This window comes from Catenulispora rubra, assembly GCF_015356825.1.
Lineage (GTDB): Bacteria > Actinomycetota > Actinomycetes > Streptomycetales > Catenulisporaceae > Catenulispora > Catenulispora rubra.
The window spans coordinates 1-81236 of sequence record NZ_JAACYW010000016.1 but is presented as its reverse complement, the minus strand read 5'-3'; the positions used below and the strand labels follow the sequence as shown (position 1 = coordinate 81236).

General features: G+C 70.9%; 64 protein-coding genes and 1 pseudogene. 31 read left to right on the top strand and 34 right to left on the bottom strand.

The features are described 5' to 3' along the window. The 6 genes from GWK61_RS07495 to GWK61_RS07470 all read left to right on the top strand — a co-directional run. A partial coding sequence (locus GWK61_RS07495) for an Fpg/Nei family DNA glycosylase (protein WP_194906421.1) occupies positions 1-866 on the top strand: 866 nt, incomplete at its 5' end. 256 nt (positions 867-1122) lie between these two features. Then, positions 1123-2706, top strand: a complete 1584-nt coding sequence (locus GWK61_RS07490) for an MBL fold metallo-hydrolase (RefSeq protein ID WP_194906419.1) — start codon at positions 1123-1125, stop codon at positions 2704-2706. Positions 2707-2832: 126 nt separating this feature from the next. Continuing rightward, the gene (locus tag GWK61_RS07485; RefSeq protein WP_194906417.1) at positions 2833-7278 is read left to right on the top strand and encodes a DUF6603 domain-containing protein; all 4446 of its coding nucleotides are present in this window, start codon (positions 2833-2835) and stop codon (positions 7276-7278) included. A gap of 8 nt (positions 7279-7286) precedes the next feature. Further along, a complete protein-coding gene (locus GWK61_RS07480) occupies positions 7287-9695 on the top strand; it encodes a hypothetical protein (protein WP_194906415.1) in 2409 nt (802 codons plus the stop codon). Between the two features lie 12 nt (positions 9696-9707). Then, positions 9708-13520, top strand: a complete 3813-nt coding sequence (locus GWK61_RS07475) for a hypothetical protein (protein WP_194906413.1) — start codon at positions 9708-9710, stop codon at positions 13518-13520. A 108-nt stretch (positions 13521-13628) separates the two neighbouring features. Continuing rightward, complete coding sequence (locus tag GWK61_RS07470; protein ID WP_194906411.1) at positions 13629-15371, top strand: hypothetical protein; 1743 nt, start codon at positions 13629-13631, stop codon at positions 15369-15371. A 134-nt stretch (positions 15372-15505) separates the two neighbouring features. Here the strand turns inward: GWK61_RS07470 and GWK61_RS07465 are convergent, their stop codons facing one another. Beyond that, positions 15506-16138, bottom strand: a complete 633-nt coding sequence (locus tag GWK61_RS07465) for an NAD(P)-dependent oxidoreductase (RefSeq protein ID WP_194906409.1) — start codon at positions 16136-16138, stop codon at positions 15506-15508. 300 nt (positions 16139-16438) lie between these two features. On the opposite strand from GWK61_RS07465, the gene GWK61_RS07460 reads away from it, so the two are divergent. Together GWK61_RS07460 and GWK61_RS07455 are read left to right on the top strand one after the other, a co-directional pair. After that, positions 16439-17326, top strand: coding sequence for an NmrA family NAD(P)-binding protein (locus GWK61_RS07460; RefSeq protein WP_194906407.1), 888 nt, complete (start codon positions 16439-16441; stop codon positions 17324-17326). Next, positions 17323-17985, top strand: a complete 663-nt coding sequence (locus GWK61_RS07455; protein ID WP_228561883.1) for a hemerythrin domain-containing protein — start codon at positions 17323-17325, stop codon at positions 17983-17985. Before GWK61_RS07460 ends, GWK61_RS07455 begins: the two co-directional genes overlap by 4 nt. 153 nt (positions 17986-18138) lie before the next feature. On the opposite strand, the gene GWK61_RS07450 is transcribed toward GWK61_RS07455, so the two are convergent. After that, a complete protein-coding gene (locus GWK61_RS07450) occupies positions 18139-18579 on the bottom strand; it encodes a MarR family winged helix-turn-helix transcriptional regulator (protein WP_194906404.1) in 441 nt (146 codons plus the stop codon). A 149-nt stretch (positions 18580-18728) separates the two neighbouring features. On the opposite strand from GWK61_RS07450, the gene GWK61_RS59340 reads away from it, so the two are divergent. Continuing rightward, positions 18729-19121, top strand: a complete 393-nt coding sequence (locus tag GWK61_RS59340) for an IPT/TIG domain-containing protein (protein WP_194906402.1) — start codon at positions 18729-18731, stop codon at positions 19119-19121. 71 nt (positions 19122-19192) lie between these two features. Here the strand turns inward: GWK61_RS59340 and dapF are convergent, their stop codons facing one another. From dapF to GWK61_RS07365, 16 genes are all read right to left on the bottom strand, one after another. Continuing rightward, positions 19193-20014: a diaminopimelate epimerase gene (dapF, locus tag GWK61_RS07440; protein ID WP_194906400.1), complete on the bottom strand. Its 822-nt coding sequence runs from the start codon at positions 20012-20014 to the stop codon at positions 19193-19195. Then, positions 20004-20723: a sulfotransferase-like domain-containing protein gene (locus GWK61_RS07435; protein WP_194906398.1), complete on the bottom strand. Its 720-nt coding sequence runs from the start codon at positions 20721-20723 to the stop codon at positions 20004-20006. The genes dapF and GWK61_RS07435 overlap by 11 nt, the downstream gene beginning before the upstream one ends. Positions 20724-20790: 67 nt before the next feature. Next, positions 20791-21777 carry an aldo/keto reductase gene (locus GWK61_RS07430; protein ID WP_194906396.1) on the bottom strand — a complete coding sequence of 329 codons (987 nt, stop codon included), beginning with the start codon at positions 21775-21777 and terminating at the stop codon, positions 20791-20793. A gap of 27 nt (positions 21778-21804) precedes the next feature. Next, a complete protein-coding gene (locus tag GWK61_RS07425) occupies positions 21805-24894 on the bottom strand; it encodes a non-ribosomal peptide synthetase (RefSeq protein WP_194906395.1) in 3090 nt (1029 codons plus the stop codon). Between the two features lie 15 nt (positions 24895-24909). Beyond that, positions 24910-26067: a PLP-dependent transferase gene (locus GWK61_RS07420; RefSeq protein WP_194906393.1), complete on the bottom strand. Its 1158-nt coding sequence runs from the start codon at positions 26065-26067 to the stop codon at positions 24910-24912. Between the two features lie 23 nt (positions 26068-26090). Next, a complete protein-coding gene (locus tag GWK61_RS07415) occupies positions 26091-26399 on the bottom strand; it encodes an AzlD domain-containing protein (protein WP_194906391.1) in 309 nt (102 codons plus the stop codon). Continuing rightward, positions 26396-27145 (bottom strand): AzlC family ABC transporter permease, encoded by a 750-nt coding sequence (locus GWK61_RS07410; RefSeq protein WP_194906389.1) that lies wholly within the window; start codon positions 27143-27145, stop codon positions 26396-26398. The genes GWK61_RS07415 and GWK61_RS07410 overlap by 4 nt, the downstream gene beginning before the upstream one ends. Beyond that, entirely contained in the window at positions 27142-28380 is a 1239-nt protein-coding gene (locus tag GWK61_RS07405; RefSeq protein WP_194906387.1) for an acyl-CoA dehydrogenase family protein, read from the bottom strand. The genes GWK61_RS07410 and GWK61_RS07405 overlap by 4 nt, the downstream gene beginning before the upstream one ends. A 38-nt stretch (positions 28381-28418) precedes the next feature. Further along, entirely contained in the window at positions 28419-29603 is a 1185-nt protein-coding gene (locus tag GWK61_RS07400; RefSeq protein WP_194906385.1) for an acyl-CoA dehydrogenase family protein, read from the bottom strand. An 11-nt stretch (positions 29604-29614) separates the two neighbouring features. Then, positions 29615-33823 (bottom strand): non-ribosomal peptide synthetase, encoded by a 4209-nt coding sequence (locus tag GWK61_RS07395; protein ID WP_194906383.1) that lies wholly within the window; start codon positions 33821-33823, stop codon positions 29615-29617. A gap of 67 nt (positions 33824-33890) precedes the next feature. Continuing rightward, positions 33891-37310, bottom strand: a complete 3420-nt coding sequence (locus tag GWK61_RS07390) for a non-ribosomal peptide synthetase (protein ID WP_194906381.1) — start codon at positions 37308-37310, stop codon at positions 33891-33893. A gap of 84 nt (positions 37311-37394) precedes the next feature. Beyond that, positions 37395-38423 (bottom strand): BtrH N-terminal domain-containing protein, encoded by a 1029-nt coding sequence (locus GWK61_RS07385; RefSeq protein WP_194906380.1) that lies wholly within the window; start codon positions 38421-38423, stop codon positions 37395-37397. Then, positions 38420-38989 (bottom strand): beta-sandwich domain-containing protein, encoded by a 570-nt coding sequence (locus tag GWK61_RS07380; protein WP_194906378.1) that lies wholly within the window; start codon positions 38987-38989, stop codon positions 38420-38422. The genes GWK61_RS07385 and GWK61_RS07380 overlap by 4 nt, the downstream gene beginning before the upstream one ends. Next, entirely contained in the window at positions 38986-39972 is a 987-nt protein-coding gene (locus tag GWK61_RS07375) for a GNAT family N-acetyltransferase (RefSeq protein WP_194906376.1), read from the bottom strand. The genes GWK61_RS07380 and GWK61_RS07375 overlap by 4 nt, the downstream gene beginning before the upstream one ends. Before the next feature lie 25 nt (positions 39973-39997). Then, a complete protein-coding gene (locus GWK61_RS07370) occupies positions 39998-40201 on the bottom strand; it encodes an MbtH family protein (RefSeq protein ID WP_194906374.1) in 204 nt (67 codons plus the stop codon). A gap of 100 nt (positions 40202-40301) precedes the next feature. Beyond that, entirely contained in the window at positions 40302-41642 is a 1341-nt protein-coding gene (locus GWK61_RS07365; RefSeq protein ID WP_194906365.1) for an MFS transporter, read from the bottom strand. 99 nt (positions 41643-41741) lie between these two features. Here GWK61_RS07365 and cysC point away from each other — a divergent pair, with 99 nt between their 5' ends. From cysC to GWK61_RS07345, 4 genes are all read left to right on the top strand, one after another. Then, on the top strand, positions 41742-42305 hold the full coding sequence (cysC, locus tag GWK61_RS07360; RefSeq protein WP_194906363.1) for an adenylyl-sulfate kinase: 564 nt from the start codon (positions 41742-41744) through the stop codon (positions 42303-42305). Between the two features lie 35 nt (positions 42306-42340). Beyond that, entirely contained in the window at positions 42341-43285 is a 945-nt protein-coding gene (cysD, locus tag GWK61_RS07355; RefSeq protein ID WP_438939755.1) for a sulfate adenylyltransferase subunit CysD, read from the top strand. After that, positions 43285-44586: a sulfate adenylyltransferase subunit 1 gene (locus GWK61_RS07350; RefSeq protein ID WP_194906359.1), complete on the top strand. Its 1302-nt coding sequence runs from the start codon at positions 43285-43287 to the stop codon at positions 44584-44586. The genes cysD and GWK61_RS07350 overlap by 1 nt, the downstream gene beginning before the upstream one ends. A gap of 140 nt (positions 44587-44726) precedes the next feature. Beyond that, positions 44727-46241: a peptide ligase PGM1-related protein gene (locus GWK61_RS07345; protein WP_194906350.1), complete on the top strand. Its 1515-nt coding sequence runs from the start codon at positions 44727-44729 to the stop codon at positions 46239-46241. 180 nt (positions 46242-46421) lie between these two features. On the opposite strand, the gene GWK61_RS07340 is transcribed toward GWK61_RS07345, so the two are convergent. After that, the gene (locus GWK61_RS07340; RefSeq protein WP_194906348.1) at positions 46422-46802 is read right to left on the bottom strand and encodes an ArsR/SmtB family transcription factor; all 381 of its coding nucleotides are present in this window, start codon (positions 46800-46802) and stop codon (positions 46422-46424) included. Positions 46803-46878: 76 nt separating this feature from the next. Between GWK61_RS07340 and GWK61_RS07335 the strand changes: the two genes are divergently transcribed. From GWK61_RS07335 to GWK61_RS07315, 6 genes and pseudogenes are all read left to right on the top strand, one after another. Next, positions 46879-47031: a hypothetical protein gene (locus tag GWK61_RS07335; RefSeq protein ID WP_194906346.1), complete on the top strand. Its 153-nt coding sequence runs from the start codon at positions 46879-46881 to the stop codon at positions 47029-47031. Between the two features lie 46 nt (positions 47032-47077). Continuing rightward, positions 47078-47320, top strand: coding sequence for a hypothetical protein (locus tag GWK61_RS07330; protein ID WP_194906344.1), 243 nt, complete (start codon positions 47078-47080; stop codon positions 47318-47320). Then, positions 47320-48018 (top strand): annotated as a pseudogene (locus GWK61_RS60630) (M28 family metallopeptidase); the annotation flags it as partial. The gene GWK61_RS07330 and the pseudogene GWK61_RS60630, both read left to right, overlap by 1 nt. Positions 48019-48141: 123 nt before the next feature. After that, positions 48142-49557, top strand: coding sequence for an NAD(P)-binding domain-containing protein (locus GWK61_RS60625; protein ID WP_369125562.1), 1416 nt, complete (start codon positions 48142-48144; stop codon positions 49555-49557). A 37-nt stretch (positions 49558-49594) separates the two neighbouring features. Beyond that, on the top strand, positions 49595-49981 hold the full coding sequence (locus tag GWK61_RS07320; protein ID WP_194906341.1) for a hypothetical protein: 387 nt from the start codon (positions 49595-49597) through the stop codon (positions 49979-49981). 70 nt (positions 49982-50051) lie between these two features. Beyond that, a complete protein-coding gene (locus GWK61_RS07315; protein ID WP_194906339.1) occupies positions 50052-51446 on the top strand; it encodes an FAD-dependent oxidoreductase in 1395 nt (464 codons plus the stop codon). 72 nt (positions 51447-51518) lie between these two features. On the opposite strand, the gene GWK61_RS56095 is transcribed toward GWK61_RS07315, so the two are convergent. After that, positions 51519-53957, bottom strand: coding sequence for a beta strand repeat-containing protein (locus GWK61_RS56095; protein WP_228561882.1), 2439 nt, complete (start codon positions 53955-53957; stop codon positions 51519-51521). Positions 53958-54237: 280 nt separating this feature from the next. Between GWK61_RS56095 and GWK61_RS07305 the strand changes: the two genes are divergently transcribed. The 3 genes from GWK61_RS07305 to GWK61_RS07295 are packed head-to-tail and all read left to right on the top strand — an operon-like array spanning position 54238 to position 55500. Then, on the top strand, positions 54238-54594 hold the full coding sequence (locus GWK61_RS07305) for an ArsR/SmtB family transcription factor (protein ID WP_194906337.1): 357 nt from the start codon (positions 54238-54240) through the stop codon (positions 54592-54594). A 58-nt stretch (positions 54595-54652) separates the two neighbouring features. Next, positions 54653-55045: a three-helix bundle dimerization domain-containing protein gene (locus tag GWK61_RS07300; protein WP_194906335.1), complete on the top strand. Its 393-nt coding sequence runs from the start codon at positions 54653-54655 to the stop codon at positions 55043-55045. Then, positions 55045-55500: an arsenate reductase ArsC gene (locus GWK61_RS07295; RefSeq protein WP_194906333.1), complete on the top strand. Its 456-nt coding sequence runs from the start codon at positions 55045-55047 to the stop codon at positions 55498-55500. Before GWK61_RS07300 ends, GWK61_RS07295 begins: the two co-directional genes overlap by 1 nt. A 33-nt stretch (positions 55501-55533) precedes the next feature. Here GWK61_RS07295 and GWK61_RS59335 read toward each other — a convergent pair whose 3' ends face one another. Continuing rightward, positions 55534-57618, bottom strand: a complete 2085-nt coding sequence (locus tag GWK61_RS59335; RefSeq protein ID WP_194906331.1) for a cell wall-binding repeat-containing protein — start codon at positions 57616-57618, stop codon at positions 55534-55536. Positions 57619-57735: 117 nt separating this feature from the next. Here GWK61_RS59335 and GWK61_RS07285 point away from each other — a divergent pair, with 117 nt between their 5' ends. Beyond that, the gene (locus GWK61_RS07285) at positions 57736-60648 is read left to right on the top strand and encodes a hypothetical protein (protein ID WP_194906329.1); all 2913 of its coding nucleotides are present in this window, start codon (positions 57736-57738) and stop codon (positions 60646-60648) included. Positions 60649-60892: 244 nt separating this feature from the next. Beyond that, positions 60893-61186, top strand: a complete 294-nt coding sequence (locus GWK61_RS07280; RefSeq protein WP_194906327.1) for a DUF1330 domain-containing protein — start codon at positions 60893-60895, stop codon at positions 61184-61186. On the opposite strand, the gene GWK61_RS07275 is transcribed toward GWK61_RS07280, so the two are convergent. Then, positions 61167-62054, bottom strand: a complete 888-nt coding sequence (locus tag GWK61_RS07275) for a helix-turn-helix transcriptional regulator (RefSeq protein WP_194906326.1) — start codon at positions 62052-62054, stop codon at positions 61167-61169. The genes GWK61_RS07280 and GWK61_RS07275 overlap by 20 nt on opposite strands. Before the next feature lie 85 nt (positions 62055-62139). Here GWK61_RS07275 and GWK61_RS07270 point away from each other — a divergent pair, with 85 nt between their 5' ends. The 3 genes from GWK61_RS07270 (at position 62140) to GWK61_RS07260 (ending at position 64616) form a co-directional block, all read left to right on the top strand. Next, entirely contained in the window at positions 62140-62967 is an 828-nt protein-coding gene (locus GWK61_RS07270; protein ID WP_194906325.1) for an SDR family NAD(P)-dependent oxidoreductase, read from the top strand. 114 nt (positions 62968-63081) lie between these two features. Continuing rightward, positions 63082-63900 (top strand): hypothetical protein, encoded by an 819-nt coding sequence (locus GWK61_RS07265; protein WP_194906324.1) that lies wholly within the window; start codon positions 63082-63084, stop codon positions 63898-63900. Continuing rightward, on the top strand, positions 63879-64616 hold the full coding sequence (locus tag GWK61_RS07260; protein WP_194906323.1) for a hypothetical protein: 738 nt from the start codon (positions 63879-63881) through the stop codon (positions 64614-64616). The genes GWK61_RS07265 and GWK61_RS07260 overlap by 22 nt, the downstream gene beginning before the upstream one ends. 42 nt (positions 64617-64658) lie before the next feature. On the opposite strand, the gene GWK61_RS07255 is transcribed toward GWK61_RS07260, so the two are convergent. Both GWK61_RS07255 and GWK61_RS07250 read right to left on the bottom strand, forming a co-directional pair. Next, positions 64659-65720 carry a hypothetical protein gene (locus GWK61_RS07255; RefSeq protein ID WP_194906322.1) on the bottom strand — a complete coding sequence of 354 codons (1062 nt, stop codon included), beginning with the start codon at positions 65718-65720 and terminating at the stop codon, positions 64659-64661. Between the two features lie 23 nt (positions 65721-65743). Continuing rightward, the gene (locus GWK61_RS07250) at positions 65744-66214 is read right to left on the bottom strand and encodes a GNAT family N-acetyltransferase (protein WP_194906321.1); all 471 of its coding nucleotides are present in this window, start codon (positions 66212-66214) and stop codon (positions 65744-65746) included. A 125-nt stretch (positions 66215-66339) separates the two neighbouring features. On the opposite strand from GWK61_RS07250, the gene GWK61_RS07245 reads away from it, so the two are divergent. The 4 genes from GWK61_RS07245 (at position 66340) to GWK61_RS07230 (ending at position 69396) form a co-directional block, all read left to right on the top strand. After that, complete coding sequence (locus GWK61_RS07245) at positions 66340-66507, top strand: hypothetical protein (protein WP_194906320.1); 168 nt, start codon at positions 66340-66342, stop codon at positions 66505-66507. Further along, positions 66504-67175 carry a 4'-phosphopantetheinyl transferase family protein gene (locus tag GWK61_RS07240; RefSeq protein WP_194906319.1) on the top strand — a complete coding sequence of 224 codons (672 nt, stop codon included), beginning with the start codon at positions 66504-66506 and terminating at the stop codon, positions 67173-67175. The genes GWK61_RS07245 and GWK61_RS07240 overlap by 4 nt, the downstream gene beginning before the upstream one ends. 55 nt (positions 67176-67230) lie before the next feature. After that, entirely contained in the window at positions 67231-67827 is a 597-nt protein-coding gene (locus GWK61_RS07235) for a helix-turn-helix domain-containing protein (protein WP_194906317.1), read from the top strand. A 279-nt stretch (positions 67828-68106) separates the two neighbouring features. Further along, positions 68107-69396, top strand: a complete 1290-nt coding sequence (locus GWK61_RS07230; RefSeq protein ID WP_323747445.1) for an MFS transporter — start codon at positions 68107-68109, stop codon at positions 69394-69396. Here GWK61_RS07230 and GWK61_RS07225 read toward each other — a convergent pair. The 10 genes from GWK61_RS07225 to GWK61_RS07180 form a co-directional block, all read right to left on the bottom strand. Continuing rightward, complete coding sequence (locus tag GWK61_RS07225; protein ID WP_228561881.1) at positions 69385-70338, bottom strand: inositol monophosphatase family protein; 954 nt, start codon at positions 70336-70338, stop codon at positions 69385-69387. The two genes, GWK61_RS07230 and GWK61_RS07225, sit on opposite strands and share 12 nt — an antisense overlap. A gap of 25 nt (positions 70339-70363) precedes the next feature. Next, entirely contained in the window at positions 70364-71341 is a 978-nt protein-coding gene (locus tag GWK61_RS07220) for an ATP-binding cassette domain-containing protein (RefSeq protein WP_194906316.1), read from the bottom strand. After that, on the bottom strand, positions 71338-72468 hold the full coding sequence (locus GWK61_RS07215; protein ID WP_194906314.1) for an ABC transporter permease: 1131 nt from the start codon (positions 72466-72468) through the stop codon (positions 71338-71340). The genes GWK61_RS07220 and GWK61_RS07215 overlap by 4 nt, the downstream gene beginning before the upstream one ends. Then, a complete protein-coding gene (locus tag GWK61_RS07210) occupies positions 72468-73568 on the bottom strand; it encodes a substrate-binding domain-containing protein (RefSeq protein WP_194906312.1) in 1101 nt (366 codons plus the stop codon). Before GWK61_RS07210 ends, GWK61_RS07215 begins: the two co-directional genes overlap by 1 nt. Positions 73569-73597: 29 nt before the next feature. Beyond that, positions 73598-75529: a 3D-(3,5/4)-trihydroxycyclohexane-1,2-dione acylhydrolase (decyclizing) gene (gene iolD / locus GWK61_RS07205; protein ID WP_194906310.1), complete on the bottom strand. Its 1932-nt coding sequence runs from the start codon at positions 75527-75529 to the stop codon at positions 73598-73600. Continuing rightward, positions 75526-76422 (bottom strand): Cgl0159 family (beta/alpha)8-fold protein, encoded by an 897-nt coding sequence (locus GWK61_RS07200; protein WP_194906307.1) that lies wholly within the window; start codon positions 76420-76422, stop codon positions 75526-75528. The genes iolD and GWK61_RS07200 overlap by 4 nt, the downstream gene beginning before the upstream one ends. A gap of 336 nt (positions 76423-76758) precedes the next feature. Beyond that, a complete protein-coding gene (iolC, locus tag GWK61_RS07195; RefSeq protein WP_194906305.1) occupies positions 76759-77703 on the bottom strand; it encodes a 5-dehydro-2-deoxygluconokinase in 945 nt (314 codons plus the stop codon). Continuing rightward, a complete protein-coding gene (locus GWK61_RS07190; RefSeq protein WP_194906303.1) occupies positions 77700-78569 on the bottom strand; it encodes a TIM barrel protein in 870 nt (289 codons plus the stop codon). The genes iolC and GWK61_RS07190 overlap by 4 nt, the downstream gene beginning before the upstream one ends. After that, positions 78566-79624, bottom strand: a complete 1059-nt coding sequence (locus GWK61_RS07185) for a Gfo/Idh/MocA family protein (protein ID WP_194906300.1) — start codon at positions 79622-79624, stop codon at positions 78566-78568. Before GWK61_RS07185 ends, GWK61_RS07190 begins: the two co-directional genes overlap by 4 nt. A gap of 153 nt (positions 79625-79777) precedes the next feature. Then, complete coding sequence (locus GWK61_RS07180; protein ID WP_194906298.1) at positions 79778-81040, bottom strand: cytochrome P450 family protein; 1263 nt, start codon at positions 81038-81040, stop codon at positions 79778-79780. Between the last annotated feature and the right edge of the window lie 196 nt (positions 81041-81236).

The following is an 81236-nucleotide window of genomic DNA, read 5'->3' as shown; positions in this document are numbered from 1 at the left end:
TGCCCGAACTGCCGGAGGTCCAGGCGCTGGCCGCGTTCCTGGACGAGCACCTCGCCGGACACGCCGTCGCGGCGGCCACGCCGGTCGCGATCCAGGCGCTCAAGACGTACGACCCGCCGCTGTCGGCCCTGGAGGGCCAGGTCGTCAGCAGCGTGGGGCGGCACGGGAAGTTCATCGACTTCAGCGTCGGCGACCTGCACCTGGTCCTGCACCTGGCGCGCGCCGGCTGGGTCCGGTGGCAGGAGACGCTGCCGACGGCGCCGCCCAAGCCCGGCAAGGGGCCGCTGGCACTGCGCGTCCGCATGGAGGAGCCGGCCGGCAGCGGCATCGACGTGACCGAGTACGGCACGAAGAAGGGCCTGGCCGTCTACGTCGTGCGCGACCCCAACGACGTCCCGGGCATCGCACGCCTGGGCATCAACCCCCTGTCGGAGGAATTCACCGTCGAGGTCCTGCGCGGCCTCCTGGACGGCGAGCGCCGCCAGATCAAGGGCGTCCTGCGCGACCAGAGCGTGCTGGCCGGCATCGGCAACGCCTACTCCGACGAGATCCTGCACGCCGCCCGCATGTCCCCCTACAAACTGGCGGCCAAGCTGACCCCCGACGAGGTGGCCAACCTCTACGACGTCACCCTCAGCACCCTCGCCGACGCCATCGAGCGCTCCCGCGGCCTACCGATGAAGGACCTGAAGGCGGAGAAGAAGTCGGGCCTGCGCGTCCACGGCCGCACCGGCGAGAAGTGCCCGGTCTGCGGCGACACCATCCGCGAGGTCTCCTTCGCCGACTCGAGCCTTCAGTACTGCCCGACGTGCCAGACCGGCGGCAAGCCGCTGGCCGACCGGCGCCTTTCGCGGCTGCTGAAATGATTCATCCGGGAGTCCTTCGTCAGCGGCCGGCCGAACGCGATGGGGGCGCCGCGCCGCTGTGATGGCGATCGAGGGTGATCGTTTCGCGGTCATCGCGGCGCCGCCGACGGCGACCGACAACCTCCTGACCTCCACGTCAAGCACCGAGAAACCCCTGTGTACGGCGACCCCGCGGCGCGATTGACAGAACCCTGATTCAGGACTCCAATGCGTAGGGCAAGGCTGGCTAGGGGGTGGCCGAGGACGGGAGTCCGTGATGCCGTGGCAGCTGGAAATCCATCTGATCGACGTCGGCCAGGGCGACAGTACGCTGCTGGTCGCCGACAACGGGGCGGGTGTGCGCCGGTCGATGCTCATCGACGGGGGTGAGGCCGTCTACAGCACGTTCGTGCACGACTACATCGCCAACACCGTGGGTCTGGCCGCTGTGGACCACATCGTGTGCACCCATTACGACCAGGACCATCGGGGCGGGTTGTTGGCGCTGCTGCAGGCCGACGACCTGACCGATCTGGCCACCGAGATGGGGGCGGCCGCGGCGCAGGAGGCGGTGCTGGGCTTCAACCGGGAAGAGGAGATCGCCGGCGCCACCGCCGCCGCGGACGCCGTGGCGCTGGGCAACTTCGGCGGGAACGCCGCGGGCTTCGTCAACGCGGCCAACAACGCGCGGAACACCACGGTCGGGGGTGAGACCGACCTGCAGGCCCAGAACATCGGGGTGATCGACGGCGACCTGCAGGGCAACCCGTTCGGGGTGGCGTCGCTGGTGCCGAACCAGAACAACCGGCACCGGGCGGCCAAGGCCGCCGGTGTCCAGGCCGCCAACTCGATCCTCGCCGGGCTCGGCGGCGCCGCGCTGCGCACGGCGGTCACGACCGCGGTGTTCAACAGCCTGCGGGGCGGGATGCCGGTGCGGGCCCGGTTCCAGACCGGGAACATGTTCAACGCCACCCATGTCATCGACCTCGGCGGCGTCGGGGTTCCGGGCGGCTGGGTCGGGGCGATCAACGGCAACTTCACGGTCCACACCAACGCCACGGCCGCGCCCACCGTGAACCGCAACCGGACCTCGATCCCGAATCTGGGCGACGAGGTGCTGTGGGGCTCAGGTCCCGCCGCGATGGTGCCGCCGGCCAACGCTCCGGAGGTCTACGTCGTCACCCGCAGCGGCTGGGCCTGGCAGGGCCTGCACAACGCGTTCTTCCAGATCCCGGCCGCGGGCATCGCCGGCAACAACACCTCGATCGGGCTGGTGGTCCGGTTCAACAACTTCTTCTACACCACCCTCGGCGACATGGCGACCAACGGCGAGGACCCGACGATGAACGCGATCATGGGCAACGGCCTGCCCAATCCGGCCGGCGGCGGCGGGGCGCTGGCGCTCCCGCCGCGCGTGGTGTCCTTCAAGTGCAGCCACCACGGCGCGGGGACCTCCACCTCGCAGGCCTACCTCAACGCCGCGAACCCGCGCACCGCGCTCATCAGCACCGGCTTCAACCACCACCACCAGCATCCGGCGGTGGCCCTGGCGAACCGCCTGCACGGCCAGGTGAGCATCTCCTCGTTCTACCTCACGAACTGCAACTTCCAGACCGCCGTCATCGCCGCCTCGATGGGCAACAACCAGCTCACGACCGTCGGCAACAAATCGCGGGTGGCCGGCGACAACGCCACGCCCAATTCGGCGGCCGGACGCAACCGCGGCGACATCCGGCTGCGCGTGTACCAGGCCGGTTCCCAGGCCCCGGTCGGCAACGTCGCACGGCGCTACCACATGCGGTACTGGGACGACGACCTGGCCGGCGGTGCCGGGCCCAGGGGCGTGGCGATCCGGTTCTGATCCGCCACGCCAGCACCACCGACCCACTCCGCTGAAGTTCATCAGCTGAAGTTCATCAGCCCAGGTTCCAGCCGCTCCGACTTCGAGGGGGACGACGCGGTGGACGTTGCCGCTGTACTCGCGTACGTGAAAACACTCGGCGACCCGCTCACGCTGGACACCGCCGACCAGAACCTCCCCGCCCCGCTGCGGGACTTCCTCACCGGCGTGCCGGACCGGCGCGTGACCCTCTCGCCGGGCGCGTCAGGGCTGCACATCGACGGCACGGTGCTGACGATCTCCGGAACGTCCACAGCACCGTGGCCGATCACGAACCTCGGTGACGCGGCGGTCGCCGCGGAGTCCGCCGAGATCCGCTGCGGCGCCGACGACCAGGTGTCCGGGGTCGTCACCGGAAAGCTGCCGCTGAACGCCTCGGTACGGGCCGCGGTCACCGTCGCCTCCGCGCCGCCGGTGCAGTCCGTCGACGACACCACGGCGCGCGGCTGGCGGATCACGCTGGCTGCCGACGCCACCGGCGTCACCCCGTTCGACATCCTGCTCCTGGGCCAGTCCGACAACGAGGTCGACATCGCCGAGCCGCCCGGTCTGGACGCGCTCCGCAAGCAGCTGACGCTGCCCACGTCCGGTTTCGACGTGACCTTCTACCCCGGCACGGCCTACGAGCCCTACCTCACCTTCGAAGTCGACGTCCCGAACCTGGCCTGGACCCCGGTCCCGCACCTGTTCACCCTGGACACCATCGGCCTGGCCGGCATGATCGGGCCCGACGCCTGGTCGGTCTCGGTGGTCGGCCGGTTCGCGCTCGGCGGCGTCCCGATGCAGCTCCTCGTGGGGCTGACCGACGGCACCGTCCTGCTGGCGACCCTCAAGCCCGTGGGCACCGCGGCCTTCCCGGGCCTGGCGGCCCTGGCCTCCTGGGTCGCGGGCACGGGATCCGGCGGCGCGACCGATCCGGGCGTCGGCACCATCGGCGGCAACGCCTCGGCGGTCGACGCCGCGATCCGCGGCCTGTCCGTCCGGTTCGACTGCGCGACCGCCAAGCTCCAGCTGGTCGAGGTGCTCACGGTGCTGACCCTCGGGGCGCTGGAGCTGGACGTCGCCTTCCGCTACCCGGAGGGCTCCATCGTCGGCGGCCTGCGCGACGGCAAGCCGCTGGCGCTGGACGACGTGCTCACCTCCTTCGGCCTGCCGACCGCGGATCTGCCGACCACCTGCCAGATCACCGAGGCGAAGTTCTCGGCGGCCCCGGCCACCGGCACCTACTTCGCCGACCTGGACGTCGACACCAACCTGACGGCCGGGCCGCTGACCATCGAGCGGGTCTTCTTCAGCCTCAGCCGCACCCCGGCCGACGGCGTCACCGGCCAGCTCGGCGGGACCATCGCCTTCACCTCCGGCATCGAGATCGACCTGCTGGCCGCCTACGGCGGGGCCGCGACCGGCTGGGAGTTCAGCGGCCGCACCGACCCCGGGACCGAGCTGCACATCGGCGACCTGCTCGCCGACCTCGCCGCGGCGTTCGGCGCGACGAACGTCCCCGAGCCGGTCAGGTCACTGGTCCTGAGCGACATCTCGCTGGACTACCAGACCGGGACCGGCGCCTTCGCCTTCACCTGCACCGGAAGCCTGTCGATCGCCGACGTGCCGGTCTCGGCGGTCGTCGCGATCACGGTCACCCCGACCAAGCCCCCCGCCCCAGCAGGGTTCGAGACGCTGTTCACCGGCCACATCACGATCGGCGGCGTGCCGTTCGACCTGATCTTCGACACCGTCGACGCCGGCGCGCAGACCTTCATCGCCTCCTACAGCCACACCGGGCCGGCGCAGGCCGTCAGCCTGCACGATCTGGTCGCCGGGGTGTCCGAGACCGCCGCGCGGCTGGTCCCCGGCGGTCTGGACATCGGGCTCAGCGACGCGCGCCTGCTGTACACGAAGCCTGCGACCGGCGACCCGGTGTTCGCACTCGGACTCGTGCTCTCGGCGGCGGTGGACCTCTCGCAGCTGCCGCTGGTCGGCGACCGGCTGCCGGCCGGGGAGACCCTGGCGGTCGACGGACTCCAGATCTTCTACAGCTCCGCGACGCTCACCACGACACAGCTGGAGACGCTGGGCAAACTGCTGCCGAAGACCGCGACCCCGCTTCCGACCGGGCCGCTCGGCGACGGCGTGAGCATCAGCGCGCGCCTGCAAGCCGGTCCCACCACCCAGAACGCGGCGCTGACGGTACCGCCGGCGGCGCCGGCCGCGGCGGGCACGAAGCCCCCCGCCGCCTCGCCCGCAGGGTACTGGCTCGACGTGCACCGGCAGCTCGGCGTGGTCCAGATCAACCGGATCGGCCTGCTGTACCAGTCCGGGGCGCTGTTCGTGGGGCTGGACGCGGCGATCACGCTGGGCCCGCTGTCGATATCCCTGGACGGGCTCTGCTTCGGCTCGCCGCTGACGGCGTTCGTCCCGGAGTTCCGCCTGTCGGGCCTGGGCGTCTCCTACGCCAGCGGACCACTCACCATCTCCGGTGCGCTGCTGCGCGTCCCCGACGACAAGCTCGCTTCCGGCATCGCATTCCAGTTCGACGGGACGGTACAGATCAGCGCCGAGTCGCTGGAGCTGGCAGGGCTCGGCTCCTATGCCCAGTTCACCGACGGCCAGCCGTCGATGTTCATCTACGCCCAACTGGAAACGCCTCTCGGCGGACCGCCGGCGTTCTTCGTGGACGGCCTCATGGCCGGCTTCGGCTTCAACCGGTCGCTGGAGCTGCCCGCCCCCGACGAGGTGACCGCGTTCCCGCTGGTCGCGCTCGGCACGCCGAGCGCGCCGGGCAAGCCGCCCGCGGCGCAGGACCCGGGTCACATCCTCGCCGTCCTCGAAGGCCGCGAGCCGATCCTGCCGGGCAAGACGGCGAAGGCGTGGATCGCGCCGAAGCCGGGGGCGATCTGGCTCGCTCTGGGCGTCGCGTTCACGTCCTACGAGCTCGTCCAGACCCGCGCGCTGCTCGTCGCGGACATCTCCGAGCACTTCAAGCTCGCCGTCCTGGGCAGTTCGGTGTTCCGGCTGCCGCAGGCGACCGACTCGCCGATGACCTACGCCTACGTCGAGCTCGGCATCGAAGCGGTGCTCGCCCCTGAGGACGGCTATTTCACCCTGACGGCCATCCTCAGCCCGAACTCGTACGTGATCGCCCCCGAGTGCCACCTCACCGGCGGCTTCGCGGTCGCGGCGTGGTTCGGCAACAATCCGCACGCCGGCGAGTTCGTGCTGACGCTCGGCGGATACCACCCGGCGTTCTCCGCCCCCAGCTACTTCCCGGCGGTCCCCCGGCTCGGCTTCCGCTGGTCGGTGAGCGACACCGTCACCATCTCCGGCAGCGCCTACGCCGCGCTGACGACGTCGTGCTTCATGGCCGGCGGGCGGCTGGAGGCGGTGTTCCAGGACGGCGGGCTGCGCGCGTGGTTCACCATCGAGGCGGACCTGCTGATCTCGTGGCGGCCGTTCTTCTTCACCGGCCACTTCGCGCTGTCGATCGGCGTGTCGTACTCCTTCAGCATCCTGGGAATCCACAAGACGATCTCGGTCAGCGTCGGCGCGGGCCTGGACCTGTGGGGCCCGCCGACCGGCGGCGAGGTGCACGTCTCGCTGTGGGTGGTGTCGTTCACCGTCGCGTTCGGAGCGGGGCGGTCCGGCGCGGCCGACGCCGCGCTCAACTGGCCGCAGTTCCGCGACCTGCTGCCGTCGCCGAAGAGCACGGTCGTGATCCAGCCCGCCGGGGAGCTGCTGAACACGCTCCCGGCCGGAACGGGTGCCACCGGAGCGGACCAGAAGATCTGGGTGGTGCGGGCGACCGGGTTCTCCTTCAGCACACAGTCCGCGCTGCCGGTCAGCGACCTGCGTTATGGGCCGGCGACTCCGGCCGCCAAAGCCGCGCCGAACGTTCGGGCCGCTGCCGTGCGAACGGCGGCACCCAAGGCCACCGTCGGCGCCGGCGCCGGCCTCACCGCCAGCGCCGCGGCCCAGGCCCCGAACGACCACACCGCCGACCCGATCGACATCAAGCCGATGAATCTCACCGGCGTCTCCTCGGTCCACCGGCTGACGGTCCGCTTCGGCAGCCCGACGGCCGCGCCGCACAGCGTCGACGGATGGACCCTGACCCCTCGGTCGGCCGCTGTCCCGGACTCGTTGTGGGGCAAGCCTCCGGCGGATTTCAGCCAGATCCCCGCGCGCCCCGCCGCCGAGGTCCTGCCCGGCCGGCTCGTCGGCTACGACGTGCGGACCCCGCCCCCGGCGCTCGGCGCCAACCACGGGACGGTGCCCGCGTCCGCGCTGGCGAACGACTTCATCGCGCGCGCCGGCATGCCGCTGGCCGAAGGGGCGCCGGCGGGCCGCTACCGCCCGACCGTGGACCCGAACTCGGTCGCCGAGATCGCCGGGATCGCGGGCCGCGCCACCCAGCGCGGCGAGCTGTTCGACACGCTCAAGGCCGCGACCGGGTTCGCCGGGCCGAACGGACCGCTCGACCGGCTGGCGGCACAGGCCGGGCAGCTCTACAGCGACTCGCCGATGCGGGAAGGGTGAGCAGGGCCATGACGACCACTTCCACCGATCTGACACCGGGCGAGCTGCGCCTCTACGACAACGACGTCCCCGCGCTGACCGCCGGCACGTACTACATCGAGGTCGACCACACCTTGGACCGCGCCGGCGTCCCGGTCGCCACGGACACCCTGGCCGCCAGCCAGCAGTTCCTCGTGAGCGCGCCGCAGTTCCGGATCGACCCGGCGATGGTGCGCTCGGTCTACCCGCCGAGCGAGAGTTCGGGCCGCTTCGGCACGGTCCTGCCCTACGTGGTGCTGGACGATCCGCTGCTGCCGTTCGAGCGGCCCATGCCGGACCCGGTAGGCGCGACAGGTTCAGCAGGCGCGACAGGCGCGGCGGACCGTCAGCCGTGGCTCGCCGTCCTGGTGTTCCGGCCCGGCGAGCTGACCGCCGGGGAGGACTCGCCGACCGGCGCCGTGTCGACCACGGTCGGGGAGTTCCTGAAGCCGGTCGCGGGACGCCGGCTTCCGGCCGTGACCAAGGCCCCTGATGTCGCGGACACGGATCCCTGTACCTACATCTCGGTACCGGCGACCGTGTTCAAGAAGATCGCGCCCCGGCTGAACGAGCTGCGCTTCCTGGCGCACTGCCGCCACGCCGCCGTCGACGACCAGCCGGCGGACGGCGCCGCCTCATCGACCGACGCCGGCGCTGCTGTCGCAGCAGGCGAGGCCCTGACAGGTGTAGTGGTCGCCAACCGCTTCGCCGCGCCGCCAGCTCCCGCAGCTCCCGCGACCCGCAACATCGCGCACCTGGTCTCGCTCGAAGGCCTCGGTCCGCTCCTCGACGGCGGCACCGCGTTGGCCGACAGCGACACCGTCGCGATGATCTCGCTGTACGCGTGGAGTTTCTGGTCCTACGACAGCGGCCAGGGCGACTTCGAGAGCCTGGCGCGCGGCGTCATCTCCCAGAACGGCTCGGGAAACCCCGCGGACCTGCTGCTGCGGCTGTCGGCGGCAGCCACGGCGGCGGCCTCGGCGGCCGGCGGCCAGGCCGCGCAGGAGGTGGTGAACCGGTTGGCGGAGGGCTACGTGCCCCTGGAGTACCGCACGCCGACCGGCGAGGCGACCTTCGCCTGGTACCGGGGACCGCTCAGTCCGGTCCCGGGGGTAGCCGCGCCCCAGACCTTCCGGAGCGCCGACGCGGCGCGCGCCTTCGATCCCGGATTCGGCGTCTTCGACCTCTCCCTGGCCGCGGCGTGGCAGGCCGGGCGCGCCGCGGCGCTGGCCGATCCGACGTTCGGCAAGCTGCTGCTGGACTTCCGGCGGAGGACGCACGGCCTGGTCGACGCGCTCTACCAGCGCCTGGCCAGCGACCACTTCGGCGCGAGCCAGGTCGCCGAGCTCGACACGTCCACGACCGCGCAGACCGACTTCCTCACGGTGCTGAACATCCAGTTGCTGGCCGACGCCGGCCGGGGGCCGCAACCGACCGCGCCGCCCGGCGGTTCGCCGACGACCGCGCCGGTCGGCGGTACGACGACGCCGGACCCTGACCCGCAGGCGGCGTTGCGGGCCTTCTTGGCCGATCCCGACGTCCAAAGGCTGGTCCTCGCGTCCGTCCGCGACGACCTCGACCCGATCGCGAGCTGGCTGGCGCAGCTGCTGCTCCTGGAGCACGTGCCGTTCGCCAACCTGGTCGCGGACGAGAAGCTGCTGCCGGCCGAGTCCGTGCGTTTCGCCTACCTCGACCCGGCGTGGCAGGACGCGCTGCTCGACGGCGCGCTGTCCCTCGGCATCGAGTCCAGCCTCCGTGCGCTCTACGCCTCCCTCACCGGCGAGATGATCCGCAGCGCGGCGCGGGAAGCGGCGCTGGTCCGCCGGTCCGGCCTGCTGGGGATCGCGCCGCCGCAGCCGGCGTTCCCGGTCAAGGACCCGTCCGTCGCCACGGCGCTCGTGCTGCGTTCCGCCCTGGTCACCGGCTGGCCGGACATCGCCGTCCGCGCGCGCGACGCCAAGTCCGCGACGATCCCGGCGCTGCGCATCACCCGCCTGTCCCCCACCGTGCTGCTGTGCCTGTTCGCCGGGATCCCGGCGAGCGTCACGGTCGGCGAACCGCCGCAGGGCCTGCGGTTCGGGGTCGAGGACAGCGGCGACGTCCCACTGCGCAGCCCCCGAGACGGCGGCGCCGGCCAGCCGCTCGGGGCGATCCTCACCAGCGCCGCCCCGATGCCGGTGCTCGATCCGGCCCGGCAACAGGCGCTCGCGCTGCGCGATGCGCAGACCGGGGTGCTGAACCTCGATCCGCACAGTCCTGACAGCCTCGTGGGCCGTCTCACCACCGCGCTCAACACCGCCGTCCCCGACCCGTCCCGGGTCCTCGGGCCCGCCGACGTGGCCCTGCAGATGATCAAATCGCCCGAGGCGCTGCTGGTCGGCGCACCGCCGGCCGGATGAGGGGGTCCGTCCATGTCTGAGCCCGTGCTCGTCGTCCCGGTCGAGGTCGAGGCGCTGGTCGTCAACAACGCCGTCCTGCGCCGCGACGCGTTCCGCTGGTGGCAGTACAACTACCTGGCTCTGAAGCAGTTCCGCAGCCCGGAGCCGGAGGCCGGGGACCGGAGCGTCGGCGGGCAGACCGCCGGGGTCTACGTGAGCTGGACCCTGCCGCAGGGGCTGCGCCACGGCGTGCAGGACCCGACCACCTCAGAGGTCTCCTACCCGCTGGTCCCCAACCGCTGGCTCGTGTTGCGCCTGTCGGGCGGCCAGCCGCGGCACGCGACCGGGTGGGTCATCGAGAGCGACTGCCCCTTCACCTCGAAGGTCAAGCAGGTCGGCGTCGAGCGGACCAGCATGTACCTGCCCGAGGCGGCCACGATCCGGGCCTGGAAGTCCAGCTCGGATCCCTACCGCAGCGGCGTCACCCTGAACCCGGCCTCGACCGAGCCGCAGGTCGCGAACATCGGGGTCCCCTTCCCGGTGGCGGCCGGCTGGAGCGAGCGCGCCGCCTCGCCGATGTTCCTGACCGCCGTGGCTCCGGGGAATCCGACGCTCGGTGCCTACGCACCGCACAATCTCGGCGTCTTCACCTTCATCGACGACCTCAAGGATTTGGCGCCGGCCGGACCGCAGCCGCTCAGCTATCTGGTGGCCGGCTGGTACTCCGATCCGGCGGGGGACGTCCTGACGTCCTGGCAGCACGAGAACCCGACGGCTTCGGCCCCTGATCCGTACCGGGCTCTCCTGGACCGGCTCGGGTGGACCGTCGCCGGGACGCCCGACGGCACGAAGGCTACGCGCAGCCTGTACCGGGGCAGTGCGCTGGCCGTCGCCTGGGATCCGACGAACGCGCCGGCCGGCGACCCGCTGGTCGAGATCCGGAACACCGGCCAGTTGCAGGTGTCGCTGGGCAACACCGCCGAAGACGCCTTCATCACCATGATCGGCAAGCGTTTGGCGGCGGCCGGGCATCCGGCGCGCACGACCGCGCAGCTGCGCGCGTTCCTCTACGGACTGCTGCCGCTGGCCAACCAGCCGAACGGCGACGCGCTGGTGCGCCGGGCCATCGCCGACCAGTGGTTCGGCGCGTATTCCGGCGGTTCGCACTGGGCGGTCACAGCGGCCGACGATGCCGACAAGGCCGGAAGCCCGCGCGGTCCCGCCGCGCCCGATCCCGCGCCGCCCGCGTGGCTGGACCGGCTGAACGCCGACCAACGGCGGCTCGACCTTTCCGTGCGGGCCCTGCGCGCCGGGCAGTGGGATCTCAACGCCATGTGGTGGAAGCGCGGGCGGTATCCCTACGACTCCTTCCCCACGCCGCCGCCCGGCGTCGACTCCGGCGACCTGCTGGACGCGCAGATGGACCCGAGCCAGTCCGGAAGCCTGGCCGCACGGGTCTTGGCGTTGCTCCAGAACGTCCTCACGAACACACCGACCGTCCCGCAGCCGATCTCGGCCGGTACCGCAACACCGCAGGACGCCTTCCAGAAGGGCGTCGCCGACTACGCGGCGAAGCACGGCCTGCCCGCCGATCAGACGTTGAAGGCACTGCCCGGCGACTCCTACTGGCAGGCCGCCGATCCGGTGGTGATGGTGTCCGGGGTCGAGGCGACGAACGAGGCCGGCGCGGATCCGACCGTGGCGGTGCGTCCGATGTCCGCGCTGGTGACCGCGCTGGCGGCGGCCGGCAAGGTCGTCAACGCCACCCACGCCCGGGCGGTGCTGGGCAGCGCCCTGGCGCCGTTCGCCGGGCCGCCGGAGATCGCGCAGGCGCTCGCGGACGAGTTCGTCCTGACCGATCCCGGCTGCGCCGCCGCGCTCGCGGCCGTCGTCGGGGTGTCCCCCGATGCTGTGGCCGCCGCGATCTCCGCGCACCGGCCGGCCGACTATACGGGCGTGCTCCCGGCTGTCGGTCTCCAGGCCTGGTCCATGCCATGGCGGCCGTTGTTCGCCGAGTGGCAGGTGCGCTACATCGACGTACCGCAGACTCCTGGCGCGGCGCCGTGGCGGTTCGACGGCACGGACTACGTGTGCGCGCCGGGTGCCGGCGTCGGCGTGTCCCGCACGATCGGCGGGCTCTGCCTGATCGGGCCGCACGCGCCGCAGGTGTTCCGGGAGCGGCTCGCGGAGTTCGTCCGGCAGTACGGTTCCGACGACGACCTCGCGCAGCTCGACTCCTGGATCGAGGATCTCAGCGGCTGGCACTTCCTCAGCCAGGAGCTGACCGGGTTCGGCAGGCTGCTGGCGCAGCGCGACCAGCGGGGCTTCCGCAGGCCGCGTCCGGAGGAACAGATCGGGACCGCGCATCCGCAGTCGCTCGCCGACGTCCTCGGCTATCCGGGCGCGGGCACGACCCCGGCCTCGCTGCCGGACCGCTATCGCGGCGCGGTGACCAGCGTGCCGTATCTGCCGGCCGGGACCGACGTGCCGTTCTTCGGGGTACGCCAGGGACAGATCATCTTCCAGCAACTGGTGCTGTACGACCGGTTCGGACGGGTCCTGCCGATCATCCTGCCCGGAACGCAGAGCGGCCTGTACGACCCGGACAACTTCCCGCTGATCGTCGACCCGGCGCTGGCCCCGACCGCCACGCTCGATCCCCGGGCCGCGGCTCCGGCCCAGCTCCCGCCCCGGCTGTTGCAGCCGGCCCGGCTGGACTTCACGCTGCTGGACGCCGCCACCGGCGCCGACAGCGTCCTGACGTCGGCCGCCGACCCGGTCGGCGGCTGGATCCTGCCCAACCACCTCGACCGCGCGCTGCTGCTCTACGCGCCCGACGGCACCTCGCTCGGCGAGCTGCGGACCGTGGCCGGGCCGACCGGCGCCCGCTCGGCGTCCTGGTCCCCGCCGGCGCACTCCTCGATCAGCTCGCCGGCCGACGTGGCCCGGCTGGCCCCGATGGTGGCCGCGCTGATCGGATCGCCGATCCTGACCTCCGCCACCGGCTTCGACCTGTTCCTCGAATCGATCGACAGCACCCTGTGGACGACGGACCCGCTGGGCGGCCGGGCCGACCAGAACCTGTCGGTCCTCATCGGGCGGCCGCTGGCGCTGGCCCGGGCCAGGGTGCGGCTGGAGCTGGACGGGGAGCCGATCACGGACTGCGGATGGGCGGCGACGCTGAACCCGCCGCGGCCCGGGTTCCTGAGCCAGGACTTCGCGGTGCGGCTCGGCGACCAGGCCACCCGCGACGACGGCCTGATCGGCTACTTCGCGGCGGGCGACCTCACCGTCTTCAACACCGTGGCGACGCCGTCGACGGACCCGGCCGGCGCGGCCGCGGCGGGCCTGCGCCCGATCGGCGGCACGCTGCCCGATGGGACAGCCAACTACCTGTGGCGACGCTGCCTCCCGCCCTCCGACCCGGCGGCCGGCACCGACCCGCACGAGGAGGTGGTGCTGCTGCTCGACCCGCGCGGCAGCGTGCACGCGACGACCGGCATCCTGCCGACCCGCGCCGTCGCACTGCCGCCGGCCCTGGTCAGCGCGGCGCTGACCCGGCTGGAGGTGGCGTTCCGGGCCGGGGCCGCGCTCGCCTCGATCCGCGCCTCCGAGGTCCCGGCGGGCCAGGTGCCGGCGTTCGCCGAATCCGTGGCCTTCCCCCGGCCCGCCGAGAACCAGGGCACGTGGTCCTGGTGGCAGCCCGGGGCCGCGCCGGCGGCGTGGACCGGCTACGGCGTGGCCGATCCGGGGACCGGCGCCGCGCTGCGGCCGACCGCCAACCTGCTGCTCGACGGCCTGCTGCAACTGGTGGTGGACACCACCGGGGAGTCCTCGACCGGCTGATCGCCCCGCGCCTCACCGCACCGCGCCGCACCGGTAGGAGCCCTCGACCGGCCGATCGACCCCCGTCTCACGTGTGAGAACCCCAACCAGCAAGAAGGGACCAACTCGATGCCAACATGCCTCCTCGACTACGCGTTCTCCACCGCGCCGACCCCGCTGCAGGTGAACGGACCGAACTCGCAGGCCACCTCGCGGATCAACCTCAGTGTGTCCGCTCCGACGACGGGGATCTTCTGCTCGGAGATCACGGTGGCGGTGCCGGTCGGCGTGACGGCGTCCGACTTCTGCCTGGAGGCGCCCTCGACGTCGGTCAACACCGGGAAGTGGACGATCGCCAGCCAGGACGTCGTCAAGGGCGAGGAGATCGGGCTGCCGCCCGGGGAGTACGCCTCGATCACCTTCCAGTGCCGGGACCAGGCCGACTACGGGCTCGGATACTCCCTGGTGCTGAGCCTGGTCGGCGTCGTGAACTCCGTGACGGGGACCTTCGTCTACGCCGTCCGGGAGATGTCCGGCACCTCGCCGGACGACCTGACGCCCAAGACCGGGCAGCACGGCATCAGCAAGCAGGACGCGATCTTCACGCTGACCAACTTCGTCGCGACCGCGGCGGACAAGCCCACGGTGCCGGGGACGATCTACGGGAACGGACAGGCGGTCCGGCTGTCCTGGGAGAGCACCGGGACCTGGTTCCAGCTGTACGCCAAGGGCGGCTCCTCACCCCTGTACGCGGGCGCCGCGACCTCCTTCACCGTGGACGGGGGCCTGAGCGTCGACACCCAGTTCGTGCTCGTCGCCTCGGTGACCGGCAACCCGTCGCAGGACTCTCCGTCGCCCGGATATCAGACCATCTACCTCTATGACGCACTGACCCTGGCCGTCTCCAACCCGGACCTGACGCCGCGGACGGTCACCGCGACCGGCGCGGTCACCGCGGCCTCGGCCACCGTCAAGGGCCGGACCACGGCCCTGGGCGGGATGGACGTCGGCATCGACGCCGCCCCGACGGACGTCCGGCTGCACGGGAAGATGCAGGTCACCGAGTCGGTCTCGACCGCCGGCCTGGCCGTCACGGGTCCGGCGAACCTCACCCAGAACCTCCAGGTCACCGGTTCGGCGACGATCGGCCAGGGGCTCCAGGTCACCGGCATGACGACGCTGGGCGACGCGTCGGCCTCGGTCCTGAACGCCGCGAGCGTCACCGGCGGCGGCATCACCGCCAACGGGCCCGGCAACTCGCTGGTCGTGCAGGGCGGCGGGCAGTTGTGGATCGACACCGGCAACCGCAACGCGGCGCAGATCTTCAACACCTCGAACCAGTACCCCTGCGGCTGGTTCCAGAACCGCGCGGGCCGCACCGGCAACTACGTCACCGGCGTCGTGGGCTGGGTGGCGCAGACCAGCGACACCGGCCTCTACACCAACGGCCGGATGGCGCTGTCCAGCGGCACGGCGGCCCTGACCCACCTGCCGACCCGCCACGGCCACCGCGTCGTGACCTCCCCGCTGGTCACCGAGGCCGAACTGCACATCAGCGGCTCCGGCCACCTGACCGACGGCCGGGCGCGCGTCGAGTTCGACGAGGACGTCGCGGACCTGGTCCTGTACACCCACCACACGCCGTACCGGGTCCTGGTCACCCCGACCGGCCGCTGCGCGGGCCTGCTGGTCGTGGAGAAGACCGCGGGCTTCTTCATCGTCGAGGAGGCCGGCGAAGGCCACAGCGACGCGCCGTTCGACTGGATCGTGATCACCCGCCAGCGCGCGGACGGCGAGAACACGATCGCGATGGAGCTGCCCTCCGCGCTCCCGATACCGGAGGAGCCGCCGGGCGACGGGGTCGTGGCCTGATCCGCTTCGCGTCGAGGTGATGACCGGCTGGGATCAGCCGGTCATCACGGCATGGTTCGGCGCTGGCACCCCGCCGGCACCCCGCCGGAACCGCGACGGATGGCCGAGGCGGAAGTCGCGCGGAGTGAGCTGACCTACTTGGCATCGAAGACTACTGCGATCTGACGGACGAAGGTGTCGCCCACAGCAGCGCGCAGGAGGAACTCGGCGACGTTTGTGCGCGAGGTCGAGGGGAAGATCGGCGTCTTCTTGACGTCCTCGAGCACGGCGGTGCTGTAGCGCATGCTGTCGCCGTTGTTCAACGCTCCGGGATATTCGAGGGTCCACTTCAGGCCGCTGGCCTTCAAGACCACTTCCGAGGCGGCCTTGTCCGCATAGGTCTTCTTGAGCACGGTTCGGAAGAGCGGGCCGACGAGGAATGAGGCCTTGGCGAGGGAGTCGCCGACGCCGAACGCGGACAGCAGGACGAACCGGTCGACGCCGGAGGTCTTCGCGGACTCGACGACCGCGCGGACCATGTCGGTGATCAGCGTCGGGGTCTCGCCGGCGCTCTTCACTCCGAGTGTGCTGATGATCGCGTCGTGGCCCTGGGCCGCCTTCGCGATCACGGCGGCGTCGGTGACGTCACCCGTGACGACGTGAACGCGCGGGTCAACGGAGGAGCCGGTCCGCCGGACAACGGCAGTGACCTGATGCCCCTCGGCGAGCGCCTTCTTGACGAACAGGACACCGGTGCGGCCGGTTGCTCCTAGGACAAGAAACTTCACGGTACTTCCCTCTCTGATCAAGAACGTATCGGCATGAATGGGCATACCGGTGTTGCGGCCGTCGGAGCCGCCCGGACCTGCGGCTGCGACCGCCAGCCCTCCGGATACCGTCAGGATTATTTACAATGTAGTCAGTTTAGCTGACCAAGTCAAACCGCCTTGTCCTTGGCAATCACGCAGCCAGCACGGTTGCCGCCGCTTCGGACGTATGACTATGGTAGTAATGAAAACTGACCAGTTTGGATGACGGCCCTGACGGCTCACATCCACAGCAGACTTCAGAGAAAAGGACCACCACCCATGATTTTGATCACCGGAGCCACCGGCACCGTCGGTTCGGAAGTCGTCAAAGCACTGCTTCCCGCCCAGGCCGGTCGCCTGCGGGTCCTCACCCGCGATCCGAGCGCGGTCTTCCCCGACGGCGCCCAGAAGGTCGTCGCCGATCTCGGCGACAGCGATCTGGCACCCGTGCTGGACGGTGTGCACGCGGTGTTCTCGATAACCCACGGGCTCGACATCGCCGCCCACGATCAGCGACTCGTGACCGCGGCACGGCGAGCGGGCGTGGAGCGTGTCGTCAAGCTCTCGGTGCGCAACGTCGGGCACGGCGGCACCGACCCGATCACCACCTTGCACCGGGCCGGCGAGGAAGCGATCCGGGACAGCGGCGTCGCGTGGACGTTCCTGCGTCCCACCGCGTTCATGTCCAACGCGCTCAACTGGGCGGGAATGATCGCGGCCGATCAGGTCGTGTACGCGCCGTTCGCCGCCGGACGGGCCGCTGTCGTCGATCCGGCGGACATCGCAGCGGTCGCCGCGGCCTGCCTCACCCAGGACGGCCACCTCCACCGCGTCTACGAGCTCACCGGCCCCGAGCCGCTCAGCCCCGCCGACCAGGTGGCGCTCCTGGGCGAGGTGCTGTGGCGCGACCTGCGCTACGTCGAAGCCGACCCGGCCGGCATGGTCGCGCAGATGGTGTCCTACGGCATGCCCGAGGAGCAGGCGCAGGCCGTCGTCGAGCTGTTCCGCTCCACCATGGAGCCGTACAACTCCGAGCCGACAGGCGATGTCGCCGCAGTCACCGGCCGTGCGGCAGGCAGCTTCCTGGACTGGGCCAAGGCCCACCGCGCCGCGTTTCCCACGCCCGAGGCCGCCCAGGACACCGCAACCACCGGGGAGTCACGATGAACGACGTCGGGACCCGCGTCGACGCCCCCGTCGACACCCACGAGATGGTTCTGATCCATCGCGTCCTCCGACGCGAGTTCGGTCAGCTGCCCCGGCTGTTCCGTTCCGCAGCCGATGACCGCGCCCGGTCCAAGCTCATCGGCGCCCATGCGCGCGAGATGCTGGACTTCCTCCACACGCACCACACCGGCGAAGACGAACTGCTCTTCCCCTTGCTGCGTGAGCGGGCCGCGCTCGACCCGGAGCTGATGGACCGGATGGACGAGCAGCACGCGCAGGTCGACGACGCTGTCAGGGCTCTCGAGGCGGAACTGCCGGCGTGGACCGCGAGCGCTGACGCCGCCGCCGGCGAGCGGATGGCGACCCGCGTCGAAGCCACGATGCCGACACTGATCGCCCACCTGGCCGAGGAGGAGCAGAAACTGCTCCCGATCGTCTCGGTCACGGTGACGCAAAGCGAATGGGACGCGCTCGCCAAGCACGGCATGAGCGCGATCCCGCTCACCCGGCGGCTGGTCATCCTCGGCCACATCACCGAAGAGGCCAGTGAGGCGGAACGGCAGAGGTTCATGCAGGTCGTTCCGGCCCCGGCCCGTTTGGCCTACAAGCTGATCGGCCACCGCCAGTTCACCCGCGAAGCCACCGCGATCCGCGGCTGACCGACCCGCGACCCGACGACGCACCCGCGGGCCACGCGGGAGCATCGTCAGGATCATTGATGAAACAGAGCAACAGCTCCGACAACGACAAAGCGGGTTCGGGCCTGCCGGTCGCGCCGACCCAAGCGGCTGAACGTGGGCGGGGTCGATCTGTCAGGCGTACGGATCGGTGATCTCGCGGAGTTGATCGAGAATCTGGTGCAGCAACGTGAAGTTGCGGGTGCCGAGGTAGGTCTCCCACTCCGCGTAGATCTCGTCGAGCGTGGCCATGGCCACCTCGACGGCACGCTTGCCGCGTTCCTCGATCACGATCAGCCGGGCCCGGCCGTCCGTGGGGTCGGGGATCCGGCGGACGTAGCCCAGGTGTTCGAGCTGGTCGACCATCACGCTGGCGCTCTGCTTCGTCATCTGCGCCTGGTCGGCCAGGTCTTTGAGGCGCGAACCGTTCGGCGCGACGCGTTGGAAGACTCGGCACTGCGCGAGCGTCCAGTCGTCGAACCCGGCATCCTGCAGGGCCCGGAAGAGCCGGTCCTCGGTATACCGGTACGGGATGAACAACGACACCCCTAAATCAGACCGTCGCCCATCGTCCATGCCGCCCTCGACTCCGTCGCTCGCCTGGTGCCACCACGTCGCGTCCATCACGCATCACGTGAACTAGTCAGGCATCGTTACTACTGCCAGTATAGGGCAGCGCTCATGGCAGACAGCCGTGAGGCGGCACGGCGGCCTCCTGGTTCACCGTGGACTCCGACACCCAGATCACCGCGGTCACCCGGGCCCAGACCAACGGCACCGTCGATGTGACGGTCAGCAACGCGGCGGGCACCAGCCCGGACGTCGCCGCCGACAAGTTCACGTTCTTCCCGCCGATCCCGTCGATCACGGCGGTCAGCCCGCCCTCGGGCACGATGGATGGCAACAGAACCGTCACCATCACCGGTGCATGGTTCACCAACGCGTTCCGGGTGATGTTCGGGAGCACGGCGGCCTCGTTCCACGTCGACTCCAGCACGCAGATCACGGCGGTCACGTCTTATCACGATGCCGGGACGGTTGACGTCAGCGTTACCACTGATGGCGACACCAGTCCGGTTGTGGTCTCCGATCAGTACACGTTCATGCAAGGACCGTAGGTAGCGCCGGTGTTGGCTGGGACATCAGGACCAGTCCTGTAGTCCCAGTCCCGCACCTCACACCTCACACCTCACACCTCGACCGTCCCGGCGAACACCCGCGCCACCGACGCCGTCGACGTCAGGGCGGCGAAGGGGGGCGCGGGGCCGATGATCCGCACGGACAGCGGGTCCGCGGAGCGGTTGTGGACTGCGACGCGATCCGAGATCGGCAGGCTCAGTGTTCGCGCGACCACGGCGCAGGCCACCGCGCCACTGGCGCACGAGAGGGTCTCCGCCTCGTTGCCGCGTTCGTAGGTGCGCACCCTGAGCCCGTCGGGCCGCAGTTCGGCGAAGCTCACGCTCGTGCCTCCGGGCGCGAAGTGCGGGTGGTACCGGATCGCGGGGCCGACGGTGGCCATGTCGATCCGGTCCACGTCGTCGACGAACGCCACCGCGTATTCGGTGCCGGTGTCCACGGTGAAGTAGTCGAAGCCGTCGAGGCGGATCGGGCCGACGGCGGCGAGCGGTTGCGGCGAACTGAGCTCCACGAACTCGCCGCTGCGCTCAAGCCGGGCTTGCAGGGTGTACAGCCGATCGCGGCCGAGGGTGACAGACAGCTGCGAACCCCCGTCCTCACGCAGAACGTAGAACGCCGCGCAGCGCGCGCCGTTGCCGCACATCTTGGCGACGGAGCCGTCGGGGTTGAACACGGTGAGCCGGACCTCGTCCGCGCCGGTGCGGCGGACCAGCAGGACGCCGTCCGCGCCGATCCCGGTGGCCGGCTGGCAGGCCCGGACAGCGAACGCGGCGACGTCCGGCGGTGGCGGGTCGCGGTCGGCGTCCAGCAGGACGAAGTGATTGCCGGCGGCGACGAGTTTGACGAACTCCACCTCGCGCCGCTCAGTCGGCATGGACCATGATCCGTTCGTAGAACGGGAGGTGGTATTCGTAGAACGACCGCAGGACGGGGTTGTTCTCGATCGTGTCGGGGTAACTCTTGGGCTTGGCCTGGAAACCGTTGCTGTCGATCACATCGAGATGCCAGCCGCGGTAGCGCTGCCATTCCGGCCGGTCCTGGGCCTCCCAGCTGAGCGCCTCGGGCAGATACGGAAGCCCGCTGTATTCGCAGAACCTTGCGACAGTCGTCTTCGGGTCTTCCAGCAGGCGTTCCGAACCGAGCACCAGCGGTCGGCTGCCGGTGGCGGCCCAGAGCAGCTCGAAGAGCTCGAACTGCCGCTCATAACCGATCTCGGGGCTGGTCACCGTGGGTTTCATCGCGTAGTGGGAGGCGATGGTCTGCGCCGGGTCGCGGACGATGAACGTGTGAATGAAGGAGGCGAACCGCTCCGGATGCCCGTAGAGATACGGGTAGCGGTGGTCGAGGACTTCCTTGACGAACACCGGACGCTCCCGGCCCTCCTCGGTGAGCAGATCGATGAGCTCCTGGTCGGAGCTCACGGTCTGCTGGCGGCCATCGGCGAGCGCCACCGTGATCTGTCCCTGCTCGGTGAGGCCGAGCCAGGGCTCGTGGACGACGGTGACGTCGCCCCTTTCGATCATCATCCGCAGGAACGCCGTCGACATGGAACGCGAATGCGCCCACATGGCGATCACAGTCATCGTTGATACCTCGGATTCTCCAGACGTCTTCCGCCGAACGGCCACTTCCCCGTGACGCGCCGCCGGATCACCCCGACCACCAGGCCGGCTCCCGGTCCCAGCGGTGCGGGCGAAGCGTACGCACCAGGTCGGGATCGAGCCTCTGGCCGTCGCTCATCGCCAGGTTGCGCCGCACATGCTCCAGCTTGCGCATACCCGGGATCACGGTGGTGACCGCGGGATGGTCCAGCGCGAAGCGCAAGGCGAGCTCGGGAAGGGTCATCCCCTCAGGCACTTCCGGCTTGAGCCGGTCGACGCGCTCGACGGTCGGCTTGAGGTTCTCCGGGCCGAAGTAGGTGGCACGCCAGTCCTCTTCGGGCCAGGTGCTGTCGACGGTCAGCGTCCCGACGAGAGAGCCCTCGTCGAACGGCACGCGGGCGATGACGCCCACCCCGGCGGCCTGCGCACGGTCGAACAGCTCATCCTCCGGCGCCTGGTCGAAGATGTTGTAGATGACCTGCACCACGTCGATCAGGCCGGAGTCGAGCGCGGCCAGACAGTTGGCGGGCTCCCAGCGGTTGACGCTGATCCCGAAGGCGGCGACCAGACCCTCCTCCTTGAGCTCGCGCACCGTGTCCTGCCACTGCGGATCGGCGGCCCAGCGGTCCTCCCAGACGTGGAACTGCATCAGGTCGATGCGGTCCACGCCGAGGTTGGTCAGGCTGCGCCAGACGTAGTCCCTGACGTGCTCGCGCGGGAACACGTCCTCAAGAGTGTCGTCGGGGCCGGGAGGCCAGGCACGGTTCTTCGGCGGGATCTTCGTCGCCACGCGCAGGGTGCGGTCGCGGTGCCGGCGGAGCACGGCGCCGAGCATCAGTTCACTGATCCCGCGGCCGTAGGCCCAGGCCGTGTCGAAGAACGTGCAGCCCAGGTCGACCGCCTCGTCCAGGCAGCGGGGCGCGAGCTCGTAGTCGGCGCCGGAGGCGAACCCGCCGGCGCCGCCGGCGATGCCCCACATGCCGTAGCCGATCTCGCTGACCGGCCAGCCGAGGCGGCCTATAGTGCGGTATTGCATCTGTGTCCTTACTTCGAGTGCTGAGAATCAGGAAGCGGGGACGGCCAGGGGGCCGGGGACGCTGCGGGACAGGTAACCGTGGTATGCCGAGATCGCGTCCTGCACCGAGCTCTCCGCCAGACCCCAGCGGGCCTCCGCGGCGCGGCAGCGGTCGGCTCGGTAGAGCGTTGCGTTGTCGGTCAGCAACGTGTCGAACTCGTACCGCAGCCCGGCTTCGTCCATGGAGGCCGGGTCCGACGGCAACAGCGCCGCCAGAGCCGCCAAGGCCCGCTCGCCGGTCCGTTCGGCTTCGCCGCGCAGACACTGCAGGAACTCGCGGCACGAAACCCGCTCCGGCGGGCTGTCGGCGGTGTCGAGCAGGGCGGCGAAGCTCACGCTGCTCGGGTGCAGCACGTGCAGGGTGTCGCCCCAGACCGTCCGGTCGCGGACCGCGGCGACGATGCGTGCGGCCACGTAGTCGACCGTGCTGAAGTCGGTCCTGATGTCCGCGTCGGGTCGTACACCGAGCCGGATCATGGCGGTGGCCAGCAGGTGCGTGAGAGCGACCGGGTTGGGGATCCCGTTGTCGGCGCTCGGCATGACCTCCCCGAGCCGGAGCACGGTCACCGTCGCGCCATTCTCACGAGCCGCGGCCAGATAGCGTTCGGCGACCCACTTGGAGCGGTTGTATCCGCCGGGCGGCGCGCCGATCGTTGCGACGTCGACACTCTCCGGCAGCGCGGCCGCGCGGCCGATCGTCGCGTCCTGCAAGGCGGCCAGAGTCGACACCTGCACCAGGGGTACGGGGCGGCCGCCTGCGGCCAGGCGGAGCATCTCGCCGCTGCCCAGGACGTTCGTCCGACGGTGCGCGCGGTAGTCGAACAGGAAGTTGACCATGGCACCGCAGTTGAGAACCACGTCGGCTGAATGTGACAACCGTTCCCAGACGTCGTCGGCGAGTCCGAGTCCGAGCAGGCTCAGGTCGCCGGCCACGCCGGTCAGCCGTCCGGCGAACTCCGGCGCCCACAGCCCACGGCTGGAGAGAGCGGCGACTACCCGGTCGGTCGCCCGCGCGTCGTCGCCCGCACGCGCCAGGCTGATCACCCGCAGTCCGGTCCGCAGCAGTTCGTGAACCACGCGGCTGCCGACGAACCCTGTGCCGCCGGCGACCAGGACGGTCTGTACCTCGGTCCCCGCCGCGAAGCCCGCGAAGCCCTCGGTGCCGACCGACGCGACCGAGGCGAAGGCTCCCGCCGGCGCGGCCGCGTCCGCGGCCATCAGCTCCGGTTCGTCCGCGACCGTCCGGTCATCGGCCTGGTAGGCCTCGATCAGCCGGGTCAGCCGCTCGGCGGTCGGCTGGTCGAACAGGTCCTGCGCGCACAGCTCCCTGAGGTCGAACTCGGCCCGGATCGCGTTGACCGCCGTCAGGGCTTTGAGCGAATCGCCGCCGGCGTCCATGAAGTGCTCGTCGCCGGCCAGGTCGGGACGGCCCAGGGCGGCCCGCATCGCCCACAGCACGCGGCCGGCCAGCCCGGCCGGCGCGGCGCCGCCCAACAGTTCGGCCGCGTCCGCCGCGCGCCGCCGGTCCAGAATGTGCCCGAGTTCGGTCCGGTCGGCTTTCCCGTTCTCGCTCAACGGCATCGTGGGCAGCAGGAACACCCGGCGGGGCAGGCTGGTGCGGGGCAGGTGTTCGCGCAGATGGTCGCGCAGCGTCTGCTCGGACAAGTCCTCGTCGCAGGCCACGAACAAGGCCAGGGACTTGCCCGCGGGCTGCTCCTCGACTAGGACCACCGCCTGGCGCACCCCGGGGCAGCGTTCCGCGACCGCCTCGACCTCGCCCAGTTCGATCCGCATACCGCCGATCTTGACCTGGAAGTCCTTGCGGCCCAGGAAGTACAGCCGGCCCTGCTCGTCGAGCCGTCCGAGGTCGCCGGTCAGGTACAGCCGGTCCCCCGGGATGTGCGGGGCGAACGGGTTCGGGACGAAGACGCGCGCCGTCGCCCGCGGCGCGCCGAGGTAGCCGGCCCCGACGCAGGCGCCGCCGACGGCTATCTCCCCGGTGGCGCCTGCCGGCACCAGGCGGACGGCGTCGTCGACGATCGCCGCGTGGCAGTTGTCGATGGGCCTGCCGATCGGGATCGCGTCGCCGTCCTCGGCCGACATCGGATGGAAGGCCATGCCGATCGACGTCTCGGTGGGTCCGTACCCGTTGGTCACGCGCAGCCCGGGCAGCAGCGAGGTGAGGTGCCGGACCGCCTTGGGGTTGACCGGCTCGCTGCCGACGATGAGCCAGCGCAGCGAGGCCAGCTTCGGCAGCACCGCCGCCGGATCGGCGTCCACCAGGGCCACCAGCGCGTTGAAGATGCTGGAGACGAAGTCCGAGGCGGTGACCCGGTATTCGGCGATCGTGGCCACGGTGCGTTCCAGATCCAGGAACTCGCCCTGGACCGGCAGCACCGTGCGGCCGCCTTCGGTCAGCGGCCAGAACAGCTGCCAGATCGAGGAGTCGAAGGTGTGCTTGCTGTTCTGCAGCACCACCTCCTCGCCGGTCGCCGCGAAGTAGCGGGACATGAAGCGGAAGCGGTTGGCCACCCCGCCGTGCAGGTTCATCGCACACTTGGGGATTCCTGTGGTCCCGGAGGTGAAGAACCCGTAGATCAGGTCGTCCGGGCCCAGGGATACACCGGGACGCTGCGGGGTCGGGGGGATCCGGCCGCTTTCGATGCTCAGGGCCACGTTCCGGTATTCCACGGGCAGGTCGGCCGGAGTATGGCAGAGCACGGCCGCCGGCTGGAGCACGTCCAGGGTGGTGCGCAGCCGTTCGGCCGGCCAGGCCGCGTCCAAGGGAACGAAGGCTGCGCCGAGCTTCATCAGCGCGAAGTAGGCGACGGGCAGCTCCAGGCTGTTGCCGAGCAGGACCGGCACCGCCGCGCCGCGGCCGATCCCGCGGCCGGCGAGCGCCACGGCCAGCCCGTTGGCCAGCCCGTCGAGGGACCGGTAGCTCAGCGTCCGGCCGTCGTAGGACACCGCCGGCCGCTCCGGGGTCCGGTCGGCCTGGTCCTCGATCATCGCGGGCACCGGCCGGAAGGCGCCGGGGTCCGTGCGGCCGGCGCTGATCGACGCGAAACCGTTCGTCATCGACGACTCCGCCTCTCAGGCCGTGGCCAGCGCGCGGTCGAGGTCGTCGATCACGAGGTCGACGTCGTCGGCGTAGCCCAGCGCGAGCCGCACGGTGCTGCGGTCGACGCCGATGTCCCGCAGCCCGGCGTCGTCGTACTCGAAGTAGGTGAAGAAGGTGCTCTGCTCGACGAGGGTCTGCGGCGCGCCGAAGTTGGACGCCATGTACGGCACCGCCAGCCGGCCCACCACGGCGGCCGTCTCGGCCTCGCTGAGCCCGAGCTCGAAGGTGATCACGGCGCCGTGACCGCGCAGGTAGTCCTGCCCCAGCTTGTAGTGCGGATGGCTGGGCAGCCCGGTGTAGTAGATCTTCGTGACCTTCTCATGAGCTTCCAGGTACTGCGCGGTCTTCAGCCCGTACGCATTGGCCGTCGCCATCCGCATCGGCAGCGTGTACAGGCTGCGCCGAAGCAGGAAGGCGGTGTTCCCGTCGGACACCGGCCCGGTGGTGTCGCGGAACCAGCGCACCTGCTCGATCAGGTCGGCGCGGCCGGACAGCATCCCGGCGACGATGTCCCCGTGGCCGCCGAGGTACTTCGTCGCGCTGAACAGGGCGAGGTCCACGCCCCACTGAAGAGCGTGGAAGTTCGGCGGAGGCGAGAAGGAGCTGTCCAGGGTGAGGATCACGTCCGGCCCGACCGCCTCCCGCACGCCCGCGACATCGATCAGGTACATGTGCGGTGAGGACGGCATCTCCAGGTGGACCAGGCGCAGCCGGCTCCCCAGGGCGCGCAGGCGGTCGATGAACACGTCGGGATCGCGAATGGAGATCTCGTGCACGACGACGCCGAACTTGGGCAGGATGTGGTGGAAGACATTGCGGGTCTGGCGGTAGGACTCGGCCGGCAGCACCACCTCGTCGCCGGCCTTCAGAAGTGAGACGAAGGTCGTGAAGTGCGCCGCCATCCCCGAGGCGAACAGGAGCGAGGACTCGGCACCGCACAGTTTGCTGACCGCGGCCTCGACCTCCAGCCACGTGGGGTTGCTGTAACGGCCGTAGCGGCCGGCCGGACGAGAGCGCTCATGCAGTCCGGCGCGTACGTGGTCCTCGTCCTCGAAGTAGTACGACGCGCTCTGATATATGGGCCCTGCGACACTGTTCTGGTACGACTCTTGCGGTCGTCGCCTGGTCATCGACTGTTCCTCTCTGGCATCTGCTAGGTAAGGGCTCTCGTCAACCCGGTCGCCACCGCGGCGGCCACGACCGCCGCCAGTGCCGGGAGACGCAGCGCCAGAGCTGCCGCGCCGACCGCCAGGCCCACAGCGCGGGCGTCCACGGTCAGCGAGCGGCCGGCGCCGAAGATCTGGGTGGCGATCAGGGCGGCCAACAGGACGGGTGCCAGCACCGCGATGATCCGCCGCACCGGCTCGGGCAGTTCCCGCCCGCCGAGCAGGACCGGGCCCGCCGCCTTGGCGGTCACCGCCATCACCGCGACGAGCGCCACGGTCAGCCATGCCGCGGTCACTGCGGCCTCCGCAGTGCGAGCAGGCAGACCCCGGCCGCGGCGACGAGCGGCAGCCCCGGCGAGACGAGCGGCACCAGCGTGAGTGCGACGGCCGCCCCGGACACCGCGAACAGCACAGTGCGGCGGTTGTCGACCTGGCCGCGCAACAGCGCCAGGAAGAGCACCGGGGACACCACGTCCAGGCCGAAGCGCGAGGGATCACCGAGGAATCCGGCACCGAACACGCCCAGGGCCGTCCCGCCGAGCCACCCGAGGTAGAGCGGGACGCCGGCGCCCAGCAGCCGGCCCCGGGAGAACCGGCCGCCGCCCAGGTGGCTGACCGCCCAGGTCTCGTCGACCACGAGCTGCGCGCTGAGCAGGCGCCGCACCGGCCCGCCGGTGATCGCCGGGGCCAGGCTCATCCCGATCGGCAGATAGCGGATGTTCAGCAGTGCCGCGGCGACCACGGCTGCGGCGACCCCGCCGCCTGTGCCGAGTACTGAGACCGCCGCGAACTGAGCGGATCCGGCGAAGACCGTCGCGGACATCACCAACGGGGCCAGCCGGCCCAGATGGGCGGCGTGTGCCACCACCCCGAACGAGACGCCGAATCCGAAGACCGCCACGGCCAGCGGGATCGCGGTGCGGAATCCGTACGCCACCTGCTCGCGGAAGTCCTCGTCGACGGCAGGGTTCTGCGGCGCCCCGGGGTCCTCAAGGGTCGAAGACGTCTGGCTCTGGCCTTTGCCCTGTCCGACCGGTTTCACGACGTTCCCCCCGCGTCCGGCGGGCCCGAATGCCGCGTGCGCACGGCTTCGGCGAGCCACGGCACGGCTTCGGCGCGCACGTCGGCCGCCGCTCCCAGCCACCCGCGCTCCACATGGGCCCGGCGGTAGTAGATCTGGACGTCGCAGTCCTCGGTCATGCCGCACGCGCCGTGCACCTGGACCGCGGCGGCGGTGATCTCCCCGGCGAGGTCGGCGGCCATCCCCAGGGCCTGCGCGGCGCTCAGCCGGGGATCGCGGCCCTCGTCGGCCTCCCAGGCCGCGGCCCGCACCAGCAGGCGGGCGCCCTCCAGGCGGGTGGCCAGCGCGGCGAGCTGGAACGCCAGGGCCTGGAAGCGGCCGATCGGGCGGCCGAACTGCCGCCGCGAGGACGCTCTGCCGACCGCCAGGTCCAGTGCGCCCTGGCTCAGGCCCACCAGGTAGGCGGCGTGCCGGATCCGCGCGCGGGCCACGATCTGCGGCCAGGCGGCGCAGCCGCCGTCCGGTTCGCCGAACCACGTCGTCACCGGCGAGCCGGAACAGCGGACCGCGTAAAGCTCGCCCCGCCCGATGTCGTCGTGGCGGCGCCAGGTCACGGTCGGATGGTCGCGCGGCACCAGTGCGGCGTGGACCTCCGGACCGACCCGGCCGGCCCGGCCGACCCGACCGGCCTGGCCGACCTGGCCGACCTGGCCGACCTGGCCGACCCGGCCGACCACCAGCAGAGCCCAGGCTTCCGGGGCGAAGCCCACGAACCGCCGCTCGGCTTCGATCGTCGGGGCACCCGGCCGGTCCGGGCGATCGAACTCCGCCGGGCGGGAGTGGCTTTCGCGCCCACCGTGCCGGACGGCGACCGTGACCGCCGCCCCCTCGGCGATCTCCCGCAGGAGCTTGCCCGCCGGATCCGCTTCGGACAGCATCACCTCGGTGGCGGTCATCGTGTCGAGCAACGGCCCCTGATACAGCACCCGGCCGAGCAGTTCGGCGAGGACGACCGCGCCCTGCTGGCCGGCCTGCTCGCCGTCGTACCGCTCGGGGAGCAGCAGCCGGGTGGCGCCCAGCTCGACCAGGGCACGCCAGACCGCCTCCCGGGTGCTCGCCGCGTCCTCGTCCGGGTCAGCCTGCGGCGGTACGGCCTGTTCGGCCATCCTTCGGATGGCCGGGGCCAGGTCCGCCGACAACAGAGCGGCGAACCGTTCCCCGATCTCGGCCTGCCACCGGCTCAGGCTGATGTCCACGTGCGTCCTTCCGGTAGAGGCCCTGAGGGTGTCAGCGGTCACGGCGCCAGTCCCAGCGCCCCGGAAGCGATGAGCGAGAGCATGACCTCCGAGGTTCCGGAGGCCAGCGTGAAGCCCGGCGCGTCCCGGAGGGCGGACTCGACCACCCAGCCGGACGGCGAGTCGGGATCGCGGGCCGAGAGCACGGCGTCCAGTCCGCAGACCTCGGCGGTGATGGTCGCGATCGCCTTCGCGGTCTCGGTGCTGTGCCATTTGGCCATGGGGTACAGCGGGTCGTCGTAGTCGCCGGCGGCGAGCTTGCCGAGCGCCTGCCAGGACAGCAGCTCTCCGGCCCGTACCTGCGCGTCCAGAGCGACGAGCTGTTCGGCGTAGGGCGAGGGGCCTTCTTGGTGTGCGAGCACGGTGTCCTGATGTGCGAGCACGGCGTCTTCGTGTGCGAGCACGGCGTCGAGGAGCCGGCGGCCCTTGGCCGCGAACTCGATGCCGGTCCGCTCCAGGCCGAGCACCCGGCCGACCACCGGCCAGCCGCCGTCCACCTCGCCGAGCACGTCGGCCTCGGTCATCAGGAGCCCGGACAGGGTGACCTCGCCGAACCGCTCGTCGGCCATCGTCCACATCGGCCGGACGGTGACGCCGGGGGTGTCCAGCGGTACCGCGAACACCGTGATGCCGTGGTAGGGGACATCGGAGACGGTGGTGCGGGCAGCGCACAGGCCGAAGTCGGCCAGATGGGATTTCAGGCTGTAGACCTTGCGCCCGTACAGCCGCCACCCGCCGGCCTCGCGTTCGGCGCGCGTGGTCAGCGACGCCAGGTCGGAGCCGACCTCCGGCTCGCTGAACAGGACGCATCCCAGGCCCTCGCCGCGTGCCAGCCGGGGCAGCAGGCGGTCCTGCATCTCGGTGGAGCCGAACAGGTGCACCGCGAGCCCGACGATGTCGATCGCCAACGTGTGCACGACGTCGGGGACGCCGTGCGCGATCATCTCCTCGGTGAGGATCGCCTTCTCCACGATCGTCCGGCCCAGGCCGCCGTGTTCGGCCGGCCAGTTCGGCGCGAGCCAGCCCCGCTCCCCCAGCAGCCGGTAGACGTCGAGCAGTCCGGGCTCCCGCCCCGGCGGCAGCCGACGGGCCGAGGCCGCCTCGGCCTGGACGTCGTCCCGGCCCAGCAGGGCGCACACGTCCCGCCGATACTGCTCCTGTTCTGCGGTGAGTCGCAGATCCACGGCCGGCCTCCTCATCCTGCGGCCGCCCGCTCAAGGCAGCCGCGTAGCGTCTTGGCCAGGCCGCCGAGGAACGGGGGCCGGAGCATGGTGTGGTGGGTGCCGGGGACGACGTGGTGTTCAAGACCGCCCGGGGCGTGCGGGCGCCACTCGTCGGCTTTCCCGGGCGCCGGGTCCGCCGGGTCCGCGGCCTCGATCAGGGTGACGGGGCAGTCCAGCGGGGCCAGCCGATAGCGCCGGATGGCGCGAGACGCTCCGGCGAAGACCGCGAAGCGCCGACGGATCTCGTCGCGCACCGATCCCGGGATCAGGCCCGAGGCTTCGAGCACTGCGATGACGGTCTCGGTCTGCTCCTCAGCACACTGAGCACGCAGCACGGCCAGGTCCAGGGCCGGTGCGGCGGCACCGTCGGCCAGCGCCAGATCCGCGGCGAACCGCGCCAGCAGTCCGGCGTGGTCCGGCAGGTCGTCGAAGGCCGCGGGGACGACGGTGTCGAACAGGGCGAGCAGGGCGACCTCCTGTCCGGCGGCGCGCAGCCGGGCCGCCATCTCCCAGGCGATCGTGCCGCCCACCGACCAGCCACCGAGGTGGTACGGGCCGACGGGGCGCACCGTACGCAGCGCGTCGACGTACCCGGCGGCGAAGTCCTCGATCTTGTCCAACGGTACCGAGCCGTCGCCGCCGGGAGCCTCAAAGCCGTAGACCGGCGTGTCGAGCCACTGGGCCAGCGGCACGTAGGGCGCGGCCGTTCCGCCCACGGCGTGGACGAGGAACAACGGGGGAAGCTCCCCGTCGGCGTCGGTCCCGGTCCGCAGGCGGACCAGGGGTCCGACCGCGGTCGGGGCCGGCGACCCGGAGCGCCGCTCGTCGATCAGGTCTGCGGCCGTCTCCAGCGTGGGTGCCAGGTACAGGGACCGCACGTCCACTGTGACCCCGAAGCGCTCGCGGACCTCGGCGGCGAACTTCGCCAGGGCCAAAGAGCTCCCGCCCCGGGTGAAGAAGTTGTCGTCGCGGCGGAAGTCCCCATCGGTGTCGGGCAGCAGGCTCCGCCAGATCTCGGCCACGCCCGCCTGCGTCTGGGTGGCCACGGGCCGGGACGCGCCCTGAGCGCTCACTCCGGTCGACTGCGGCAGGGCTTTGCGATCCACCTTCCCGCTCGCGGTGAGCGGGAGTGCGGCCAGGGCGGTGAATGTGGCCGGGATCATCGAGAGGGGTAGCCGCTCGGCCAGATAGGCGCGCAGCGCTGCGTCGTCTGGTGCTGCGTCCGCCGGTGCTGCCTCGTCTGACGTGCCGGGTCCGGGTCCGCCGGGAACGACGAAGGCGGCCAGATACGGGTCGCCGCCCGGGCCGGTACGCACGGCGACCGCCGCCTGCCGCAGCGCGGGATGACCGGCCAGCACGTTCTCGATCTCGCCGGGCTCGATCCGCAGGCCCCTGATCTTCACCTGGTCGTCGGCCCGGCCGAGGTATTCCAGCGTCCCGTCGTCACGCCACCGCGCGATGTCTCCGGTCCGGTACATCCGGGCGCCCGGCTCGCCGAACGGGCAGGGCACGAACCGCTCCGCCGTCAGGTCGGGACGGCCGGCGTAGCCGCGGGCCAGTCCCACCCCGGCCAGGTACAGCTCCCCCGGCACACCGAAGGGCGCGGGCTCGCCCCGGCGGTCCAGGACGTACGTGCGGATGTGCGCGATCGGACGCCCGATGGGCACCACGGCGCCGTCAGCGCTCGAACACCGGTGGTGGGTCACGTCGATCGAGGCCTCGGTGGGGCCGTACAGATTGTGCAGCCCGGCACCGGGCCAGGTCCGCAGCGCGAGGTCACGCACCGGGGCCGGCAGCGCCTCGCCAGAGCACACGACCAGCCGGAGCTCCGTCAGCGACCCGGCGTCGCGCGCCGTCTCGGCCAGGAAGGCCGCGAGCACCGACGGCACGAAGTGGGTGACGCTCACCCGCTCGCGGGCCAGGAAGTCGGCGAGCTGCCGGGCGTCCCGGTGCACGCCGGGCGCGGCGACGGCCAGCCGCGCGCCCGTCGTCAAAGGCCAGAGGAACTCCCACACGGACACGTCGAAGGTGAACGGCGTCTTCTGGGCCACGACGTCGGCCGGTCCGATGCGGTATTCGTCCTGCATCCAGCGCAACCGGTTGGCCAGGCCGCGGTGCGGGACCGCCACCCCCTTGGGAGTTCCGGTCGAGCCCGAGGTGAAGATCACGTACGCCAGGTCGTCGGGGGCGACGCGGTTCGGAGCAGGCACGGGACCGGCGCCGACGCCGGCGCGCTCGCTCCACACCTGTGGCCCCAGTGTGACGCGGACGATGTCCGCCGTCTCGGCGAGGAGTTCTCCCGTCTCCGGCTGGACGACGGCGACCCGCGCGCCGGACTGGGAGAGCTGCCAGGCCAGGCGCCGAGGCGGGGACTCCGGATCAAGCGGAAGATAGGCGCCGCCAGCTTTGAGCACCGCGAGAATCGCGACCACCAGGTCCAGCGACCGAAAAGCACACACGCCCACGACGCTGTCCGGTCCAACACCAAGGGCGGTCAGTCGGACCGCCAGCAGGTCGGCGCGCGAGATGAGCTCGCCGTAAGTCAGGGTCTGGCCTTGGAAGCCGGCCGCGACCCGGTCCGGTTCGAGGGCTGCCTGCCGCCAGATGAGTTCCGGGACGCTGATCCAGGGCTCCGGCCCCGCGCCGTCTCCGGCGCCGCGGCCGAACCGGCCCAGGACCTCGTGCTCGGCAGCGGTGAGCACGTCGATGCCGCTGATGCGGCGGTCCGGGTCGCCGACCGCCTGATCCAGCGTCTGGCGCAGATGGCCGAGCAGGCGCTGCACGCGTGCGGGGTCGAACAGCCGCGTGGAGTACTCGGCGACGATCCGGATCGCGCCGTCGGGTGCCGGGGTCGCCTGCAGGCTGAGGTCGAACCGGGAACCGGTCGTGGGCAGCGGATAGTCGGCCAGGGCCAGGTCGCCGAACGCGGTCAGGTCCGCGCCGACCACCCGCTGCGGCAGCAGGCTGAGGCTGACCTGGAACAGCGGGTTGCGTCCGGCCGCCCGATCCGGTGCGAGTGCGTCGACCACCAGGCCGAAGGGCACGTCCTGGTGCGCGAGCGCGTCCAGGACCAGCGTGTCGCACCGGGCGGCCAGCTCGCGGAAGGTCGGGTCGCCGGCCACGTCGCCGCGCAGCACGAGGGTGTTGGCGAAGAAGCCGAGCAGCGGCTCGACCTCCGACCGGGTACGCCCGGAGAACACCGACCCGACGGCCAGGTCCTCCTGACCGGTGTACCGGTGCAAGACCACGAAGAAGGCCGCGGCGAGCACCGCCAGCAGCGACACCCCGCCGTCCTCGGCGAACGCGGTGATGCGCGCCCCGAGGTCGGCCGGCACCACCTCGCCGGCCTCGGCGCCGGGGCTGGCGCCGGGACCGGCACCGAGACTGGCTCCGGCCTGCGGCTCCGGCCGGTCGGCGGGCAGGTCCAGGGGTGGCAGCCCGGCGAGCCGGGTGCGCCAGTGGTCCAGGCCCGAACGCAGAGCCTCGGCCCCGGCCGGGCCGCGCTGCCAGGCCGCGAAGTCGGCGGGCTGCACCGGCAGGTCCGGCAACTCCGACAGGTTCAGCAGCTCCGACAGGTCCAGCGGCCGCCGGTCGCAGGCCACGCGGTACAGCTCCCCCAGCTCCCGGGTGAGGATCCCCAACGACCAGCCGTCAGTCACCAGATGGTGCATCGTCAGCACCAGGACGTGCTCGTCCTCGGCGAGCCGGACCAGGCTCACGCGCAGCGCGGGGCGGGCGGTCAGGTCGAAGGGACGCGCCGCCGCTTCGTCGACGACCTGCCGCGCGTGCGCTCCGCGTTCCGGCCGCGGCAGGTCCGCTAAATCCGTGTACTCCCAGGGCACCCGGTCCGGCACCGGATCGGCGACCTGGTGCGGCACGGCGTCGAGTAGCACGAACCTGGTGCGCAGGCTCTCGTGTCTGGCCACGAGGTGGCGCAGCGCGACGCCGAGAGCCGGCAGGTCGAGGTGCCCGCTGAGCCGGTAGGCGATCGGCACGTGGTAGGTCACGGACTCCGGATCGAGTTCGTGCAGGAACCACAAGCCCTCCTGCTGCCAGGTCAGCGGCAGCGGAGCCGTGCGGGGGACGGCCGTGACCCGATCCGGGCGCTGCGCGGCCCGCCGGCGGCGCATCAACTGCGCCATCAGCGCCGCGCGCTTGTCCTCGATCGACGGTTCGGTCACCGGCCCTGTCACCCCCCTGTTCCTCGCGCGTGCGACGGCTCACTTGTCCCTGCTCACTTGTCCCCGGTCACTCGTCCCCGGCCGCGAGCAACCGGTCCAGCTCTTCTTCCGAAAGGTCGGCCACCTGGGCCTGGAGCGCGGCCAGTTCGTCGGCGCCGAGCTCGGCACTGATGCGGGAGTCGAGGAACTCAGCGACCTGATGCAGCAACGGCCGGTTGAACAGCTCGCGCACGTCCAGGTCCACGAAGAAGGCATCGCGGATCCGGGCGATCAGCTGCGTGGCCTGCAGCGAGCTGCCCCCGAGCGCGAAGAAGCTCTCGCCCTGCCCGATGCGCGCGAGGTCCACTCCCAGCAGGTTGCTCCAGATCCCGGCGAGTTCCCCCTCGGTCGCGGTGGCCGGGGGCACGATCGTCTCCGGCCGCGCGACGGGTTCCGGCAGCAGCTTGTGGTCGAGCTTCCCGCTGCTGGTGAGCGGAAGCCGGTCGAGCAGCGTGAAGGTCGTCGGGACCATGTGCAGCGGCAGGCGGTCGGCCAGGTGTGCCCGCAGCTCCGCCGCGAACCCGTCCGAGGCGCCGTCGGCCACGACGTAGGCGTCCAGCCGGGGTCCGCCGTCGGCGGCGGCCACCACGACCGCGGCGTGCCGGACCCCGGGGAAGGCGGCCATCGCGTGCTCGATCTCGCCCAGCTCGACCCGCAGACCCCTGATCTTCACCTGACGGTCGACCCGGCCGAGGAACTCCAACTCGCCGTCCTCCCGCCAGCGGACCACGTCGCCGGTGCGGTACATCCGCTCCCCCGGGGCGCCCCACGGGCAGGGCACGAACTTCTCCGCGGTCATGGCCGGCTGGCCCAGATAGCCGCGGGCGAGCTGCTTCCCGGCGATGCACAGCTCCCCGGGAACCCCCTGCGGCACCAGGTCGCCGAGCGCGTCCACCACGTAGGCCCGGCAGTTCGCCATGGCCCGGCCGATCGGCGGCGAGGCGGTCAACGGTTCGCTGGGGCACTCGTAGTCGACGCACGCGACCGTCGCCTCGGTCGGCCCGTAGCCGTTGTGGAACGCCCGGGTGGTGGTGCGCCACCGGTTGACCAGCTCGGCCGGGAACGCCTCCAGGCCGACGAACAGCGCCCGCAGGTCCGGCAGGTCGGCGTCGTCGAGCATGCCGAGCACCGCCGGCGGGATGTCGGCGACGGTGACGGACTCGGTGCGCATGAGCTGGGCCAGCGGCGTCGGGTCGTGCAGCACCGCCGTGGGCGCGCTGATACAGGTCGCGCCGCTGCACAGCGCGGCGTAGACGTCGAAGACGCTCACGTCGAAGGTCGGATTGGCGAACTGCAGGACCCGGTCGGCGGGAGTGATCGAGAACAGCAGGCCGGCGGCGGCCCCGACGAAGTTGACGGCGGCGCGGTGCGGTACCTGGACGCCCTTGGGGTTCCCAGTGGAGCCCGAGGTGTAGATGACGTAGGCCACGTCGTCAGGGCGGGCCGCGCACGGCGGCGCCATCGAATCCAGGCCGGCCAGGCGCGCGCCGTCAGCCGCATCGTCGAGCACGATCGAGGGCACGTCCGGCGGGAGCAGCCCGGCCAGCGCGCGGGTGGTGACCACCGCGCGGACGTCGGCGTTCGAGCATTGATACGCGATCCGCCCGGCCGGATGCGCCGGGTCCAGCGGCAGCCAGGCACCGCCGGCCTTGAGCACGCCGAGCTGCGCTGTGGGCACCTCCGGGCCACGGTGCAGCAGGAAGCCGACGACGGCGCCCGGGGCGACGCCGAACTCGTCCTGCAGCAGCCGGGCCAGGCGGTTGGCGCGGGCGTCGAGGTCTCCGTAGGTCAGGTCCGCACCCTCGAAGCGCACCGCCGGACGGCTGCCGTCCGCAGCCGCACGGTTGGCCACCAGGTCGTGCAGGAGCAGATGGCCGGTGCCGAAGTCGACCGGGGCCGGGTTCCAGGAGTCGGTGAGCCGTTCGCGTTCGGCCGGCGGGAGGATCTCGATCCCCGCGACCGGCCGGGAGGGGTCGGCGACGATGGCTTCCAGGGCGGTGCGGAAGTGCGCGATGAACCGCTCGATGCGTCCGCGCTCGAAAAGATCAGTGGAATAGTCGGCCTGGTAGGACCCGCTGCCGTCGGGACGCACAGCCAGCTGCATCGACAGATCGAAGCGGGAGACGCCGACCGCCGGCGCGACGTTCTCCACCTGCAGACCGTCCAGATGGAAGGTGTCGTAGACCTGGTCGGGCAACAGGTTGAAACTGATCTGGAAGAGCGGGTTGCGCTCGCCCATCCGGTCCGGCTGCAGCGCCTCGACCACGGTCCCGAACGGCACGTCCTGGTTGGCCAGGGCGTCCACGACGGTGTGGTGACAGCGGGCGATCAGCTCGCGGGCGCTGAGGTCGCCGCCCGTGTCGACCCGCAGCACGAGGGTGTTGGCGAAGAACCCCACGACCGGCTCGAGCTCGGTGCGGCCGCGTCCGGAGAACACCGAGCCGAAGGCCAGATCGCGCTGCCCGGTGTGCCGCGCGAGCACGGTGAACAGCGCGGCGGACAACACCCCCAACAGCGAGGTGTTCTCGGCCGCGGCGGTCTTCTTCGCCGCGTCGATCAGCTCGGCCGGCCAGTCCTGGGTCAGCGCCTCGCCGAGACCGGTCCACTGGGCCGGCCGGGGCCGGTCCGTCGGGAAGTCGACGGCGGGCAGGTCCGCCAGCGCCTGCCGCCAGTACTCCAGCTGCCGGTCCGCCAGCGCCGCGGCCGCGCCGCCGCGCTGCCACACCGCGTGGTCGACCGGCGTGATCTGTGCTGGCGTGATCAGTGCTGGCGTGATCAGTGCCGTCGTCTCCAGCCCGGTCGACCGCGCCGGCCGGCCGGCGAGGGCGGCGTCGTAGAACTCTGCCAGCTCGCGGGTGAGAATGCCGGTCGACCAGCCGTCGCAGGTGATGTGGTGGACGGTGAGGGTGAGGACGTGGTCGTCGTCACCGGCGCGGACCAGCAGGGCCCGGAACAGCGGGCCGGCGGCCAGATCGAACGGCCGCCGGACCTCTTCGCCGACCAGTTCCATGGCCTGCGGCCAGCGCCGGTCCGGATCCTGGTCGCGGACGTCCACGATCCTCAGCGGCGATTCGGCGGGCTCGGGATCGATGATCTGGTACGGCAGGCCGCGGTCGGAGCCGAACCGGGTGCGCAGCGCCTCGTGCCGGTTCACCACTTGGTGAAGTGCCGTGCGCAGAGCGGCCTGGTCCAGGCTCCCGCGCAACCGGAGCGGGAACGCCATGTTGTACAGCGGGACCTCGGGCAGCACCTGGTGCAGGAACCACAGGTAGCGTTGCTGCTCGCTGACCGGCAACAGCCCCTCGCGGGCGGCCGGCACGATCCGCTGCCCGGCGGCCGCGGCCATCCGGCGCCGGCGCACCATCTGGTCGAGCAGCACCGCTCGCGCGTCCGACAGGGCCTCACCGGCCCGGCCCTCCCCGGCGGCTGGCTTGCTCTGGTCGACCATGCTGCTCACTCCTCCCACGGATCTGTACTGTCCTAGGGTCTGTGCTCTCCTGCGCCGGTCGGCGTGCCCCACCGCCGCGGGACCTCACCAGTTCGCGAGCGCGTATTCGAGGTCTGCGACGGCGCGCGCGTGATCGTCCTGCAGGACGGCGAACCGGCGGCTCAGGCGCTCGGCCGACACCTGGGCGTCCCGGGTGAGGACGCCGGCGATCCGCACCGCCGACCAATGGTGCGCGACCCGTTCCACCGCTCGCGCCGCTTCGCGCAGCCCCTGGTATCCGAAGCGGTCGGCGGCGGTCGTGAGCCAGTCGGCGTGCAGCGCGGTGTTGGCCAGGACCGCGCCGGCCACCAGGAACAGCTCCTCCCAGATCGCCTCTCCGGAGCGCAGCCGGGTCACGCACTCCTCCAGGTAGGCGCGCTGGCCTGCCAGGCCCGACAGTCCGGGGCCCGTGGAATCCGCGAACCCGTCCAGATTGCGCCGGATCGTGGCCCGGACCGTGGCCGGATCGAAGGCCGGGAAGGCTGCGACGTCCAGCTCGACCCGCAGCCAGCGGTTCGCGATCGGCCGGTCGGTGAAGAACATGTCCCGGTCGTGCAGGATCGGGTTCGCCGAGTCCCGGGCGGCGGTCAGCTCCTTGATACTGATGTCGCCGTCGAAGCGGGGCGGAACGGCGTCCAGCACCCGGGCCGTCCCCCGCTTGTCGTCGAACCCGTACACGGTCACCAGGTGGTTGGTGTGGACGTCCCGGTAGGCGGGGCGGAACGGCAGTTCGAAGTTGTCCGCGGCGACGATCACGGGCCGGCCGGCCAGGACCTCGGCACGGACCTGGTCCCACCCCTCGTCCGGGTCCGAAGGCTCGCACCAGGTGGACCGCACCGGGTGGTAGGGGGCGATGGCCTCCCACAGCGAGACGCCGGGAGCGCAGGGGTAGTAGTACTCCTCACGCCGCACGTCGCCCGGGAAGTGCCGGAAGCTCCAGGCCGCCCCCAAGGTCTCGACGACCGGCGCGCCGTGGAAGCCGAGCACGGTGCCCGCGCTGGTCCACAGGCAGCCGACGAGGTCGTGGCGCCACTCGGGGATGCCGGCGATCGTGTGGGCGGTCGACTCGTTCATGCCGCGGCCTCGATCAGTCGGTGGGATGCCAGGCTGAGGGCGAAGATGTGGATCGCCGGATTGTCCGGCAGACGGACCGCCGACAGGGGCGTCTCGCGCGGCACCGGAACCCGGGTGCGCCATATGGCCGGGCCCATGAAGGGCTGGACGTGCCGCGGGTAGTGCAGGACGGTGCACCGCAGGCCGGCCTCCTCCCCGAAGTGGGGCGGGGTCTCGGCCCAGAAATCCGACACGCGCAGCCATTCGGGATCGACCGAGCCGTCCGCATAGTGCAGATACACGGTGTCCTCGCTGCGGCGCTCGCTGGCCGCGAGCAGGTACAGCCAGTCGTAGCGGCCGACCGGCAACTGGATGAACTGGCCGACACAGCGCAGGTTGTCACCGCCGTCCGGACTCAGAGCCGGGAACAGGAACGGTGCCGAGCCCACCTCGACCACTCCGCCTGGCGTGGGCAGCTCCTCGGCGGGATAGGTGTTGTCCCAGATGTTGAACCCGCCCTGGGACAGCTCTCCCCGGCCGGTGATGCCTCGGTTGTCGAAGTGTGGGCTGATGTCGACCGGGATCAACGAACGCTCCTTTGTCTCGGCGGCTGTCTCGGCGGCATGACAGGGAAAGAAGTGATCGGTGGTTCGGTGCCGGGAGCGGGGCGGAAGGCGGCCCACAGGTCCCGATGGTGCGTGCGCGGCATGAGGTGGGCCGGGTTGTCAGCCCTCCCGCCGGAGAAACGGAGCACGGGCGTCCCGCGTTCGGTCCTCGCACCGGGAATCGCGCGCACCGTGTCGGTGAAATCCTGCGGGGCCCCGCGCCACAGATCCGCACCGGCCAGCGGCAGGTCCCGGCCCAGAACGCGCCGCGCGTAGGCGAGGGCTGAGGCGAGCGTGTCGGATTCCGGGCAGGTCAGCGCGGCCAGAGAAGCACCGTCCAGAAACCACAGCAGGACAGCGGTAGCCGGTTCTTGGGGATCCTGCGTGGCAGCCGTCACGGGATTCGTCATCGGGAACGGAGGGCACGCCCGGCGCTCGGGCACCGGGGCGCGTTCCATCGCCACCTCGGTCAGCAGCTTGTCGTCTTCGGCCAGATGGTGCGCGACCACACGGTAGCCCAGCGCCGCGTAGAACGGCGGGACGCAGCGCTCGATGACGGCGTCCAGCCGGACAACGGCCACCGCGTGCCGGATCGCGGCCTGCTCCACCGCCGCCAACAGCCTTCGACCCACACCTCTCCCCCGACATGCCGCAGCGGTCCCCACCCGGGACACGAACCAGGCGAGGAGGCCGGACGGCTCAGCCCGCGGCTCGGTCCGCAGGACCGCGACCAGATCGCCGCCCGCCGGATCCGTGGCGGTCCACACCATGCCGCCGCGACCGACGAAGCGCAGTACTGACTCAGCACTCTCCTTCACCCCGTCGGGAGCCGGCAGGACCGGCCAGGGATCGGATCCGGCATAGGCGGCGCGGGTGAGTTCGGCGACCTGCTCGGCCCATTCCTCGGTGGCGTTGGCGGCCGTACCGACAGCGATCGTCAGCCCTGGTGCGGACGCGGACGTCACGGGCCAGACCCTCACCGCCACGTCGCTAACCCTGCGCGTCGCGAAGACTCGCGGGTCTCATGTCGGTCCAGACCCGGCCGATGTGATCCAGGCACTCCTGCTTGGTGCCCGTCGTGCCGACGGCGCGCCAACCGGCCGGGACCTCGCGGTCCGCGGGCCAGACCGAGTACTGCTCTTCGATGTTGACCACTACGGCGTAGATCGGTTCAATGGCGGCAATGGCAGGCATTCGCGGCCTTCCCGGAAGAACGGTGCGCTCGATCCCTCACGGATACTAGGGCATGCCGGCCCCTCGGCAAAGGTGTATCAGGATACGGATTAGCCGTGTATCAGGATACGGATTCACTGCTCGCACCGACGGCACTGTCGAGCGCCGGAGCCAAGGGTAACGCCTGGTCGGTGCGGGCGTCCCCCGGAGACCTCAGTGCCCTGATCCGCGACCCGAGCATGGGCAGCGCCGACAAGGCCATGGCGGCGGTCCCGGCAGCCACACCGGCGCGGGCACCGAAAACCTGCCCGATCGCCCCGCCGAGTCCGCCGCCCAGCGGGATGACGCCGAATATCAGCATCCGGTAGCTCCCGATCGACCGGGCGAGCGCGCCGCGCGGGATCACCGCCTGGCGCAGCGTGGTGGACAGCACGTTGGCCGCGCCGAGCCCGACACCGGCGACCACTTCCACCGCGGCGACCGCGGCGCCGAGCGCGTTCCCGCTGAACGGCAGCGCCGCCAGGGCCAGCGGCAGCCCCGCGAACAGCAGCAGAGCGCCGGCATAGGCCCGGCCGAATCCGACGCGGCCCATGAGGCGCAGCACCCCCATGGTGCCGACGAACGCACCGGCTCCGGTCGCCGACAGGGCCAGGCCGTAGACCCCGACCGAGGTGTGCCGCACCTTCGTCAGCCAGATCACCAGGTTGACCGTCAGCATCTGCGAGCCGACGTTGTAGAGCGCGGCATGCGCTGTCAGGCCTCGTAGATAAGGGTTCGTCAACAGCTGCCGGACCCCCTCGAGCAGGCCTTTGCGGGTCTGCCCGGGCGGTGGCCGGGACTCCGACCGGCCGGCCGCGATCCCGGCCACGCTGCCGACGTAGCTCGCCGCGTTCACCACCATGGCCAGGGCCGGGCCCGCCAGCTGCACCGTCAGGCCCGCCAGGCCCGGACCGCTCACCTGGGCCGCGGTCGTCGAACCCTGCATCGCCTGGTTGGCGCCGCCCAGGTCCTGCTCGCCGACCAGGTCCGGGATGTAGGCGAAGCTCGCGACGTCGAAGACCACGCTGGCGCCGCCGACCCCGAACGCGACCCCCGCCAGCAGCGCCAGCGAGAGGTGGTGCAGCAGGTAGGCCACGGGGACGGCGGCGACCAGGACGGCGCGCGCCACGTCGGCGCCGATCATCACCGGCCGGCGCCGGCACTTCTCGATCCAGTGCCCGGCGAACAGCGGAAAGGCCACGTTGGGCAGGTAGGTGGCGGCCGCGATCGCGCCCACGGCGCCCGGCCCCGCGCCGAGCGTGAGCGCCGCAGTCAGCGGCAGAGCTACCGCGGTCACCTGGGCGCCGACCACCGAGACGGTCTGTCCGGCCCAGAACCAGCGGAAGTCCCGGTTGCGAGCCAACAGGGACCGGCGTGGCCCGGGTGCGCCACCGACCGTCGCGGGGCCCTTCGGCTTCGGCATGCCGCCATCATGGACGACGCGGCACCGCCGGCACCACTATCACAGGACTCTGAGAAAGCAAGAGGTGCCCGATTCGTTGCCGCGCGCTACTTTGCTTAGGTGCCCACACCGAGTGACGAGGATGTCAGGGTCTCCGGCGCCACTGTGTGGCTGACCGGGCTGCCCAGTTCTGGAAAGAGCACCATCGCTCAAGCGCTGGCGGAGCGGCTGGTCGACCGGGGCCACCGGACCCAGATTCTGGACGGCGACGAGATGCGTCAGCGCTTATGCGCGGACCTGGGCTTCTCCAAGGAGGACCGGCAGACCAACGTTTTGAGGATCGGGTTCGTGGCCGAGTTGCTGGCGACCCAGGGGGTCAAGGTCCTGGTCCCGGTGATCGCGCCCTACGCCATGTCCCGGGCCACGGTCCGCGAGCGTCACGCGGCCTGCGCCGCCCCGTACCTGGAGGTCCACGTCGCCGCGCCGCTCGAGGTCTGCGCCGTGCGCGACGTGAAGGGCCTGTACGCCAAACAGGCCGCCGGCCTGCTGTCCGGTCTCACCGGCGTCGACGACCCCTACGAAGTCCCGGAATCGCCGGACCTGCGGCTGCACACCCACGAGCTGACGATCGAAGGTTCGGTCGACGCCGTCTGGGCGCTGCTCGTCGAACGCGGCCTGGCGTGAAGCCGTCCCTGAGCCCCTCGGAGGACCGTTTGACCATCGAGGCAGGCGACGCGGCGCGCACCGCCGCCCGGAGCCCGGTTCCCACCGGCCGACTGCCCTACCTCGACATCCTGGAGGCGGAATCGGTCCACATCATTCGCGAGGTGGCCGGCGAGTTCGACAAGCCGGTGCTCCTGTTCTCCGGCGGCAAGGACTCCGCCGTGCTGCTCCACCTGGCGATGAAGGCGTTCCGGCCCGCGCCGGTCCCCTTCCCGCTGCTGCACGTGGACACCGGCCACAACTTCGCGGAGGTCGTCGACTTCCGCGACCGGACGGCCGCCAAGCACGAGCTGCGCCTGTTGGTGGCCTCCGTCCAGGATTACATCGACGACGGCCGGCTGGCCGAGCGTGCCGACGGCAGCCGCAACCAGTTGCAGACGCTCCCGCTGCTGACGGAGATCGAGCGCCGCCGCTTCGACGCGGTCCTGGGCGGCGCCCGCCGGGATGAAGAGCGAGCCCGCGCCAAGGAGCGGATCTTCTCCTTGCGCGACGAGTTCGGCGCCTGGGACCCGCGCCGCCAGCGGCCGGAGCTGTGGTCGCTCTACAACGGCCGCCACCGCCCGGGGGAACATGTCCGGGTCTTCCCGTTGAGCAATTGGACCGAACTCGATGTGTGGCGGTACATCGAGCGCGAGGGCATCGACCTGCCGGAGATCTACTTCGCCCACGAGCGCGAGGTGTTCCTGCGCGACGGGATGTGGCTGGCCGCCGGCGCGTGGGGCGGCCCGGCGAACGGCGAGGTGCTGACCCGCCGCCAGGTTCGCTATCGCACCGTCGGCGACATGTCCTGCACCGGAGCCGTCGACTCCGCGGCCTTCGACATCCCGGCCGTCATCGCCGAGGTCTCCGGCTCCCGCCTGTCCGAGCGCGGCGCGACGCGCGCCGACGACCGGCTGTCCGAGGCCGCCATGGAGGACCGCAAGCGCGAGGGCTACTTCTGATGGGGACGCCGACAACGCCGACAACACCGGCCGAGGCGGCCTCGCTGCTGCGTCTGGTGACCGCCGGCTCTGTGGACGACGGCAAGTCGACACTGGTCGGTCGCCTGCTGCACGACTCCCAGTCGCTGCTGACCGACCAGCTGGCGGCCGTCGTCGAGGCCTCCCAGGTCCGCGGCCTGGACACGCCCGACCTGGCCCTGTTCACCGACGGTCTGCGCGCCGAGCGCGAGCAGGGGATCACGATCGACGTCGCTTACCGGCACTTCGCGACGCCCCGCCGGCGCTTCATCCTGGCGGACACGCCGGGGCACGTTCAGTACACCCGCAACATGGTCACCGGCGCCTCGACGGCCGAGGTCGCTCTCATCCTGGTCGATGCCCGCGCCGGCCTGGGCGAGCAGACCCGCCGGCACACCGCCGTGGCCGCGCTGCTCGGAGTCCCGCACGTGGTCCTCGTGGTCAACAAGATGGATCTGGTCGGACATGCCGAGCCGGTCTTCGCGGCGATCACCGAGGAGTTCACCCGGTACGCCGCCGCTCTTGACGTGCTCCACGTGGACGCCGTCCCGGTCAGCGCGCTGCACGGGGACAACGTGGTGACGCCCTCCACCGGCATGCCGTGGTATCAGGGCCCGACGCTGTTGGAGAAGCTCGAGACCGCACCGATCGGAGCCGATCCGGCGGCGCGGCCGGCCCGGCTGCCGGTGCAGTACGTGATCCGCGCCAGGACCTCTGGCCACCGGGAGTACCGGGGCTACGCCGGGCAGCTGACCTCCGGTCGGCTCCGTGTGGGCGACCCCGTCACGATCCTGCCCGCCGGGATCACGACCACCATCGCAGCGCTCGATGTCCTGGGCGAGCCGTACGACGAGGCCCAGGCGCCGCAGTCGGTCGCCGTCCGGCTGGCGGACGACGTCGACGTCTCCCGGGGCGACATGATCGCCGCGGATCCTCTGCCGCAGATGACCCGGGACGTCGCAGCGACCGCCGTGCACCTTGCCGAGCGGCCTCTCAGTACCGGCGACAAGGTGCTGCTCAAGCACACCACCCGGACCGTGCGGGCGGTCGTCACCGACATCCCGTATTCGATCGCCGTGGACACCCTCGCGCGCGTCGAGCCCACCGACGGCGAGCGCGGGCGCCTGCGCATGAACGACATCGGGCGGGTACTGCTGCGCACGGCCGAGCCGGTGGCCATGGACGACTATCGCGACCACCGGGACACCGGCTCGTTCCTGCTGATCGATCCGGCCGGCGGGGACACGCTGACCGCGGGGCTGCACACGGAGGGGCCCGCGTAGTCGATGCGGTTTCGCCCGATCGGCCTCGCCGAGTTCCCAGAGAACCGGGTCACTGATCGCTAGGCTGAGAATGCCCGTCGAATCCTCATCAGCGATGGGCTTTCCGCCGTACGCGCTATCACCGAAGACGAAGAATGGAAATGATCGACAATTCGACCGTTGACGGCGTCGCCGACATCATGAAGGCCCGCCTCAAGGCCGTGCTCAGCGATCCAGAACGAGCACATACCGCGACCACCGTGATCGTCCCGAGCCTCACCGTGCACCCCGATGAGCTGCGCAAGTTCCCGGGCGCCATCCACTTCGAGCAGCGGCTGCTCTTCGAGCTGTCGCGCCTCACGGTGCCAGAGGCCAGGGTCGTGTACGTCACCAGCCGGCAAATCGATCCGGATATTCTCGCATATACGCTGGACGCGATCCCGGGGCTGTCTGGAATGGACCTCACCGATCGTCTGCACATGCTTGATTGCGACGACGACACGCCGCGGCCACTGACCGAAAAGGTCCTCCAGAACCCGGAATTGATCGAACGAATCCGCCAGGCTTTACCCGATCACGACGCCGCGTACCTTGTCACCTACAACAGCACATCGGCCGAACGCGACTTGGCGCACCGGCTCGGCATTCCGCTGTACTCCTGCGATCCCGACCTCCAGAAGATCGGCAACAAGAGCCGCGGACGCCAGCTGTTCCGGTCCACCGGAGTGGCCACGCCGTCCGGCTTCGAGGACCTGCACAGCGAAGAAGCTCTCGTCAGCGCACTCGCCGCCCTCAAACAGGCGGACCCGGGGCTGCGCCGCGCGGTCATCAAGCTCAACGAGAGCTTCGCCGGCGCCGGCAACGCGGTGTTCACGTTCTCCAGCAGCGAAGCGCCGGATTCCCCCGACCTCATCTCCCGGAAGCTGCGCCACGAGGTCCAACCGCCGGGCGACGACTGGAGCGGCTTCGTCCAGAAGCTGACCGTGATGGGCGGAATCGTCGAGGAATACCTCAGCACCGAAGGACTCCAGTCCCCGTCGGCACAGCTGCTCATCCATCCCACCGGCACCGTCCACGTGATCTCCACCCACGATCAGATCCTCGGCGGCGCAGACGACCAGACCTTCGTCGGCTGCTCCTTCCCCGCGCACGAGAGCTACCGCCAGCGCGTACAGGAAGCGGCACTGACCATCGGCCGCGAGCTTGCCGACCACGGCGTCATCGGCCATCTGAGCATCGACTTCCTAGCCGACACCCTCAACCCGGACGCAGCCGTGACCGCGCTGGAGATCAACCTCCGCAGAGGCGGCGCGACCGCCCCGTTCCACTTCATAAACACAGTGGTGGCAGGCGTACACGACGACGTCTCAGGCGCCTACCAAGGCCGCGACGGCCTCCCCCGCGCCTACGTGGCCAGCGACCGCATCCACGTCCCAGACCTCGTGGGCACCACGGTCAAGGAACTAGTCAGCGCCACCATCAACGCCGGCCTCCACTACGACCCCGACACCCAGACCGGCACCCTCCTGTTCGCCCTCGGCGCCCTCGCCGAATTCGGCAAGTATGGCCTCGTCGCCATCGGCCGCTCCCCGCAGGAGGCCCGCGACTTCTACGACCGCACACTGGCCACCGTGCAGGAGTGCGCGCTGGGCAACTTGGTGGTGCGCTCCTCGTAGCGCTCTTAGTCCGCGGATTCGGGGTTCACGTCCCTGGCGGCGCACCCGTATCTAGCTGGTGGAACCAGTCCATCTGGTTCCACCGGCTCTATTTTGTGGGTCGACGGTGAGCACGATCTAGCAGACCGCCACGCTCTGCCCATGACCATCAGGACAACCCGACTGCGTAGTAACCACAGGTCAGGCACCTACGACGGCAGTTTCGGCGGCGTTGAGCAATCCGGCCAGGGCGGACATCTTCTCGCGGACGGCGGTGTAGTAGACCCAGGTTCCGCGGCGTTCGCCTTCGATGAGGCCGGCTTCGCGGAGGACTTTGAGGTGGTGGCTGATGGTGGGGCCGGAGACGTCGAAGCCGACGTTCAGGTCGCACACGCAGGTCTCGCCTTCGGGGGCGGAGGCGATCTGGGACAGCAGTTGCAGGCGGATCGGGTCGCCGAGGGCCTTGAACGCGGGCGCCAGGGCGATCGCGTCGGCGGTGGAGATGGAGTGCTCGGCAAGGGGCTCGCAGCACGGGGCGGAGGTCTCGGCCTCCAGCAGCGGCAGCTCCTTCTGTTTCGACATGCTTCTAGATTGACAGACTTCGAAACAGGGGGCAAGCTGAGGCTGCTTCGAAAAACTTCGAGATAAGGGGAACGCCATGTTCCGTCGTTCTGGCAGCATCGGTAAGCAGGCCCGTGACCTGGGCGTGAAGTTCTGCGATGGCTCCGGCATCTCTACCAGCGTCGAGCGCTCTGCTCGCCGGCTGGAGGCCGCACGTACCGCGGCCGTGCTGAGTCTGCCGCGCATCTGAGCCGCCGATCATCCATCGCACCACGACCTGTGTGAGGAGCAAGGTCATGAGCGAGCAGACCGCATCAAGCGCTGTCGGCGGGTTCCAAGGCGATCTGGCCGAGGCCTTCAATCCGGCGGCCGGCACCGGCTGTTGCGGCAGCCCGGCTGCGAACACCGGGACCGGCGCGCCGGCCGCGACTGGCGGACCGTGTTGCGGCACTGCGGCTGAGGCGAAGGCCGAGGACGCCTGCTGCGGCACTGCCGCCAAGACCGAGGCTGTGTCCACCGGCGCCTGCGGCTGCAGCTGATGAGTGCCCTGATCGTGCCGGAGCCGTCTGCCGAGCGTATGAAGGCCACCGTCGCGACGTTGGCGGCGCGCGAGCTGGCCGGGCGACGCGTCGCGTCATCCGGCGGGGCCGCTGCTCGCGCATGGCTTTCGGCCGAGCTGACCGCACTCGACGCGGTCACTGAGGTCGACGCCTTCGAGACACCGGTCGGCGGCGCCGCCAACCTGTACGCCGCCATCGTCCCTGCGGCGTCCGGCGAGCCGGAGATCTGGCTGACCGCGCACTACGACGGTGTCGGCGACCTCGACGGAGTCCACCGTCCCGGCGCCTCGGACAACGCCTCCGGCGTCGCGGTGGTCCTGGAAGCCGCGCGGCTGCTGAATAACCGCCTTCCACAAGGCATCGGGCTGTCGATCGCGCTGCTCGACGGCGAGGAGATCGGCACGCTCGGCTCGGCCCACCACGCCGCCCGGCTGGTCGCCGAGGGTCGCGGCCTCCTGATCATCAACATCGACGGCGCCGGCGAGCTACACGAGTCGGTCGCTGTGGAGGCCAGCGGGGCCGCCATGCCGATCCTTACAGCACTCGACGCGGCCGGGAGGGCAACCGGTGTCCCGCTGGCCGCTGGACAGGTCGCCTCGGACAACCGCCAGTACGCCGCTGCTGGCCTGGCTGTTGTCGGCCTCGGCGCCGGGATGCCCGGATACCACTCGAAAGACGACACGGCGGAGCGGGTCCAGCCCGAAACTCTGACGGCGATGGCCGGACTGGTCGTCCGAACCGTGGTCGAACTCGCATCACAGAACACGCACATCAGTGTCGATAGGGACGGAGTCGGAACGTTGAATCAGGCCCAGGAGGAACTGCCGGTCGTGGTGATCGGCGCGGGACCGGTGGGTCTGGCCGCCGCCGCGCACCTGGCTGAGCGAGGCATCCCCTTCCAGGTGCTGGAGGCCGGAGACGCGGTCGGCGCGGCGATCCGCCAGTGGGGCCACGTCCGGCTGTTCAGCCCGTGGCGCTACGACATCGACGCCGCCGCCCGGGCGCTGCTGGAGCCGACCGGCTGGACCGCACCGGATGAGGACGCCTCGCCAACCGGCGCGGAGCTGGTCGAGCAGTACCTGGCGCCGCTGGCGGCGACGCCGCAGATCGCCGGGCACATCCGTCTGCGGCATCGGGTGAGCGCGATCAGCCGGGTCGGGGTGGACCGGGTCCGCTCGCGCAGCCGCGAGCTCGCACCGTTCCTGGTCCGGGTCGAGACCGAAGGCGTCACCACCGACCTGCACGCCCGCGCGGTCATCGACGCTTCAGGCACCTGGTACACGCCGAACGTCCTGGGCGCCTCCGGCCTGCCCGCTCACGGCGAGGCCGAGGCGGCAGCGTTCATCGACCACGCACTTCCGGACGTCCTCGGCCCGGCCCGCGCGGCCTATGCCGACAAGCACACGCTGGTGGTCGGCGCCGGGCACTCGGCGGCGAACACGTTGCTGGTGCTGGCAGACCTCGCCGAGCAGGAGCCCGGGACCCGCATCTCCTGGGCGATCCGGACCGGTTCGGCGGCCCGCAGCTATGGAGGAGGAGAAGCCGATGCCCTCCCGGCGCGCGGCGCCCTCGGGACCCGGGTGAAGAAGCTGGTCGAGCAGGGCGGGATCGAGCTGATCAACCAGTTCTCGGCTCAGGCGATAAGGGTTCTGAGCAACGGCAGCGTCGAGGTGGAGAGTGTCGATGCCCGGGGCGTGAAGAAGGTCGTGACCGTGGACCGGATCGTGGCCGCGACCGGGTTCCGGCCAGACCACTCCATCACCAGCGAGCTGCGCCTGGACCTGGACCCGATCCTGGGCTCGACCCGCGCACTGGCCCCGCTGATCGACCCGAACGAGCACTCGTGCGGCACCGTGCCCCCGCACGGCGTGGACGAGCTGGCCCACCCGGAGCCGCACTTCTACGCCGTCGGCATGAAGTCCTATGGCCGGGCTCCGACGTTCCTTCTGGCCACCGGCTACGAGCAGGCCCGCTCCGTCGTCGCCGCCCTGGCAGGAGACTGGGACGCCGCCCACGACCTCCGCCTGGAACTGCCGGAGACCGGGGTCTGCAACACCACCCTGCCTGGCGACGAGGGCGAAGCCGGCGGCTGCGGCAGCTCCTGCGGGACGCTGGAGCCGGTAAGCGTCGGGCTGGCGACCGGGATTTCGGGCGGGCTGCTGGCCCGACCGCTGGCGATCGTCGAGGCAGACGGCGGGTCCAGCTGCTGTAGCTGATACCGAAACAGCGACCAGGCAGCAGGGGCGATCGCCGGTGCAGCACCAACTGACCGCCGCCGAGACAGCGATCGCCACCGACGGCGCCGACGACGCCTACGGCTGGCGCGCAGCGCTCGCCGTACTCGCGATCGTGCACGGAGCACTGACCAACCCGCTGCACTTCCTGCTCCCCGCGCCGAGTCACCGCCCCGTGGCGCAGGCGACGTCGGTCACGGTGTTCGCTGTCCTGCTGGTGTCGGTGCTGCACGCGCTGGGCCGTTCGGCGGGATTCTCCGCGACGGTCGACGGCGGTGATCGCCGCGTGCTGCGTGCTGGGCGCCGTCGGGCCGTTCGCGTCAGATCGGTTGTCGACGAGGGCTCGCATCCACAGCGAAACAGGCTGAGGCATTCTGAACCTGCTGGAAACGCGCCGGACAGTTAAGGCCGAGACACTTCACTTAGAACGGTACAACTCACTTAGATCAGCACATCGACATCTCCCGGGAGTCCTGATGTCCGCTAAGCATGTGGTCGCGATCGGTGGCAGTGATGCCGGTATCAGTGCGGCGCTGCGAGCCCGCGAACTTGATCCCAGCACCGACGTGACGGTGCTCCTCGCCGACGGCTATCCGAACTTCTCCATCTGCGGCATCCCGTACTTCATCTCCGGCGAGGTGCCGGACTGGGGCGATCTGGCGCACCGCACCCTGGCCGATCTGGAGGCGTCCGGGATGCACGTCGTGCCGTGGTCCACCGCGGTCTCGATCGACGCCGAGCAGCGCCGCGTCGGCGTGTGCGGCCGCGACGGCCGGCTCTCGGAGGTGGCCTACGACGAGCTGATCGTCGCCACCGGAGCCGACAGTGTGCGTCCGCCGATCGCCGGGCTCCGTGAGCTGGGGCCGGATCGGGGCGTGTTCCTCCTGCACTCGATCGGCGACGCGCGTGCGTTGCTGGACGACCTGTCGGCGCGGCAGCCGGGCAGTGCCGTGATCGTCGGTGGCGGGTACATCGGGCTGGAGATGGCCGAGGCGCTGATGACCCGCGGAGTGCAGGTGACGCAGATCGAGGCGCTGCCCCAAGTGCTGCCCACGGTCGACGCCGACCTCGGAGCGCTAATCCGCGCCGAACTCGCCGTCCACGGCGTGGAGGTTCTGACCGGGACCACCGTCGCCGAGGTCACGACCGACGCGGCGGGGCTGACGGTACGTGCGAAGGGACCGGACGGCCAGGCTCTGGTCCGCACGGCCGACGTGGTCCTCGTCGTAGTCGGTGTGCGGCCGAACACGGCCCTGGCTGAAGGCGCCGGGGTCCGTCTTGGCGCACGCGACGCGATCGCGGTGGACCGGCAGATGCGCACCAGCATCCCGCACGTGTTCGCCGCCGGGGACTGCGCGACCACCTATCACCGGCTGCTCGGCGAGACGTGGCTGCCGCTGGGTACCACGGCTCACAAGCAGGGCCGGATCGCCGGGGAGAACGCCCTGGGCGGCAGCCGCGAATTCGCCGGGAGCCTGGGCACCCAGGTGGTGAAGGTGTTCGACCTGGTCGCCGCCCGCACTGGCCTGCGCAACGCCGATGCCGCAGCTGCGGGACGCGGGTGGAGCCCGGTCGACTCCCTGAGCGTCCAGGACGATCACAAACGCTACTACCCAGGCGCCTCCCCGATCACGATCAAGGTCACCGGGGATCGCGACAGCGGCCTGCTTCTGGGCGCGCAGCTGATCGGGCATGTCGGCGCCGAGATCTCCAAGCGCGCGGACATCTACGCCACAGCCCTGTTCCACGGCATGCGGATCGAGGAGATCAGCGACCTGGACTTGTCCTACGCCCCTCCGCTGGCCGCGCCCTGGGACGCGGTGCAGGCGGCGGCACAGGTCTGGGACCGCGAGCACCAGCCGCTTGCATAAGCAGCCGCACACGCGCCGGCCCCGACACTCCTTCCAGAGTGTCGGGGCCGGCGCGTTCCTTGGAGTGCTGGATCAGGAAGTCGTCAGCGCGGTGTCGTCGAGGACGAAGTTGGTGGTGCCGCCGCTGGTGTCGGTTTCGGTGCCGGTGAACTTCAGCGTGACCGTCTGCCCGGCATACGCGGACAGGTCGGCGGTGCGCTGGGTGTAACCGGTGCTGTTGTCCAGGTTGGAGAACGACCCGACGGTACCCAGCACCGTGCCGGCCGAGTTCAACACCTGCACGGTGAATGTGTCGGGTTTGGCGGTAGTGGTGTTCTCTGTGGAGTCGACGTTCAGCCAGTAACTCAGGGACGCCGTGCACCCGGCCGGTATGCTCACCGACTGGCTGGCGGAGTCAGTGTCCTTGGACCCGTTGCCGTTGAAGTCCGCGATCCACGACCCGGAGTGTGCGGGCTCAGCACTCGTGGCCTTGGTGATCGGGGTGAAACCCAGCGACGAGGTCTGAGTCCAGGACGTGGCCCCCGACTCGAAACCGGGGTTCGCCAGCAACTGCGACGAAGTGCAACCGCCGCTGGGCGCGGTCACCGTCAGCGTGAACGTGGCGGTGTGCGAGCCCGAAGCGGCCGCGCCGGTCACGGTCACCGTGTAGGTCCCGGCCGGGGTGGTCGAGGCCGTCGCGACGGTCAGGGCACTGGTACCGCCCGCGGTGACCGACGCCGGGTTGAAACTCGCCGTGGCACCGGCGGGCAGGCCGGACGCCGACAGGGCCACCGACTGCGCCGACCCGGATGTCACCGCGGTCGTCACCGTCGACGTCGCCGATCCGCCGGCCGTGACCGAAACCGAAGCCGGGGCATCGGTGACGGAGAAGTCGTTCGTCGGCGGTGGCGAGGTGCTGCCGGAGACGTTCAGTGCGGTGTCGTCGATGACGAAGTTGGTGGTGCCGCCGCTGGTGTCGGTTTCTGCGCCGGTGAACTTCAGCGTGACCGTCTGCCCGGCATACGCGGACAAGTCGGCGGTGAGCTGGGTGTAGCCGGTGCCGCTGTCCAGGTTCGAGAACGACCCGACGGTACCCAGCACCGTGCCGGCCGAGTTCAACACCTGCACATTGAATGTGTCGGGTTTGGCGGTAGTGGTGTTCTCTGTGGAGTCGACGTGCAGCCAGTAACTCAGGGACGCCGTGCACCCAGCCGGTATGCTCACCGACTGCGCGACCGTATCAGTGTCCTTGGACCCGTTGCCGTTGAAGTCCGCGATCCACGACCCGGAGTGTGCGGACTCAGCGCTCGTGGCCTTGGTGATCGGAGTGAACCCCAACGTCGAGCTCTGGGTCCAGGACGTAGCCCCCGACTCGAAACCAGGGTTCGCCAGCAACTGGGCCGAAGTGCAACTGCCGCTACCGGCCGAGGTGACGGTGAGTGTGTACGAGGCCGTGTGTGAACCAGTGGACGCCGTTCCGGTCACGGTGATCGGATACGTACCCGCCGGGGTCGCCGCCGAGGTGGCGACGGTCAGCGTCGAGGACGCCCCGGAGTTCACACTGGCCGGGCTGAACGAGGCCGTGGCCCCGCTCGGCAGGCCGGACGCGGACAGCGCCACCGACTCGGCGGACCCGGCCGTCACGGAGGTGCCGACCGACACCGACGCCGAGGAACCGGCCGTCACCGACCCCGAGGTCGGAGACACCGCCACCGAGAAGTCGTTCGCCGGCGGCGGAGGGTTGCCCGACATGCTCGAGCCGAGGGTGTTCAGGGCGTTCTGGACCATGCCCTGGGCATTGGCGCTGAGGTTGGCGTTGGTGCCGTTGACGACCCAGGACGGGCCGGAGAGGATCGCGACGGTCACGCCGTTGTCCACGCCGCCGGTGGTGCCGCTACTGGGGATGCCCAGCAGCGAGGCCGCCTTCACCGACGCCTCGCCCAGTTCGCGGGAGTCGTTGGACGAGGTCGTCTGGCTGTTCCCGGTCTGGGTGTCGCCGAAGATCGCGCCGATGACGTTGCCGTTGTAGAAGACCAGCGCGAACTGCCGGCCTGAGATGCCGTGTTCCTTGTAGAAGAAGTGCGGGCAGGGGCTCGTCTTGTCCCAGCAGTCGTCGCCCAGCACGAAGAACGGCACGTGGTGCGCTCCCAGCTGCGCGCCGTTGCTGTCCTGGAAGGTGGTCTGGCCCTGGTGGTCCGGATCCGGATCGGGGTCGCTGCCGTCGTCGTCGATGGCCATGCTGGAGGTGTAGACGTAGACGCCGGCCGTGGGCTGGTACACGTTCACGTTCATGGCCCGCGTCATGGTGTTGATGTGGGGCTTGGTGTTGACCTGGGTCGCGGCGCTCGAGTGCTGCTGGATGTCGGCCAGCACCTGGGCGGCCGTGTACGTGGTGTCGGTCGGCACGGCAGCGGCCCGCGCGGCGGCGGCACTGTGCGTGCCGGCCGCGCGGGCGCTCGCGGTGGCCGCCGGGGTGGCGAGCGCGAGGGCTGCGACGAGTGCCACAGCGAGGCGGGTACGGATCGATGACATGGTGGTGTGGGCCTCCTTCAAGCGATTCGTAAGGGTGTTTTACCAATGAAGCACGCGGGTCGCCGCCCCGCAATGATTCTCGTCAAGAAAGTTAACGAGAGTTGCGGCTGATTCATCACCCTTATATGGACGACACGTCCGAACCGGCATGAAGCGGACGGTGCGCTGCTGCACGAGGCGGCCCGGCAGCGTCGGGCCGAGGGGTGGGGCGGCCAGAAGTTCAACTGGCGTCCGCCTAGGCCGTTTGCCTCGGAAGATCTATTCCTGTCAACATAGACGTATGTCGATGAAGGAGCTCCCGGTGATCCCAGCGGAGGACCACGCCTCGCTGATCAGCGAGCCGCTGAGCGAGATCGAGTCGGCGGGTCTGGCGCACGTGTTCAAGGCGCTGGCCGACCCGGTGCGGCTGCGGCTGTTCTCGCTGATCGCCTCACATGCCGGCGGCGAAGCGTGCGTCTGCGATCTCACGCCCTACTTCGACGTGTCCCAGCCGACGATCAGCCACCACCTGAAGGTGCTGCGCGAAGCCGGGCTCGTGGACTCCGAACGCCGCGCCACCTGGGTCTACTACAGCGTCAGACCCGCGGCTCTGGCCCAGCTGTCGGCGCTGCTGACCCCGGCGGCGGCGGCCGGATGACTCGGCCGCTGGCCCGCCGCGCCCTGGCCGAGGCCGAGCAGATTCCGGCGGCCGTCACATGAACCCCGACGACCTGGACAAGACCGAACAGGAGCTGACAGAGATCGCAAGGCGGCTCGCGGAACGCTTCACCGGCACTTTCACCCACGCCACCGTCGAGCGCTACGTCTTCGAGTCCTACAAGGCCCTCGCGGCCAGCGCCCGGCTCGCCGCGTTCCTGCCAGCCCTGACCGAACGCTTCGCCGACGATCGACTCGTGGCCCTGGCTTACGTGCAGAAGCCCCCGGCGCGCCCGCGCTACCTGGACTGGACCGTCCCGGACCCCGAAGGCAAGGACATGGTCGAGGTCCGCCGCATTCGCGACGAACTCGACCTGCTCGTCACCGACCTCGTCAACTACCTGCCGGAAGCCGCGGATGGCGAACCGGACGACCAGAAAGGCACCCCCTGATGTCCGACACCAAGCCGTCCGTGCTGTTCGTCTGCATCCACAACGCCAGCCGCTCCCAGATGGCCGCCGGATTCCTCACCCACCTGGCTGGCGACCGCGTCACGGTCCGCTCCGCCGGCTCCGCCCCGGCAGACACCGTGAACCCCGCAGTGCTGGAAGCCATGAACGAAGTCGGCATCGACCTGTCCGCCGAGACCCCGAAGATCCTCACCGACGAAGCCGCCCTGGCCTCGGACTACATCATCACAATGGGCTGCGGCGACACCTGCCCCGTCTACCCCGGCAAGAAGTACCTCGACTGGGTCCTCACCGACCCCGCGGGCCAGGGCGTCGAAGCCGTACGCCCCATCCGCGACGAGATCGAAGGCCTCATCAAGGGCCTGATCAATGAGATCGACACCAAGAACGCGCCCCTGCTTCCACCCCTGACCATCGAGGCCACCACCGACCTGTAGTCGGTGAGATGTGTCCCTACACCCGATCTCGCGTCAACGCGCCCCGGTCACCGGAGGCGTGGACCGGTTCGTGAACGTGTAGAAGCGGTCGCGTCCAAGACCGCTTTCCCCGGTGTTCACCTCCACTTCAGTGGCCACCGCGTTCTCTCCGCCGAAGACGGTGATCCCGCTCAGGTGCGGGGCCAGCGCCCGCAGATAGTCCAGCTGGGGCTGCGGCAGGTACTGCGACGCCTTCGTCGTCAGCAGCAGCGGGCCGTGCAGCCGGCCGATCAGTGCCCCGCCGGACAGTGCGTCCGGCCAGGCGTCGCCGGTGGCCAGACCGACGTAGGGCACGGGGCCGTGCGCAGTGAACAGGGCGCTGCCGGCCACCGCCGCCGCCGTGCTGTACCGGTCGGAACCCTTGAGCGGCGTGGTCAGCCCGGCCCACTGCGGGAAGGCCGATGCCAGCGCCTTCACCCCCTGTCCGCCGACACCGTAGACGGCGGCGGAGTGCGGGTCGGTCCCGGCCAGGAAGCGCTTGCCCGCGGCGGGCAGCGTGCCGTCGTCGGACAGCAGCACGACGCCGCCGGCCGGATCCTGCGCCGCGGCTGCGCCGGCCGCGAGCGCGTCCGGGAAGTTGCGGCCGGTGGCCACCATGACGGTGTGCGGGTGCGGGCTGATCGCGGCGGCTACGGCGGCGGAGGTCTCGAAGCGGTCGTTGCCCTTGAGTCGGACTGGCGTCAGGCCGAGGCCACGGATCTGCTGCTCGACGGCGGGACTCAGGGCACTGAAACCACCCAGCACGTAGACCGTCGACCCCGGCGCAAGAATCCGTCGCAGCTCGGCGCCGACCCGAGGGTCGAGCTGACCGGTGGCGGTCAGCAGCAGCGGGCCGTTCTTCTGCGCGGCCAGGGCGCTGCCGCCGAGGGCGTCGGCGAACTGGTCACTGCGACTGAGCACCGCCACCTTCGCCTGGGTACCCCCGGCGCCGGCCGAGGAATATGACCACTGCGACACCGCGATCGACGTCGCGACCCGATCCGTACCGCCGATGCGGTCCAGCGCGCGGGGCGGGGTCAGGGGGCCGTTGTGCCAGTCGCCCAAGAGCACACCGTGGGGATCGGAGACCACCGTCGTGGCCTTGCCGCCGGGCGTTGCCGAGCGGGTGTACAGGGTCCTGTTCGCAACGTACGCAACAGAGGTGCCGTCCGGAGACCAGCAGAACATGTTCGTGTCCACGCTCTCCGTCGCCGGGTCGGTGAGCGGCGTACGGGCGCCAGTGCTCGCGTTGACCTCCAGGAGCGAGAAACCACTCGTCGGTGCCGGAGAGAAGTCGGATATGAGAAGCGTAGAGCCGTCCGGAGAGAACGAGGCGTGGATACCGGAGGTGAGCTGCCGGAAGGTCGAGGCTCCGGGGTCGAGGATGAAGATGTGATTGGTCTGGTAGTCGGAGAAGGCGAACGCTCCGGACGGCGACACGGAGTCCAACCGGTACGTGGCCGGGATGGAGACTTTGAGAGCCACCGGCGTGGCCACCGTCGCGGCGGCATCGATCGCGACGATCGAGGCACCCGACTGGAAGTACACGGACTTGCTGTCCGCGCTCCAGACCGGCTTGCCTCCCACGTTGGCCTTCAGGTCCCGGGCCCGGTAGGACACATCGCCCCGCACACAGTCCCCGCCCGCGAGCACCGTCGGATTCGTGCCATCGGCGTCGGCAAGCTCGGCGCAGGCATTCCAGTAGTTGGGGAAAACCACACGGGTGCCGTCGGGAGAGTATGCAAAAGTACCGATGAACGGTCCGACGCCGTAGTCCGTCATCCCGCTCTGGTTCGGCACGCCGGCACCGATGCCGTCGAAGGCTCTCGGATCGCCGGCCGGCACCTCGGCCTGGCCGGATCCATCCGGATTCACCGTCTTCCAAATGTCAGGGCCGTTCGACCCATTGGGCTGGACGCTGTACGCGATCGGGCCGTTGGTCCGGACGCCGGGAGCCGGGGCAGGGGCCGGGGCCGGGGCAGACGACGCGTGCGCCGCCGTGGGCACGGCGACCAATCCGGACGACAACGCGGTCAGCGCCAGTCCGGTCAGGCCGATGGCACCGCGACGCGAGTTCGGGATCTGGGATGCGGGAGTCACGCGCGCGAGCTTAGGGCAGACGGTCGATGCACTGACGTCGGATCGGCGAATTCCGTCGGCGATGTTCTCGCGATTGTCGGCGAAGGTTCAAATAAGGACCCTGGTATCATCCTGTGGATGGCGGTGCACGGGAAGCGACGAGCCGTGCTGGAGATGTACCGGCGGAGGCGCCCGCAGGACGTCCCGGCGGAGATGATCGAGGCGGCCACCGCGCGGCGGTCGGCCGGTGATCCGGCCGGTGCCTGCGCCGCGGCGCTGGTCGACCTGGACGTGGACGTCGCCGCGATCACGCGGTGGCACGGCCGCGAGACGGCCCGCCTGGTGGTCGAGGACCTGCATCACGTCGCGCCGGACCTGTTGCGCTGGAACATGCCACGGGCACTGCGCGACGGCTCGTTCATCACCAACCTCTTACTGCGCCGGTACCCGGACGGCGCGCACCTCTCAGTCGGCAGCGTCTGGAAACAGCCGGACCGGTTGCGCCTTCTGGTCGCGACCCGCCGGGAGGGGACCGCGGAGCTGCCGGACCGCAGTTCGGGGCTGTACCACTTGCCGCGGGCGTACTGGGATGCCCGGTACACCGGCGAGATACGGGACCTGTGCGGCGCCGGACCGGACCGGATCCCGTTCCACAGCCACGACGGCCGGCTCCTTAACGATGTCGTCGCCGGTCCCCGGCCGGACGACCAGGACGATCCAGCTGCCTTGACCGAATGGCTGACCCTGCTCTGGGACAAGGGGCGCACCGGCGAAGCCCTCGCCGCGTGCGGGATCGAACTCGCCCTGGGGGAAAAGGACAGGTGGCCGCAGCGACCGTGGGTCGCGGTCGAGCGGCTGGCGTCCGACGCCCGTCGGATGCTCGACGAGGGGGTGTTCGAGGAAAGGCTGTCGCAGCCGCGCCCACCCCGGACTCCGACGATGTGGGTCGAGTGCCGGGACGAAGGCCAGGCAGGCACCGACATCGAGCTGACGTTCGGCCCGAAGGGCCGGGTCACCGCGCGCCTGCACAGTGCCGAGCCGGGGGAACCCCGCCAGCTCGGCGCCTTCGAGTACCGCCACCCGATCGACTTCGATCTCCTGCGGTTCGGCCTTGCCCGGCCTGGAGAGCTGCATCCGGCGGTCGCCGAGGCGTTGTTCCCGGCACGGCCGGCCGCCGCCGACAGCCGACCTGAGCCTGAGCCGTCCGGGCCGTTCGGGCCGTCTGCGTCGTCTGTGTCGTCCACGTCGTCTGCCTCATCTCCGCCACCCAGATCGCTTTCAGCGCCCACCCCATCACCGATACCTGACGACGACTGGGAGCTGATCGAGCGAGCGGTCCGCGGCGACACCGCCGGCGTGCTCGCGTCGCTCGACGCCGGCGCCGACCCGCTGGTGCGAGACGACGCCGGCCAGACGCTGCTGCACCTGCTGCCGCTCCTGGACCACGAGGTACTCATGGCCCGGTTGCTCGCCGCCGGCGTGGACGTCAACACGGTCGACGTACAGCGGCACACGGCGCTACACGCTGCCGCCGTCCGCAGGAGAGGGCTGGCGCTCGCCGGATCGATCGCCCGCGAGCCGGTCGAAGACCTCATCGGCAGGCTGCTCAACGCCGGCGCGGTAGACCTCTGCCACGAACGGGGAGTCCCGTGCCCGGCCGACGCGCCGACCGAACGTCGTCGCACCCGGCCCACGGCCGAGGAGATCGAGCGGCTGCGGGCCGCTGTCCGCCGCCACCGATATCAGACGATGGCCGAATACGCCTCGGCGCTGTACGCGATCGGCAAGGACCGCCGCGAGGTGCTCGCCGAATGCTTCGGCGCCCCGTTCCCGGAGGAGTTCTTCGCGCTGGCCGACCACTTCCCACCCCCCGGGCTCGCCCGCAGCGACCAGCGATGCTTCGTGTGGCGGCTGGTCCTGCCTCCGGAGCGGGGCGGCCCGGTGCCGCCGACCGGCTCGACCATCGACGACCACGTGGACAAAGCCGTCTTCGAGCGCGATCCGCGGCTGGTCCCGGTGCTGCCGACGGACGACCACCACACCGAGTACGGCGGACTCGTCCTGTGCTACCGGCTCACCGACCTCGCCCGGGGCGAACCGACGGTCTACGGCACCAGGCCGCGCGGCGCGGGAAGGATCGAACAGCTCGGCCCGTCGTTGCTGGCAGTGCTGCACGACTACCACACCACCGCCGCAGACCGCTTGGAAGCACTGCGACAGCTGACACCGCAGCATCCTGACGTGGAGAAGCTGCCCGAGCACCGCGCTGCGCTCCGCCTCGTCGAGACGCTGCTGCCGGCCGGGGCACCCGGCGTGACCCGCTCGGAACCGACGGCCCCGTTCACCACACCGGTCTCCGGTCCTGTGCTGGCCAGGCTGCGGACCGAGGCCTCGCGCGAGGACTACCGGTCGATGAGCCGCCTGGCCTGGGCGCTGTATGCGGCCGGACTGGGCCCGCGTGAAGTACTGGCCGAATGCTTCGGCGTCGCGTTCCCGGAGGAACTCTTCGTCATCAGCGATGCAGATCCCCAGAAGTCGCTTCCGGGGTACGCAACCGCCCTGCCCTGGAATTTGGCGGTCCCGCCAGAGCGGGGCGGTCCCCTGGTGCAGGCTTGGTCGGAGCGCCGTTCCGAGCTGCGGATCCTCGCCTGGGACCCGGATCTCGTCCCGCTGACCGCGCTCTACGGCGATTCCCGAATGGTCCCCGGGGCCACGCCGCCGGAACGGGTGCCCCACGCCGACCGGATCCACTGTTATCGCCTCAGCGAACTCGCCGCCGGCCGCAGCACCGTCTTCGGCGTCCCGCGCCATGCGGCGGAGGCAGCGGAAGGCGAGCTGTCCGTGGAGCTCAGCGGCTCGTCCATCCTCGACGTCATCCACGACTACGTCACCGTCCAGCTCCGCTTGGATGAATGGGAAATACGGCAACCGGGGAGCTGGGGCGCGGATTCCATCGACGAGTCGGACGTGGAGGGGTCCCGCCAAGCCGCGGCGCAGATCGAAGCGCTGCAGCGAGAAGTGGCCGATCGTCTGGGGACAGCTGAGCAATGACGCACCCGCATACGACCCCCGCCGACCACCCGTCCCGCCTGGAGCACGGGCATCCATTCCGTTCGAGCGGCTGCGGCAATCCCTGGCCGAACAGGGCAGGCCCACCCGCAGACCCTGTTCGTCCGAACAGCACCAGCGCCGCTAACCGAGTCGACCCCGCTGCGCGCCGCCGCATAGGCTCAAGTCAGCACACTCGGATGCCGGGAACACGGGCTCCGATATGACACCGAACACTGGAGGTTCAGTGGCCAAGGGCTACTGGGTCAGCGTCTACCGCACCATTTCAGACACTGACAAGCTGGCTGCCTACGACGAGCTGGCCCGTCCGGCCGTCCAGGCCGGAGGCGGACGGGTCCTCTCCCGGGGCGAGCACGTCGCCGTGTACGACGCCGGAATCGCCGAGCGCACCATCCTGATCGAGTTCGACAGCTTCGAGCAGGCCGTCGCGGCACGTGAGAGTGAGGCCTACCAGAAGGCGCTGGCCGCTCTCGACGACGGCGTCGAGCGCGACTTCCGCATCATCGAAGGCCTCGACTGACCGGGGCTCGATCGGCGACCTGCCCATAATCGCCGACCTCGGTGCCGAGGACGTTCAGAAGGGCCAGCGCCTCGGCCCCGGGGGATCCCGGAGGCGCGCTAAAGAGCACGAGGTGCTGGTCGCGGTCGGTGAGCGCGAGCGTGTCGCAGTCGACGGCGACCGGTCCGACGACCGGGTGGTGGAAGGTCTTGGCGAGCGTCGGCGGGGCCTGCACGTCGTGGCGTTCCCAGAGCCGGGCGAAGTCGGGGCTGGCGTCGCGGAGTTCGTCGATCAAGCCGGTCACCGTGGGATCGGCCGGGTAGCGGGCCAGGGTGGCGCGCAGGTCCATGACCACGTGCAGGCGGAACTCGGCGGCGTCGGAGATCCCGTACAGCCTCGCGTCGGCGCGCTCCGTCCCGAGGAACGCCCGGCGCGCGAGGTTACGGTCGTGCGGGGCGAGGGCGGCGAAGTCCTCCATGAGCGCGGCGGCCAGATCGTTCCAGGCCAGCACCTCGAACGCGGCGGATATCACGAACCCGGCGGTCTGCGGGAGCCGTTCGAGCAGCACGAGGATGCTCGGGCGCACGTCGCGGCGGTGCAGGCCGGTCCGGGCCGGCGCGGTGCCGGCCAGGACGTGGAGGTGGTCGGACTCGGCGTCGGTGAGTCGTAGCGCGCCGGCGATCCCGGCGAGGACCTCGGCCGAGGGCCTGGGCGCCCGGCCCTGTTCGAGCCGGACGTAGTACTCCGTGGAGATGTGCGCGAGCACCGCGATCTCCTCGCGGCGAAGCCCCGGAGTCCTGCGCCGCGGCCCCGAGGGAAGGCCGACGTCCTGCGGCCGGAGCCGCTCGCGCCGGCTGCGGAGGAACGCCCCGAGCTCCTGCTTGTCCATTCCCCCAGTGTGCGCGCCTTCCAGCGGCTGATCGTAGTACCGGCTGTGCCTGGATCCGGTCCCGGGCAGGATCGACCGTGAAGGCATGACAGCGAACACCAGCACCACCACCGGCACGACCACCAGCCCGACCACCAGCACCGCCACCAGCCCGATCGGCCTGCTCACCGGCAAGGTCATATTCATAACCGGCGCCAGCCGCGGCATCGGCGCGGCCGCGGCCCGGCTGTTCGCCGCCGAGGGCGCGGCCGTCGTGCTCGCCGCCCGCAGCACCGGCGCTTTGGAGCACATCGTCTCCGAGATCCGCGCCGACGGCGGCACCGCCGACGCCGTCACCTTGGACCTCGCCGACCGCGCGAGCATCCGCGCCGCCGTCGACCGCGTCGAGGAACTGCACGGACGACTCGACGGCGCGTTCAACAACGGCGCGATCGTCCAACACCAACCCGGCCCGCTGGACACCACCACCGACGAGGACGTCGACGACCAGTTCGCCGTGAACTTCCGCGCGCACTGGACCGCCATGACCGCCGAGGCCGCGCTCATGCGACGCAGCGGCGGCGGGGCGATCGTCAACACCTCCAGCATCGGCAGCCGCCGCGCGACGCCCCCGCTGCCCGCCTACGCCGCGATGAAGCGCGCGCTCAACAGCCTCACCGAGACCGCGGCGGTGACCTGGGCCCCGGAGGGCATCAGGGTCAACGGCATCACCCCAGGCGGGACCGCCACGCAGATGATGGAGGAGTGGGAGGCGACGACTCCCGGCATCATCGCGGCCAGCACAGCGGCGACGCCGCTGGGCCGCATGGCCGATCCCCGCGAGGTCGCCGAGGCGGCCGCGTGGCTGCTCAGCGACCGGGCCTCGTTCGTGACCGGCGCGATCGTCCCGGTCGACGGCGGCGCAGGGGCCTGACAAGAGGCAGCCGCCAGGAACGCGTAGTCCTACGGATTCCGACCCCCGCACCTCTTCCTAGCCTGAAAGTGACCCGCAACGGGAGCGGGCCGCGCGCAGAGAGGTACGGGGACGATGACCTACACCATGCAACGAGTGATCAGCCGCGAAGGGACCGGCTTCGCCTGCCGGTACGCATACCTGAGCGTCGACCGGGACGGCAACGTCTACCTGGTCTCGACGATGATCACCGAACGCGGCCGGACGATGTACCTCCTGCGGACGAATCCGAACGGCACCACGCGCAAAGGGTTTCAGCACCTGCTGTTCACCGACGTCATCCTCGGCAGCAAGGACGGAAGCGAGGGTTTCACCTACGCCACCGGGAACGCGGACGGTCACGTCGCTCTCGGCAACTACGGCGCGCCCACCGAGGTGTGGATGTACGGGCCCGATCTCGCGCCGGACCCGATCGCGCGGGTGACCGGCGAGTTCGCCGGCGGCGGAGGGGCCTACCGCGTGGAGGCGGGCGCCGTCAGCGGGCGGTTCTACGCGCTCGCGCAGTACGGGGTCGCGGCCGGCGGCGCGGCGACGCCGCACGCGCAGATCGAGGTGATCGGCGCGCCGCCGGCCGAGCAGCTCACCGGGCTGACCGCGCTCCCGCTGCCGTTCGGCCACGACGCGACCACGCGCGTGCTGGACTTCCGCGTCCGCGAGACGGGCACCGCCGACGCCCCCGCCCCGGTCTTCTACGTGCTCTACAAAGTCGTGCTGGACAGTACCCACTTCGCCAACCACCTCGCGAAGGTCGACTCGGCCGGCACCGTACTCTGGGACCGGGTCGACGACGCGAGCACCGGCGGGGTGCTGAACTCGATCGTGCGCCAGAGCGTCGGCGAGGACACGGCCGTCCCCGGGCGCGGCGGGGTGGCGTGTCCGGGGCGAGCCCGGTGACCGTGGCGCAGAGCACCCTGACCGTCCCCACGACGGGCTCGGTCACTATCACCGTGCCCGCCTCGGTCAGCGCTCTGCTGCGGACCGGGAGCTATCTGCTGACCACCACCGCGGCCGACCTCACGGTCGCCGCCCAGCCGATCGAGCTCGGCTCCGGGCGGCCGCCGAGCGGGTTCCGCCGGGTGTGGTTCGGCGACCTCCAGGGCACCTATCCCGCCAACGCCGGCGTGTTCGTCGGCCCGTCCGGCGCGGACTACCTCGACGCCGCCGACGCCGCGGCCGCGCACCTGGAGCGGGCCCGGCGGCTCGGCTGGACGCTGGTCGTCGACCGGCTGCCCGACCAGCAAAGCGGACTGGCGCTGCTGGACCCCACCGACGGCAGCTACGACCTCGACCCGTCGGGAACGGCCGTCGCCACGACGGCGAACCGGCTCGTCGCCGATTCCCGGGCCTTCAACGCGATCTCGCTCTGGGACGACCCGGCGCACCCGGAATCCTGGCTCCGCGACACCCGCCTGGACATCCGCACCTCGCCGGCAGCACCCTGGCAGCCCGTCACGAGGCTGGTCAGCGACCAGCCGTCCCGCAGCCACACCGTCGCCGACCCCGCCCGCCCCGGCCAACCGGTCACCGCCACCCAGCTGCGCCTGGTGCTGCCGCCCGGCATCGCCGGGAACATCCGGCTGGCCGCCATCGCACTGCACCTGACGTCGTAGGCACCGCTTGGTGGCCTTGGGCTGGGCTTAAGGCCACCGGGCTCAGCGCGGCAGGGACTTGCCACACTTACTACGCGCCGTCAGATACGCGCAGCGCATGTGGATCGCCTTGTCGAGCTCGGCCAACGTGCGGTCGAAGAACTCGCGCCGGTACACCGCGTCGGTCAGCGCCGTGATCGCGAAGTACAGTGCGCTCAGCCCGGCCAGCAGCACCGCGACGTGCAGCAGCTCGCTGCTGACGCCCGGGATTCGGATGCCCCACAGGTGCGCGTCCGGCGGTACGTGCCCGAACCAGTCCGTGAGCACCTCCGGCCGGATCGCGATGGCGCCGAAGACCACGTAGAAGAAGAACACGGTCCAGCTGAGCAGGCTGATCTGGATGGTCTGGGTGAGCAGCAGGTACATGAACATGTTGCGGCGCTGTCCCAGGCCCAGCGCCGGGTCCGTGGCCAGTTCCTGCTCGGTCTCGGCCAGCGGGGCCAGGGGCGTGGCCACGCAGCTGGCGCGTATCCGCTCCGGCGTGCAGGCGCTGGGCAGGGTGACGAACTCCTCGGGCAGCCGCGCGATCAGGAAGGCCTGGATCAGCATGATGAAGAACGCCGAGGTCACCCACAGCCAGCCGGAGGTCAGGGCCGCGGAGATGAGCCAGAAGTCGCGGGTGAAGAAGATGACCATGCCGAACAGCGCCAGCAGCGGCAGCGCGCGCACGGCCAGGTGACCGACCTCGCGGATCTCGGCGAACACCCGGCGCACCGTCCAGAAGCCGAGCCGCATCCCGAGGCGCGCGAGCTGGATCGCCGCCGCGAACGGGCGAAGGAAGGCGGGCAGGCCGGCGACGTAGTAGTGCTCTTCGACGAAGTGCGGCACGCCGTTGCGGACGAACCAGCGCTCGGCCGCGGCGACCGCGGCATCGGCGGCGTTGGTGGCGTCGGCGGCGACCGCGGCATCGGCGGCGGAACCGGGACTAGGACCAGTGCCAGGCTCGGGACCGGTGTCGGAGCCAGCTTCAGGGCCGGAACCGGGACCAGGAACGGGACCCGAACCGGCGCCGGCAGCAGATCCGGAACCGGCAGCCGCACCCGCGCTCGCGTCCGCACCAGTCATCAGGGTTCGATCATAATCACCTCTCACTCCAGGCGAAACATCACTTCCTCGATCTCCTGCCCGCGCGCCTCGGCAAACGCCCGCTCCCGCCCCACGCGCTTGAACCCGCCCTTCTCCAGCACCCGCATCGACGCCTCGTTGTCGGACGCCGCCGAGGCGAACACCGGCCGCACCGTCACCTGCTCCAGCACCGCCGCCAGTGCCGCCCCGGCCAGGCCGCGCCCCCAGAACTCGCGCTTGATCCAGTACGTCACGTTGAGCTCCTCCCCCAGCGGGAAGGCCGCCGCGCTGCCGACGATCTCGCCGTCGAGCTCCACCACGACGCGCACCAGCCGGTCGTCGGCCAGCAGCCGGCGGTGTTTGTCCAGATACGCCTCACGATCGTTCGCGGTGCTCGTGAACGCCGCCATCTTCTGGGCCTCGGCGTCACACTGGATCTCGAACAGCACCGGAAGGTCGCTCTCTCGCATCTCGCGGAACACGGGTTCGCTCATGGAAAAAGACTATTGCGACCTACTGACAACAAATCGCTGCCGCCGGCCCTGACCCAGGTCGCGCCGCCCGCACCGGAGCCGCCGGCGGCGCGTTTGGAGCGGCATCGCTCGGAAACGTGAAGTCCATGGGGACCCAAAACGCCGCTCCACTGCGCCTGACCGACTTCGGCGGCCTCGCGGCCGGCCACGTCACCCGCGACCGCCACCGTCCGCGCCCCCGCATCCACCCCGACGCAGCCAAGAACACCAACGGCACCCCGTCCGACCTCGACCGCTCGGCGGTGCGACCATGACCGACCGGATCCGCGTCTGGATCATCGACACCGACACCGCCCCGGACATCGCCGAGCACTACGAGCGGCTGCTCGACGAGGGCGAGTTCGCGCACGCCGCCGACTTCCTGCGCGAGCGTGACCGGCACCGCTACCTGGTGGCGCACGGCGCGCGCCGCGTGATCCTGGGCCGCGAACTGGACGTCGAGCCGCAGACCCTCGTCTTCGCCGCCGACGCCAACGGCAAGCCCACCCTGGCCGACGGCGGCCCGCACATCAGCCTGGCGTACGACGGCGCGCTGGCGCTGCTGGCGGTGGCGGCGGACCGCGAGGTCGGCGTGGACGTCCGGCAGCTGACCGAGGGCCTGGACCCGGTGGACATGTCCGAGCGGTACTTCCTGCCGTTCGAGGCCCGCTACGTCGCCGGCGGCCACGACCCGCTGGAGCAGACCGACCGCTACGCGCGGCTGTGGACCCGCAAGGAGGCGGTGGCGAAGGTGGCCGGCGGCCTGGGCTGGGCGAACACCAAGGCGGCGGTGTTACAGAGGGACCTGGTGGCGTGCGTGGAGCCGGCCAGCTCGAACCGGCACCGGGTGGCGCCGGTGGCGGTACCCAGCGGGTACCGGGCGGCGGTCGCGATGTTCGGCGAAGCCCCGTTCCAGGTGGAGGTGCGGACCTACGAAGAGTGAGCCGAGGTGCGGCGGAGCCTTGTAAAGGTTTCTTTAGAAAGTTATCTTTAGATGTATGACCGACGCAGAGCACGATGACGTCCTGCATCTGAAGGACCCCCAGGCCATCCGCGCCTACGCGCACCGCACCCGGATGGAGCTGGTGGGACTGCTGCGCACCGAGGGCCCGCTGACCGCGACCCGCGCCGCCGAGCTCACCGGCGAGTCGGTGGCCAGCTGCAGCTACCACCTGCGCATGCTCGCGAAGTACGGCGTGGTCGAGGAGGTGCCCGGGCCCGGACGGCAGAAGCCGTGGCGGGCCACGGCGCAGTACACGAACATCCCGAGCACCTCGGCGGACCCGGCGGTCCAGGCCGCGTGGAGCGAGGCGCGGTCGTTCTTCACGCAGTTCTACTTCGAGGAGGTGGCCAGGGCCCAGAAGACGGCCCACGACCTGCCCGCGGAGTGGCGGGAGGCCGAGGAGTTCGGCGACAGCCTGCTCTACCTGACAGCCGCCGAACTCGGCGAGCTCTCCGACGCCATCAGCACCCTGGTCGACCGCTTCGCCGACCGCAACACCCGGCCCGAGCTGCGGCCCGAGGGCGCGGAGCTGGTGCAGATGCTGCGGATCGCGTTCCGGAAGGACCGCGGTGCGCATCATGACGAGCGTTGATATCGACGGCCCGGGGGCGGACCCCGCCCCGGTCCGGGGGACAAACCACCCTCGTATCGATTATCCCGAATCGTCAACCGCCGAAGGAAGGCGTCGGGCTCGAAATACGCTCGATCGGATCAGCGCGCTCGCAGACACCACCGCGCTCATCCGGCTACCAGCCACAGCCGAGCCCGCGGTCGCGACTGCGTTCGTCCAGCCACCCGCCACAGCTCCGGCCGCCGAGCCCGCCACAGCCACCACCGAGCCCGCCGACATCCTGAACTCCGGCAGCCCCTCGTGACCGCCTCCACCGAAGCGCCCCCCGAGCGCGCGATATCCCGCCTGCTCCCGTCCGCCCTCCGCCACCGTGTCCCAGCGGTCCTCCAGCGCCGCGACTTCCGCCGCTTCTGGATCGGGCACAGCGTCTCCCTCATGGGCGACGAGGTCCATCGCATCGCGATGCCCTTCGCCGCCGTGAACCTGTTCGCCGCGGACGCCACCGCGATGTCGTGGCTCACCGCCGCGCCGATGATCCCCGCGCTGCTGCTCTCGATTCCGGCCGGCATCTGGGTCGATCGGCGGCCCAGCCGGCGCCGGATCATGCTCTTCGCCGACCTCGGGCGCTTCCTGGCCGTGCTGTCGGTGCCACTCGCCTACGCCTTCGGCGTGCTGAGCCTGACGCAGCTGATCGTCGCCGAGCTCGTCGTCGGGACGCTCGCGGTGCTCTTCAGCATCTCCGACAACACCCTGTTCGCGGCCATGGTCCCCAACGCCGAGCTCATGCAGGCGTCCTCCCTCAGCAACGGCAGCCGCGCCTTCGCCTCCGTCTCCGGTCCCAGCCTCGGCGGCCTCGCGGTGCAGCTCCTCACCGCGCCGTTCGCGCTGGTCGCCGACGCGGCGAGCTACCTGGCCTCGGCCGTGGCGCTGAGCCGGATCTCGCCGACCGAACCCGTGCCGGACCGCGAAGCCAAAGGCGGCTTCCTGGACGGCCTGCGCTGGATCGTCGCCACGCCCGGCATCAGGGCCCTGCAAGGGGCCGTCGGCACGGTCAACTTCTTCGACTTCATCTTCCAGGCCCTGTTCATCCTCTACGCGACCACGTACCTGCACATCAACGCCGGGCTGCTCGGCCTGGCCCTCGGCGCCGGCGCGGTCGGCGGCCTGGTCGGGGCGGCGCTGACCGGCCGCATCGTCGCACGCATCGGCATCGGCATGGGCATGACGCTCGGCTTCCTCGGCTTCGCCGCCCCGCACATCCTCGTCGTGCTCGCCTCGGGCCCGAAGGCGCTGATCGTCCTGACGCTGTTCGTGTACGAATTCCTGTCCGGCCTCGGCGTCATGCTCCTGGACGTCTCCGCCAACGCCTACATCACCGCCGTCATGCCCGACGACCTGCGCTCACGCATCTCCGGCGTCCTGCAGACCATCAACTACGGCATCCGCCCCCTCGGCGCGCTGACCGGCGGCGTGTTGGCCACGACCGTGGGGATCCGCACCGCCCTGGCGATCTCCACGATCGGAGCCTGTTGCAGCGTCCTGTTCCTCCTCGGCTCGCCCCTGCGCAAGCTGCGCGAACTACCCGGCTGAGGCCGTCGAAGAAGCCGAAGAGGCCGAGGAGGCAGGGGACGCCGGGGAAGGGGAAGTCGCAGGCGAAGCAGGCGACGCCGACGCACCAGGCGAAGCCACCACCGGCGCGTTGAACACCGGCTGCGGCGGCCGCACCGGAAGCCCACCGGCCGCCCGGGCCTCACAGAACGACTCGACCAGCGCCGGATGCACCGGCCCGTTCGACGCCACCAGATCCGCGTCCCCGGGATGCCACTCCAGCCCGGCGTACGTCGTCGCCTTCCCGCCGGCTTCCCGCACCAGCAGCACCCCGGCGGCCCAGTCCCACGGCCCGCACCGCTGCTCCCAGTAGCAGTCCAGCCGCCCGGCCGCGACCCACGCCAAGTCGATCGCCGCACTCCCGGTCCGCCGCACGTCCCGCGACTGCCGGAACACCGAGGAGAACTCGGCGAGGTTGTCGTCGGTGTCGAAGGACCGGGTCGGTGGGAAGCCGGTGGCCAGCACCGCCCGGTCCAGCCGCCGCACCGGCGAGACGCGCAGCCGACGCTGCCCCTCGTAGGCGCCGCGTCCGGCCTCGGCCCAATAGATACGACGCCGCGCCACGTCGGCCACCACGCCCAGGGCGAGCCGCTGCCCGTCCCAGAACGCGATCGAACAGGCGCAGTGCGGGATCCCGCGCACGAAGTTCGTCGTGCCGTCCACGGGATCGACGAACCACGTCGGGCGCGAGGGATCCATCTCGGCCAGCCCGCCGCCCTCCTCGCCGACGATGGCGTGCTCGGGGTGGGTGGCCTTCAGCCAGGACCGGACCAGCCGCTCGACCCGCAGGTCGGTGGCCGTGACCAGGTCCGCGGACGAGGCCTTGAAGCGCAGCCGCCGCGGGGCGGCCGAGCGGCGGATCAGGGTGGCGGCCTCCCGGGCGACGCGGATCGCGCCGAGGGTGGCAGGGCGGGGCAGCGGCATGGCAAGGTCCTTCAGAGTCCTTCGATCAACCGTTTTCGTCGAGCGCTTCAGTCGGCACCGGGCCGACCTGCGATTCCTCCCGTACCGGGCCGACTTGCGATTCCGTCGATCCCGGACCGACCTGCGATTCCTCCACTACCGTACCGGCCTGCACGTCAGCCGGTACCGGACCGGCCTGTGGTTCCGTCGTCGCGGCTATCCCTGGAATCCGCTCAAGCTCATGCCCCAGCGTCTCCAGCTCCGCCCCACCCGACATCAACCGCACCAGTTCGTCCCGCCCGATCTCGTCCTTGGCGAAGTCCCCGAGCAGCCGGCCGCGGTTCAGCACCACGAACCGGTCCCCCACCGGATGCGCGTGGTGCGGGTTGTGGGTGATGAACACGACGCCGAGCCCTTGGTCCCGCGCCTGCACTACCCGACGCAGCACGACCCCGGCCTGTTTCACCCCGAGCGCCGACGTCGGCTCGTCCAGGATCAGGACCCTGGCACCGAAGTGCACGGCGCGCGCGATCGCCACCGACTGCCGCTCCCCGCCGGACAACGTCCCGACCGGCTGGTCCGGATCCCGCAGATCGATGCCCATCGCCGCCAACGCCTCGCGGGTACGCGCCCGGGCGGCCCCGGCGTCGAAGCGCCGCCACGGTCCCCAGCCCTTCGTCGGCTCCGACCCCAGGAAGAAGTTCCGCCAGATCGCCATCAGCGGCACCATCGCCAGGTCCTGGAACACCGTCGCGATCCCGGCGGCCCGGGCGTCGCGCGGACTGTGGAACTTCACGGCGGCGCCATCGACGCGCACCTCCCCTTCATCGGGTGTGAACACCCCGGACAGGATCTTGATCAGCGTCGACTTCCCGGCGCCGTTGTCGCCGAGCACGCACGTCACCCGGCCCGCGTGCACCGACAACGACACGCCGCTGAGCGCACGCACGTTCCCGAAGTACTTCCCGACGCCGTCCGCTTCCAGCAGCGGCGCATTCCCAACGAGGGAATCAGAGTTCGTCATCTGCGCGCCCTCATCGCTCGCCGGTGAGTCAGGGTATTGACGGCGACGGCCAGGAACAGGATCGCCCCGAGGAACGTGAAGTCCCACGAGCTGTCCCACCCGGAGTAGATGACCCCCTGCAACGCCATCCCGATGATGCAGGCCCCCAACGCCGCGCCGAGCGCCGAGCCGTGCCCGCCGGTGAGCAGGCACCCGCCGACCACCGCGGCGATGATGTAGTAGAACTCGTATCCCACACCCTGCTCGGACACCGCGGTGTTGGCCTGCAGGAACGAGATGACGCCGACCAGCGCCGCAGCCGTCGAGGTCCCCATGAACAGCAGGATCTTCGTCCGCCGCACCGGCACACCGACCTTGCGCGCGGCGTCCGCGTCGCCTCCGACGGCGAATACCCAGTTCCCGAACCGGGTCCGCCCCAGCAGCCACACCGCGACTACCGTGACGCCGACGAACCACAAGATCGCATCCTGATATCCGGCCGGCAGACCGTTGCTGTGTGCGAAGGAGCCCCCGAAGACGTCCTTGGCGCTCTTCAGCCCCGGATGGTCGGTGCCGGTCAGGCCGATGCTGGTGCTGCCGTGGTTCACCTTCAGCACGCCGCCGACCGACAGGCCGCGGAACACGAAGTACGTCGCCAGCGTGACGATGAAGCTCGGCAGGCCCGAGCGCGTGACGACGATCCCGTTGACCGCCCCGATCGCCGCGCCGAACGCGAACGTCACCGCCACCGCGGCCCAGGCGTTCCAGTGCTCGTTCCCGACCAGCAGCGCCATGATGATGGCGCAGAACCCGGTCATGCCGCCGGTCGACAGGTCGAACTCGCCGCCGATCATCAGCAGCCCGACCGGCACCGCCATGATCCCGAAGAACGCCGCCTGCTGCGCCCAGGCTTGGAAGCCGGTCTGCGTCAGCCACAGGTGCTGCGGGGTGCTGTCGGTGACGGCGAACACCACGAACACCGCGACCGCGCCGAGCAGCGCGCCGAGCGCGGGGCGTCGCAGGGCCCTGGTGAGCAGGCCGGCCTCGGCGCCGCGGCCCTCGGCCGCCCCGACGTCGGCGTCCGGCGGGCCGACCGGCGGCGGCCCGGCCTGCCCGGGCCCGGCCACCGCGACGTCGGCGCTGGCCATCAGTCGTCCCCGGCCGCGATCGCGGCGGCCACCGACTTGATGTTCGTGCTGTCGACGAGCTTGGGCCCGCTGGCCACGGTGGTGCCGCCGCCGACTGCGTTGCCCTCGTGCTTGGAGTACAGGTACAGGAACTCCACCGGCAGGTAGCCCTGCAGGTACTGCTGCTGGTCCACGGCGAAGTCCAGGGTCGGCGGCGAGGCCTGCAGGTCGTTCTGCACGTCGCTGGACAGGTCGAACGTGGCGATCTTGACGTTCGCCGGCTTTGCCACGACGAGCGCCTGACCGATCGCGTTGTTCAGCGTCATCACGGCGCTGATACCGGGGTGCGACTGGAGGTAGGCGGTGACCTGGCCGACGGCCTGCTGCGGGTTGGAGGCGGCGTTCGGCGTGGACAGGATCAGCTCGGTGCAGGCCGGGCCGGAGGCCGGGGCTGAACCGGTCGAGCACTGCTGCCCGACGCCCAGGCCCTGCGCGATGCCGTTGCAGCGGTCCAGCAGGTTCTGCCCGGACTGGTGGATCACGCACAGCACGTTGGTCGCGCCCTCTTTGGCGAACCGCTGTCCGGCCTGCTTGCCGGCCAGCTGCTCGGGCTGCCCGACGCAGGTCAGGGCCTTGGCGGCGGCGATGTCGGCGTCGTCGCAGCCGGCGTTGACCAGCACCACCGGGATCCCGGCGTCGGAGGCGGCGGCCAGGGTGGAGTTCATCACGCTCGGCGCGTGGTCGGAGACGATGATGCCGTTGACCTTGGCGTTGACCGCGTTCTGGATCTGCGCGTTCTCGGCGTTGTCGTCCGGGTGGGCCTGGCCCTGCTGCTGGGAGCCGTAGGTCTCGGATAGCTTGCAGCCGGTGTCCTTGGCCGCGTCCTTGGCGCCCTTGTAGACGACGCTCCAGAAGTTGCCGTTGTCGCCGTGCGTGATGACGGCGAAGGTGTAGGGGCAGGAGCCGGAGGCGGCCCCGGTCTTGGACGATCCGGACGAGCTCGAACAGCCGGCGAGCAGCAACAGCGTGGCCAGCGCCGCGGTCAGCAGCCGGCCGAATCCCGTTGTTCTGAATCCCGTTGCCGTGAGTCCAGATTTCTGAAGACGTGTCCTCGGTGCCATACGTGCTGCCTCCACATCAGTTTGTGGTGTTACAGGTACGGGCGTTGAACTTTCTTCGCCTCCTCATACCCCGTTCTGGCCGCGAGAGTGGATTCCAGCTCTGACACCTGCGCGACCGGCACGTCCCACCAGGCGCCGCCGTCGGGCGCGCCGGCCAGCGGATCGGTCCGGACGTGCACGACCGTGATGCGGTCGGCCTTCTTGGCGCGCGCCAGCGCCGCGGTGAACTCCTCCAGGTCGGCGGCGCGCTCGACGTCGGCGCCGAGGCTGGCGGCGTTGGCGGCCAGGTCGACCGGGAGCGGGCCGCCGTCCAGGCGTCCGGAGGCGGCGCGGTAGCGGTAGGCGGTGCCGAAGCGCTGGGCGCCGACGGATTCGGACAGGGCGCCGATGGAGGCGTAGCCGCTGTTGTCGACCAGGACCACGATCAGCTTCACGCCCTCCGCGACGGCGGTGACGATCTCCTGCGCCAGCATCAGATACGAGCCGTCGCCGACCAGCACGTACACCTCGCGCTCGGGCGCGGCGAGCTTCACGCCGAGGCCGCCGGCGATCTCGTAGCCCATGCAGGAGTAGCCGTACTCGACGTGGTAGGACTTCGGGTCGCCGGCGGTGCGCCACAGTTTGTGCAGATCGCCGGGCATCGAGCCGGCCGCGCAGACCACGACGTCGCCGACGTCGACTGCGTCGTTGACGGCCGCGATGACCTCGATCTGGGACGGCAGGGGGACGTTGCCGAAGCGGTACGCGGCCTGGAGCGTCGCCGTCCATTCGGCGCGGGCGTCGGCGATCTCGGCCCGGTAGGCGGCTCCGGTGGACCAGCCGTCGAGCTCGCCTTTTAGATCATCGAGTGCTGATTTGGCATCGGCGACCACTGCGACGCCGTTGTGCTTCGCGGCATCGAAGGCGGCGATGTTGATCGTGACGAAGCGGACGTCCGGGTCGGCGAAGGCGGTGCGCGAGGCGGTGGTGAAGTCGGAGAAGCGCGTGCCGACACCGATGACGAGATCGGCTTGGGCGGCAATGAGATTCGCGGCCCGAGTCCCGGTCGCGCCGACCGCGCCGAGGGCGAGCAGGTCGTCCTCGGGCATGGTGCCCCGGCCGGCCTGGGTTTCGGCGACCGGGATGCCGGCGGAGCGGGCCAGGGCGCGGAGCGTGTCAGTGGCCTGCGAGTAGGTGACGCCGCCGCCGGCGACGATGAGGGGGCGTCGGGCGTTCTTGATCGCCACCGCCGCTCGGCCGATGCTCGCGAGGTCGGCGCGGGGGCGAGGGACGTGCCAGACGCGGTGCCGGAACAGCTCCTCGGGCCAGTCCCAGGCTTCGGCCTGCACGTCCTGCGGCAGCGCGAGGGTCACGGCGCCGGTGTCGGCGGGATCGGTCAGGACCCGCATGGCGGCCAGGAGCGCGGCCGGCAGCTGCTCGGGGCGGTTGACGCGGTCGAAGTAGCGGGAGACGGGGCGCAGGGTGTCGTTGACGGAGACGTCGAGGCTGCGCGGGTCTTCGAGCTCCTGCAGGACCGGGTTGGCGGTGCGGGTGGCGAAGACGTCGCCGGGCAGCAGCAGGACCGGGAGGCGGTTGACGGTCGCCAGGGCCGCGCCGGTGACGAGGTTGGTGGCGCCGGGGCCGACGGAGGTGGTGCAGGCGTAGGTGGACAGGCGGTCGCGCATGCGGGCGAAGGCGGCGGCGGTGTGGACCATGGCCTGCTCGTTGCGGGCTTGGCGGTAGGGCAGCAGGGTCGGGTCCTGGAGTTCCAGGCCGAGGAGGGCTTCGCCGAGGCCTGCGACGTTGCCGTGGCCGAAGATACCGAAGACGCCTTCGATGAGGCGGTATTCGGTGCCGTCGCGTTCGGTGTGCTGGACGGCCAGGAACCGCACCAGGGCCTGGGCCACGGTCAGGCGGCGGGTGGTTGCTGTATTGCCTACACTGCCCGCGCTTCCTGTGTCTCCGGCGCTTCCGGCACTCATTCCCGCACCCCGGGTTTCACCAGCGCGGTCGCGGTGTCCACGGCGGCGGCGACGTCGCCGTCCGGCGGGTAAAGCAGGGCTCTGCCGACGACCAGACCGTGGACGCCTTCCAGCGCCAGGGCCTTCTCCCAGGCCGCGTACGTCTCCTGGGGCGCGCCGTCGGGGTCGCCGCCGAGGAGCAGGACCGGGAGCGTGGTGGCGGCCAGGACGCGTTCCATCTCCTCCACGACCGGCAGCTTGAGCCAGGTGTAGGCGCTGGTCGAGCCGAGGCCTCCGGCGATGGCGCAGGCGCGCACGACGGCGGCGGCGGTGAGGTCGTTGCGCAACCGGCCGTCCCCGGCGCGCGCCGCCATGAACGGCTCGATCATCGCCACCAGCCGGCGTGCGGCGAGCTCGGACACCGCGCGTCCGCACGCTTCCAACGTCGAGACGGTGTCCGGGTCGCCGAGGTCGATGCGCAGCAGCATCTTGCCGCCGTCCAGGTTCGCGGCGGCGATCCCGGCGGCGTCGTAGGCGGTGAAGCGGTCGTCGAGCTCTGAGACCGAGCCGGCCAGCCCGCCCCGGTTCATCGACCCGACCACGACGCGGTCGTCCAGCGCACCGAGCAACAGCAGGTCCTCGACGATGTCGGGCGTGGCGAGCACCCCGTCGACCCCCGGCCGCGCTAGCGCAATGACCAACCGCTCCAACAGCTCCCTGCGATCCCCCATCGCCAACGGATCGTCCCGCACACTGAGCGCCCCCCGCGCCGGATGATCGGCGGCGATGAGCATCAACCGGCCCCCGGCATCCACCAGCGGACGCCGCCGCCGAGCCGCGGCCGCGACCGCGATGGCCTCCGGCTCCGCCACCCGCACCTGCCGCAACCGCCGCAGCTCCCCGACCTCAATCATGAACGACCTCCGCGATCGGTAGGCGGCGCGGGACGGAGCCAACGGACATACACGCCGGCCCGGCGCCACACCGCCGAGCCGGCCGACTGGGATGCGGTGCGATGGCGCGATGAAGGCAAGAAGATGACGCTCGCCGGCCCTGCCTGTGGCAAAACCTGTTGCTTGCTGCGGGCCGCGGATCTGCGGTGATCGGCCTGGTACTCGCCGCGCGGGGCAAAAATGCCGCGCCGATCCCGCTGCTGAGCGCGCCGATCAGCTCGTAGCTCAGGCCGCCAGTCAGCCCGCTGCTCGGCCCGCGCCGCAGCGCAGCCCGGCCATTCAGCCCGCCCCGCCGCCTCACCCATCCCCGACCTCCAGCGCCGCCAGCACCTCGCCGGTCTCCGGCATCGCCGTCGAGCACTCGATCCGCGCCGCTACCAGCGCCCCGGCAGTGTTCGCGAAGCGCAGCGTCCGCTCCAGCGGCCAGCCCTCCAGCAGCCCGTGGCACAGCGCGCCGCCGAAGGCGTCGCCGGCGCCGAGGCCGTTCAGCACCTTCACCGGCGGCGCGGCCATCTCCAGCGTCTGGTCCGCCGTGCGCGCCAGCACCCCGTCGCCGCCGAGCTTCACCACCGCCAGCTCCGGCCCCTGGCTCAGCAGCGCCTCGGCCGCCAGGTGCGGGTCGCGCTCCCCCACCGCCGTGTAGCACTCCTCCAGGTTGCCGACCGCGACCGTGACGCGCGGCAGCGCCAGCCGGGCCGCGCGGCCCGCCGCCGTGCGCGACTCCCAGAACTGCGGCCGGTAGTCCAGATCCAGGATCGTGTGCGCCCGCCGGGACCGCGCCTGCCACGCCGCGTGGTGCGCCGAGCGGCTCGGTTCGGCCGACAGCCCGGTCAGCGTCGCCCAGAACACCCCCGCCTCGGCGATCGCGTCCAGGTCCAGCTCGTCGGGCGCGATCATCAGGTCCGGGGCCTTGGGCCAGCGGTAGAAGTAGATCGGGAAGTCGTCCGGCGGGAACATCTCGCAGAACGTCACCGGCGTCGGCAGCCCCTCGACCTCCGCCACGAACGCGTCGTCGACCCCGAACCCGCGGATCGCGCGCCGCACGAAGCGCCCGAACGGGTCCGCGCCGACCCGCGTCACCACCGCGACCCGCCGTCCGTGCCGCGCGGCGGCGACCGCGACGTTCGTGGCGCTGCCGCCCAGGAACTTCCCGAACGTCTCCACGTCCTCCAGCCCCACGCCGACCTGCAGCGGATACACGTCCACCCCGACCCGGCCCATCGTGACGACGTCGTAGGTCATGCCAGGCCCTCCAGGTAGGCGACGCACGCCCGCACGTCGGCAGCCGGGCCGGCGCCGGGCGTCGGCTCAGCCTCCAGGACCGTGTCCTGCTCCAGCACGTACCAGCCCTGATATTCGTTCCCTTCCAGAGCGGATACGACTCCTGCGATGTTCGCGTCGCCATCACCCAGCGGCCGGTACATCCCGGCACGCACCGCGTCGTAGTACGTCAGCTCCCCGGCGCGCACCCGCTCGGCCAGGGCCGCGTCCACGTCCTTGAGGTGCGTGTGCACGATCCGGTCCGCCGCCCGCGACGCCAGCGACGCCGGATCCCCGCCGCCGATCAGCAGATGCCCGGTGTCCAGACACAGCGGCGTGTCCGAGGACTCCAGGAGCCGCTCCACATCCTCACCGGTCTCGACCATCGTCCCGACATGCGGATGCAGACACGTGCGGATCCCCAGCCCCACGGCCCGCGCCCGGATCCGGTCCAGGTTCTGGAACAGCAGCCGCCAGCCCTCGACGTCCAGCACCGGCCGCGAGTCGTAGCCGTCCGAGCCGGTCGCGGCGGCCAGCACCAGCAGATCCGCCCCGGCCGCGGTGAACCCGGCCAGCGCCTCGGCCACGGCCGGCCACGGATCGTGCCCCGGCTCGTGCAGCACCGCCGGCACGAACCCGCCGACCGCGAGGAGCTGGTACTCCTTCAGCAGCGAGCGCCGCTCGTGCGGGTCCTCGGGCAGGAACCCGTCCGGCCCGAACTCCGTGGCCCGCAACCCGGCCTCGGCCATCTCCGTCAGCACCCGCTCGGCCGTCAGCTGGTGGCCCCAGCCCGGCACCTCGCACACGCCCCACGAGATCGGGGCCCCGGCGATCCGGTCCGCGATCACCGCCGTACCTCCGCGATCGTCACCGGGCGGTTCTCGGCGCGCGACAGGTCACAGGCCTCGGCGACGTACAGCGCTTCCAACGCGTCACCGACCGGGCAGGGGTTCTCGATCCGGCCCTTCGCGAACTGCACGAACGCCTCCAGCTCTCCGACGTAGGCCCGGCGGAAGCGCTCCAGGAAGCCGGCGTGCGCCGGGCCCTTCGGCCAGCTGCCGCCGCCACCACCGCCACCATCACCACCGCGACCGCCATCGGCATCAGCATCGCCGTCACTCTCGCCGACCGGCCGCAGCGGCAGCCCGTCGTCGTACCCGGCCCCGACACTCCCCCGGGACCCCTGCACGTCCAACGTCACCGCGTACCCCGCGCCGTGATACCGAGTCGCCGTCACCACCGCCAAAGCACCGTCGTCCAACTGCAGCACCGCAGCCGCGGTATCAGCGTCCCCGAACTCGGCGAAGAACGCCTCACCCCGATCCGAACCGGAGGCGAACACCGAGACCACCTCCCGTCCGGTCACCCACCGGATCGCGTCGAAGTCGTGCACGCTGCAATCCCGGAAGATCCCGCCGGAGGTCGCGATGTAGCCGGCGGGTGGCGGGAACGGATCGCAGGTCTGCGCCCGCAGCGTGTGCACGCGGCCCAGCGTCCCGGCCCGCACCTCGGCGCGCGCCGCCGCGTACCCGGCGTCGAAGCGCCGCTGGAACCCGATCTGCACGCGGCCGCCGTACTTGTCGACGCTCTTGATGACCTCCAGCGTCTTCGCGCTGTTCTCCGCGACCGGCTTCTCGCAGAACACCGGCACCCCGGCGGCGACCCCGCGCTCGATCAGCTCGGCGTGGCTGCCGGTGGGGGTGGCGACGACCAGGGCGTCCAGCTCGGTGCGCAGCAGCGAGTCGATGTCCGGGGCCCAGCGCACGCCCAGGTTCCCGGCCAGCGCCTCGGCCCGGCCGGACTGCACGTCGGCGACCACCACCTCGACGTCCGCGAGCCCGTGCAGCGTTTTGGCGTGCAGCGCTCCGATGCGCCCGACGCCGACCAGCCCCAACAGTGTCATGCCAGCCTCCGTCGCTACGGGTGCCTGTGGTGACCACTTCTTCGGAGCTTCCTGCGGACCGGGCAGCCGGTCAACCGAATGTTATGACATTTTAACGTCCGGACACATTGTCATCATGGCCTTGACACCCGTCAGACGGCCGGCAGATGGCCGTCAGACGGCTGGCGGCCCCAGGCGCACCGGCAGCGCCGACACCCCGCGGAACAGCCGGCTGTGCTCCCAGCGCAGCTCCTCGACCGGCGCGGCCAACTCAATCTCCGGATACGCGCGCAGCAGCTCATCGAACGCGACGCGCCCCTCCAGCCGCGCCAGCGGAGCGCCGAGGCAGTGGTGCAGACCGTAGCCGAACGTCAGGTGCGAGGGCTCCGACCGATCGGCGCCGCGACCGGGGCGGTAGACGGTCGGATCGCTGTACCGGCGCTCATCACGGCTGACGGCGCTGAAGTGCACGACCACCGGCTCCCCGGCCTGGATCAGCACGCCGCCGAGCTCCACATCGACCAGCGGATAACGTGGAAACACCGCCTTTACCGGAGGATCCAGGCGCAGGAACTCCTCGACCGCCGCCGGCAGCAGCGCCGGATCCTTGCACAACGCGGCCAGCCGCTCGGGGTCCGACAGCAGCATCAGCGTGCCGTTGCCGATCAGGTTGACCGTGGTCTCATATCCGGCGCCGAGCAGCAGGAACAGCAACGACAACAGCTCGGGCTCGTCCAGCGCGTCGCCCTCGTCCCGGGCCCGGATCAGGCCGTCGACGAGGGTGCCTTCGTGGGAGATGTCCAGCGGCGCGTCGCCGAGATTCGCGCGGCGCTGCGCCACTAGCCCGGCCAGCAACTCCCCGACCCGGCGCCCCGCCTCGGCGGCCAGCTCCACGTGGCGCTCGTCGGCGTGCAGGTAGGTGTCGGCCCAGTGCCGGAAGTCGGGGCGCTCGGCGGGGTCGATGCCGAGGAGTTCGGCGATCACGGTGATCGGCAGGGGAAAGGCATACGCGGCCATGAGATCGACCTCGTGGTCCCCGCCACTCGGGAACTTCGCGATCAGGTCCCGCGCGACCTGCCGGATCCACGGCTCCAGCGCGGCGACACGACGCGGCGTGAACGTCTGCTGCACCAGCGCCCGCAGCCGCGTGTGGTCCGGCGGATCCAGCCGGCCCATGTGCGACTGCAACCCGCGATCGGCCGCCCCGGTCCAGAACACCGACCGCGCCGCCGCCCCGGCGTTCTTGATCCCGTCGTTGCTCAACTGCGGCGAAGACATGACGAACACGGCCTCGTCGTACCCGGTGACCAGCCACACCGGCAGGCCGTCGAGCACGACGCGCGCCACCGGCCCGCTCTCGGCGATGGGAGCCAGCAGGGCGTAGGGATCGCGCGCGTATGCGGGGTCCGACGTGTTCAGTACAGGGAGATCCGACATAATCAGAATTCTGACTCGCTAGGCGCGCAGAGTCACGGTGGCGCGCGGGCGGCGGACGACAATCCTCGCCTAGTGTCCTGCGCCTGAAGTTCATTTTCTAAATGTAGAATATCGGGCATGCCGAGGACGGGACGGCCGAAGGCCGAGCTGGTGCTCTCCGATGATGAGCGGGCGCAGTTGGAGCGCTGGTCGCGGC

Excerpts from the sequence above, each read along its gene's own strand:
- GWK61_RS07300 (WP_194906335.1), top strand. The coding sequence starts at position 54,653 with ATGAACCCCGACGACCTGGACAAGACCGAACAGGAGCTGACAGAGATC.
- GWK61_RS07370 (WP_194906374.1), bottom strand. The coding sequence starts at position 40,201 with ATGCCTGCCATTGCCGCCATTGAACCGATCTACGCCGTAGTGGTCAAC.
- GWK61_RS07275 (WP_194906326.1), bottom strand. The coding sequence starts at position 62,054 with ATGGACAAGCAGGAGCTCGGGGCGTTCCTCCGCAGCCGGCGCGAGCGG.
- GWK61_RS07390 (WP_194906381.1), bottom strand. The coding sequence starts at position 37,310 with ATGGTCGACCAGAGCAAGCCAGCCGCCGGGGAGGGCCGGGCCGGTGAG.
- GWK61_RS07425 (WP_194906395.1), bottom strand. The coding sequence starts at position 24,894 with ATGACGAACGGTTTCGCGTCGATCAGCGCCGGCCGCACGGACCCCGGC.
- GWK61_RS07265 (WP_194906324.1), top strand. The coding sequence starts at position 63,082 with ATGACCTACACCATGCAACGAGTGATCAGCCGCGAAGGGACCGGCTTC.
- GWK61_RS07385 (WP_194906380.1), bottom strand. The coding sequence starts at position 38,423 with ATGAACGAGTCGACCGCCCACACGATCGCCGGCATCCCCGAGTGGCGC.
- GWK61_RS07210 (WP_194906312.1), bottom strand. The coding sequence starts at position 73,568 with ATGGCACCGAGGACACGTCTTCAGAAATCTGGACTCACGGCAACGGGA.
- GWK61_RS07330 (WP_194906344.1), top strand. The coding sequence starts at position 47,078 with ATGAGCGAGCAGACCGCATCAAGCGCTGTCGGCGGGTTCCAAGGCGAT.
- GWK61_RS07490 (WP_194906419.1), top strand. The coding sequence starts at position 1,123 with ATGCCGTGGCAGCTGGAAATCCATCTGATCGACGTCGGCCAGGGCGAC.
- GWK61_RS07340 (WP_194906348.1), bottom strand. The coding sequence starts at position 46,802 with ATGTCGAAACAGAAGGAGCTGCCGCTGCTGGAGGCCGAGACCTCCGCC.
- GWK61_RS07455 (WP_228561883.1), top strand. The coding sequence starts at position 17,323 with ATGAACGACGTCGGGACCCGCGTCGACGCCCCCGTCGACACCCACGAG.
- GWK61_RS07235 (WP_194906317.1), top strand. The coding sequence starts at position 67,231 with ATGACCGACGCAGAGCACGATGACGTCCTGCATCTGAAGGACCCCCAG.
- GWK61_RS07430 (WP_194906396.1), bottom strand. The coding sequence starts at position 21,777 with ATGCAATACCGCACTATAGGCCGCCTCGGCTGGCCGGTCAGCGAGATC.
- GWK61_RS07420 (WP_194906393.1), bottom strand. The coding sequence starts at position 26,067 with ATGACCAGGCGACGACCGCAAGAGTCGTACCAGAACAGTGTCGCAGGG.
- GWK61_RS07180 (WP_194906298.1), bottom strand. The coding sequence starts at position 81,040 with ATGTCGGATCTCCCTGTACTGAACACGTCGGACCCCGCATACGCGCGC.
- GWK61_RS07225 (WP_228561881.1), bottom strand. The coding sequence starts at position 70,338 with ATGCCGCTGCCCCGCCCTGCCACCCTCGGCGCGATCCGCGTCGCCCGG.
- GWK61_RS07245 (WP_194906320.1), top strand. The coding sequence starts at position 66,340 with ATGGGGACCCAAAACGCCGCTCCACTGCGCCTGACCGACTTCGGCGGC.
- GWK61_RS07215 (WP_194906314.1), bottom strand. The coding sequence starts at position 72,468 with ATGGCCAGCGCCGACGTCGCGGTGGCCGGGCCCGGGCAGGCCGGGCCG.
- GWK61_RS07185 (WP_194906300.1), bottom strand. The coding sequence starts at position 79,624 with ATGACACTGTTGGGGCTGGTCGGCGTCGGGCGCATCGGAGCGCTGCAC.
- iolC (WP_194906305.1), bottom strand. The coding sequence starts at position 77,703 with ATGACCTACGACGTCGTCACGATGGGCCGGGTCGGGGTGGACGTGTAT.
- GWK61_RS07255 (WP_194906322.1), bottom strand. The coding sequence starts at position 65,720 with ATGACTGGTGCGGACGCGAGCGCGGGTGCGGCTGCCGGTTCCGGATCT.
- GWK61_RS07470 (WP_194906411.1), top strand. The coding sequence starts at position 13,629 with ATGCCAACATGCCTCCTCGACTACGCGTTCTCCACCGCGCCGACCCCG.
- GWK61_RS56095 (WP_228561882.1), bottom strand. The coding sequence starts at position 53,957 with ATGTCATCGATCCGTACCCGCCTCGCTGTGGCACTCGTCGCAGCCCTC.
- GWK61_RS07450 (WP_194906404.1), bottom strand. The coding sequence starts at position 18,579 with ATGGACGATGGGCGACGGTCTGATTTAGGGGTGTCGTTGTTCATCCCG.
- GWK61_RS07435 (WP_194906398.1), bottom strand. The coding sequence starts at position 20,723 with ATGACTGTGATCGCCATGTGGGCGCATTCGCGTTCCATGTCGACGGCG.
- GWK61_RS07240 (WP_194906319.1), top strand. The coding sequence starts at position 66,504 with ATGACCGACCGGATCCGCGTCTGGATCATCGACACCGACACCGCCCCG.
- GWK61_RS07350 (WP_194906359.1), top strand. The coding sequence starts at position 43,285 with ATGGGGACGCCGACAACGCCGACAACACCGGCCGAGGCGGCCTCGCTG.
- GWK61_RS07365 (WP_194906365.1), bottom strand. The coding sequence starts at position 41,642 with ATGCCGAAGCCGAAGGGCCCCGCGACGGTCGGTGGCGCACCCGGGCCA.
- GWK61_RS07305 (WP_194906337.1), top strand. The coding sequence starts at position 54,238 with ATGTCGATGAAGGAGCTCCCGGTGATCCCAGCGGAGGACCACGCCTCG.
- GWK61_RS07480 (WP_194906415.1), top strand. The coding sequence starts at position 7,287 with ATGACGACCACTTCCACCGATCTGACACCGGGCGAGCTGCGCCTCTAC.
- GWK61_RS07200 (WP_194906307.1), bottom strand. The coding sequence starts at position 76,422 with ATGATTGAGGTCGGGGAGCTGCGGCGGTTGCGGCAGGTGCGGGTGGCG.
- GWK61_RS07335 (WP_194906346.1), top strand. The coding sequence starts at position 46,879 with ATGTTCCGTCGTTCTGGCAGCATCGGTAAGCAGGCCCGTGACCTGGGC.
- GWK61_RS07295 (WP_194906333.1), top strand. The coding sequence starts at position 55,045 with ATGTCCGACACCAAGCCGTCCGTGCTGTTCGTCTGCATCCACAACGCC.
- GWK61_RS07315 (WP_194906339.1), top strand. The coding sequence starts at position 50,052 with ATGTCCGCTAAGCATGTGGTCGCGATCGGTGGCAGTGATGCCGGTATC.
- GWK61_RS07220 (WP_194906316.1), bottom strand. The coding sequence starts at position 71,341 with ATGACGAACTCTGATTCCCTCGTTGGGAATGCGCCGCTGCTGGAAGCG.
- iolD (WP_194906310.1), bottom strand. The coding sequence starts at position 75,529 with ATGAGTGCCGGAAGCGCCGGAGACACAGGAAGCGCGGGCAGTGTAGGC.
- GWK61_RS07285 (WP_194906329.1), top strand. The coding sequence starts at position 57,736 with ATGGCGGTGCACGGGAAGCGACGAGCCGTGCTGGAGATGTACCGGCGG.
- GWK61_RS07270 (WP_194906325.1), top strand. The coding sequence starts at position 62,140 with ATGACAGCGAACACCAGCACCACCACCGGCACGACCACCAGCCCGACC.
- GWK61_RS07250 (WP_194906321.1), bottom strand. The coding sequence starts at position 66,214 with ATGAGCGAACCCGTGTTCCGCGAGATGCGAGAGAGCGACCTTCCGGTG.
- GWK61_RS07460 (WP_194906407.1), top strand. The coding sequence starts at position 16,439 with ATGATTTTGATCACCGGAGCCACCGGCACCGTCGGTTCGGAAGTCGTC.
- GWK61_RS07345 (WP_194906350.1), top strand. The coding sequence starts at position 44,727 with ATGATCGACAATTCGACCGTTGACGGCGTCGCCGACATCATGAAGGCC.
- GWK61_RS07475 (WP_194906413.1), top strand. The coding sequence starts at position 9,708 with ATGTCTGAGCCCGTGCTCGTCGTCCCGGTCGAGGTCGAGGCGCTGGTC.
- dapF (WP_194906400.1), bottom strand. The coding sequence starts at position 20,014 with ATGCCGACTGAGCGGCGCGAGGTGGAGTTCGTCAAACTCGTCGCCGCC.